General features: G+C 42.9%; 105 protein-coding genes, 3 pseudogenes and 1 riboswitch (1 of these 109 running past the window's edge). Of the genes and pseudogenes, 74 read left to right on the forward strand and 34 right to left on the reverse strand.

Annotated elements, in window-relative coordinates; translation table 11 throughout:
• On the forward strand, positions 1–535 hold the final stretch of the coding sequence (locus AC58VC_RS15850) for an eCIS core domain-containing protein (protein ID WP_497369686.1). The gene continues 833 nt to the left of window position 1, outside the view; the window shows 535 of its 1,368 coding nt (coding positions 834–1,368); its start codon lies off the left edge, out of view; it ends in the stop codon at positions 533–535.
• Positions 536–877: 342 nt separating this feature from the next.
• Here AC58VC_RS15850 and AC58VC_RS15855 read toward each other — a convergent pair whose 3' ends face one another.
• Entirely contained in the window at positions 878–1,486 is a 609-nt protein-coding gene (locus AC58VC_RS15855; protein WP_497369687.1) for a TetR/AcrR family transcriptional regulator, read from the reverse strand.
• A 186-nt stretch (positions 1,487–1,672) separates the two neighbouring features.
• Here AC58VC_RS15855 and AC58VC_RS15860 point away from each other — a divergent pair, with 186 nt between their 5' ends.
• Complete coding sequence (locus AC58VC_RS15860) at positions 1,673–2,248, forward strand: cysteine hydrolase family protein (protein ID WP_497369688.1); 576 nt, start codon at positions 1,673–1,675, stop codon at positions 2,246–2,248.
• A gap of 185 nt (positions 2,249–2,433) precedes the next feature.
• On the opposite strand, the gene AC58VC_RS15865 is transcribed toward AC58VC_RS15860, so the two are convergent.
• A complete protein-coding gene (locus AC58VC_RS15865) occupies positions 2,434–2,991 on the reverse strand; it encodes a TetR/AcrR family transcriptional regulator (protein WP_497369689.1) in 558 nt (185 codons plus the stop codon).
• 238 nt (positions 2,992–3,229) lie between these two features.
• On the opposite strand from AC58VC_RS15865, the gene AC58VC_RS15870 reads away from it, so the two are divergent.
• The 4 genes from AC58VC_RS15870 to AC58VC_RS15885 all read left to right on the forward strand — a co-directional run bounded on the left by AC58VC_RS15870 (position 3,230) and on the right by AC58VC_RS15885 (position 5,895).
• Positions 3,230–4,237 (forward strand): oxidoreductase, encoded by a 1,008-nt coding sequence (locus AC58VC_RS15870; protein WP_497369690.1) that lies wholly within the window; start codon positions 3,230–3,232, stop codon positions 4,235–4,237.
• Positions 4,238–4,308: 71 nt separating this feature from the next.
• The gene (locus tag AC58VC_RS15875; protein WP_497369691.1) at positions 4,309–4,776 is read left to right on the forward strand and encodes a cupin domain-containing protein; all 468 of its coding nucleotides are present in this window, start codon (positions 4,309–4,311) and stop codon (positions 4,774–4,776) included.
• Positions 4,777–4,908: 132 nt separating this feature from the next.
• Entirely contained in the window at positions 4,909–5,334 is a 426-nt protein-coding gene (locus AC58VC_RS15880; protein WP_497369692.1) for an ester cyclase, read from the forward strand.
• A 435-nt stretch (positions 5,335–5,769) separates the two neighbouring features.
• Positions 5,770–5,895, forward strand: a complete 126-nt coding sequence (locus AC58VC_RS15885; RefSeq protein ID WP_497369829.1) for a hypothetical protein — start codon at positions 5,770–5,772, stop codon at positions 5,893–5,895.
• Between the two features lie 21 nt (positions 5,896–5,916).
• Here AC58VC_RS15885 and AC58VC_RS15890 read toward each other — a convergent pair whose 3' ends face one another.
• Positions 5,917–6,576, reverse strand: coding sequence for a nuclear transport factor 2 family protein (locus AC58VC_RS15890; protein WP_497369693.1), 660 nt, complete (start codon positions 6,574–6,576; stop codon positions 5,917–5,919).
• Between the two features lie 807 nt (positions 6,577–7,383).
• Here AC58VC_RS15890 and AC58VC_RS15895 point away from each other — a divergent pair.
• The 13 genes from AC58VC_RS15895 (at position 7,384) to AC58VC_RS15955 (ending at position 19,535) form a co-directional block, all read left to right on the forward strand.
• The gene (locus AC58VC_RS15895; RefSeq protein ID WP_497369694.1) at positions 7,384–8,442 is read left to right on the forward strand and encodes an LLM class flavin-dependent oxidoreductase; all 1,059 of its coding nucleotides are present in this window, start codon (positions 7,384–7,386) and stop codon (positions 8,440–8,442) included.
• 19 nt (positions 8,443–8,461) lie between these two features.
• Positions 8,462–9,028: an NADPH-dependent FMN reductase gene (locus tag AC58VC_RS15900; protein WP_497369695.1), complete on the forward strand. Its 567-nt coding sequence runs from the start codon at positions 8,462–8,464 to the stop codon at positions 9,026–9,028.
• A gap of 69 nt (positions 9,029–9,097) precedes the next feature.
• A complete protein-coding gene (locus AC58VC_RS15905; protein WP_497369696.1) occupies positions 9,098–9,664 on the forward strand; it encodes an NAD(P)/FAD-dependent oxidoreductase in 567 nt (188 codons plus the stop codon).
• 317 nt (positions 9,665–9,981) lie between these two features.
• On the forward strand, positions 9,982–10,671 hold the full coding sequence (locus AC58VC_RS15910) for a response regulator transcription factor (protein ID WP_497369697.1): 690 nt from the start codon (positions 9,982–9,984) through the stop codon (positions 10,669–10,671).
• Positions 10,671–12,167 carry a sensor histidine kinase gene (locus tag AC58VC_RS15915; RefSeq protein WP_497369698.1) on the forward strand — a complete coding sequence of 499 codons (1,497 nt, stop codon included), beginning with the start codon at positions 10,671–10,673 and terminating at the stop codon, positions 12,165–12,167. The genes AC58VC_RS15910 and AC58VC_RS15915 overlap by 1 nt, the downstream gene beginning before the upstream one ends.
• Positions 12,168–12,342: 175 nt before the next feature.
• A complete protein-coding gene (locus AC58VC_RS15920) occupies positions 12,343–13,527 on the forward strand; it encodes a TolB family protein (protein ID WP_497369699.1) in 1,185 nt (394 codons plus the stop codon).
• 28 nt (positions 13,528–13,555) lie between these two features.
• Complete coding sequence (locus tag AC58VC_RS15925) at positions 13,556–14,257, forward strand: hypothetical protein (protein ID WP_497369700.1); 702 nt, start codon at positions 13,556–13,558, stop codon at positions 14,255–14,257.
• 179 nt (positions 14,258–14,436) lie between these two features.
• Positions 14,437–16,077, forward strand: a complete 1,641-nt coding sequence (locus AC58VC_RS15930; protein ID WP_497369701.1) for an FAD-dependent oxidoreductase — start codon at positions 14,437–14,439, stop codon at positions 16,075–16,077.
• A 435-nt stretch (positions 16,078–16,512) separates the two neighbouring features.
• Positions 16,513–16,980, forward strand: coding sequence for a hypothetical protein (locus AC58VC_RS15935; protein ID WP_497369702.1), 468 nt, complete (start codon positions 16,513–16,515; stop codon positions 16,978–16,980).
• Positions 16,981–17,015: 35 nt separating this feature from the next.
• Complete coding sequence (locus AC58VC_RS15940; RefSeq protein ID WP_497369703.1) at positions 17,016–17,384, forward strand: GNAT family N-acetyltransferase; 369 nt, start codon at positions 17,016–17,018, stop codon at positions 17,382–17,384.
• 175 nt (positions 17,385–17,559) lie between these two features.
• Complete coding sequence (locus tag AC58VC_RS15945) at positions 17,560–18,468, forward strand: alpha/beta fold hydrolase (protein WP_497369704.1); 909 nt, start codon at positions 17,560–17,562, stop codon at positions 18,466–18,468.
• Between the two features lie 125 nt (positions 18,469–18,593).
• A complete protein-coding gene (locus tag AC58VC_RS15950; RefSeq protein WP_497369705.1) occupies positions 18,594–18,749 on the forward strand; it encodes a hypothetical protein in 156 nt (51 codons plus the stop codon).
• Positions 18,750–18,824: 75 nt separating this feature from the next.
• Positions 18,825–19,535 (forward strand): DsbA family oxidoreductase, encoded by a 711-nt coding sequence (locus AC58VC_RS15955; RefSeq protein WP_497369706.1) that lies wholly within the window; start codon positions 18,825–18,827, stop codon positions 19,533–19,535.
• Positions 19,536–19,648: 113 nt separating this feature from the next.
• Here the strand turns inward: AC58VC_RS15955 and AC58VC_RS15960 are convergent, their stop codons facing one another.
• The gene (locus tag AC58VC_RS15960; protein ID WP_497369707.1) at positions 19,649–20,185 is read right to left on the reverse strand and encodes a nuclear transport factor 2 family protein; all 537 of its coding nucleotides are present in this window, start codon (positions 20,183–20,185) and stop codon (positions 19,649–19,651) included.
• Positions 20,186–20,469: 284 nt separating this feature from the next.
• Positions 20,470–20,802 carry a winged helix-turn-helix transcriptional regulator gene (locus AC58VC_RS15965; RefSeq protein WP_497369708.1) on the reverse strand — a complete coding sequence of 111 codons (333 nt, stop codon included), beginning with the start codon at positions 20,800–20,802 and terminating at the stop codon, positions 20,470–20,472.
• A gap of 390 nt (positions 20,803–21,192) precedes the next feature.
• Here AC58VC_RS15965 and AC58VC_RS15970 point away from each other — a divergent pair, with 390 nt between their 5' ends.
• The 9 genes from AC58VC_RS15970 (at position 21,193) to AC58VC_RS16010 (ending at position 29,623) form a co-directional block, all read left to right on the forward strand.
• Entirely contained in the window at positions 21,193–21,852 is a 660-nt protein-coding gene (locus tag AC58VC_RS15970; RefSeq protein ID WP_497369709.1) for an NAD(P)H-dependent oxidoreductase, read from the forward strand.
• Positions 21,853–22,440: 588 nt separating this feature from the next.
• Positions 22,441–23,433 carry an oxidoreductase gene (locus AC58VC_RS15975; protein WP_497369710.1) on the forward strand — a complete coding sequence of 331 codons (993 nt, stop codon included), beginning with the start codon at positions 22,441–22,443 and terminating at the stop codon, positions 23,431–23,433.
• A 70-nt stretch (positions 23,434–23,503) separates the two neighbouring features.
• Entirely contained in the window at positions 23,504–23,953 is a 450-nt protein-coding gene (locus AC58VC_RS15980) for a cupin domain-containing protein (protein ID WP_497369711.1), read from the forward strand.
• Between the two features lie 193 nt (positions 23,954–24,146).
• Positions 24,147–25,382 (forward strand): beta-ketoacyl-ACP synthase II, encoded by a 1,236-nt coding sequence (fabF, locus tag AC58VC_RS15985; RefSeq protein ID WP_497369819.1) that lies wholly within the window; start codon positions 24,147–24,149, stop codon positions 25,380–25,382.
• A gap of 77 nt (positions 25,383–25,459) precedes the next feature.
• Positions 25,460–25,924, forward strand: coding sequence for a cupin domain-containing protein (locus AC58VC_RS15990; protein ID WP_497369712.1), 465 nt, complete (start codon positions 25,460–25,462; stop codon positions 25,922–25,924).
• Positions 25,925–26,252: 328 nt separating this feature from the next.
• Positions 26,253–26,975: an alpha/beta fold hydrolase gene (locus AC58VC_RS15995; protein ID WP_497369713.1), complete on the forward strand. Its 723-nt coding sequence runs from the start codon at positions 26,253–26,255 to the stop codon at positions 26,973–26,975.
• Between the two features lie 147 nt (positions 26,976–27,122).
• Positions 27,123–27,842 (forward strand): alpha/beta fold hydrolase, encoded by a 720-nt coding sequence (locus tag AC58VC_RS16000; RefSeq protein ID WP_497369714.1) that lies wholly within the window; start codon positions 27,123–27,125, stop codon positions 27,840–27,842.
• A gap of 56 nt (positions 27,843–27,898) precedes the next feature.
• A complete protein-coding gene (gene cysK / locus AC58VC_RS16005) occupies positions 27,899–28,834 on the forward strand; it encodes a cysteine synthase A (protein ID WP_497369715.1) in 936 nt (311 codons plus the stop codon).
• Positions 28,835–29,005: 171 nt separating this feature from the next.
• Complete coding sequence (locus AC58VC_RS16010) at positions 29,006–29,623, forward strand: flavin reductase family protein (protein ID WP_497369717.1); 618 nt, start codon at positions 29,006–29,008, stop codon at positions 29,621–29,623.
• Between the two features lie 79 nt (positions 29,624–29,702).
• Here AC58VC_RS16010 and AC58VC_RS16015 read toward each other — a convergent pair whose 3' ends face one another.
• Positions 29,703–30,314, reverse strand: coding sequence for a nuclear transport factor 2 family protein (locus tag AC58VC_RS16015; RefSeq protein WP_497369718.1), 612 nt, complete (start codon positions 30,312–30,314; stop codon positions 29,703–29,705).
• Positions 30,315–30,364: 50 nt separating this feature from the next.
• Positions 30,365–30,886 (reverse strand): nuclear transport factor 2 family protein, encoded by a 522-nt coding sequence (locus tag AC58VC_RS16020; RefSeq protein WP_497369719.1) that lies wholly within the window; start codon positions 30,884–30,886, stop codon positions 30,365–30,367.
• 707 nt (positions 30,887–31,593) lie between these two features.
• Between AC58VC_RS16020 and AC58VC_RS16025 the strand changes: the two genes are divergently transcribed.
• The 4 genes from AC58VC_RS16025 (at position 31,594) to AC58VC_RS16040 (ending at position 34,869) form a co-directional block, all read left to right on the forward strand.
• Positions 31,594–31,893 (forward strand): hypothetical protein, encoded by a 300-nt coding sequence (locus tag AC58VC_RS16025; RefSeq protein ID WP_497369720.1) that lies wholly within the window; start codon positions 31,594–31,596, stop codon positions 31,891–31,893.
• 160 nt (positions 31,894–32,053) lie between these two features.
• Positions 32,054–33,022 carry an LLM class flavin-dependent oxidoreductase gene (locus AC58VC_RS16030; protein ID WP_497369820.1) on the forward strand — a complete coding sequence of 323 codons (969 nt, stop codon included), beginning with the start codon at positions 32,054–32,056 and terminating at the stop codon, positions 33,020–33,022.
• Between the two features lie 59 nt (positions 33,023–33,081).
• Positions 33,082–34,503, forward strand: coding sequence for an MFS transporter (locus AC58VC_RS16035; protein WP_497369721.1), 1,422 nt, complete (start codon positions 33,082–33,084; stop codon positions 34,501–34,503).
• Positions 34,504–34,569: 66 nt separating this feature from the next.
• Positions 34,570–34,869, forward strand: coding sequence for a Dabb family protein (locus AC58VC_RS16040; RefSeq protein ID WP_497369722.1), 300 nt, complete (start codon positions 34,570–34,572; stop codon positions 34,867–34,869).
• Between the two features lie 164 nt (positions 34,870–35,033).
• Here AC58VC_RS16040 and AC58VC_RS16045 read toward each other — a convergent pair whose 3' ends face one another.
• Positions 35,034–35,378: a winged helix-turn-helix transcriptional regulator gene (locus AC58VC_RS16045; protein ID WP_497369723.1), complete on the reverse strand. Its 345-nt coding sequence runs from the start codon at positions 35,376–35,378 to the stop codon at positions 35,034–35,036.
• 25 nt (positions 35,379–35,403) lie between these two features.
• Here AC58VC_RS16045 and AC58VC_RS16050 point away from each other — a divergent pair, with 25 nt between their 5' ends.
• Entirely contained in the window at positions 35,404–35,895 is a 492-nt protein-coding gene (locus AC58VC_RS16050; protein WP_497369724.1) for an HAD family hydrolase, read from the forward strand.
• Positions 35,896–36,343: 448 nt separating this feature from the next.
• On the opposite strand, the gene AC58VC_RS16055 is transcribed toward AC58VC_RS16050, so the two are convergent.
• The 6 genes from AC58VC_RS16055 to AC58VC_RS16080 all read right to left on the reverse strand — a co-directional run bounded on the left by AC58VC_RS16055 (position 36,344) and on the right by AC58VC_RS16080 (position 43,871).
• Positions 36,344–37,507 (reverse strand): murein hydrolase activator EnvC family protein, encoded by a 1,164-nt coding sequence (locus AC58VC_RS16055; protein ID WP_497369725.1) that lies wholly within the window; start codon positions 37,505–37,507, stop codon positions 36,344–36,346.
• Between the two features lie 325 nt (positions 37,508–37,832).
• Entirely contained in the window at positions 37,833–38,822 is a 990-nt protein-coding gene (locus AC58VC_RS16060; RefSeq protein ID WP_497369726.1) for a helveticin J family class III bacteriocin, read from the reverse strand.
• A gap of 433 nt (positions 38,823–39,255) precedes the next feature.
• The gene (locus AC58VC_RS16065) at positions 39,256–40,629 is read right to left on the reverse strand and encodes a sulfatase family protein (RefSeq protein ID WP_497369727.1); all 1,374 of its coding nucleotides are present in this window, start codon (positions 40,627–40,629) and stop codon (positions 39,256–39,258) included.
• A 19-nt stretch (positions 40,630–40,648) separates the two neighbouring features.
• On the reverse strand, positions 40,649–41,542 hold the full coding sequence (locus tag AC58VC_RS16070) for a carbohydrate ABC transporter permease (RefSeq protein WP_497369728.1): 894 nt from the start codon (positions 41,540–41,542) through the stop codon (positions 40,649–40,651).
• Position 41,543: 1 nt separating this feature from the next.
• Positions 41,544–42,509 (reverse strand): carbohydrate ABC transporter permease, encoded by a 966-nt coding sequence (locus tag AC58VC_RS16075; RefSeq protein WP_497369729.1) that lies wholly within the window; start codon positions 42,507–42,509, stop codon positions 41,544–41,546.
• 3 nt (positions 42,510–42,512) lie between these two features.
• A complete protein-coding gene (locus tag AC58VC_RS16080) occupies positions 42,513–43,871 on the reverse strand; it encodes an ABC transporter substrate-binding protein (RefSeq protein ID WP_497369730.1) in 1,359 nt (452 codons plus the stop codon).
• Between the two features lie 223 nt (positions 43,872–44,094).
• On the opposite strand from AC58VC_RS16080, the gene AC58VC_RS16085 reads away from it, so the two are divergent.
• The 13 genes from AC58VC_RS16085 (at position 44,095) to AC58VC_RS16145 (ending at position 59,091) form a co-directional block, all read left to right on the forward strand.
• Positions 44,095–44,853 carry a response regulator transcription factor gene (locus tag AC58VC_RS16085; protein ID WP_497369731.1) on the forward strand — a complete coding sequence of 253 codons (759 nt, stop codon included), beginning with the start codon at positions 44,095–44,097 and terminating at the stop codon, positions 44,851–44,853.
• A complete protein-coding gene (locus AC58VC_RS16090; protein ID WP_497369732.1) occupies positions 44,780–46,636 on the forward strand; it encodes a sensor histidine kinase in 1,857 nt (618 codons plus the stop codon). The genes AC58VC_RS16085 and AC58VC_RS16090 overlap by 74 nt, the downstream gene beginning before the upstream one ends.
• Before the next feature lie 288 nt (positions 46,637–46,924).
• Positions 46,925–48,478: an extracellular solute-binding protein gene (locus AC58VC_RS16095; RefSeq protein WP_497369733.1), complete on the forward strand. Its 1,554-nt coding sequence runs from the start codon at positions 46,925–46,927 to the stop codon at positions 48,476–48,478.
• A gap of 185 nt (positions 48,479–48,663) precedes the next feature.
• Positions 48,664–49,677 (forward strand): response regulator transcription factor, encoded by a 1,014-nt coding sequence (locus tag AC58VC_RS16100; RefSeq protein WP_497369734.1) that lies wholly within the window; start codon positions 48,664–48,666, stop codon positions 49,675–49,677.
• The gene (locus AC58VC_RS16105) at positions 49,674–51,491 is read left to right on the forward strand and encodes a sensor histidine kinase (protein ID WP_497369735.1); all 1,818 of its coding nucleotides are present in this window, start codon (positions 49,674–49,676) and stop codon (positions 51,489–51,491) included. The genes AC58VC_RS16100 and AC58VC_RS16105 overlap by 4 nt, the downstream gene beginning before the upstream one ends.
• 200 nt (positions 51,492–51,691) lie before the next feature.
• Positions 51,692–52,549, forward strand: coding sequence for an ABC transporter permease (locus AC58VC_RS16110; protein ID WP_497369736.1), 858 nt, complete (start codon positions 51,692–51,694; stop codon positions 52,547–52,549).
• A 1-nt stretch (position 52,550) separates the two neighbouring features.
• A complete protein-coding gene (locus tag AC58VC_RS16115; RefSeq protein ID WP_497369737.1) occupies positions 52,551–53,420 on the forward strand; it encodes a carbohydrate ABC transporter permease in 870 nt (289 codons plus the stop codon).
• A 57-nt stretch (positions 53,421–53,477) separates the two neighbouring features.
• Entirely contained in the window at positions 53,478–54,656 is a 1,179-nt protein-coding gene (locus AC58VC_RS16120; protein WP_497369738.1) for a Gfo/Idh/MocA family protein, read from the forward strand.
• A gap of 80 nt (positions 54,657–54,736) precedes the next feature.
• Positions 54,737–55,465, forward strand: coding sequence for an SDR family oxidoreductase (locus tag AC58VC_RS16125; RefSeq protein ID WP_497369739.1), 729 nt, complete (start codon positions 54,737–54,739; stop codon positions 55,463–55,465).
• Between the two features lie 30 nt (positions 55,466–55,495).
• Positions 55,496–56,527, forward strand: coding sequence for a sugar phosphate isomerase/epimerase family protein (locus AC58VC_RS16130; RefSeq protein WP_497369740.1), 1,032 nt, complete (start codon positions 55,496–55,498; stop codon positions 56,525–56,527).
• A gap of 1,013 nt (positions 56,528–57,540) precedes the next feature.
• Positions 57,541–57,699: a DUF8617 domain-containing protein gene (locus AC58VC_RS16135; RefSeq protein ID WP_497369821.1), complete on the forward strand. Its 159-nt coding sequence runs from the start codon at positions 57,541–57,543 to the stop codon at positions 57,697–57,699.
• 108 nt (positions 57,700–57,807) lie between these two features.
• Entirely contained in the window at positions 57,808–58,071 is a 264-nt protein-coding gene (locus tag AC58VC_RS16140; protein ID WP_497369741.1) for a CPCC family cysteine-rich protein, read from the forward strand.
• A 534-nt stretch (positions 58,072–58,605) separates the two neighbouring features.
• On the forward strand, positions 58,606–59,091 hold the full coding sequence (locus AC58VC_RS16145) for a quercetin 2,3-dioxygenase (protein ID WP_497369742.1): 486 nt from the start codon (positions 58,606–58,608) through the stop codon (positions 59,089–59,091).
• Between the two features lie 112 nt (positions 59,092–59,203).
• Here AC58VC_RS16145 and AC58VC_RS16150 read toward each other — a convergent pair whose 3' ends face one another.
• Complete coding sequence (locus AC58VC_RS16150) at positions 59,204–59,752, reverse strand: TetR/AcrR family transcriptional regulator (protein WP_497369743.1); 549 nt, start codon at positions 59,750–59,752, stop codon at positions 59,204–59,206.
• A 77-nt stretch (positions 59,753–59,829) separates the two neighbouring features.
• Between AC58VC_RS16150 and AC58VC_RS16155 the strand changes: the two genes are divergently transcribed.
• Positions 59,830–60,615: a GNAT family N-acetyltransferase gene (locus AC58VC_RS16155; protein WP_497369744.1), complete on the forward strand. Its 786-nt coding sequence runs from the start codon at positions 59,830–59,832 to the stop codon at positions 60,613–60,615.
• A gap of 67 nt (positions 60,616–60,682) precedes the next feature.
• A complete protein-coding gene (locus tag AC58VC_RS16160) occupies positions 60,683–61,459 on the forward strand; it encodes a GNAT family N-acetyltransferase (RefSeq protein ID WP_497369745.1) in 777 nt (258 codons plus the stop codon).
• A 683-nt stretch (positions 61,460–62,142) separates the two neighbouring features.
• On the opposite strand, the gene AC58VC_RS16165 is transcribed toward AC58VC_RS16160, so the two are convergent.
• Positions 62,143–62,742: a TetR/AcrR family transcriptional regulator gene (locus tag AC58VC_RS16165; protein ID WP_497369746.1), complete on the reverse strand. Its 600-nt coding sequence runs from the start codon at positions 62,740–62,742 to the stop codon at positions 62,143–62,145.
• A 136-nt stretch (positions 62,743–62,878) separates the two neighbouring features.
• Between AC58VC_RS16165 and AC58VC_RS16170 the strand changes: the two genes are divergently transcribed.
• A complete protein-coding gene (locus tag AC58VC_RS16170; RefSeq protein ID WP_497369747.1) occupies positions 62,879–63,769 on the forward strand; it encodes a ketopantoate reductase family protein in 891 nt (296 codons plus the stop codon).
• Positions 63,770–64,301: 532 nt separating this feature from the next.
• Here AC58VC_RS16170 and AC58VC_RS16175 read toward each other — a convergent pair.
• A complete protein-coding gene (locus tag AC58VC_RS16175) occupies positions 64,302–65,141 on the reverse strand; it encodes an SDR family NAD(P)-dependent oxidoreductase (protein ID WP_497369748.1) in 840 nt (279 codons plus the stop codon).
• A 211-nt stretch (positions 65,142–65,352) separates the two neighbouring features.
• On the opposite strand from AC58VC_RS16175, the gene AC58VC_RS16180 reads away from it, so the two are divergent.
• The gene (locus AC58VC_RS16180; protein WP_497369749.1) at positions 65,353–65,739 is read left to right on the forward strand and encodes a MerR family transcriptional regulator; all 387 of its coding nucleotides are present in this window, start codon (positions 65,353–65,355) and stop codon (positions 65,737–65,739) included.
• Between the two features lie 285 nt (positions 65,740–66,024).
• On the opposite strand, the gene AC58VC_RS16185 is transcribed toward AC58VC_RS16180, so the two are convergent.
• Complete coding sequence (locus AC58VC_RS16185; protein ID WP_497369750.1) at positions 66,025–67,230, reverse strand: IS110 family RNA-guided transposase; 1,206 nt, start codon at positions 67,228–67,230, stop codon at positions 66,025–66,027.
• Between the two features lie 581 nt (positions 67,231–67,811).
• On the opposite strand from AC58VC_RS16185, the gene AC58VC_RS16190 reads away from it, so the two are divergent.
• On the forward strand, positions 67,812–67,961 hold the full coding sequence (locus AC58VC_RS16190; RefSeq protein ID WP_497369751.1) for a hypothetical protein: 150 nt from the start codon (positions 67,812–67,814) through the stop codon (positions 67,959–67,961).
• A gap of 11 nt (positions 67,962–67,972) precedes the next feature.
• Here the strand turns inward: AC58VC_RS16190 and AC58VC_RS16195 are convergent, their stop codons facing one another.
• Positions 67,973–68,857, reverse strand: a complete 885-nt coding sequence (locus AC58VC_RS16195) for a LysR family transcriptional regulator (protein ID WP_497369752.1) — start codon at positions 68,855–68,857, stop codon at positions 67,973–67,975.
• 202 nt (positions 68,858–69,059) lie between these two features.
• Here AC58VC_RS16195 and AC58VC_RS16200 point away from each other — a divergent pair, with 202 nt between their 5' ends.
• Positions 69,060–70,199: an MFS transporter gene (locus AC58VC_RS16200; RefSeq protein ID WP_497369822.1), complete on the forward strand. Its 1,140-nt coding sequence runs from the start codon at positions 69,060–69,062 to the stop codon at positions 70,197–70,199.
• Positions 70,200–70,482: 283 nt separating this feature from the next.
• Here AC58VC_RS16200 and AC58VC_RS16205 read toward each other — a convergent pair.
• Positions 70,483–70,660: pseudogene (locus tag AC58VC_RS16205) on the reverse strand (RNA polymerase sigma factor SigZ); the annotation flags it as partial.
• 212 nt (positions 70,661–70,872) lie between these two features.
• On the opposite strand from AC58VC_RS16205, the gene AC58VC_RS16210 reads away from it, so the two are divergent.
• The 4 genes and pseudogenes from AC58VC_RS16210 to AC58VC_RS16225 all read left to right on the forward strand — a co-directional run.
• Positions 70,873–71,529 (forward strand): SDR family NAD(P)-dependent oxidoreductase, encoded by a 657-nt coding sequence (locus AC58VC_RS16210; protein ID WP_497369753.1) that lies wholly within the window; start codon positions 70,873–70,875, stop codon positions 71,527–71,529.
• Between the two features lie 163 nt (positions 71,530–71,692).
• A riboswitch (ZMP/ZTP riboswitch) is annotated at positions 71,693–71,771 on the forward strand.
• Between the two features lie 59 nt (positions 71,772–71,830).
• Positions 71,831–72,379, forward strand: a complete 549-nt coding sequence (locus tag AC58VC_RS16215; protein WP_497369754.1) for a DJ-1/PfpI family protein — start codon at positions 71,831–71,833, stop codon at positions 72,377–72,379.
• A 131-nt stretch (positions 72,380–72,510) separates the two neighbouring features.
• Entirely contained in the window at positions 72,511–72,882 is a 372-nt protein-coding gene (locus tag AC58VC_RS16220; RefSeq protein WP_497369755.1) for a GNAT family N-acetyltransferase, read from the forward strand.
• Between the two features lie 144 nt (positions 72,883–73,026).
• Positions 73,027–73,200 (forward strand): annotated as a pseudogene (locus tag AC58VC_RS16225) (small acid-soluble spore protein H); the annotation flags it as partial.
• A gap of 395 nt (positions 73,201–73,595) precedes the next feature.
• On the opposite strand, the gene AC58VC_RS16230 reads toward AC58VC_RS16225, so the two are convergent.
• From AC58VC_RS16230 to AC58VC_RS16240, 3 genes are all read right to left on the reverse strand, one after another.
• Positions 73,596–74,513: an alpha/beta fold hydrolase gene (locus tag AC58VC_RS16230; protein ID WP_497369756.1), complete on the reverse strand. Its 918-nt coding sequence runs from the start codon at positions 74,511–74,513 to the stop codon at positions 73,596–73,598.
• 242 nt (positions 74,514–74,755) lie between these two features.
• Complete coding sequence (locus tag AC58VC_RS16235; protein ID WP_497369823.1) at positions 74,756–75,613, reverse strand: manganese catalase family protein; 858 nt, start codon at positions 75,611–75,613, stop codon at positions 74,756–74,758.
• 66 nt (positions 75,614–75,679) lie between these two features.
• The gene (locus AC58VC_RS16240) at positions 75,680–75,931 is read right to left on the reverse strand and encodes a WGxxGxxG family protein (RefSeq protein WP_497369757.1); all 252 of its coding nucleotides are present in this window, start codon (positions 75,929–75,931) and stop codon (positions 75,680–75,682) included.
• Positions 75,932–76,141: 210 nt separating this feature from the next.
• Between AC58VC_RS16240 and AC58VC_RS16245 the strand changes: the two genes are divergently transcribed.
• On the forward strand, positions 76,142–76,267 hold the full coding sequence (locus tag AC58VC_RS16245; RefSeq protein ID WP_268240221.1) for a hypothetical protein: 126 nt from the start codon (positions 76,142–76,144) through the stop codon (positions 76,265–76,267).
• 64 nt (positions 76,268–76,331) lie between these two features.
• Here AC58VC_RS16245 and AC58VC_RS16250 read toward each other — a convergent pair whose 3' ends face one another.
• Positions 76,332–77,120, reverse strand: a complete 789-nt coding sequence (locus AC58VC_RS16250) for a cytochrome c oxidase assembly protein (RefSeq protein ID WP_497369758.1) — start codon at positions 77,118–77,120, stop codon at positions 76,332–76,334.
• Positions 77,110–77,574: a DUF2243 domain-containing protein gene (locus tag AC58VC_RS16255; protein ID WP_497369759.1), complete on the reverse strand. Its 465-nt coding sequence runs from the start codon at positions 77,572–77,574 to the stop codon at positions 77,110–77,112. Before AC58VC_RS16255 ends, AC58VC_RS16250 begins: the two co-directional genes overlap by 11 nt.
• 1,948 nt (positions 77,575–79,522) lie before the next feature.
• Here AC58VC_RS16255 and AC58VC_RS16260 point away from each other — a divergent pair.
• Both AC58VC_RS16260 and AC58VC_RS16265 read left to right on the forward strand, forming a co-directional pair.
• Positions 79,523–79,900 (forward strand): BlaI/MecI/CopY family transcriptional regulator, encoded by a 378-nt coding sequence (locus AC58VC_RS16260; protein WP_497369760.1) that lies wholly within the window; start codon positions 79,523–79,525, stop codon positions 79,898–79,900.
• Positions 79,901–79,954: 54 nt separating this feature from the next.
• Positions 79,955–82,069 carry a M56 family metallopeptidase gene (locus tag AC58VC_RS16265; RefSeq protein WP_497369824.1) on the forward strand — a complete coding sequence of 705 codons (2,115 nt, stop codon included), beginning with the start codon at positions 79,955–79,957 and terminating at the stop codon, positions 82,067–82,069.
• Between the two features lie 74 nt (positions 82,070–82,143).
• Here AC58VC_RS16265 and AC58VC_RS16270 read toward each other — a convergent pair whose 3' ends face one another.
• Positions 82,144–82,437, reverse strand: a complete 294-nt coding sequence (locus AC58VC_RS16270) for a DUF5110 domain-containing protein (protein WP_497369825.1) — start codon at positions 82,435–82,437, stop codon at positions 82,144–82,146.
• Between the two features lie 132 nt (positions 82,438–82,569).
• Here AC58VC_RS16270 and AC58VC_RS16275 point away from each other — a divergent pair, with 132 nt between their 5' ends.
• Entirely contained in the window at positions 82,570–82,776 is a 207-nt protein-coding gene (locus AC58VC_RS16275; RefSeq protein WP_497369761.1) for a hypothetical protein, read from the forward strand.
• A 495-nt stretch (positions 82,777–83,271) separates the two neighbouring features.
• Here the strand turns inward: AC58VC_RS16275 and AC58VC_RS16280 are convergent, their stop codons facing one another.
• The 3 genes from AC58VC_RS16280 to AC58VC_RS16290 all read right to left on the reverse strand — a co-directional run bounded on the left by AC58VC_RS16280 (position 83,272) and on the right by AC58VC_RS16290 (position 87,150).
• Positions 83,272–83,427, reverse strand: a complete 156-nt coding sequence (locus tag AC58VC_RS16280; RefSeq protein WP_497369762.1) for a DUF3973 domain-containing protein — start codon at positions 83,425–83,427, stop codon at positions 83,272–83,274.
• Between the two features lie 233 nt (positions 83,428–83,660).
• A complete protein-coding gene (locus AC58VC_RS16285; RefSeq protein ID WP_497369763.1) occupies positions 83,661–84,581 on the reverse strand; it encodes a helix-turn-helix transcriptional regulator in 921 nt (306 codons plus the stop codon).
• Between the two features lie 79 nt (positions 84,582–84,660).
• Entirely contained in the window at positions 84,661–87,150 is a 2,490-nt protein-coding gene (locus AC58VC_RS16290; RefSeq protein WP_497369764.1) for an alpha-mannosidase, read from the reverse strand.
• A gap of 307 nt (positions 87,151–87,457) precedes the next feature.
• Here AC58VC_RS16290 and AC58VC_RS16295 point away from each other — a divergent pair, with 307 nt between their 5' ends.
• The 7 genes from AC58VC_RS16295 to AC58VC_RS16325 all read left to right on the forward strand — a co-directional run bounded on the left by AC58VC_RS16295 (position 87,458) and on the right by AC58VC_RS16325 (position 98,147).
• The gene (locus tag AC58VC_RS16295; RefSeq protein WP_497369765.1) at positions 87,458–88,423 is read left to right on the forward strand and encodes a D-2-hydroxyacid dehydrogenase; all 966 of its coding nucleotides are present in this window, start codon (positions 87,458–87,460) and stop codon (positions 88,421–88,423) included.
• Positions 88,424–88,665: 242 nt separating this feature from the next.
• Positions 88,666–89,586, forward strand: coding sequence for a dihydrodipicolinate synthase family protein (locus AC58VC_RS16300; protein WP_497369766.1), 921 nt, complete (start codon positions 88,666–88,668; stop codon positions 89,584–89,586).
• A 71-nt stretch (positions 89,587–89,657) separates the two neighbouring features.
• Positions 89,658–92,078: an alpha-glucuronidase family glycosyl hydrolase gene (locus tag AC58VC_RS16305; protein ID WP_497369767.1), complete on the forward strand. Its 2,421-nt coding sequence runs from the start codon at positions 89,658–89,660 to the stop codon at positions 92,076–92,078.
• A 241-nt stretch (positions 92,079–92,319) separates the two neighbouring features.
• Positions 92,320–93,246, forward strand: a complete 927-nt coding sequence (locus tag AC58VC_RS16310; RefSeq protein ID WP_497369768.1) for an ABC transporter permease — start codon at positions 92,320–92,322, stop codon at positions 93,244–93,246.
• Positions 93,240–94,115 (forward strand): carbohydrate ABC transporter permease, encoded by an 876-nt coding sequence (locus AC58VC_RS16315; protein ID WP_497369769.1) that lies wholly within the window; start codon positions 93,240–93,242, stop codon positions 94,113–94,115. The genes AC58VC_RS16310 and AC58VC_RS16315 overlap by 7 nt, the downstream gene beginning before the upstream one ends.
• A 99-nt stretch (positions 94,116–94,214) precedes the next feature.
• Positions 94,215–95,792: an extracellular solute-binding protein gene (locus AC58VC_RS16320; RefSeq protein WP_497369770.1), complete on the forward strand. Its 1,578-nt coding sequence runs from the start codon at positions 94,215–94,217 to the stop codon at positions 95,790–95,792.
• A gap of 162 nt (positions 95,793–95,954) precedes the next feature.
• Positions 95,955–98,147, forward strand: a complete 2,193-nt coding sequence (locus AC58VC_RS16325) for a helix-turn-helix domain-containing protein (protein ID WP_497369771.1) — start codon at positions 95,955–95,957, stop codon at positions 98,145–98,147.
• A gap of 62 nt (positions 98,148–98,209) precedes the next feature.
• On the opposite strand, the gene AC58VC_RS16330 is transcribed toward AC58VC_RS16325, so the two are convergent.
• The 4 genes from AC58VC_RS16330 to AC58VC_RS16345 all read right to left on the reverse strand — a co-directional run bounded on the left by AC58VC_RS16330 (position 98,210) and on the right by AC58VC_RS16345 (position 101,224).
• Complete coding sequence (locus AC58VC_RS16330) at positions 98,210–99,022, reverse strand: HpcH/HpaI aldolase family protein (protein ID WP_497369772.1); 813 nt, start codon at positions 99,020–99,022, stop codon at positions 98,210–98,212.
• An 18-nt stretch (positions 99,023–99,040) separates the two neighbouring features.
• Complete coding sequence (locus tag AC58VC_RS16335) at positions 99,041–99,490, reverse strand: NanQ anomerase/TabA/YiaL family protein (RefSeq protein ID WP_497369773.1); 450 nt, start codon at positions 99,488–99,490, stop codon at positions 99,041–99,043.
• A 115-nt stretch (positions 99,491–99,605) separates the two neighbouring features.
• A complete protein-coding gene (locus AC58VC_RS16340; RefSeq protein ID WP_497369774.1) occupies positions 99,606–100,592 on the reverse strand; it encodes an ROK family protein in 987 nt (328 codons plus the stop codon).
• Positions 100,589–101,224 carry a D-sedoheptulose-7-phosphate isomerase gene (locus AC58VC_RS16345; RefSeq protein WP_497369775.1) on the reverse strand — a complete coding sequence of 212 codons (636 nt, stop codon included), beginning with the start codon at positions 101,222–101,224 and terminating at the stop codon, positions 100,589–100,591. Before AC58VC_RS16345 ends, AC58VC_RS16340 begins: the two co-directional genes overlap by 4 nt.
• Positions 101,225–101,555: 331 nt before the next feature.
• On the opposite strand from AC58VC_RS16345, the pseudogene AC58VC_RS16350 reads away from it, so the two are divergent.
• The 7 genes and pseudogenes from AC58VC_RS16350 to AC58VC_RS16380 all read left to right on the forward strand — a co-directional run.
• Positions 101,556–101,975 (forward strand): annotated as a pseudogene (locus tag AC58VC_RS16350) (histidine phosphatase family protein); the annotation flags it as partial.
• A gap of 254 nt (positions 101,976–102,229) precedes the next feature.
• Positions 102,230–102,502 carry a hypothetical protein gene (locus tag AC58VC_RS16355; protein ID WP_497369776.1) on the forward strand — a complete coding sequence of 91 codons (273 nt, stop codon included), beginning with the start codon at positions 102,230–102,232 and terminating at the stop codon, positions 102,500–102,502.
• A gap of 86 nt (positions 102,503–102,588) precedes the next feature.
• Complete coding sequence (locus AC58VC_RS16360; protein WP_497369777.1) at positions 102,589–103,098, forward strand: NUDIX domain-containing protein; 510 nt, start codon at positions 102,589–102,591, stop codon at positions 103,096–103,098.
• Positions 103,099–103,334: 236 nt separating this feature from the next.
• On the forward strand, positions 103,335–103,868 hold the full coding sequence (locus AC58VC_RS16365; RefSeq protein ID WP_497369778.1) for a hypothetical protein: 534 nt from the start codon (positions 103,335–103,337) through the stop codon (positions 103,866–103,868).
• Positions 103,869–104,608: 740 nt separating this feature from the next.
• Positions 104,609–104,752, forward strand: a complete 144-nt coding sequence (locus AC58VC_RS16370; protein WP_497369826.1) for a VOC family protein — start codon at positions 104,609–104,611, stop codon at positions 104,750–104,752.
• A gap of 62 nt (positions 104,753–104,814) precedes the next feature.
• Positions 104,815–105,069: a DUF3977 family protein gene (locus AC58VC_RS16375; protein WP_497369779.1), complete on the forward strand. Its 255-nt coding sequence runs from the start codon at positions 104,815–104,817 to the stop codon at positions 105,067–105,069.
• Positions 105,070–105,202: 133 nt separating this feature from the next.
• Entirely contained in the window at positions 105,203–105,631 is a 429-nt protein-coding gene (locus AC58VC_RS16380) for a hypothetical protein (protein WP_497369780.1), read from the forward strand.
• Positions 105,632–105,866: 235 nt separating this feature from the next.
• Here the strand turns inward: AC58VC_RS16380 and AC58VC_RS16385 are convergent.
• The coding region (locus tag AC58VC_RS16385; RefSeq protein ID WP_497369781.1) for an IS110 family RNA-guided transposase at positions 105,867–106,510 on the reverse strand (644 nt) is incomplete at its 5' end.

Consider the following 106,510-nt stretch of genomic DNA (forward strand, 5'->3'; position numbering starts at 1 on the left):
CTGGGAGAATACTTATGCTATTTCATGCAAGATGGATCCCCTTGTGGATACATGGACTACTGCGTGGAACAATTTTCTTGATGAAATTCGCAAGCCTGATCTCGTTTTCAACTTTGCCCAGGTGCAATCTCGTTGGATAGCTGCCGATAACCAGATTGAACAGGCTTATATAGCTACGAATAATCGAGCCAGACTCGCTCAAAAGAAAGAACTCCAAGAGGGTTATCGGAAGAAGAAAGATATTAATATTAACCGGATTCTTCGCAATACCGAGGTTCCTGGCATCGATCCCATCATGGCCCTATTGCTAGCAGGTAATGGAGTCCGTTATGAGAACAAAGAAGGTGAGCTTCCGAAAAGTGCGAACGCGAACTATTATATGAAGCTCGATCTTCCCGATTCAGATCATAAATCTCATCGAGGCGCACGGCGTGTAATTATGGGCTTGAATAATGAATTTTATTACACAGCGCAGCACTATGAATCCGGAAGCTTCAATATCATTGTCGGCAACGGTGCCTCTACACCATACTAAGGCTGGAAACCTCTCGGTAAATTCGTTACAAATCACAATGGCTTTGGAACGGGTGCGATTGACCCTAGCAACGTATCTAGTGGTCGTCATCGATGGAGGTGAGGCTTACCTTGATAGGGGAGCTCTGCATGCAATCAGATAACGGCATAAGTGAATTATCATTGAACTACAATCAATTAGAAAAATTAATTTAAGAGAATATAAAAAGTACTTAAGCATTGACTTTATATGTCATGGCTAAGTACTTTTTTGTTTCTAGGGAATCATGCGCGGTACTAGGGGAGCAAAAATCTTATGCATTTTATGCATATTTTCTCAATAAATATGGCACCACTCAATTTATTACCGACGAAGTCCGTCGCATAGGATCGACACGACGCGGTCCGGAAAAGTCCCTCCGGCACCGGTTGCTTGCAGGATGCCGGTAAGCAGGATTTTGATATCCTCACAGCGAGCATCAGCCCGCACGGAGCCGCTTATTCGGGCACGGGTGAGAAGTTTGTCAATCCCTTCCCAAAAATCCCTTGCAATCTCTGAACGTCCAGCGTCTATACTCAGACTGCTAACAAGGGCATCAGTGATCGCTTTATTTGCAATCCCTTCGCGTATGATTTCTACAAAATATTGAAAGAATGCTTCGCCCGGATCGTCGTGGTTAAGCAATTGATTTGCTTCTTCGATAAGACGCGCCTTGTGGCTGACAATGACGGCCCCAAACAAATCTTCCTTCGTCGGGAAATGCCGATAGACGGTGCCCACGCCCACACCGGCACGTCGGGCGATTTCATCCATCGAGACGGAGATGCCTTCGGTCGAAAAAACGCTATGGGCGACATTGAGTAGCTTATCCCGATTTATTTTGGCATCTGCACGTAATGCCTTCTCGGGAGGAGTAGCGACGACGGAAGCTGTTGTTTCACCATCTCCAGTTGAAAAATTCTTTTTAGTCATCTTGGGATAACACCTCTTTATTCATATTACATCACTGACGATTTGTTGACAAACGGAGAATGCTCTCCGTATAATTATAAACGGAATGATTTCTCCGATTGTGATAGGAAGGTAGTTCGTGATCGATCCAAGTATGTCTCCCTAAATTTTTCAACCTAAAATTTGATGAAAAGGAGTAATAAACACATGCAAAACGCATCGAGCAAAAGCGCATTGTTGGTCATGGATATGCAAAACAGCGTCGTGTCGCGGTTCGTAGACAGTTATGATACACTGCTTCCATTCCAAAAGGCAATTGAAGTCGCACGCAGTCACGCGATCCCCATTATTTACGTACGTGTCGCATTTCGCGCTGGTTATCCCGAGATTAGTTCTAGAAACAAAATGTTCTCGGGTATTGCCAGTAGGGCCGGCACAGTGGTGGCACCGGAAGAGGCTATGCAAATTCATGAATCCGTACAACCACGACCGGACGAGCCGATTGTGACTAAGCTTCGAGTGAGCGCGTTCGCTGGGAGTGACCTTGAGGTAATCCTTCGGTCCAACCAAATCGACACGCTCATTCTCAGCGGTATCGCCACAAGTGGAGTCGTTCTTTCGACTTTACGGGAAGCGGCAGATAAAGACTTTGCACTTACGGTGCTTTCCGATGCTTGTATCGATACTGACCCCGAGGTTCATCGCATTCTAACTGAAAAGGTGTTCCCCCATCAGGCCGAGGTGGTATCTGTCGACGCATGGGTAGCTTCTTTAATCAACTGAAATATTATATTGTACCGGAATCACTGAACTAAGTTAAAAGCCCGAAGGCATCTAGGCTTTGATTTAATGAGGACGATAGCCCAAGAAACAGGGAGCAGTTTGCCGCGGCAAATGCTCCCTGTTTTCGTTAGCTAAATTATGTCTTATAGTCGGCTTTCCGATAGCAGAAGATGAAACATCCTTTCCTAATTCTTAAGACTAATTCGAAGCAAGTCTTCAATCATTTGGCGAAGCTCCGAAGAATTTCTGGCGACAATTTTAAACCCGCGCAATGCACTAGTTAAAAGATGCACCAATTTCTCTGTAGATAGGCAACTTGGGCTGCCATCAGAATTCGAATGCAATTGCAGAATAGAGATCAGAACCACCTCAAGCTTATTGTAGCTCGCATCGAGTGCCTCTTGAGCGAATGTGTATGAGCTGTCGGTCATTTCTTTTACTTCCGGCGAGTTCAACGATTGATCGAAATTGTTTACAGACCATACCTCGAACGCATATAAAATTTTGTCTTCAGGCGTTTTCTTTGAAGAAAGTCCTTCTACTATTTCTTCAATGAGAATGTCGCCATAATGAAGAATCGTCGCGTTAAATATTTCCTCTTTATTCTTGAAGTACAAATAGAGACCCGCGCGCGAAATACCCGCTGCTTCTGCTATTTCATTCATTGACACTCGCTTATAGCCATACTTGAAAAACACGTCCAATGCAACGGATAGTATATGAAGCTTCTTTTTGTCGTCCATGAAGTTATTATTATACACTTTACAAACTTTGTCTAGTTGTTTAATATAGACGCATAGACATTTAACATAAATAGTCTAAATATCAAACGAGGAGACCTGTTAAGATGATCACAGCATAAATCAAAAAAGTTGGACAAGGGTTGCCAATTATATTAAGTGGACATTGCGGTTTCGTTCCAATGGGCAGCAAACACATGACAAGACATATATATACTAACCTTTAAAGGAGATCTTAATTATGACAACAAAGCAAACACCAATTGGCTCTGGCTTTGGAGCTTCTGTGACAGCCGAAGACGTTATTAAAGGTATTGATCTTTCCGGTAAAATAGCCATCGTCACCGGAGGCTATTCCGGACTCGGTCTTGAGACTGTACGTGTGCTGCGTTCAGCTGGCGCCAAGGTCATCGTTCCGACGCGCGACCACAATAAAGCGGTAACCGCCCTTGCGGACATCGACGGCGTTGAAATTGAAGTGATGGATTTGCTAGACCCTAGCTCGATCGATGCCTTTGCAGAGAAGTTTCTTGTCTCGGGCCAGCCGCTACACATGCTAATAAACAGTGCAGGCATTATGGCATCTCCTCTGTCACGCGATTCGAGAGGATATGAATCGCAATTCGCAACGAATCATCTGGGCCATTTCCAGCTTGTCGCCCGGCTTTGGCCAGCGTTGCGTAAGGCGAATGGCGCGCGGGTGGTTTCAGTTTCGTCCTGGGGACATCACTTTTCACCAATCGTGTTTGATGACCCCAACTTCGAAGGTCGTGACTATGATCGCTGGGGAGCCTATGGCCAGTCGAAAACAGCCAACATTCTCTTCGCGGTCGCGCTAGACAAACGCGGTCAGTCCGATGGCGTGCGCGCCTTTTCCATTCATCCGGGCAGCATTGTTGGCACCGGTCTCGAAAAACATCTTTCAAAGGAGGAACTGCTTGCGGCGGGCGTCATCGATGAAAACGGGCAGCCAGTCCTCGACCCGACGAAAAATTTGAAGACAGTAGGGCAAGGGGCCGCTACCAGCGTTTGGTGTGCGACGAACCCACAGCTTGAAAATATGGGCGGCGTCTATTGCGAGAACTGCGATATAGCTCCTTTGGGACATGACGCTGAGTCTGAATTTCATTTGGACAACAATTCGACATTAACGGATTCCGGCGTAATGCCATATGCGGTCGATCCCGAGGCGGCCGATCGACTCTGGAGTCTTAGTGAACAACTGATAGGTTTAAGGTTTGCAATATAAAAGGAAAAAATTCTAAGGAACATTACCTAGCATTTTAGAAAAAAGATGGATAGAGTAAAGGAGGATGTAAAATGGAACATACAAATAAAGCTTTAACCGGGGCAGCCGTTACTTTCGCTAAGGATCTCGAATGGTTCGACACGATGCCAGGCGAACAAATGGCCATTCGCATCCACAGCAATCAAGTTGGAGGAGCGATCACTGTCATCGAAGCGCGCGTACCTGTTTTGATGGGTCCACCGAAGCATATTCATAAGGAACGTGAAGAGGTTTTTGAGATTCTAGAAGGAACTTTCCGTTTCCAATGCGGAGAGGAGGAATTTGAAGCTACTCCCGGAGCGAGCGTCGTGGTTCCTCGTGGCGTACCTCATGCATGGGCTAACGTCGGAACCGAAATGGGACGTATCCTTTTCACCTTCGCACCTGGTGGAATTGACGATTTCTTCCCTGAAATCAGCAAACATTCACTCGAGGAAATCGTTCAAATCGCCGCTGACAATGACACATTAATTATCGGGCCTCCAATGGTTGTGAAATAAACGCTCGGTCATACCGAAAAAAAGCGGACAAGATAAAAGGCTCATGGGATTTTGCAAATAGTATACTATCGTTCTTGTTCATGGATCATGGCACGGAGCTTGGTCCAAGATTACACGAGGTGATTATGACAGATGGCTTTATTCAGCAGTCACGGCGAAGAACTTCTCACGGAGTTCTGGACTAAAGTTTACAACCTTCCGCAGGACCTCGACGCGATCGACCGTCTCTGCACGGATGACTTCATCCTTTCGAACCCAGGTGGTGATGTCGTTGGTCGCGCTGCCTTCAAGGAGTGGGCACGCACCTTCACCTCGAAGATCCGCGACATAAGTCTGAAGAGCCTCGATATGTTCAGTGGCGCCGACGGAACGCGCGTCGTGTCGCGCTGGGTAGTCACGGGGTACAACCAAGGTGTACTCGGTTCCCCACCCGACGATCGCCCGATTCAGCTCTCCGGCATCGCGGTATGGGAGGTTCGCGATGGTAAGCTCGCCCACAACTGGGTCGAGCGAAGCGCATATGAGCTCTCGCAGCAACTCGCAAAGCCCGTAAAGTAGCAAGGTGCTGACGCAAGAAAAACCCGCAACTGTCCAAGGACACAAAAGTGGGACATAACTGATCGCAACAAAGCTTGAGAAATCAAGCTTTGTTGTTTTTTTTATCCAGATATTGTCTCATTTGAAAAGTAAAAGACATATTCGAAGAGTAAACGACAGATGAGGTTATAAGTTTTTTAATAGTTTGATTAAAGTCAAAGTTCATCTGTTACTTTAGTGTCGTGAGAGTATTAGGCAAACATTTGATACAGCATAATAGACTTATGAAAAGGTAGAGATTACATTTCATTTCAATGCAATGAGCAACACATGGAAAGTTCACGTGCAGACCCATGGTGGCAACGTCGATATTGTCGATCTGTTGGATAAAAGTTGCTGCGATTACGGCAGCAGTCGTCCAATTTTAAATAATGCTAAAAGTATGGAGGGTTTTGTATGCAAAAAGTAATTTTAAACAATGGTGTTGAGATGCCTTTACTTGGTTTTGGTGTTTTTCAAATGACAGACCAAAATGAACCCTTTAGAGCTCTGTTCGGACATCCAAAGGGGCAACTTATTTAGGGGATCTACCTGCTCACAGAATTACTTCCCGGTTACAGGCAGCCCAGTTACAGGATCTGTACTCGGATCCCAGTTTTTAAGGGGATCCATGCGGAATGTATTTAGATTCGTGCTGCTGATCTTCCAGACGCCATTCTCTTTTTTATATGTTTCATGGTATTGGCCGTACCAATGATGTCCCGGCATTGCGTCCTTCGCGTCGGGGACGGTGAATAAATCCTCCATGGCCCAAACACCCTTGGCGTGATCCTTGTCGATCATCTCAATCTCGGGCATATATCCGTGGTGAACCGTTGGCGCTTTACCTACAATCTCGCCAATCATCTTTGCGAAAGTCGCACCACCATCTTTAGAAAAATCTTGACCTGGGAAAGCAATCTGGACATCTGACGTGAAGAGCTCCCCAAATTCCGTCCATTTTTTCTCATCAATAAAACGGAAATAACGGGCTTTTAATTGTTTAATTTGCTCGATATCTTCTATGCGCTGATATTTTTCGTCAAGTTCCGCAATTTTCGCAGCTTGCTGCGCCTGAGTACTTTGTGTTTGGACAGCAGCCTGATTATTTGGGCTCGAGCATCCCGTAGAAATGAATGTCAAAACGGCTATAGCGGTAATTGCACCGATTATTAGTTTTTTGTTCTTAAACATACTTGCCACATCCTTTGGTTGTTTGTTCATGGAAGGAATTGAAGCTTCAATTTCCATGGAGCCAACTATAGCAGGTATACATTTTTTTTGTAAGTAGATGATTGTTTTTAACATGCTTTACAAAATTAAAGCGAAGAATCAGTACAACGAAAAATTAGCGGTAGTCAGGTGAATAATAAAACCTATAACCAAGGGACGCTCTACTACGTGGCAGGAACTCGATAGGTAGCGGTTTTAAGCGAACACAGACAAGAGAATACCTACAATAGCTATACAAACTGTTCAGCAGATAGAATGCTCAGCATACAGTTTTTATCTGATGTATCAGGGATTCCAAGATCAAGTTACTACAAATGGCTAAGTCGCAAACCCAGTATACGCGAGGCCGAGAACTATAAGGTCAAAGGCACATTCGGCAACGCGTACAAAAGGCGATGAAGATAAAAGGGATCCAGTCAGTCATCAGCAATCAACGAAAATTCTTAATTAAATCGAGGAACGAGACTTTAATTTTCTAAAGCATATTTAAAAAAATAGCCTCCTTATGAAAAATAGAAATAGGTGCTATAGTTGTCAACGAGCTAAATGAATCTTCAATATCCATCCTAATGAGAAGAGGACGATCACTCCTGGTACAAGTTTCTTGGTTCCTCGCCGCGACCACACGCTTGGGGTAACGTAGGTTCAGACATGTGACGGATTCTGTTCATCTTCATGCCGGGAGGAACCGACGATTCCTTCCCATATATCGCCCGTCATTCGCTCGAAAAAATTGTCGTTATGTAAAAATTCTAATAATGACAACACATAGATAATTGAAAGAATGGGATGATAGATATGGAAAATTATCGCATTGATCCAAGCAAAGGGATAGAGTTTGGTATTTATTCATTAGGTGATCATATAGCCAATCCTGTAACAGGAAAACGAATTCCTGCCAAACAACGCATTCAAGAAATAATTGAATTGGCTAAACTAGCAGAGCAGGCAGGTATTGATTTATTTAGTGTTGGTGAAAGTCATCAGGATTATTTCACAACTCAGGCTCACACTGTTGTATTAGCAGCTATTGCTCAGGCTACTAAAAAGATTAAACTGGCAAGTGCCTCAACAATTATTAGTACATTAGATCCGGTTCGTGTGTATGAGGATTTCGCAACGATTGATTTAATTTCAAATGGTCGTACGGAGATTGTTGCGGGTCGAGCTTCACGAGTTGGTAATTTTGACTTATTAGGGTATAGTGTTCGCGATTATGAAGAACTATTTGAAGAAAAGTTTGAACTATTGCTAAAAATTAATGAAGAGGAAATAGTCAATTGGAGTGGAGAATATCGAGCTCCATTAAAAAATGCAAAGGTACTTCCTCGTCCGCTAAATGGAAGAATGCCAATTTGGCGCGCAGTTGGCGGGCATCCGGCAAGTGCAATCAAAGCGGGTTATGCGGGTGTGCCGATGTTTCTGGCTATGTTAGGTGGACCTGCCACTAGTTTTAAACAATCTATTGATGCATACCGAGACGCAGCAAAACACAGTGGATTTGATCCTGCTGAGCTTCCAATTGCAACTGCTGGCTTTTTCTATGCGGCAGAAACGACACAACAGGCGCAGAGCGAGGCATACCCACATACGAACTTAGGCTTACAGCTCATCAATGGACGAGGTTATCCGAAGCAGCAATTCGCACAAGGCGCAGATACGCGCGATGTCATGAACATCGGTAGTCCACAACAAATCATTGAAAAAATTCTCTATCAGCATGAACTTTTTGGTCATCAGCGTTATATCGCTCAAATGGATTTCGGAGGCGTACCTTTTGACAAATTAATAAAAAATATTGAGTTAATCGGTCGAGAGATCTTACCAGTTGTTAAAAAATATACGGCAAAAATATAAGTACTTGGGGGAAATGAAAATGAAAATTGTTGGCTTATCAGGTTCAAAAGTAGGCTCGAAAACCAGAACTGCTATGGACTATACAATAAAAGCACTCAAAGAAAAATATGCTAATGTTGAAGTAACATTAATAGACTTAGCGGAACATGATATACAGTTTAGTGATGGGCGCATTTACTCGGAATATGAAGGGGATGCCAAATACGTAACCCAAACAATAATGGAAGCTGATGCAATTATAATAGGAACACCTGTCTTTCAGGCTTCCATACCAGCGACATTGAAGAATATTTTTGATTTACTGCCTATAAATGCATTTCGCGATAAAATTGTCAGTATTCTAATGACAGCTGGTTCACAAAAACATTACTTAGTTGCAGAACAACAATTAAAACCGATTTTGGCCTATATGAAAGCTCAAATTGTTCAAACTTATGTATTCATCGAAGAAAAGGATTTCGAGCGGAAAGTAATTATAAATGATGATGTGTTATTACGAATTGATCGTTTAGTTGAAGACACAGTTATATTAACTGAGACATTTACTAAAATTCGCGAGGCAACGGAGCAAACGTATGGTTTTTAATCGAGATAAAATTGGTTCCCTTGGAGTAAACTAATAACAAAATTTATTAAAAAGGAGATTGAGAATTATATGTTTGATATTGCAATAATAGGTTCAGGTCCTGCAGGTGCAAGCGCTGCGTTATTTTCAGCCAAAGCAGGAAAGACAACATTAGTTATTGATAATGACAAAAGCATGACGAAACGAGCTTGGATTGAAAATTATTACGGAATTCGGGAAATTTCGGGTCCTGATGTTATTGAAATGGGCAAAAAGCAAGCAGAGCATTTTGGCGCTAAGATGATTCAAGAAAAGGCACTTCATATTACAAAAGGTGAAAATGGATTCATCATAGAAACGGACCAAGAAAAGTATGAGGCCAAACATGTCATTCTTGCGACGGGTGCTTTATTTGACCTTGCTGAACACATAGGTGTCAAAACGAAAGAAGCGACAGAACCTCGGATAAAAACAATTGTTGATGTTGACATCAATGGTAAAACAAGTATTGATGGTATTTGGGCAGCTGGAACCATTGCAGGTGTCAGTGTTCATGCTATTATTACTGCCGGAGACGGAGCGAAAGTCGCTATAAACGTGATAAGCGAATTAAATGGCGAGAGATATGTTGATCATGATGTATTAAAGGCAACATAACGGAGAAGGAATTCCTCCTATATTTGAATTTATTCGTGGCCATTCTTACCAAGAATGGTCTTTTCTTTTGTACGGGTCGGGTGACAAGAACATTCCTGATGCTGCACTTGATCGTGTTTTCTTTGGTTGGGGGAGCGGGCTTTTTCTTTTATGGGTACTTAATATGAGGAATCAGGAGGTATCTTCTTCTTGAATCTGAAGAGCATTCATTGGAGAATATGTAATTTGATATGCCGATGGATAAACTGTAACGAAGAACAGCAATGATTGATTCATAGAACTCATACTCATTCATATAAAAGGAGGAACATCATCAAGTGGTCAAGGTATTGGTAGTAGACGATGAAGTCAGTATTGCCAGCGCTGTGGCTTATGCTCTTCAAAGGGAAGGTTATATCGTAGAGACGGCCGGGGACGGAGAAGAGGCGCTTGACCGTGTAAGAACGTTCAAACCAGACGTTATGGTGCTTGATGTCATGATGCCACGCTTAAGCGGATATGAGGTATGCCGGAGGCTGGTGGATCAAGATCGACCAACCATAATATTGCTTACAGTGAAGAATGATATCGAGGATAAAGTGCTAGGGCTGGAGCTCGGAGCGGACGATTATATGACCAAGCCATTTGATATGCGGGAATTGATTGCCAGGGTAAAGGCACTCGCGCGCAGACGGATCCCGGATTCCGCGGCAACTTCTGATTCCGGACAAGATGTTCTTCAGCTTGGAGTGCTCACCATCGAATCATATAGCCATTCCGTAAGTTTGGAAGGTAAATTGATTGATCTTACCCCCAAAGAGTTTGAACTGCTGGCGCTGCTGGCCCGTTATCCGGAACGGGTGTATTCCCGCGAGGCTTTGCTTGAGCTGGTTTGGGACATGGACTTCGCTGGTGGTACACGTACGGTGGACATTCACATTCAGCGATTGCGGAAGAAGTTGGGCGATTGGCAAGGACTCATCCAGACTGTATACGGTATTGGCTATAAAAGCACGAGAACACCCTGATGCGGAAAGGGCACATTGGTTTGAAAGGGAGAATTGCCCTGTTGCTTGCCCTGCTGTTGGCATTCGTTCTGATCGTTCTCAGTTCTTTGGTACTTGCGGGCATACGCGAGGATCAGCGTTCTCGACTGGAGATGACGTTCGCCCACCAAGCGGATGCGGCAAATCTGCGAGTAAGAGAGACTTTCCTGACCGGCGACCGGAGCGCACCAGATATCTTTATGGAAGAAAGTGCTCAAAGACTTGCGATCGATTTGGGTCAACTGAGCGGGATGCCGGTTACTTTATATAAAGCGGATGGTACGTTTGCTGGCACCTCGCTTCCCGTACAGCCTAGAGCGGATGTCAAAGATGCGCTTGCATATACTGCTAAGAGACTGTCGGTTTATATCACAGAAGGGGACACGCTGCTCTATCTTGCACCGCTATATAATGCCGATCAACACCTCGGAACCGTACAATTCCACGCTTCGCTTATCGAACAGCATACTTTCTATACCCACATTCGGAACCTGTTCATGATTACGGGGGCTGCCGTGCTGGCTATAGGCTTTCTGATCGGTTATTTATACGTTTGGCGACAGGTAAATGTTATCGGAAAGCTCAACCTAGCTGCCCAGCAGATCGGACAAGGATTTTATCTATCCGAACCATCCGTCCGCCGAAAGGATGAGCTTGGAGAGCTCGCGCAAGGCATTTATGAAATGAGCAAAAATATTGCCTCCTCGGTACAAGAACTTACCGAAGAGAAGCAGAAGCTGATTGCCGCCATTGCTCGACTGCAGGAACTGGAGCAGCAGCAGAAGCAGTTTATCGGCAATATTAGTCATGAACTGAAGACGCCGCTCACCTCCATACTTGCATATACGGATCTGCTGGACATGTACAGCGATGATCCGGCCTTATTGGACAAAGGCAGAATACAGATCAGACAAGAAGCCATGCGTCTGTACGTATTGGTGGAGAAGGCGCTGCAACTGTCGTCCATGGATATATATGATTTCCAAACAAAAGCGGAAACGGTTCAAATGGTACCCTTGATTCAAGAAGCGGTGAATCGGCTCCAGATCAAAGCAGATGCCTTTCAGATCAAGCTGGAAACCCGTCTAACGGCAGGTACGATATGGGCTGATTCGGAAAACCTTATGCATATGCTGCTTAATCTAATGGACAACGCTATAAAATACAATAAAGCAGGTGGAATTGTTAGAATCTCCAATTATCTGGAGAAGAACGATCAGGGACTCTCTCGCATGATGATTGAAGTAGCTGATACTGGAATTGGCATTCCAAAAGAGGCGCAGAGCCGGATCTTTGATCCGTTCTATACCGTTAGCAATGACCGCTCCAGAGCAACAGGCGGTACGGGTCTTGGACTCTCACTAGTCCGGAGTCTGGCCGAGAAGCAGAACGGCTCGATCCAGCTTGTCGAATCTAGCCCGAGCGGCTCGCGATTTGTGATTGACCTTCCCATGACTTCTCCACAAATAGATTTATAAGCTTACTTGAGAAACGTTAAATTGTTTACAAGCTTGTTACAAGCCCGATATAGTTTCGAGATTATTTAATTCTATACTGTAGTCAACAGGGACACTTGAAGCAGGGGAGCGACGCGATGCAGTCTGTACTCACTACGGATGCTTCCCGATGGCAATATGAATAGGAGGACCTGTTATGCAAGTGAAAAAGTTAGAAAAGGTAGTAAAGCTTGGATTCGTTTTTATGCTCACGACTGGCCTGATGGCCTGCCAGCCGAATCATGATCGGCTCAGCACGGTTAATCCAGAGAACAGTCAGAGCGAGATCAACAGAGCTTTCGGGATGAAGGTAGGCAGCGGAGCTCGCAAACTTACCATCGTGAAGGATAACGGCCGACAGCAGGACGAGGAGGTTAGAGTAGATCGTATTCATCGGCTAGAAGGCGCTCATATTGAAGCCTGGCTATCCGATCATGAAGTGAAGATTACCACCACGAAGCTGATCAAGGCAGGAACCCGCATAGAGGAGCCAGTGTATACGAATACCACTTCAATCATCGACCTGACGAATGATGAACAGCGAGAGTTGACGGAACAAGCTGTACAGTCAGAAACGGTCTCGATGTTGAAAGAGACGATATCTCCTGACGGCAAATTCAGCTTTATTCAGAAGTGGAAAGACAAGTACACCGCTCAGAACTTTATTAAGAACACAAGCACGAGCCAAAGTATTGAGATCAAGATCGACAACTATATGGAGTTAGGCGGTTGGCTGGATAATGATACGTATGTGCTAGCAGCGGGATCTGTGGAGGGCCGCGGGGACATCATGGCCATTTCGACGAGCGGACATACGACATTGCTCAAGCTTGAGGATCCGGATGTGGGGATCTTTAATCGGTTCGAAGTAGGTCAGGGCTTTATTTACTATACGGACAAGAATCAGGATTTAAAAATGTTCAAACCCGGGCAGGCCCACCCAATCGTGCTTATTAAAGATACTGAAAGATTCGCAATCTCTCCCAAAGGAGAACAGATCGCTATATCAACAGCCTATAGCAAAGAAACAATGGCCACAAAGTTGTTGATGTACGACGCGAAGGGAAGCGCACAAGGTTCCCTAATCGGCAAGGGTGACTCGATTCCTTATCTCAACTGGTCCCCTGATGGATCGAAGTTGGCTTTCTCCGTGTATACCGAGGATAGAAGTGGAATGAACGGCGTGTACCTCTTTGACTTGGCAACAGGTAAGGTTTCTCCCATTGGACCCTTTTACTATCCGCAATTCCCACTAAGCTGGAATCCTTCCGGGACCCGGCTTGGCGTTACCATCAAGGGCAATGAATATTTGGCTGTTACGCAAATCATTGATTTTAAATAAACATAAACAACTGAGGAGATGGAGTAAGATGAAAAACAAGATGAGGAATTCAATCATGACCGTTATGGTACTCGGCATGACCGTATCAGGCGCAGCAGGTGTATACGCAGGGAGTAATATGGAGGAGATCAAAGCGTATCTGAACAGCAGCATCGATTTTAGCATCGATGGCGCAACCTATTATCCGACAGATGCGAACGGCAATAAGCTAAGTCCGATCACCTATCAGGATTCTACGTATCTGCCTGTCCGTGCACTGGCTGATGCGCTTAAGGTGCCGCTTGACTTCGACGCCAAGAATAACCAAATCCTGATTGGGTCAACCACACCAGTAACGAATGATTTGTCAGATGTGAATTACAGCGAAAATCAAACGTTAGAGATCCAGCAAGCCTTTACCATCTCTGAAACTTATGAAACGTCCTATGCACCTAAACTAATGGTAACAGGTGATTCTTATCAAAAAACGGTTGCTACCGATGATGGTGTAAACTTGATCTTTACGCATATGATCATCAATGTATCTCCAAGAGACTATTCAGATGGTTATGACAGTAAGGTCGTGACCTTATTCAATGGGACTAAGGCGAAATGGTATACAACTGGGGACACTCCCTTGTTGAGCTTCAAGCTAGATGATCGAACCGTAACGATTAGTTCCCCCGATCATTCCTTGAGTAATACCCAAGTCGAGAAATTAGCAGTAAGCATTGCCAAGTTAACAAAATAAGCGTTACACATGTAGATTTCAATATAAGAAAACAAGCTGCTTCTTAGTTTGTTTTCTTATTTTATTGTAGAAAAACATAATCGCTGATATTCATTCAAGCCTCATGGATGCTAGCTTGCACATATACCATTTAACGAACGTAAGCTTTTTCAACAATCCCTTCTAAAAGGAGCGCACATATGCGTTTAGGTAATCCTAAATTTCAATTGGTTACTGTTCTAACTATTTTTTTCCTTATTGCTTTGTTGGTCATATCTTATAGCAAGAACAGTCTTAAGCAGGCAAATGCAGAACCTACAGCTGTTACTATAGTGTCACCAATCACCGCTCATCAAGATTCTCTATCTGTAAACGGAACCCCATCGAAGCCAGCGATAGAGTCTGAAAATAATTATCCATTGGAGCAGTTTGATGTAGTGGTGATCGGTAGTGAGCTAGAAGGACTTTATTTAGCCCGTGCGGCGGCAGATGAAGGTTTAAAAGTAATAGTACTTGATCCACATAAGGCATTTGGAGGCCAAATTCTTCAGGGGCAAATGTTGTTTCTGGACGAAACGCGCGACGGTCAAGGTCATTTATTAGTACAGGGCAGAGCTAAAGAATTGTTCGACGGCTTCCGTAATGGCAATATTCGCAAACTTTCCGAATTTACTACTTATTTTGATAAACTGATCAAAAATATTCCTGTTGAATCGGGCATCATCTTGAATAATATTGAGCAAATCAACACGTCAGACACTATGCAGAAGGTTGCTTCTATCGTTTACACAACGGATAAGAATGAAAAGAAGAAGATCACGGCCAGCTACTGGGTAGAAAATAGTGATTACGCCGCACTCATCTCGCAATTGGATGCCGAAAGGTTACCAGGACTAGAAAAGTTGTATGGGCAAAAAGACATAGAATACATGAGTGCCGGCATGATGATGAAATTCAAACATGTTGACTGGGAAAAATTCAATACTACTTTCAATGCGCTAAAAACGGAAGAGAAGTCTAAACAATTCGGCGGTGGATCTGTTAATGATAGCTTTGCGATCGGACTAAGCAGAACTACAAATGCCTATCGTCCTTCCAATGACCGCCTGTTCCTAAGAGGTTTAAATGCAGTGAATCAAAGAGATGGGGAAGTTTTGATCAACGCTCTGCTTGTGTATACCGTTGACCCATCAAAACCCGAATCCATCCAAGATGCTGTTATGCTGGGCAACAAGGAGACGGCATCTATTCTTGAGCATTTTCGTAAAACATTACCAGGCTGGGAGCATGCCGAACTCGGGGAACTGCCGACCTACCCTTATATCAGGGAATATAACCACTATGAAATGGAATATGTGTTAAAATCGTCTGACCTGCTTTCAGGCACTATGTTCTGGGATAATGTCAGCATCGGCGGATATCCGCTCGATTTACAGGGTACGAGTGCGAACAAGTGGGGTATTGAAATGGGACGGCCCGATAAATACGGCATGCCGCTGCGCAGTTTTTTATTGAAAGATTATGAAAATGTCATCTCCGCTGGGAAAAATGTTGGCTCATCGGCACTTGCTTATGGCAGCACAAGAATTCAACCCAATACGAGTTTAGCAGCAGAATCAATCGGTGTCATCCTAGGTCAAATTCATGGAAATCAAAAGCTTAGAGACATCAAACCCGAAGAAATGGCAAGGTTACAACAGTATTTAGCTGATCATTATAAAATTAAGTTAACTGGAATAACCGGCACAAACAAAATCAAAGGTTGGAACGAGGTAGAAATTAGAAAGCTCGATAGCGGGGAAATCAGTTATCCAAGCTACGTGCAAACTCGGAAAAAATAAATAATATATGGAACTTATCAATCACATTAAAAGAAAGCCCTTGAGTCCGTAATGGATTATCGAGGGCTTTTACACTTTAGCTCTGGGAGGATAACGTGGGAAGTTTTAGTTTATAAAAGAGAATATTGTGGTTTGTGTCATTCTTTGAAAAAAACTCGTGTAAATACGCAGTTTAAGATTTGAATCTCATTAAAGATTACGTGAATGATTGAGCGATGGATTTTCATCCTCGTGCCAAAGAGAGTAACTTTATTTTTATAAAGCATAATTAAAAAAAGTGCCTTCTTATGAAGGATATTAATATCTGTTATAGTGACCCCATGGCATCAATTGATGATGGAATCGATGCCGTAAAGTAACCCAAGTGATTAAGGAGAATGTCAAAATGACTAAACCAGTCGTTAATATGCTAAGGATCTCGAAAAGTTCGACACAATGCCCAGCGAGCAAATGGCCGTGCGCATTCTCAGCAATCAAGTTGGCGATGACGAGTTTGATGTAACTCCACTTATTGAGATGGTTGAACGCGATGCCTGGTTGGATCTGTTTGCTGCTGCTCCAGAAGATTATGTGCACAGCTCAAATGTCGCGTTTGCACGTGTGGGAACCAGTATTGTCTTAGCCAATCACGGGCTACCGATAGCTGAATTTAACCGAGTCCTCGGAGTAGGGATTACGGAGCCTGCTAATGAATCGGATCTAGAACAGGCACTCTTATGGATGAATGAACATGCATCCCCGTCTTTTTGCTTGCAAATTCCACCGCATGCGCTTACTGAAACAATTCATAAATGGATGAATACAAAGGAATTGAAAGCGTTGGAAACGGTTGGGCGAAATTTTATCGGGATTCATCACCTGCAGAAAGCCATCCGATTCCAGCTAGTTTTGATATACGGCTAGTTGGGGCATCTAGCGCCGAAGACTTCAGCATTGCCGTGCAGACGGGGTTCGGCATACCAGAAGCAAACCGTCCTTTTTTTTCGGCATTGGTCGGAAGGCCAAAATGGAAAACCTACGTGGCCTATGACGGTACTAAACCTGTCGCTTCGGCAGCAATGTTTATTGACAATAACTGGGCTTGGCTTGGAATAGCTTCGACATTGCCGGAATATCGCGGCCGAGGGGCACAGAATGCGCTATTTAAGCGGCGCATTGAGGATGGGATCGTTGCTGGAGTTATTGGTTTTACAGGGGAAACCGGACAACCACCTGAAGGGAAAGAGGATGCTAACAAATCTTATCGCAATTTTCAGCGGGCAGGATTTCAACGTGTATATGTGCGTCAGAATTATGGTAAGAATTAGATTAATTATCCCATGCAATCTCTGCGTATTGAATACGTTCAAGAAGAGATGGCGCTCGTGCTCAAGCATTGGATTGACAGGTGTCATCCTGGAGATTACCAAGTGAGAGTAGAGGGATTTCTGTTCTTGCAGTTTTACTACTAGTAATAATAACAATAGTAAAGAAGGTACATCCATGAACAATTCATACTTAAATCCCTCCAATTCTACATTTAACGAAGCACTAATGCAGGGTACGCATGAGATCATGATCGATGAAATACGGCAGACCTATCACGTTGCAGGTAGAGGCCCCATTTGTCTTGTTCATCCTGGAGGACCAGGTTTCCACTGGGAATATCTACGCATGCTGTGGCTAGAGAAGTTTATGACTCTTATTTATATAGAGCCAATCGGTACAGGTCTATCACAAATGATGCCGAATGGAGAATACAGTATGTCCAAATACGCGTATTTCTGCAGAAAGGTTCTCGAGCATGTTGGGGCGTTGGATTGCTATTTTCTAGGGCATTCGCATGGTGGTTTTGTTGGGCTTCAATATGCACTAGATTATCCGAATGAGCTCGCAGGTTTGATCGTTTATGACGGCGCTCCTTGTATTGGGAAAGATTTAAGCATTGAAGCGACCAAGCAGATGGATCTCTTTGCACAGCAATGGTCAGAACAATCGGAAGCTCAGGAAGCAAAACAGGTTTGGGCGGACATGGGAAATGGAGTTATAACAGTCAATGACAGAGAGTCATACCTTGGTGTCATGAAAAGACTGCTGCCGGCTTACTTCTACGACTATTGGAACATGCCTAAGGATTTCGATGACTGGAAAGCTTCTGTAGACGTGACCATAGATGTAAATAGAAAACCATTGAATTGGGATGTGCGTGATGTTATGAATACAATCGAGACCCCAACACTCATCATTGTCGGAGAGTATGACTTCATCTGTGGGACAAGATGGGCCAATGAGATGTCAGCAGCCATTCCAGAATCGCAGCTTGTAGTTATCAGTCAATGCGGACATATGGGGCATGTGGAGAAACCGGAACTATTTTTCAGAGCCATAATTGAATTTGTCATTAAAGAGTGACTTTGTTTGAATGGAGTCCGCGTAAACCGCGAGCTTGTTATCGGCTTAAGTTCTAGACATTCGCGGCGAAATTTCTATGAAATATTAAAAACGCTTACGATCGTGACCCAGTCCTTAAAAACCTGTTGTTAGACGAGTATTTGGAGGAAATTGTTTCTAACTATCAGAATAAAAGTTACGCGTCGTTTATTCTTCCTGCTTTTATCGTGATCGGTTTGTCGATCGGCGCTTCCTTTACAGCTGTTATCGTCGGTTCCGTTCCGCTCGAGATGCATGTTTAATTGACAGAGAATAGAGTTGATCCTAATCCGATTCCGGATGGGTTCTCTCTCTTGTAGAAAAAGGAGAATGTGAGAATGAAAGTAGAAGTTTGGACAGATATGATATGTCCGTTTTGTTATATAGGCAAACGTCGTTTTGAAGCAGGTCTAGAGAAGCTTGCACATCCAGAGGCTGTAGAAATCGTTTATCGAAGTTTTGAACTGAATCCACATATCCAGGTGAATCCCTCGGATGATATTACTGGCATGGCTGCTGCTAGACAGGGATCGACTCGTGAACACATGAAGGCATTACAGGATGATATTTCAAAGCGTGCTGAACAGGATGGTCTGAAATTTAACTATGATACAGCCAAGCCTACCAATACATTAAACGCTCATCGCCTGCTGCAGTATGCTATGCAATTTGGCAAAGCGGATGATGTGATCGAAAGGCTGTACCAGGCATATTTCACGGATTCTTTGTACTTGGATGATCTGAAAATTTTAGTTGATATTGCCATACAAGCAGGTCTGGACGCTGACGATGCAGCTGCGATGTTAGCAAGCGATCAATTCCGTGATGAGGTAAGGGCAGATGAGTTGGCTGCAAAGCGAGCAGGGATACGTGGCGTTCCTTATTTTGTCATCAACGGCAAATATGCCATCTCTGGAGCTCAGCCAGCAGAAGTATTCGCAGAAGCGTTACAGCAAGCTTGGAAGAAAGAAAACCCGATTATTCCATTTAAATCAACTTCTGTTGATCCTAAAGCTTCGCTTTGTGAAGATGGGACATGCGAAGTATGAAATAGCACTAATAGAATTATCTAAGATTTTTAAAATATGGTGGAAGAATGCAAGTAACCCCTTTGGAGATCCAAAGGGGTTACTGTGTTCTTTTCATTTATATAGTCGGTGGATTAATTATTGGTTACAGTCTGTCCAGTTACAGGGTCTGTATTCGGATCCCAGTTCTTAAGAGGATCCATACGGAATCGTGTTAGTTCAGTGCTGCTGATTTTCCAGGTGCCATTCTCTTTTCTATATATTTCGCGGTATTGACCATACCCGTTATGCCCCGGATACGCATCCTTCGCGTCAGGGAAGGTCAACAAATCCTCCATGGCCCAAATACCCTTAGCGTTATTCATGTCGATCATATCAATCTCAGGCATATGCCCGTGGTGAACCGTAGGTGCTTTGCCCACAAGATCTCCGATCATTTTTCCATAACCTTGCCCGCCGCCAGAGGAAAAATCTTGGCCTTGGGAAATAAGTATGGCATCCGATGTAAAAAGATCCCCAAATTCCGTCCATTTTTTCTCATCGATAAAACGAAAAAAACGGGCTTTTAATTTTTTTATCTCTTCAATGTCCTGCAATTGTTGGGATTTTTGTTCAAGTTGAATAAGTCTATTGATTAGAATTTCTTGCTCATTATTTGTTGTGTTGGTCATAGTATGTCAATCTCCTTCTAATTTTATTATAAAACGATAACCACGATACTTAGATTTAAATGCTGATCATCTATGAATAAATGCAAGGTCATGGATTGAGTGTATGTTCCGCTACATATGTGAATGACCTCTCCTCTTCAACATAGATAACTATAGCAGGTATCCTTTCTTCTTATAAGAAGGCTATTTTTTTATATATGCTTTATAAAAATAAAGCTGTACGCAGTCAGTCGTGTAAGCAAAAGAATACAAGGAAAAATTCCACCAGTACATACCGCGGAGACTTAGGAGAGTCGAGAATCCCATTCTGTTTTCCAACGATTAATTTCATTAAACACTTCTGAAAAGGCTTGTCCTTTTTCAGTGATTGAATATTCAACTGTCACCGGTACAGTGGGAAATACTTTGCGTTTTATCATTTCGTGTTGTTCTAAATTGCGCAATGTGTCTGTTAAACCTTTTGTATTTACGTTATCTAAATTTCTTCGCAATTGATTAAAACGCTGAGGTTCCTTTAAGAGCTCGGTTATAACTAGAAAAGTCCATTTTCCTGAGAGAAATTGTAAAACTTCAGAAATGGATGTAACACAACTATTTTCAAACTTTGAACATCCCATTATATATCATCTCGCATTCATTTATATAGTGTTAGTCTCAAAACTAAAGTAAGGAACAAAATTAAACTATATAAAAAACAATTTGGAAAGTCACTGGGAGGATTATCCAAATTCGATCGTTTCGGTTAGTTGCGGAGACTATGCTACTTAGTCCCACCGATGGGGCAACGATTTCGAGTTGCAGGTGATTAACCTAGGTGTGTTACTTTATTTTTCTAAAGCATATTTAAAAAAATTGCCTTCTTACGAATAAAATGAATAGCTGCTATAGTTATCTCCGAGGCGATTGAGGCTTCACTTACCGTCGAGGACGTTATTCACATATGAAGGCTTTGCAGGATGAGCTCAATTATATATAAAAATCAATTTAATTAGAAAGAGGGAGTAAATATGGATACAACAGTAAGAAAATTAGAAATGTTAGAGACCTTTAATTACCGACATGCAACAAAAGAATTCGATCCTGAGAGGAAAATTACCGAAGAAGATTTTCAATTTATTCTAGAGGCTGGTCGGTTATCGCCAAGTTCAGGGGGGAATGAGCCATGGAGGTTTATTGTTGTAGAGAGTCAGGAATTTAGAAATGAATTGGCTCCACACGTGTCTGGTGCCGTGCGACAGCTTCCTTCAGCGAGTCATTTCGTTTTGATTTTGGCTAGGAAAGGTCTGACGTTTGGTTCTCCCTATCTAATGGAACAACAAACCCAAATCCTGCAGATGCCTTTGGAAGTTTTAAAAAGAATGGAACCTGCTTACGAACAGTTTTATAGTGACCTGCATTTAGATTCTGAAAGAGCTTTGCTGGACTGGTCCTCCAAACAAACTTACATTGCGCTTGGAAATATGATGACGGCAGCGGCGCATATCCGCGTAGATTCATCTCCTATTGAAGGCTTTGAATTAGATGCGGTGAATGAACTCCTTCAAAAGAGAGGTCTTCTGGGGAATGATGAATTTAGTTTAAGTGTCATGGTGGCCTTTGGCTATCGTGTACGGGAAGGGCGCCCTAAAAGAAGACGCCCGATGAATGATATCGTAAAATTTGTTTGACGTCACATAGAATTAGTACGGACGCGTTAGAAATATCGTATTCAAACTCATATATCACATGAATGACTCCCTTTCTGCTATAGCAGGAGGGGAGTCATTCGTTTCAGGAATGGAGTAGATCTGGTGACTTCATTGCTTCAGAATCAACTATAGCATGTCCTCTCATATCCCATAAGAACGCTATTTTTTTAAATCTGCTTTTAAAAAATAAAGTTACGTACACCTAAAGAAAAAATTGCAACTTATAGATCCTTCTGTCTTTATAAGATGATCAATTAATTAAAGCATCAGAATCAAAAACATCATGTGAACAAGGAAGATCGTAGAGAAAAAGAGTCCCGACCCAGGACTCTTTTTTTGCTCTTTAAACACATTGGACTCACTAAATATCTAAGGATCTAAGTAAAAGGAACCTTGAAGGAGTGATTGCAGAGACTACTTATTTTTAAAAATCGCAACAAATTGACGCTTAACTTTATTTTTCTAAAGCATATTTAAAAAAATTGCCTTCTTATGAAAAAGATAAATAACTGCTATAGTTGACTCCGCGGCAATATCGCAGAATTCTTTGGATGGAGGGAGATACAGATGAAGAGTAATAACGATCTAACGAGACAGGCGCCTATTCATTCAGGATTTGGCCCTAGAACGATGGCGAAGGAGGTATTACAAGGAGCAGATTTAAGTGGAAAAATCGCCATTGTGACGGGGGGTTACTCAGGCTTAGGTTTGGAGACAACACGCGTACTTGCCGAAGCTGGGGCAAAGGTTATTGTACCCGCGCGTACACCGGAGAAGGCTCAGGCGTCCGTTTCCCATATTCCTGGCGTAGAATTAGAATCTTTGGATCTTGCAGATCCTGCTTCCATTGATGCTTTCGCCCAGCGCTTCCTTGCTTCAAATCGTCCCTTGCATATTCTTATCGATAGCGCAGGGATAATGGCATCACCGCTAACACGCGATAAACGTGGGTATGAATCCCAATTTGCTGTAAACCATTTAGGGCATTTCCAATTAGCTGCTAGACTTTGGCCAGCTCTAGTCAAAGCAGAGGGGGCTAGAATTGTATCTGTCTCTTCACGCGGCCATCTGATTAGTAGTATTGACTTTAGCGATCCTAATTTTGAAAAGCGGGAGTACGATAAGTGGATTGCGTATGGACAATCCAAAACAGCAAATGCCTTATTTGCTGTCGAGTTGGATAAGCGTGGTAAAAACTATGGTGTTCGTGCATTTTCCGTGCATCCTGGATCTATAGTAACTGATTTGTCACGTCATCTATCGGATGATGAAATGCGTGCGATGGGAGCGCTAGACGAACAAGGGCAAAGAGCCTTCAGTGAGTATAACGATGAGTTAAAAACAATTTCAGAAGGTGCAGCGACAATTGTTTGGGCTGCTGTAAATCAGCAGTTAGAAGGCGAAGGAGGCGTATATTGCGAGAATGTCGATATCGCACTGGCCATTCCTGCCGATAACCCTTTAGGACCTGGAGTTAAGCCTTGGGCAGTTAATCCTGAATATGCGGAGCAGCTCTGGCATCTTAGTGAGGATCTGACGGGTGTTAAGTTTCCTATATAAAGTTTGAAATTCGACAACCAGTTATATAGTAGTTTATATAAATATCCATGAAATTAAGGAGAATGACAAAATGAGCAAACCAGTCGTAAATTATGCTAAGGATCTCGTATGGTTCGACACAATGCCAGGCGAGCAAATGGCCGTGCGTCTTCACAGCAATCAAGTTGGCGGAGCATTATCTATTATTGAAGCGTGTGTACCCTCTCTGATGGGCCCACCGAAGCATATCCATAACGAACGCGAAGAAACGTTCGAAATTCTTGAAGGTACTTTCCGTTTCCAAGTCGGTGACGAGGAATTTGAAGCAACACCTGGAACAATTGTCTCGGTTCCTCGCGGCATGCCTCATGCATGGGCAAACGTAGGACCTGACACGGGGCGAGTTCTGTTCATCTTCACGCCGGGCGGAATCGACGATTTCTTTCCTGAAATCGGTCGCCATTCTCTGGAGGAAATTGTTCAGCTCGCGGCGGAAAATGACACAGTGATCATCGGACCTCCGATGGTTGTGAATAACTAAGTGGTCGTGTAAACATCAGGAAGTACTTTATCATAATAAACTCAAGCGTAACGGACAGAGCAGAGACATACTCTTGTCTTGTCCGGTTCTCTTTGAAGACCCGGCTTAGAGGCGGTGAATGACCTCCTTTAATGAGAGGGCTTCTAGGGAATGAGAAGGGTGAGAAATCATGCGACATCCTGAGAGGGTAGGATTGGAACGGGTCGTTGTTACGGGACTTGGTGTGATTTCACCATTAGGCAATTCAGTTGATAGCTTCTGGCATGCCCTAGTGAGGGGAAAGTCAGGTGTTACGGAAATTCAAGAATTTCCTGTCTCTAAATTGAAATCAAAAATAGCGGGCATTGTTAGAGATTTTGACGCCGATGCGCTTATTGGCCGCCATGAGTCCAGAAAGATTGATCGTTTCTGCCAATTCGCATTGGCAGCTTCGGCGCAAGCATTAATAGATTCTGGCATGCCGCTTGAACAAATGAATCGAAGTCGAATCGGTGTGTATGTCGGATCTGCTGCCGGTGGTATCCAGACCTTGCTTGAACAAGCAGCGATTAAAGAATTACGTGGGACGCAGCGGGTTAGCCCGGCCTTGACTGCAATGATGATCTCAAGTATGGCATCTGCAGTGATCAGTATGAAATATGGAATCTATGGGTCTACGATGTCACCCGTCACTGCGTGCTCTATTGGAAATACGGCAATTGGAGAAGCATATCGCTCTATCCGGTACGGACTTTTAGATGCGGTATTAGCGGGAGGTACCGAAGCGCCGATTAACGACCTATCCATCGCAAGTTTCGGCAATGCAGCTGCCATCTCGAGTCGAGGTCATGAACCGACTCGAGCTAGTCGTCCATTCGATGGCGCACGGGATGGATTTGTTCTGGCAGAAGGCGCAGGCATTCTGGTTCTCGAATCCCTTACTAAAGCATTGCAAAGAGGGGCCAACATACACGCAGAAGTCATTGGCTATGGAGCCAGCTCCGATGCGTATCATATGGTTTTGCCCCATCCTGAAGGTATCGGTGCCTACAATGCCATGAAGATGGCGATACAGGAGGCAAGCATTCACCCTGATGAAATCGATGTGATTAGTGCTCACGCTACAAGCACGAAAGCTGGTGATCGGATCGAAACGCTTGCTATAAAAAAACTATTTGGAGCCAGTGCTGCTCGTACACCGATAACGGCTAATAAGTCGATGACGGGTCATTCTCTGGGTGCCTCAAGCGCATTGGAAGCAATCGCCTTGATCAAGACACTTCAGAACAACATTATCCCTCCGACCATAAACCAAGATCATCAAGATCCGGAATGTGATTTGGACTATGTGCCTAATCAAGCACGGGAAACAAAACTGAGAATTGGTCTGTCTAATTCTTTTGGGTTTGGAGGCCATAATGCCGTTATTGCCCTACGATCCTATATGTAAATTTATTATAGAAAAACTAGCTATGTAAAAGTGCTACAGCCGCGGATTACAGTGCATAAATGAAGGAGAATGACTACATGAAACAGATAAATGAGGCGATAGCCGGAGTCGTCAACTACGCAAAGGACCTCGAATGGTTCGATACGATGCCGGGTGAGCAAATGACAATCCGTGTACACAGCAACCAAGTTAATGGAGCAGTAACCGTCATTGAAGCGCGAGTTCCGGCTTTAAGCGGTCCACCGAAGCATTTTCATAAAGAATGTGAAGAGGTATTTGAAGTTCTTGAAGGCACCTTCCGATTCCAATGCGGGGATAAGGAATTTGATGCTACTCCTGGAACTAGTGTCGTGGTTCCTCGCGGTGTACCTCATACTTGGGCTAATGTGGGAAGCGAAATGGGACGGATGCTATTCATTTTCACACCAGGCGGAATCGATGATTTTTTCCCTGAAATCGGCCGCCATACACTCGACGAAATTGTGAAAGTCGCTGCAGAGAACGATACTTGGATTATCGGACCTCCGATGCTTTTAAAATAATAGCAAGTCTCTGACATCTGTACCCAAAATATAAAACATAGACCCTCAGCCTGTTGTTGTGGGTCTCTTTTTGCTATTCAACTATCGGGCAGTTAGAAAAATAAAGTTAATTAATATATGTATTGTGCAACTTCCTCCAGTTGAAGGCATGAACACATTGGACTTCAAACGCATTCTAAATTGAAAGAGCCAGTCATCCTTCATAAAGTTAAAGCATGACTTTACTTTTCTAAAGCATATTTAAAATAATAGCCTTCTTATGAAAATAATGAATTCCTGTTATAGTTGATCTCGAATCATTTGATAAGTAAACATAGGAGTGATTGTAATGAGTACGTTTGTACTGGTACACGGATCATGGCATGGAGCATGGTGCTGGGAAGAAATAACTCCAAGGCTTGAAAAAGCGGGGCACCGGGTAATCGTTTTAGACTTGCCAGGGCATGGCAAAGATCATACATCCGTTTCCGAAATCAACTTAAAAAGTTACACAGACCGCTTAAGCACTGTTCTGGAAAACGAGTCTGAGAAGGTCATTTTGGTGGGTCACAGTATGGCAGGATTGGTCATCAGTCAAACTGCCGAGTACCTCCCCGATAAAATTGAGAAGCTTATATATCTATGCGCATATCTTCCGGAGAATGGTCAGAACTTGATTCAAATCGCACAAAACGAGAAAAAAGAAAAAGATTCTCCTACCATTGTTATCATAAATGACGATCAAACGCTCATGGATCTTAAAGACGAATTGATAAGAGATTCATTTTATGGTGATTGCACGGAAGAAGACGTAATGAAAGCAAAGGAAAAACTTTGTATTGAGCCACTGGCACCTTTTTTTGACCTCGTGCATCTCACGAATACAAGATTTGGCATGATTCCTCGTTATTATATAGAAACTCTCAGGGATAAAGCTATTTCAATAGGATTACAAAGAGATATGGTTAACACGTCTCCGTGCAATCAGGTCATTACAATGGATTCAGATCACTCGCCATTCTTTTCACATCCGGAAGAATTAACGTCTCATTTCATTCAGTTAACGTTTTAAATGAACTGGTGATCGCTTAACTCACATAGATACTCGCAATAGAATAATCAGATGGGTTAAAGAAGAATGAGAGCAGGGCTATTACCTGCCTTGTCTCATAATTCACATAAGTAAGAGAAATTGACCAGGAAAAAAGGAGAGATAGTGTTGAGTACATTTGTTTTGGTACACGGATCATGGCATGGCGCATGGTGCTGGGAAAGAATAGTTCCCAAACTAGAAGAAGCAGGCCATCGAGTAATCGCCATTGATTTGCCTGCACATGGCACAGATCATACGCCACTTACTGAAGTTAACTTGAAAAGTTATACAGATCAACTATGCAGTATTCTGGACAAAGAGTCCGAGAAGGTCATCTTGGTGGGGCACAGTATGGCGGGGGTCGCCATCAGCCAAACCGCTGAGTATCGCCCAGATAAGATCGAGAAGCTTGTTTATCTATGCGCGTTCCTTCCGGAAAATGGTCAATCGTTATTCGATGCATTCAGTATCGTTGATCTTGGCGATGTTGCCCCTACTGCAGTTTACATTGACGACGCTCAAACGTTCATCGGCCTTAGAGATGAAGCGATCCAATCTCATTTCTATGCTGATTGTTCCGAAGAGGACTTTCAATATGCTAAATCAAGGCTTGTTAAAGAGCCATTGATCCCATCGGTTACGCCTGTCCAAGTAACGGAGGAAAGATTCGGTTCAGTGCCTCGAGTATACATTGAAGGACTTAGAGACAGAGCCATTCCTATTAAACTGCAAAGAGCCATGCATGCCAAAATGCCTTGCGAACAAGTCATTACCATGGACACGGACCACTCGTCATTTTATTCGAGCACTGAGGAATTGGCGGTTAATCTGCAGAAGCTAGCTTAATTCCTGATTTCTTCACACTGTTATTAGTTAGTTGCATAATTTAAGGGGGATTTCATTTGGGTAAGATTTTTAGCAATTTAACAGAATTGATTGGTAATACGCCACTGTTAGAGTTGAAGAGTTTTTACAAGAACAAAGAAGTAGTGGGGCGAATTATAGCAAAGTTAGAGTACTTCAACCCCGCAGGAAGTGTTAAAGACAGGATTGGATACGCCATGATTAAAGATGCTGAAGAACGTGGGTTAATAAACAAAGAGTCAGTCATCATCGAGCCTAGCAGCGGCAATACAGGGATAGGTCTTGCTTTTGTGGCAGCAGCACTTGGTTACAAATTAATCATTACCCTACCCGAGTCGTTCAGCATTGAACGCAGAAAGCTTTTACAGGCTTTAGGTGCGCAATTAGTACTTACACCAGCAGGTGACGGAATGCTTGGCGCCATACAAAAAGCAGAAGCGCTGGCAAGTGAGATTCCAAACGCATATATTCCGATGCAATTTAATAACCCGGCTAACCCGGAAATTCACAGGCGCACAACGGCAGAGGAAATCTGGAGAGACATGGACGGAGATGTTGATATTTTCATCGGCGGCGTCGGAACGGGTGGAACGATTTCCGGAGTCGGCGAAGTATTGAAGAGCAGGAATCCCAATGTTCAGGTTATTGCTGTAGAGCCCTTCAATTCCCCGGTGCTTTCCGGAGGAACCCGAGGAGCACATTTAATTCAAGGGATCGGCGCTGGGTTTGTTCCGGACAACTTCAACAGAGATGTTGTTGATGAGATTATTACGGTAAAGAATGAAGATGCCATTACAACGACGCGGGATTTGGCAAAATTCGAGGGACTAGTCGTTGGAATATCCTCGGGAGCCGCGGCGTTTGCTGCCAGCGAAGTTGCCAAACGTCCGGAGAATAAAGGGAAGAAAATTGTCGTCTGCCTTCCTGATACCGGTGAACGTTATATTTCGACTACTCTTTTTCAGGATGAATAAGATTTCAACATAATGGAGGAATTCCTACAATAATTGGATTTACTAATGGCCATTCTTACCGAGAATGGTCTTTTTGCAATCTTGCTGTCTTATTCCTTATCCCTATATCACACAATAGGTCTGTGATATATTTATCAAAAATAGTCCTTTTAGAGGGGAAGTGTCGCCATCATGCATAAGGTAATCGAGCCTAAAGTACTTTACTTCGGCACCTCTGTAGTGCTTATCAGTACATTAAATGAAGACGGTACACCCAATTTGGCACCTATGTCCTCTGCCTGGTGGCTCAATCAATCTTGTATGCTCGGGTTGAGCAGCAAGTCGCAGACCGTACAGAACTTAATCCGTGAACAGGAGTGTGTACTTAACCTCCCGTCCATCGATTTGATTCCTGCGATTAATCGACTAACACTGTTAACAGGTAGAAATCCAGTGCCTGAGTCGAAATTAATGAGGGGCTATCAGTATGAGGCTGATAAATTCGGTATTGCAGAGTTAACCGAACTTCCGTCACAATGTGTACGAGCGCCGCGTGTCAAAGAATGCCCTGTACATCTGGAAGCCACATTAGTGAAGCTGCATCCATTCGAAGAACCGAGTTCCCTTGTCTCCATTGAAGTACGCATAGATAGAGTTCATATCGAAGATGACCTTCTAAAAGATTCTAATTCAAATCACGTTGATCCATCTAAATGGCATCCAATGATTATGAATTTTTGTGAATATTTTGGTCTAACCGAGCAACAATCCGTATCAAAATTAGCACCGGTGTTCGAATTGGATCTGTGAAAAACAAAGAACAATAAAGTAACGCCCTTTGGATATCCAAAGGGCGTTACTTTATTGTTTTAACATTTTTGTCGCGGCATTACTTGCCAGTTACAGGTTGTCCAGTTACTGGGTCCGTATTCGGATCCCAGTTCTTAAGAGGGTCCATGCGGAATCGTGTAAGTTCCGTGCTGCTGATTTTCCAGACGCCATTCACCTTTGTATACGTTTCGTGGTATTGACCGTACCCGTGATGTCCCGGATAGGCATCCTTGGCGTCAGGGAAGGTCAACAAATCCTCCATGGCCCAAATTCCTGTAGCATGGTCCTTGTCGATTATTTCAATCTCAGGCATATATCCATGGTGAACCGTAGGCGCTTTACCCACTAGATCCCCAATCATTTTCCCGTAAGCTGCCCCGCCACCTTTGGAATAATCCACACCTTCGGAAATAATTTTGGCATCAGCCGTAAAAATATTTCCAAAGTCTGTCCATTTTTTCTCATCAACAAAACGGAAATAACGCGCTTTTAGCTGTTTGATTTGTTCAATATCATCCAAACGTTGGTAGGTTGCTGCTTCAGTTTCAGTGATTTTCACTGCTTGCGCTTGAGCATTTTGCTGTGACTGATTATTTTGTTTCGCGCATCCCGTAATCAGGACTGCCAGAATGGCTACACCCAAAATCATTAGTTTTTTGTTCTTCAACATATGGTGGTCACGTCCTTTTATATGATTTGTTATCATGCCGCCTTGCTGGGTTACTTGCCAGTAACAGGGTCCGTACTTGGATCCCAGTTCTTAAGAGGATCCATCCTGAATCTTGTTAGTACTGTGCTGCTAATTCTCCAGGCGCCATTAACTCTTCTATACATTTCGCGGTATTGTCCATAGCCGTTATGCCCTGGATACGCATCCTTCGCGTCAGGGAAGGTCAACATATCCTCCATGGCCCAAATACCCTTGGCGTTATCTTTGTCAATCATTTCAATCTCGGGCATATGTCCGTGGTGAACCGTAGGTGCTTTGCCCACAAGATCTCCGATCATTTTCCCATAAGCTTGTCCTCCCCCAGCAGAAAAATCTTGGCCCTGAGAGATAAGTGTGGCGTCAGTCGTGAAAAGATTCCCAAATTCCTCCCAATTTTTTTCGTCGACAAAACGGAAATAACGGGCTTTCAGTTTTTTGATCTCCTCGATATCTTCTAATTGTTGGAGCTTTTGTTCTAGTTGAGTAATTCTAGTTATTAGATTTTCTTGCTCAATATTTTTCGTGTTGGTCATAATATGTCAATCCCCTTCTAATTTTAGTATGGAAATAAATCACCGTGATACTTAAGTCACACGCTGATTCATCGATGAATAAATGCAAGAATATGGATTAGTTTTTTTTGGCTACATATGTGAATAACCTCTTCTCTTCAGGATGGTAGGTGAGGCCTCAATGGCCTGGAGACAACTATAACAGGTATTCTTTTTCTTTATAAGAAGGCTATTTTTTTTAATATGCTTTAGAAAAGTAAAGTAATACGCTTGTGTCAGTTCCACTTCAATCATCCTCAATTAATCCTAATGCTACTATTACCTGAATCATCAATTATATGAGTCAAACAATCAATGTAAGCACAGACGCATCTCTAATAGAAGAGAACTCAGCTCGGCGTTAAAAGCCCTACATGATATGCAGATAAAATGACCTATTATAAAAGGCACAAGTTATATGAATAAACATCAGTTTACTTTTATAAAGCATATATAAAAAAATAGCCTTCTTATGAAAAAGATGAATACCTGCTATAGTTGTCTCCGAGGCAATTGAAGCCTCACTTACAAGTCTAATGAGAGAGGTAAATCACATATGAAGGATTTGTAGGATGATATCTTATTGCAGGAGGGCTTTCCGAACAGGGGGTCCGTCTTCTTCAATGGAAATATAATGATTTTGATTGCTCCACATGCGTCAGGCGATACCATGGGAGGTTTTAGATAGAATGAGAATTAGTGAAGGTTTGGCAAGAGCAAAGTTTTCTGTTGCAGAAAGAACAAACATAGTTACAGGCCGGAAACGAGCCACATTAAGCTCGATCAAAAAGGTCCGAATTATTGCTAATAGGCCATCTTGGGATAACGCCTCAGACATTAGCGATTTCATCGGGATAGAGTGCGAAGTTATTGAGGAAGTCATAGTTAGCCCTAAGACTATGGAGAAAGAACTAGTAGTGCTGCTTCACGGTAATGAACTAACGCTGTATCCCGGCGAATATGAGATAGTAAAAGGATGGAGCTTCTAAGTGTTGCGGACACTGAAATGAAGAGGGTACACCCAATAAGCAACTTTGTCTCACCTAATAGTGTTCGAATTTACATTGCGTTATACAAAAGGTTTAGCTGAGGGGGTAAATCATTGTGGATTCATCATATATCAGATCGTTTCAAGGTATTCCCATATCCATGCTTGACACTACCAATATTGTCGTAGGAGGTAACGCGCAAGAAACGTTTATTAACAGCTTGGATTTGGCGCAAAAAGCAGAAAACTGGGGATATTACCGATTTTGGTTAACTGAGCATCATAATATTCCTGCAATGGCGAGCGCGGCTACATCCGTTGTGATGGGATATATTGCAGCAGGTACAAAACGAATTCGTGTTGGTTCGGGAGGCATTATGCTGCCCAATCATGCACCCTTAGTCATTGCAGAGCAGTTCGGAACCTTGGAATCCTTGTATCCTGGCCGCATTGATCTGGGTCTAGGTAGAGCACCTGGCAGTGATCTAGCCACATCAGCTGCTCTTCGGAGAGACCATACTAACGGTGAAGACTTTCCTGAACTGCTGCGAGAATTGAGAGGTTATTTTCAAGACGATGCCTTGGCAAAAGTGCGGGCATATCCAGGAACAGGACTTGCAGTTCCGATTTGGCTACTAGGTTCAAGTGACTTTAGCGCTAGACTCGCAGCAGAGTTAGGCTTGCCATTTTCTTTTGCTAACCATATTGCTTCCGAGTTCACTATTCCAGCTGTTAGATTGTATCGACAATTATTCAAGCCATCAAGCGTCCTGAGCAAACCTTATGTTATGGTCGGGATGAATGTGACAGTCGCTGATTCGAATGAACGAGCACAATATTTGGCCTCTACACAGAAACAAATGTATTTGGGTGTATTAAGTGGGCGACTGACGCCTCTCATGCCACCGGTTGAAGATATGAGTCAGGTAGCCTCCAAGGAGGAAATTTTCATGCTTGAGCGTAATCCGATGTACCGAAGCTTAACGATCGGAGACCGTGATCAATTGAAAACTAGTATGCAGAATCTAATTCGTGATACGCATGCTGACGAAATCATTATGATGACTCAAATTTTCCATCATACAGATCGGCTGCGGAATTTTGAAATCATTGCTGAATTGCTGGATTAAATCAGGCAAAAATGGTCGAAAAGAGCGGAAATATAGATAAAAATAGGAGTGGAATAAAAGTGAGTGATCGTATTTCGAAAGCGAATATGTTTTTATTAATTATTGTTTGTCTCGCGCAGTTTATCGAGGTCATGAATAGTTCGACAGTCGTTGTAGCACTTCCTTCCATTCAAGCGGCGCTTCATATGCAGGCGAGCGATTTGCAATGGATTGTAACTTCTTATGTACTGACATTCGCATGTTTTCTGATGATAGGAGGACGAGCAAGTGATTTACTCGGAAGAAAACGCGTTTTAATGATTGGCTTGACTGTCTTCGCGCTCGCTTCACTGGCAGGCGCCTTGGCAGCAAATCCGGTCTGGTTGATTGCCAGTAGGGCGATCCAAGGTATCGGGGCAGCTCTTTCCATTCCCGCGGCGATGTCACTTATTAGTAACAATTTCCCAGTGGGACCGCAGCGCAACAAAGCATTCGGGATTTTCGGCGCCTTAGGATCCGCAGGAGCAGCGGCTGGTTCAATAGTCGGCGGTTTGCTAACGGATTCCGCGGGCTGGAGATCGTTGTTTTATCTGAACGTGCCGCTTGGCATCTTGCTCATCATCGGATTATTGTTCGTGAAAGTAAGTCCATCTGTTAAAGTAGAAAAACAATCTATTGACTGGTTTGGACTGATTTCCGTATTGGCGGGTATTTTCTTTCTGGTCTATGGCATCTCCATGCCGGATGTTGACGGCAGTTGGTCGGCAACGAAGATCGCCATGTTAATTGTGGGGATATTCGTTTTGGTCGTATTTGTACGGATTGAAAAATTCACCAAAAATCCACTTATGCCGCTGCGTCTTTTCAAAATTCGTTCGCTCGTTACGTCCAATTTTATCGGGTTTTTGATGTTTTCTTATGTGACAGGCTTTAACTATTTCTCGACGTTGTATTTCCATGAGCTTGGTTATTCTTCTCTGGCTATCGGTTTGGCTTTCTTACCACTGGGACTAACCTCCATCGTCGTAACGCAAATCACACCCTTCTTCATGCGTAAGTTTGGTGCAAAAAGAGTTCAAATCGTCACGCAGACCATCAACGCGCTTGGCATGTTCTGGTTAAGCAATATGGACATGGATAAGAGTTACGCGTCGTTTATTCTTCCAGCCTTTATCGTACTTGGTTTGTCGATCGGCGCTTCCTTTACAGCTGTTATCGTCGGTTCCGTTCAAGATGTTAAACCTGAAGAACACGGAATTGCCGGCGGAATCGTAAATACATTCCTGCAATTGGGTGGGAGCTTGGGATTATCCATTCTTGCCACTATCGCTTCTACGGTTACCGCTTCGGTGCATAATGGACCGGCAAACACAGCCTTATTATTAGGTTTCCACACGGCATTAAACGTAAGCGGCTGTTTCGCGGTCATTGCATTGATCCTTGCTTACATGAGCGGCAAGAGTAAGAATGCGGATTCCGTTCCTTTAGAGATGCATGTTTAAAGCAGGAAAAATGAATATTTGCAACGATTTTTCTTTGTTCAAACGATATAGAGGAGAAGACATCAAATGGAGAAAATAAACATTCATCATATGATTATTTTTAGCCTTAAACATGAGGCAGGTTCGGAGGCGGCGGAAGCCTTCTTGCGAGATGCCGAGCATCAGCTGACTAAGATCCCGGGTGTGAAGCAGTTCCGCGCTTTCCGGTTGAAACCAAATAACCCTTTGGATTACGGAATTTCTATGGTTTTCGATAGCCAGGAGGATTATGCGGCGTATGCCACGCATCCGTTGCATGACAATTTTGAGGAAAATCGTTGGAAACGGGAAGCGACGCGTGCCATGGTGATTGATTACGATTATTGACCATAGTGCCAACTATGCTACATCCGACGACATAATAACGGCGACATCACCACCCCCTTTTGGGGTGACAGTAACGTTATCTCATTCAATAGCCGCGTAAAACGCGGCCTTTTTGTTTTATGCATGCCTAGCCAATGTAATGAAGTAAGATCTGATTTGAATGTTTATTGAATTGGATTTAGGTCAGGAGAATCCCACTCGATTTTCCAACGGTTCATTTCCGTAAACATTTCCGAGAAGGCTTTCCCTTTTTCAGAAATTGAATATTCGACTGACACTGGTACGGTAGGAAATATTTGGCGATTTATCAATTGATGTTCTTCTAAATTCCGTAATGTATCTGTTAAACCTTTTGTATTTATGTTACCTAAGCTTCTTCGCAATTGGTTAAAACGTTGTGGTTCCTTTAAAAGTTCTGTTATTACTAGAAAAGTCCATTTTCCCGAAAGAACGTGCAAAACTTCAGAAATCGATGCTTTACAGTTATTCTCGAACTCAGATGATTCCAATTTATCCAACTCCAATCATTAAGTAATGTTTGAACTGTCACTAGATGTCGAATGGGTGAGGTATAGTTTCTTCCAGCGGCTATGTCTCTCATATCTCTCATCAGCAACAATTTCGCAGCCGGGCAACAACGAAAAAAAGTCTTGGGATATCGGCGCCCTAGCATCCGCGGGAGCTGTTGGTATTGGCTGTTTTTATAGTGATCGAAATACATGTCAAAAATCCGTTAATGCCGCTTCGTCTATTCAGGATTCGACTTGTTCTGTCCAATATTATTGGGTTTTTGATGTTTTCTTATACGAACGGCTTCAACCCCACGGAGCCGCTTTGTCGGGAATGGGTGAGAAGGTTTGTCAATCCCTTCCCAAGAAGAAAATTGGACTAGCATCTAGTGCACCATACGATTGGGTAATGCCCAATTTAGAAGAATTAAATCTAGTTGAGTATTTTGACTGCATTCGGGCTCATGAAGACGTCAAAAATGTGAAGCCAGACCCAGGGCTTTATTTAATGTACTAGATTATTTTGGCGTTAACCAAAATGCTATTGCTTTCAAGGATTCCCCAAACGGTGCTAAAGCCGCAATAGCGGCAGAAATGCACGCAGTAATTGTTCCAAATGAGTTAACTAAAGATTTAATTTTCGATAATTTTACACTTCGTCTTAAAATGTTAGAACTAGAATTAGAACAATTAATTGAATCTTTAAATTCTCAATGAATTCATCATTAAGGTGTGCCTAAAAAACGTATAATGCAGATTATTGAAGTTTGATGAGATTTTGTTGAAAGCCCATGCTTAACTTAACAATTAGGAAACTTAAATTGCCTTAAAGCCCATGCAATTGCGCATGGGCTTACTCGTTTCGTTAAAGTGCAATTACAATTCAGGAACAGAATCAGTTTTTCCTGATTGTGGATTTCATACAGACTAGCCCCTGCTCTGGAGAAGCAGGGACTTTAGCTTACTTACATATGTTGATTATTCAAATATGGACGAGGATCGATGTAGTTCATTTGATTGTCGGTAAGGCCTGCTGCAACGGCAAAATGCAGATGAGGTCCCGTTGACTGACCATCATTTCCGACAACGGCAATGATTTGGCCGCGTTGTACTTCCTGACCCACCGACACATAGATCCCATCACCATACATGTGCCCGTAAACACTCATCAAACCATTGGGATGTTGAATGACAACCCAGTTACCGAACCCGTTGGCTTTCCCCGCATAAAGTACAACTCCGTTATCGACCGCGGCAATGGAGGTCCCAATAGGAGCTCCGATATCGATTCCTGCATGGAACTCCTCGCCACGAGAACCGAAATCCGATGTTATTGTATGGGAAGAAGGGACAGGCCATTCCCATGTACCGGCGCTCTGAATTTCTTTTTCCAGTGCAGCCTTAAGTTGTTCTTTCACATCAGGAGCAATCATGGCATCGACGCTCGACAAATCTTCTACATCTTTTTTGGCATGGTCAACTTCATTCAGGCTTTGTTGCTGTAGCTGGCTTAATAAAGTTAAACGTGCTGCGAGCTTTTTTTCTTGTTCGGCTTTCGCGGCGTTTAGCGTATTTTGCTGGGTTGCAAGCAAGGATTGCTTCTCCTCTAGTTCTTCCTTCATCTTCGTTAATTTTGTTTTATCATCCATTTTTGTATCGATAATCTGCTTATCTTCACTAAGCAGCATAATTAACATACTCATCCGATTAATAAAATCGTTAAAACTTGAAGAACCTAAGAGTACATCTATATAAGAAATTGAAATGTTTCCGCTCGTATACATATAAGTAAGTCGATTTTTCAATAACTGATCGCGGCTATCCATATCCTTTTGAACATCAGCAATAGCTTTCTGTAATGATAAGTTTTGGTTATTCAATTTGTCGATCTCAGGCTGCAGTTCGTTTGCCAATTTATCATATTCAAAAACCTGCCGGTTAATCGTTGTAAGCTGACTTTCAACTTCAAGTTGTTGATCATTAAGATCGTGGATCACTTGTAAACGTTGATTATAAGAGGCAATTAAATCTTGGGAACTCTGTTCTGTCATATCTGTTGCATGAGCAAAACTAATATTAGAGAATAAGATCAGCATAGCTGCTACAAGAACAAGTTGCTTGGATCTCATCCTATCATCCCTTCCAGCATGAATCTATGAAGTCAATGAAGATGAATGAATTTCTTTATAAATAAAATTTTAAAACTTATCGATCAAGTTGTCATTGGTATGTTGTTCCTTACAAATCAATGTACCGATCGATTTCGCAGTTTGTTTTTTCGAATTTTGTTCCTGCTAATGATGTTTTAGGCAAAGAAATAAAGCCTAGCAATACGCCGGGCTTTATTTCTGACAATTGTTGTATAGAATGCTTTTGCTAGTATCTCAAAGTGAAGTCGATCGGGAAACCTTCGCTTTATGCAGTTGCAACGGGGCTTGCCAGTTTGATATTTATTTAAAATATGCTATCAGGAACGTAATAAATTTTTTGCGTATTTTGTTTATTTACGGGGTCAGTAACTATATTAAAATAAACTTTATCGTCTTTAGTCTGTACGCCCTCGATTTCATGGGTCCCTACATTTGTAATATTCACAAGGGTTTTGTATGTTCCTGTATTGTTCATCATAGCAATCTGCGGAGTTTGACCTTCCGCGCCGCCTGACGTATATACTTCCGTACTAGAAAGCATATCCATGCCTTGGAAAGATCCGTTTGGTCTGACTATATTGGTTCCCGTTTGTGTAAAACTGGTAACGCAGGCGCTTACCGCCGCTGCACTGTTCATTTGTACTTGTTCATTGTTGTCAAGAAGCTGGTTCAATGCTACCGTGTCATAAATGGACCAGGTTACGGCCCCATCTGCAGTTTGTACGCGGAAAGCGGTATGGGTACTGTTGCCGCCGGCATCAACACGGTATGTCGTACCTAAGCTTGTACCGGTCGTATTGGCGTAATTCATATAGGTGAACCGATGAAGGTCCGTATAATCATATGTCGCGCCGGCCGAGTATTGAAGTCTCGCTACCTGTAGAGACCAGTAATACGATGTGGAAGGATCCGCTTTGGAACTAAAATAAAAGTAATTTACACCATTATAGGTATACATATCCAGAGTTTGGCAATGACCCGCGTTGGTGACGGTCATCTCATCAACGTAATTGGCGTCGCTCCCGCTGATAAGCAATCTTGAAAGATAACATGATCCTCCAGACCGCTGAGTTACGTAAATATATGTTGAAGCGATGTAAGCTTTCTGAACAGCAGAGTTGTGTTTAAGTCCTTTGAGATTGTATGCGAGTGTTGCCGAAGCGTTTATAGTTTTCCCAGGAGTTTCTGCAAATACTGGTATAACAGACATTCCCCAAATTAGAATTACGAGAACAACAGATGTGAGTATTTTTAATTGCCTTTTAAAAAGGCCGGGCACTTGAACTTGAAGCATACGGATACCTCCATAGAATATGATAATATCATTGGACTTCTGTTAAAACTCTTTTGTACTCAGATCGCTGACAGAATCTTATACGGGCATTTTTATCACGACGATAGCATACATACCTCCTCAATAAAACAATGACAATCACTTACGAAAGTTTCAAGCCCCCTCCTCTGCAGCTTATTGCAAGCGCCAAGAACGCGAAAAAACCCAAACAACATAACTCCTTCTGTTAGAAAGGAAGATACATGTTTGGGTTTTCAGCTCTATACTCCACCCGGACCACCGAAGTATTTACTTAACGTTTACTGTTATATTATCGTGTCAGAGGGAAAGTATTGTCAAGTTAAGACATTATGTAGGGATAGACCCCGCAATCTAGCTAATGATAGATTTCCCATCTATAAGGCCTTAAGCACGGAATTATGCTCTTCTAGCTTTACTCATAAATCTCAGCTTTCGATACCTTCAGCTGTCCCGAGGCCTTGGCAGGAAGCGCATGAATCGAAGGCGCGGATTCTCCAGCGGCGACCATCCGCTTGATGAGCAACTCTCGCAGATGCACCCGCACTTCCTCATGAGATTGTTTATCGACGAGGTTGTTCAGTTCATAAGGATCCGCCTCTAGGTCGTACAGGTAGGCTTCGACATATTCTGAAGCTCCGCTGTCGCGAATCGGATCCCGTGACGGCGCCGTCACGGCATATTTCCAGCGACTGGTACGAATGGCCCGCCCGACCTCGGATTCGCTGATCTGTACGAATACCTCTTGCTGCCATTCGGCACCCCCACGGTTGCCGCCAATCAGCGGCATTATAGAGCGTCCCTGCATGTGACCCGGAACTTTGATTCCGGCAGCATCAAGCAGTGTTGGCGGCAGATCGATCAGGCTGATCAGCTCGCGCAGGACGCCGCCGGCGTTAAAGCCGGGACCGCTGAATGCAAGCGGTACCCGAATGGAGCTTTCGTGGCAGGACCGTTTATATTCTTCGTTGCGCGTTTTGAAATGGCAGCCATGATCGGAGGTAAATGCAATAACCGTATTGTTCGTCAGACCAAGGCTCTTCAGTGCGTCGGTCAACCGTCCGAGCGCCTCGTCAAGCCTTTTAACCATGCCGTAGTATCCATCCAAATGCTGATTAGCGGTTCCGCTGAGCGCAGCGAGGTCCGGCGGTACATAGCGGGACGAGTATCTTCCACGGTATACATCAGGAGAAGGATAATCATCGCGATGATTTTGATGGTGCGGCTCCAGATACGAGAGAAACAGATAAAACGGCTTCTCGGTATTCCGACGATCCGCAATATAACGGATAGCGGCGTCCGTTAAAGCGTCTACGCGATAACCAGGCAGCTCGACAGGCTCGTTATCTCCATTATAGAGCATGGTCCGGTAGGCATCGGACGTATGCTCAAGGGCATCTGCGGCAAGCCAGTAATCGTAGCCTCCTCTTTTTTCAACAGGCACAGGGTTGGTGCGAGTCCCCGCTAGGTGCCATTTGCCGATATAGCCCGTATCATAGCCGGCTTCATTGAAATAGTGCGCAACGGTCCGGGTACTTTCCGGAAGCGGAATGCTATTCGTGAAGCAGCCGGATTCCGTTGGGTAAAGTCCGGTTTGCAAGCAGGAGCGGGACGGTCCGCAGACAGGCTGACTGGTAAAGGTATAGGCGGCATGCGTGCCGTATACTGCTATCCGGTCAAAATTTGGCGTCAGCTCTAGGGGGTTGCCATGAGCGCCTGTCGTATCCCAGCGCTGCTGATCGGTGAAAAATACGATAACATTAGGCCGCTTCTCTGCGGAATGATTCATGGGTTAAGCGCCTCCTCATTTATCCTTTGATACCTGTCGTAGCGATACCTTCCACAAAATACCTTTGCGAAAAGAAGAACACCAACACCGGTGGTAAAATAGCCAACACAGCCATCGCCATTATCTGGTTCCACTCAATAGCACCGCCGGTCGAATCGATTGTCATGCGCAGAGCTAGGGAGATAGGGAATTTTTTTACACTGTTAATGAAAATAAGCGGGTTGAAGAAATCGTTCCAGGTCCAGATAAATTGAAAGATAGCAGCTGAAATCATAGCCGGCATGCATAACGGCAGGAGGATGCGGAACAGAATTGTCGGTGGATTACAACCGTCCATAACAGCAGATTCATCCAGCTCCTTAGGAAGTCCGCGGAAAAATTGGACCATCATAAAGATGAAGAATGGAAAGCAGCCAAAGGCCGCAGGGACGATGAAAGGGAAGTAGCTATCCAGCCATCCCATATTGCGAAAAATGAGATACCGTGGAATGATAATGACAGTATGCGGCAGCATCAAGGTGGAGATCATCAGAACAAACATCAGGTTGTGAAGCGGAAATTTGAATCGTGCAAAGCCGTAGGCGACCAACACACTGGATAGCACTGTGAGCACTACCGTAGGAATCACCAGTACAAAGGTATTGTAAAAAAACGTTGTATAAGTGTACTGGCCTGTACCTGCCCACCCCTTAACGTAGGAATCCCATACAAATTTACTGGGCCATAGGCTGAGCGTACCGAATAAGTCGACGTTAGTCTTAAAGGAGCTAAAGAACAGCCAAATCAGAGGATAGATCATCAGCCAGCCAAGAAGCAGCAGGGCGATGTGTTTTACGGCATTGCGAAGCATGGCGCTTTGCGCTCTGGAAGCTGCACTTCGCGGTTGAGCCACGGTTGATGTTGGATTTGACATGTTATTTACCTCCGTCTTCATAATGGACCCATGATCTAGCCGAGCGGAAGATGAAGAGAGTCAGGATGAGAATCATGGCGAATAAGAACCAGGAAAGGGAGGAAGCATATCCCATTTTCATATTTTGGAATGCCTCATCGTAGATTTTCAAACCGAATAAATACGTCGATTTCACCGGCCCCCCGTTGGTTACGACAAATGCAGCGGTAAACTCCTGAAGAGCATTAATGGCCTGCATGACCAGGTTAAAGAAAATGATTGGCGTGAGCAGAGGGATGGTAATGGTCCAGAGCATACGCATACGACCAGCACCGTCAACCATGGATGCTTCGTACAGCTCAGCTGGAATTTGCTTGAGCCCTGCTAGGAAAAGAACCATGGATGAGCCGAATTGCCACACCACGAGCATACTGATCGTCCCGAGAGCCACATGCGGGCTTCCCAGCCAGTTAATGGGAGGAATATGAAGGTAGGACAATGCTTGATTCACAACCCCTTCCTTCATAAACAGAAACCGCCATAGGATGGAGATCGCAACGCTGCCGCCCAGAATGGAAGGCAGATAATAGACTGTGCGGTACCAATTAACTGCCTTCCCTTTGATATTCAGAATCAAAGCAATGAGTAGGGCAAAAGCTAGCTTGGCTGGAACCGCAATCAGCGCATATATAATCGTGACCTTGATGGAGGGGAAGAAATCCTTATCGACCGTCAACATTTTCACGTAATTATCCAATCCAATGAACTTGCCCGGCTTTACAACCGTGGAATCTGTGAATGAGTAATAAAACGATAAGAGCAGCGGATAAAGCTGAAACCAGAAAAACCCGATAAGCCAGGGCGATACAAATAAAAGGCCCCAGAGGACGTTGCGCATGCGCATGCTTTTCAAGTCAGATGTTCCTTTCCATATACGGGCTAGTGTTAAGAAGGGTGCTGCCCTGACGGACAGCACTCCTTCGCGCATCCCTTATTTTGCTTTCATTTCTTGGAGCTTGGAGGTAAAGCCTTCGTAAATTTCGTTAGCTGCTTGTTCCGGCGTGAGCTGGTTGTAGATCAGCTTTTGGATGGAATCTTTCACTTCCTGAGCAAGCTCTGCATTCGTGCTGATTACGTTTGGTGAAATCGTCTTCTTGGCAGAAGCGAGTTCCAGTCCTTTGGAAATGTTAGCGTCCAGCTTGCCGGATTCCTCAAGCGCTTTGCGTGCCACTGTTGAAGCAGGAATACCGCGCTGTGTGGTCAGAAGCAATGCAGCTTCTTTGTCATTGGTCAGGTAATTAATAAATTTGGCTGCTTCCTCTTTGTTAGGCGAGTCCTGGGAGATGGAAAAACCTGTGCCTGCAACGGTGGCGTTACCCGATTGAACGGCACCTAGATTCTCTGGGAAGGCACTGACACCGATTTTGGCATTAGGAACAGCTTGCTTATACTTGTCGATCGCTTGAACGTAGTCAAGCAGAAGACCGATTTGACCTTTCACCCATTTCGGATTTTGCTCCATCTTACCGACGAATGCGGTACTGTCGCCGAACGGCTCAATCGCGCCGCTCTTATATAGATTGGACAAGTAGGTAAGACCGTCAGTTAACTGAACCTTATCGAAGCCAGGAGTAAAGTCGTCATTCACCCAGCCCTTGCCTGTTTTTTGCATGATGTACGGCTGTAGGATCAGCTTGTTAACAACGTCGATATCAGCAGTTAACAGGTAGGCATCTTTATCTTGTTCATGGACCTTTTTGCCTTCTTCGATAAGCTTATCCCAGGTCCATGCAGTGTCGGCGGGAATTCCATGCTTCTGCATAAAATCCTCGTTTAAAATGGTAGTTGCCGCGAACATGCCGGACGGGACCATAATTTGCTTGCCCTTGTAGGCACCGTAATCCTTCAAAGCGGAATCCGGAATTTGTTTCATATCAATCAGGTTGCTGACGGAGTTCAAATCCAACATGAAGTCGCTCAAATCTACGGACCATTCATAAGTGAATTGGAATAAGTCCGGAGCGGTTTTGCCGGCGAATTGAGTGGCGAGCTTTTTGTTAAATCCGTCGAAGCCCATATATTCGGCTTCGATTTTTACATTCGGATGCTGCTTCATATATGTGTCGATGGCAGCGAGCGTTGCTTTATGCCTGGAGTCGTTACCCCACCAAGCAAAGCGGAGCGTAACGGGTTTGTTGTTACTTGCTGCCTCACCCGATCCGCTTCCGGTGGAAGCGCTGGGAGCAGCGGAGTCTTGGTTGGAGCCTAGGCTGCAAGCGGATAGAATGCAGAGGATGCTAAGCAATACAACAAACATTTTGGACAGATTATATAGGTTTCGGTTAAACAAAGTATTTCCCCCTGTCTTATAGTAAATTTCTGGCACAACCCCAAGTTAACATGAATCCGTTTTCACAAAAAGGGGTTTCATTTTGGAACATGGTTGATTCATTGCCCGTTTATTTTGGATTAGGTATCTTATCTTTAGATTGTTCGCTTATATTGTGCCAATTAATAAGCGCATTCCTTTTACTATTCATGAAAGGCTATAATAAATAAGGGGAGGATCGATCATGTACAAATTAGCATTTGTTGACGATGAAACGATGACTCGGGACACGCTTTGCAGCTGTTTTCCATGGGAGAATGCCGGATTTGAGATTGTGGCACAGCTTGGAAACGGCATGGAAGCGCTTAAATATTTGCTCCAACATGAGCTAGATGCCATACTTTGCGACATCAAGATGCCTGTCATGAACGGGATCGATCTGGCGAGGGAAATTCATGAACGCAAACTGCCCGTACAGGTCATTTTGCTGAGCGGGCTGAGGGACTTTGAGTTGGCGCGGCAGGCCATTAGTTACGGGGTGCGGCACTACATGATGAAGCCGGCTAAATTTCAAAATTTGCATGATGTTCTCATGCAGCTTAGGCAGGAGTTGGATGAACAAAAGGGAAGAGCAGGTGAATCTAACTCTGACTTATCGTTGCAGGTGGAAGCGAACGCACAATCCCCACATCATCCTGTGATTCAACGCATGCTTCACTATATCGAAGCCGAATACCGCAACGTAACGCTGGAGGATGTGGCACAGTTTGTGCATATGAATCCTAGCTATGTGAGCTCGTATTTTCGAAAGCTTACCGGTCACAAGTTTTCAGATTATGTACTCGCTGTTCGAATGAAAAAAGCGGCCGAGCTTTTGCGGGAGCATCGTTGGAAAGCGCTTGAAGTCAGCGAAATGGTGGGATATGCAAATGCGAAAAATTTTATACGCGCTTTTAAGCAGTATTACGGGAAAACGCCCGGGCAGTTCAAGCACGAGCATTAAATATGTCAAACAGAGCTATGCGACGCTTGCGCGAAAATTTTTCATCGAAAACCTGAGAAGAGTTATCGTGCTATCGCTCATCCCTCTGACCATATTAGGTTCCTTGTCTATCTTCATTACGGTTTGGTACATCCGCGGCTCTGTTGAGCAGAACAGTGAAAACCGGCTTAATCAGATCCATCAGCTCACGGAGGTCATACCGGCTGAGCTTGATTCCTTAAGCCTCTCCTTTGACAAGGACCCGAAAATTAAAATCCGGTTGAAGAATATATTGAATACGACTTCCTATTCCTTTGAAGAAGTGGAAGCGCTGTTTTATTTGCGCAATGTCATTGATGTCCCGGCCAATTCCAAATCCTATATTCATTCCATCTATATTTATTATGAAAATTCGCAAGGACGGTTTTTAAGCTCGCGTGACGGCATTGCACAGGTGGATTCGACACTTGATACGAGCTGGTACTCCTTCTATCAATCGGAAGCATTGAAGGCTGATGAGGAATTGATTACTCAGCCCCGCGAGCTGTTAACCAGTTCCGATCCTAGCGGGACCACGCAGGTGCTAACCGTGTATAAGCCATTCGGCGACCTGGATGTGAACGGGCATCCTCGCGGTCTCATTGTGATGAATCTTCTGCCTTCCTATTTCGCAAAATCGCTGAATTTATTTAACGATTGGCAGGGCAGTTATTCATATATCGCAGACCAAAGTGGCGCTCCGCTAATCACCTCCGACAGCTTCGGAGGCAGCATACCGCTGCCGGCGGCGGAGCAGTTAACGAAGGGGCAGTTGCTTCGATTTTCTCTTGACGGCGCTTTAGTCACCATGAAGCAATCCCGGCGCCTGGCGTGGATTGCAGTATCTGTTATACCGATGAAAGCGCTGTACAGCCTTCCACGGATGATTGTGTACATCACCTTGGCACTATCCGTGTTCTCATTGCTGCTAAGTATGATATATGCATTATGGATCACAAGGAAAAATTACCGCCAGGTCTCACAAATCGTGCATGTGCTGGAGCATGCCGACAGCCATGAGGATACCGTCCCTGCCATGCCGGAAAGAATTCAGGACGTGTACGAGCTGATCGTCAAGAACATTCTCGATACGTTTCTAGAGCAGAAGTATTTGCGTATCCAGCTTTCCGAGCGGCAGGCGAAGATGGAGTTGCTGGAGCTTAAAGCGCTTCAGTCCCAAATGAACCCTCATTTTATGTCCAATACGCTGCATTCGATTTATTGGAAGGCCTTCAACTTGACGCGTTCACCGAATGATGCCTGTGTCATGATCGAACAGCTGAGCGACCTATTGGAATATGCGCTGCGCGGAACGGATGATGCGGTAACGCTGGAGGATGAGCTTGCCAATGTAAGAGGCTATGTACAACTGCAAAAAGCACGATTCTCTGATCGCTTGAAGGTGATTTGGGATACGAATGCGGAGATGAAAGTTTGCCGTGTCGTGAAAATCAGTATGCAGCCACTGGTCGAGAACAGCATACATATCGGGCTCGCCGCACAAGATCGGCTGGCTGTTAAGATCAAGTGCCGAATGAATGGCGGAAGCTTGCATGTTACCATTATCGATAACGGACCGGGTATATCGCGTGAGCGGCTTGGGCAAATCTGTGAGTCATTCAACTCAGATACGATGCAAGGCAAGCATCTTGGACTTTTTAATACAAGCAAAAGGCTTATGCTTCATTACGGCGCAGGGAAGTGGATGCGTGTTCGCAGCAAGGAGGGGAAGGGCACGGCGATCACGTTGATCTTTCCACAATAATTCCTAAAAATGCAAATAAGTTGCCTATTAAATAGTTTAGGAGATTGCCTTGAGGCATCTCCTCTTTTTATTTACAGAGGAAATAGGCGTGTTATTTCAAATTGTTTGCGGCAGGTAATTGCGACCTGAAAGGGCTTCGATAAGAAGCTTTTTTTATGAAACTTTTCACTCCCCAGATTAAAACTAAATAGGATTGGATAGGAAATCAGAGGATTGGATTATGTAAAAGCGATATCAATCTGATACTTTATAAGAGAAGTATAGTTTATTAACTATAGGGGGATCGGTATGAATAAATGGATAAAATCAACCGCAGCATTAACGCTCACGGCTAGTTTAATGGCTGGTTGCTCATCAACCAATTCAACAACACCGCCAAGTGACAAATCTACATCTGCACCGGCAGTATCAGCAGGGGCTGCTGAGAAATTCAAAGACAAGCTGAGCCTTAATTTAATGAGTATCACCTACGAAGGAGGAGGTTGGCCTGACAAGCATCCTATGATTGATGAATTGAATAAGAAATTCAATGTGGACCTGAAATTCCAATGGGTTCCGGCGGATACCTACAATGAAAAGCTTGGGGTATTAGCTGCTTCAAATTCATTTCCTGATGCCTTTTTTATTGATCTAAATAATTTCCTGAAATGGCGGGATAAGGGTGTTTTTCTGGATGTACAGCCTTTGTTAGCCAATTATCCTAATATTACAAAAGGGTTGACACCAAACTCGTTTGGCATTGGTAATCCGAATGGGAAAGTATTTGGTGTACCCGTCTACACGCCAGAAACACGCGATACACTGGTGATCCGTAAAGATTGGTTGGATAAGCTTGGCATGAAATACCCGACTACCACCGACGAATTGTATAACGTTGCCAAGGCGTTTACCAAAAATGATCCTGACGGTAACGGCAAAGACGATACGATCGGATTCTCGTTTGCTATTAGTGGGGGCACATCCTTCGGAATGATCGATTATTTGAAATACGCCTTTGGATTAGCCAACGGCTGGAAAGACGATAACGGCGCCTTGGTTCCTTGGGAGTCGCAGAACAAAGAATTGAAGGATTTCTTAGGCTATTTGAGAAAGGCATACGCTGAGGGCATTTTGGATAAAGATTTTGCCGTAAATAAGAATAATGATCCGAGTGTAAAAGCTGAAGCCAACAAATTGGGTATCCATCAACTGGTTGCAACAGCTATTTATGCTGAAGGTTCTTCCGGTTCTGAGTTGAATATCAAGAAGGTTGCACCGAATGCCCAATGGATGACGGGTGCACCGCCCAAAGGTCCTACAGGTCTTCAAGGTGTTGGCACGGGATCCTCTTCCAACAAAGTCGTTATTAATTCCAAGATTGATAAAAACAAACAAGAACGCATCCTTGCGATTTTGGATTATTTGGCCACAGATGAAGGGGATATATTAAATAAGAACGGTATTGAAGGCATTGATTATAAAAAGACAGCGGATAATAAATACGAGAAGCTGGAACAGTTTGATAAGAACCGTCCTTTCATAATTGGCTTCTGGTTCTTCCGTAAAGCTAATCCGTTAACCACCTACCGTCTATGGGATGACCCGGCCTATGCGAAAAAGATAAATGCAATCTTTGATGAAAATGCTAAATATACGAACATTAATAAAGGAGTCGGCATTTATTCAGAGACTGCTGCCAAAGTAGGCACTTCGCTTTCTCAAAAATTGATGAGTGAAATGGTGAAATATATTGTTGGCGAAACACAGGCAGAGAGCATTGATAAGGCGATAGAGGATTGGAAAAAGAATGGTGGAGACAAGATTATTGAAGAAATGAACACGGTTTATAAAACGATGAAATAAGGCAGAATGATGGATCTGAGTAAGGGATCACCAAGCGATTTTTGCCGGGTGATCCCTTTTTATATGATCTGTGAAAGGCCTCGATAAAAGTTTTCTTATTCTTGGTTGTCCCCGTTTATTCGTGTTAAAGTTTATGAATAAGGGTTTGATGATCACCCCTTGTTTTTAGATAGGGAGGGAAACATATGTTTCAAGTATTAGTAGCAGAGGATGAACTCTGGATTCGTGATGCTGTCGTGGAAATGGTTGAAAAGCTGAATCCGACATTTAATGTTGCAGGAGAGGCAAGTAATGGCGAAGAGGCATGGAACTTTATCAACGAGCATTGGCCTAGTATTGTGATTACCGATATTATGATGCCGAAAAAAACAGGACTTTGGCTAATCGAGCAAATCCATCAATTGAATTTACCTGTCGCTGTTATAGTTGTAAGCGGTTACGATAATTTCCAGTATGCTAAGCAAGCGATGCTTTATGGCATTAATGAATATTTGCTGAAGCCTGTGGATGAAGAAGAACTGAACAGTGCTTTATTGAGATCGATGAAGCGTTTGGAAAGCATGACTGAGGTTCACGAAGGTGTTTTATTCATTCAACAGTTTATCGAATCTCTGCCCGAGCTGAAGCAGCAAGCGCTGCTTCAAGGGCTTTACTCCTTACTTGATTATATCCTGAAGCTAATGGTGCTATCACCTAGCATGGCCAAGAGTCTACTGAGTATCCTCAATTCAAAGCTTAACGACTTGTTTCATTCCATTATTCCGCAGTACTGCTCGATCCCTTTCACAGAAGAGAACGAACAAGGCATCCGCAAGCATTTTACGAGTTTGATGGATGTGTGGCTGCTTGCTTCTCCTAAATATGAGTTCCAACCATTAAAAGTTTCGATTCAGAAAGTTTGTGACTACTTGGATGCGCATTATTATGAGAATTTCACGCTTGCACGTCTGGCAGGGATGTCGTATATGAGCGTTTCTTACTTTAGCATGTTATTTAAGAAAACAACGGGACAAACTTGTCTAAACTATCTAAATCAAGTTCGTCTACAGAAGGCGAAGGAGCTGCTGCAGGAGCCCGACTTGAAAATTTACGAGATAGCCGATATGGTGGGCTACACCTCGCTGCCGTATTTCAATCGAATCTTTAAACAGATCGTGAAGATCACACCGGTGGAATATAGAAAGAATCTGGGATTATGAGTACATTAAGCCGTTATATCTCACGCTGGAAAATTTCAATAAAAGTGAAAATGGTGCTTGCTTTTTTAAGTGTGAGTGTTTTCTCGGTATTAATGCTGGGCGGATTCTCCTATTATATCTACAGTAATGCTGTGGAGAAAGAGTATAAGAACATTTCCGACGAAGCAACCACACGCTTAAACTACCATTTGGATTATTATTTTAAGCAGCTTCAGCAGTCTACGCATTCGCTCATCGCTAGTGACCGTATCCAGAAGTGGCTGACAAACCCGAACTATACCAATGTAGATTTGCAAGATGTCGAAAAAGAATTGAGGAGTTACCTTGCCATTAATTACTCGGAAACTCAGGGGATGTTTCTTATCTCCAAATCCAATCCTGTAGTTTCCATGGCTCAATCATTTGCGAAACTGGATCGTTTATCAAATGAGCCCTGGTATGGCAAGCCTCTCTCCAATAACTTGGAGATATTTCCCACGCATATTGCCAAATATGAAATTGCGAACGGAAGACCCGTTGTGTCCATATTCCTTCCTATATTCGATAAGAACACCATAGAAGTGATCGGAAGGCTTGTGGTGGATGTCTCTTTGCAAGAAATTGACCGATCCTTCCAAAGCTCCAAACTGGGAAGCTCGGGAACCTTTTTTATCGTATCCGAAGAAAATACGATCGTTTACCACCCCAATGAGGAGTGGAATGGATTGCCGATTGAGAAGACGGCTCTTGCTTCTCTGCGAATTCCGGATAATCAATTGGCAACTAAGCAGCGCTATCAGGGACATGATTATTTAATTGCCTGTTCCCGCTCTGATGTAACAGGCTGGCGGATCGTTTCCATGGTACCCTTTGAAGAGGTAGCGGTTGGCCTCAGTACGGCCCGCATTTCTATGCTGATCGTGCTTCTGCTGATTACGATTCTCGTTATCCTTATTGTCCCCTGGGTAACCAATCGGTTCATTAAACCGATTCTGACCTTGCAAAGGTTAATGAGACAGGTGGCCAAAGGAGATCTAACGGTTCAGACGGAATCGATTACCGGACAAGATGAGCTGCAGCAGCTATTTCACAGCTTCAACAATATGGTCAAGAGACTGGATCAACTGGTTATTACCAATACAGGTTTACAGGTAAAGGAAATGAAATCACAGCTCATGCAGAAGGAGGCTGGCATCAAGGCACTCCAGAATCAGATCAATCCTCATCTGCTCTATAATACGCTGGGGATCATTAAAAGTATGGCTTATCTTGAGAAGGTTCCCGTCATCGAACGAATGGCGCGTAATTTAGCGGACGTGTACCGATATACAGCCAAGATTACAGAGATGGAAGTCAAGCTGGAGGACGAGCTCGGACAGCTGCGCAAATATTTAGAAATTATACACACGAGGTTTCCGAAGCATTTTAAAAGTCAATGTTATTTCAATGATAAATTTCTGCAGCATCGGGTAGTTAAATTCATTTTGCAGCCGATCGTTGAGAATGCGGTGAAATATGCGATTGAGCCTAATGGAGGAGAAGGCGTTGTCATTGTCAGTGCCTATGACGAGGGCTCTGACCTCGTCATTGAAGTAGCGGATAACGGGCCGGGGATAGATGAGGAGGTCCTGCTGCGAATTAATGAACAGCTGGAGCAAATCTCTGCCAATGTCGATGACAATTATGGACAATTGGACTCACTTGGCATCTCCAATGTTCATGCCAGGCTTGTATTAAAGTATGGAAATCAATACGGCGTCACGCTGACTTCATTTGCAGGCAGAGGAGCGGTGGTATCCCTACGGGTGCCTATTATCACGGATGTGCCTAAATGAAGAAGATTGATATGGTAATCATAAGATATGATCATCCCTTTCAAGCCCCATTTTATTATACTTATCCTATCCAATAAGCTTAAGAGAAGGGAAGTCATGATATGGATTCAGATAGCTCAGAAAGTAAATCACAAACCATATTTTTGTTAAATAAGAAGAATCTCCTTCAGTCTTGGAAGAGAGGCATTCCTCTTTATTTAATGATTTTACCTGGTTTTTTGTTTTTTTTGATCTTTAAGTATATTCCCATGGCAGGGATCGTCCTAGCATTTAAGGATTATGATCCATTTCTAGGATTTTGGCAAAGCCAATGGGTGGGCTTCGAACATTTTGAAAGACTGTTCAAGTCCCCGGGTTTCTTTGTACTGATGTGGAATACATTGGCGCTCAGCGCGGTGAATTTATTTTTCTTTTTCCCGGCACCGATAGTTCTGGCTATTTTGCTAAATGAAATACGTTTAGCTTGGTTTCGTAAAAGTCTTCAGACCATTGTTTACATTCCCCATTTTCTCTCTTGGGTCATTGTCATTAGCATAACTTTTATTTTGTTTTCAACGCAAGAAGGCGGCGTCAATAAGCTATTGGTAGAGTGGGGGTTTCCTAGGTTTGAGCTGTTAACAAATTCCGAGTACTTTCGTTCTCTTTATTTGTTTCAGAACATCTGGAAGGAGACGGGGTGGAGCGCAGTTATCTTCTTCGCCGCACTTGCCGCTATTGATCCGACTTTATATGAAGCGTCTGTCGTGGATGGTGCCTCCCGCTGGAGACAATTGTGGCACATTACTCTGCCTGCATTGAGGCCAATTATCATTATCTTATTTATTCTCCGAGTGGGTTATGTCATGAATACCGGGTTTGAACATATTCTGCTCATGCAAAATCCATTAAACCTCAATGTTTCTGACGTTTTTGATACGTATGTGTACCGCGAGGGGATCCTTCAGGGACAATATAGCTTTACAACAGCCGTTGGATTGTTCAAGTCGGTCATTGGCCTAGTCTTAATCGTATTCACCAACCGAATGGCCAAAAAAATGGGTGAGGAGGGAGTATATTAAGATGAATACTTATAACTTTCGAGGTAAAGCCCCTGTATATCAAACTATCGTATATAGCTTGCTGATTCTAATCTTATGCGCCGAAATTTTCCCGGTCATTTATATCATTATGATGTCCTTTGCAAGTAAGCAAGAAATTGTCACCCGTGGATTTTTCCTTTTTCCCAGAGAGTGGACCTTAGATTCCTATGCTTATTTGATCGATAACCAAAACTTTATTCAAGCCTTCCGCAGTTCAGTAACCATCACGACAGTGGGGACTGTCTTCAGCATGCTGGTGACAACGCTAATGGCCTATGGATTATCCAAGTCATGGCTAAAAGGTCGAGGCCTGTTGAATTTCATGGTGCTGTTTACTTTGTTATTCAGCGGGGGCATTATTCCCATGTATTTGTTAGTAATGAACCTTCATTTATTAAACAGTTATTGGTCCTTGTTTCTTACTGGGGCAATTATCCCTTTTAACTTGATTGTGATACGCAGCTTCTTCCAAAGCTTCCCTGCCGAAATTGAAGAATCCGCCCGGATCGATGGTTGCTCCGAATTCGGCTTGCTCTGGCGCATCGTGCTTCCGCTTTCTTTGCCGGTCATTGCAACCTTCTCCCTTTTTTACGCTGTGGAATATTGGAACACCTTTTTTAATGCGATTTTGTATTTGAATGACGGGTCCAAATTGCCTCTGCAAGTGTTTCTGCGTCAAATGCTGAACGTATCGGATGGCAGTCAGGAGGTAACCGAAAGCGGAATTGAATTCAGTCCTGCGGTTCGAATGGCGGCCGTTATCTTTACCGCAGTTCCGCTGCTTGTTGTGTACCCCTTTTTGCAGAAATACTTCAACCAAGGGGCGCTCCTCGGCTCTGTGAAGGGTTAAATCACAGGATGAGGAATCATCTCCAGAATGAAAGATATTAGTGAGGAGTCAAACCTATTGAAGAAGATTACACTTGGTATTATCGGATCCGGATTTTCCGCTTCCTTCCATGTTGAGGCTTTGAGGAAGGTTACCGGAATCGAGGTGTTTATAAAAGCAGTCGCAGGCAATAACCTGGAAAGAGCGAGAGCTTTCGCCAATAACCACGGTATTCCTGTTGTGTATGACACGTATCAAGCATTGTTAGAGGATGAAGAAATTGATGTCGTTGATTTATGCGTTCCGAATCTTTTACATGCACAGATCGCTATCGAAGCTGCCCAAGCGAAGAAACACATCATCTGCGAGAAACCGATGACCGGTTTTTTTGGATCTCCCGATGAAGCTAAAGAGCCTTCGTATGCTGCCGCAGCGCTGAAAGAGGCGTTAATGTCAGCTAATGATATCTTGCAGGCAGCCGAAGAAAACAAGGTCAAATTCATGTATGCCGAGAACTGGATTTATGCGCCTTCTGTCGTAAAAGCCAAGCGATTCTTACAAAAGTCGCAAGGGTCCATTCTGGATATCCGAGCCGAACAAAGCCACAGCGGGTCCCATGCTCAAGCATCGAAAAGATTGCAAACAGCAGGGGGTGGGGCATTGATCACCCTAGGGGCCCATCCTATAGCAGCAGCTATTCATTTGAAACAAGTTGAAGGTACACTAAAGAGCGGCAAACCTATTCGCGTTCAATCGGTGATAGCCGATATAGCACCGCTTGCTAAAATAGAAGCTTCTTCAGCAGATTCCAAGCAATGGTTGGTATCAGACTATGAAAACGTGGAGTCGTGGGCCAGTGTGATTATGACCTTTACGGATGGCACGAAGGCTGTTGTTATTGCCTCATTTGCAGCTCTAGGTGGTATTAGAAATATGTTGGATATCTATACCTCCAATGCTGTGATCAAATGCAATATGACACCTAATGATGCTCTATTGGTTTATGCGCCAGACAACCATGTATTTGGTGATGAGTTCATAGCGGAGAAGCTGGAGACACGCGCGGGTTGGAATTTTGCCAGCTTTGATGAAGATTGGATGCGCGGTTATCCACAAGAAATGCAAGACTTCATGGAGAGTATTGCAGAGGATAGGCAGCCCATTTCCGACGGCAAGCTGGCACGCGATGTAATAGAAGTGATTTATTCGGCTTATCTTTCCGCGGAAACTGGCAAGAGAGTCGAATTCATAGAATGATAGGATTGAATTGGAAATCATAAGATTGATTAATGTATTCGGTTGCTGAATGTACTATTTTTATAGTGGGAGGTGACCTGGTGGACCTTAAGGATAAGACAGCCATCATTACCGGTGGGAGTCAAGGCATTGGATTTGCAACAGCCCGAGCTTTAGCGAAAGAAGGCGTTAAGGTAATAGCACTAGCGCGGGATATGGAAGTATTAAACAATTCTTTGGATTCTTTAGATGTTTCCAGTAAAGCGTTGGTAACCGGCATAAGAGCAGACGTTAGAGACGAGCACGATGTTAGGCAAGCTTTTAAACAGATTGTAGAGAATTACGGACATGTGGATATACTTGTCAATTGTGCAGGAGTAAGTATGAGCAGTAGGAAACGGCTTGAAGAAACAGAAAGTTCAGAATGGACACGAATCATAGATACGAATTTAACAGGTACCTATCTGATGTGCCGTGAAGCGCTTCCCTTGATGGCTAGCCAAAATTTTGGATTCATTATTAATATTTTATCGACAGCTGCTTATAAAAGCTCTTCCGGGTTCAGTCTCTATGCCGCTTCTAAATTTGGAGTGAGAGCTTTGACCGAAGCTTTGATAGAGGAGAACAGGAGGTCGGGAATACGTATATCTTCTATTAGTCCTGGAGCGGTCGATACGACGATTTGGAGCCATAAAACGACTCCGGTGACGGAAGAGGATAGGGCTACGATGTTAAGAGCTGAGGATATAGCTAGTATTGTTATGTATTTGTTAAGTGTTCCGACAAGCGTTCATATTGAAAATGTAACAGTTACTCCATGGCATCGATAATAACTAGATAACAAGAAAAGGAGACCATACATGAATATCGAAAAATCCACTGAAAACCCATCCAACGAGGTTTACCAACAGATTCCCACTAGTCACTATCTGAAAAACGTACGCAATGAATCTTATTATACAGGCGATTACAAGCTAGGTTTAAACTTTTACAGCTTTAGCCATAATCTAATGTCATGGTTGCAAGGCAGTACGGACGACGCTCCGCCGGTTGATACGATGCAGCTTATCCGATATGCCAAAGAAGCTGGCTTTGAGTCTGTGGATGTAACCGCTTATTATATCCCGGGGTATGAAAATTTTACATTGCCTACTAAACCGGTTGAAGAAATATTTACCTATGTAAGAAATATTAAAAAGCTTGCTGACGAGTTGGGAATTGCTATTAGCGGCACGGGGATCAAGAATGATTTTGCTGATCCAAGTGATGAGAGACGTGCTCTGGATGTGGAGAGAGTCAAATATTGGATTGATGTAGCAGTCGAAATGGGTGCGCCGGTTATCCGTGTGTTTAATGGTGAAATCCCCCAAGATCTGCAAAACTCAGATTGGGAAACGATAGCTAAAGAGCGGATAGTACCAGCTCTAAGAGAATGTGCAGAATACGGCGCGACGAAAGGTATCAAGATTGGCATGCAAAACCATGGAGACATGACTTCAACTGCGGATCAGGTGATTCGAATTCTCCAGTGGGTGGATCACCCCAATCTCGGTGTAGTGAACGATACGGGTTGTTATAAGACGTTCCAGGCAAAAACCGGTGAAGATTATGATTGGTATGATGATATTGAAGCTGTAATCCCTTATACATATAACTTCCAGGTCAAGAGAAAGCCTGCTGGGCCTAATACAGAGGAATTAACGGATCTGGAGGAGTTCTTTACCAGACTTCGCTACTCGAATTATAGAGGGTATATTCCGTTAGAAACACTTTGGGTGAATGCGGATACAAATCATCCCAAATACCTTTCCGAGCCGCCTTACGACCAAGTTAGCGATTTTCTTGCTTTAATTAAATCAGCCTCTGAGAGTACTAAACAACAACGTTTGTAATAGAAATCGGGTTACAATAATCATTAAACACGGTCGGCATTTTCCGGCTGTGTTTTTTTGTTGATAAGACAAATAGCGATAAAAACGGTACATATCAACTATTCTTACAAGGGGGTTATTGAATCAGGGCAGAATGCAAAAAACAGGAATCCAATCAAAGCGTCACTTGGAAAGGTATTGCGTTTCCCTAATACGGACATGTGCATTACACAAAGAAATAGCTGATTGCACATTAAGGAGCCTTTCCCCTGTATCTGAAGAAGAAGCCAATGAGCTACTTGGACTTCAATAACCGATACATTTACTCTTGATACGATGTGTCTACTCTTCCTTATTCCGTGATTCAGAATAAAACTTGCATGTTCCTGTCCTTCACAAAACTAAATTAACGGGACTGATGTAAAACGATTAATCAAAGAACAAATTAGGGACATGGGAGTTAAGGATACGCTAGAATTTTTAAAAAAACCTTCAGGTAGAAAACCACGAAAAAGACATGTGGAACTGTCGGAATGGTTCAATGGCTTACCTGAAAAAGTCCAGCATAAAGATTCATACAATAAACATTCAAAGCCACTACACTCCCTTGAAGAACGATAGTTCAGTATCATCTAGGAGCAGTTTACTGCCACTGCTCCTTTACTCGTTAGTAACGGGCAGCTTGATGGTGACAACAAGCATTTTTGTCTTAAGAATTAGGTAGGAATGTTCAAAAGTTTAGTTTACAAATGAAGGTTTTTTATAAGCTCTCATGAATTTATTATCTATGAAAAAATTTATTTATTATTTATGGAGATAACCCATGTCAGAACCAATAGACTTCAATCTGATGAAAGCTCAGTCAGAAAGAATTATTCTCAAATCTGGTGGTAGAGTAAATTCAAAATTGCCGATTCTTGATTATAATGGGATACGAACTGTTGAAAGTATTATAAACAGAGTATCAGTTATGTCGGGCTTAGTTTACATTGCATATCAAGCCCCAACAAAAATAATAAAGGATTGTAGAATTAATTGTTTACACAAGTGAAGAGTGGGAAACGATTAACGACTTTGACTCAATTGAACACATGCCCGAACCTAATTATGGAATATGGCATTGCAAGCATTGCGATAGAATCCATGTATTCAAGGGCTCTAAGCATGTTAAAACTTATCGTGTAGAGGATTAAGCTAACGAAAACTATAGTTGAACAATCCTGAAAAAGGCTGCCGAGAGCAGCCTTTTGTGCTAGCGGGCAGAATGTTTTTACTATATAACAGAATAAAGAGGTGGAACTATGAAATACACTTGCCCTTGTTGTGGCTACAAAACATTAGATGAAGAACCAACCTTTACAGATGAAATTTGTAAGATTTGTTCTTGGCAGGACGATGGAGTTCAATTCAACGACCCCGATTATGAAGGTGGAGCAAACGAAGTATCGTTAAGACAAGGCCAAGCGAACTTTTTAAAGTATGGTGCATGTGAAGAAAGATGTGTTGAATTCGTAAGAAAGCCAAGTAACGAAGACTTAAAAGACCCAAACTGGAGACCATTATGAGTATCAATGGAGCACTTAACAGACACGCAGATTATATTATGGTTATCTGTACAAATTGCTCTGAACAATATGTTCATGATGAAGAACATTGCCTACTTTATTATGATCCAGACGATCATTCGAAAAATTTCTTGACGGTATTCTCAACTAATGATGGAAACAAATATTACCCGATCCCATGTAATGTTTGTAGAAAACTGGATTGGAACTTTGCCATAGAAAGACATTTTCGCATGTTTTAAATGAAGGAAGGTATTTAAACAAATATCTAATTCTGAACTTAGTGATACGGAGGTTGTAAATAGGCACTTTAAATGTCCCCAGTGTGGCGAAATTAAGAAGGATATGGGCCATGATTTCAAGGCACCTAAGCAAGATGACAAACAGCAATGGACGAAAGTAGAAATGTTAAGAATTTATATTATTAGTGTCAGAATTATTGAATTAGAATTAGGATGAAACTATAATAAGCTTACCGGCCGGTCAGTAAGTATGATTCATCAAGAATTCTCACCAAGAAGGAGCCTGTTAAAGATGAGTAATCAAAGCAAAGCAGATGTGATGCACAGAAATATTAACAAAGAAAATACATTTCTATTTCTTAGTGACATAAATTCAATATTGGTGAGCGGGGACGATACGAACGGAGAGTTTTGCGTCGTGCATTGTGCCGTCAAGAAAGATGATGGACCTCCACTGCATTTGCATGAAAAAGAAGATGAATCTTTTTACGTTCTGGATGGAGAAATAGAGATGACGCTAGGTACGAAGACTATTTCCGTGAAAAATGGAGAATATGTGTTCGCACCGCGCGGCATTCCACATACATTTAAAGTAAAATCAGACACAGCTAAGTTTCTGGTGACTGCGTACCCTGCAGGATTTGATTCTTTTGTGAAGGAACTAGGCGTTCCTTATGTAGAAGGGATGGAGGCTCATGTAGAGCCACCTACTCCTGAGGCTATGCAACATCTGTTATCAGTTTCCAAAAAGTATCATATTACTTATCCCGGTCTTTAATTAAATAAAAATGTAATCGGCCTGTGAGGCTATTGGTTCCTTAGTGGGAACAATAGGCTACAGGCCGATGATTTTTCAATAGTGTGCCAATTGATTTGATTATATGCTCTTGCTAGTTTTTTAAAAGACGATTAATTCCATACATGATATCCGGTATGAAATTGTCACGCATTCCGCGGTTATACTGCAGTGCGCCCTTGATGGCAGATAAGATAGTGATCGCCAAGGCACGCGTATTAATTGCAGGATCATCCAAGCCTTCAGCAACAATTTCATCGATGATCGAAAGTTCCAACTGACCTATCTCTTGCAGTTTTTGTCTCATCGATTCTGGTAGCATTTCATAATCAGACTGTAAGGAAGAGGTCGGACAAATGTCATACTCTGCAAACTGTCTGGAATTGTACGCACAATATTGAATTAGCTTCTCTTCAACCGACTGCGATGAAAGTTGAATAACAGACTTAAAATTGACCAATCCTTGATAAAGTTGATCCAATACGGCAAGGCCGAGGTCTTCCTTTTTCTCGAAATGATAGAAAATACTTGCTTTTGTAACGCCAAAATGTTTTGAAATTTCATCAATAGAAAAAGTCGAATAACCCTTTTTTCGAATGAGTGATGATGCAAGATCTATGATTTGCGATTTTCTGTTTTCCATGTAGTAATTATTGCTCACAGGTGTATAAGAGTCAAGTGCTTACCCAATTTGTAAGTAGAAAACTGGAGGAGATCTAATTGTCAACGATTCAGAATCAAATTCTTGAAAACATGATCCGCGCTTACGAGAAATTGAGTCAGCTTAGCCAGGTATTCACATTCGTGGAGACGGATCGCACGCAACGATTTGAGTCCGAAATTCCATATGGACTGTTCAATAGCGTTTTTACGTACAAGCGTTCTGAGGAGATCAATCCCGCGGATGAGATGGAATCCATCAAGGCCCTTTACCATAATCGCGGCCATAAATTGGCATGGGTGACTACTTCACACGAGCAGGACGAAGTCATTAACCAAGCGCTGGCGGCAAAAAATTTTAATCAGGTTGGCGTCATTTCGGGCATGGGGCTCTCTCTGGAAGGATGGCGTTCGGATTTGCTGGAAATGCCGGGGCTGGAAGTCCGAGCTATACGGGAACCACAAGAGATTGAAGAGTTCCGAAAGGTCATGCTGGCAGGATATAACGTTCCAGAGCCAATGGCCGATATTTTTTGCAAAGTGTTTGTGGATGGCCCCAATCAAGATACGACTACGGTTCAACATTATCTTGCTTATGTGGATGGAGTACCAGTAACTACGCTTACGACCTTTACCGAGGGTGATGTCGCTGGCTTTTATAGTATTGCAACATTAGAAGCTTATCGTTCAAGAGGAATAGCCCGAACGATGCTTGCTCATGTATTGCGCATTGTGCAGCAAAAAGGTGTGAAATTGGCCGTTATTCATGCAACCCCAATGGGCCGAAGCGTTTATCCCAAAGTTGGATTTAAAGAAGAACTGACCCTCAATATTTTCTCCAGCTAATGCGGGTTCGTGGGGAGTTGTCTGTGTAGATTTGCTTCAAACACGTAAAATTAAGGGGATAGAACCAATGCCTGCAGATCCAAACGCTATTCGCACGAATTTGTTGTCTACTTTTGATTATTTTAGTACCAACAACCCGCTTACTTGGTTCAAACGGACTCCAACAATCACTCGTATGGAATCCGATGTGCCATTCTCCTTGTTCAACGTTGTCTTTGACTATAAAAAATCTGATCGAACAGATGTTGTCTCGGAAATTATGGCGATTACGGAATCTTATCATGAACGAGGCATGAAGTGCCTCTGGTACACATACTCTCATGATTTGGATCCTGCTGTCATTGAAGCGTTGAAATCTAACGGATATGTTCATACCGGTAAGATGGCTGGCATGTCGCTGTCTCTGGAAAATGGTAAGTTTCAGATTGAGGAAGTGCCTGGGCTGAAGATTCATACGATCCATAACGAACAGGAATTCGATTTGTTCCGTCAAACCTTCATTGCTGAATATGGGCTAAGCGAGGAACTTGAAGCATCCGTCGTTCGGATTTTTGCTGACGATCCAGACGGCAAAGCAGAATATTATGTTGCCTATCTAGACGATACAGTTGTAGGAACTTTAATGACTTATGGAGAAGGCGACGTTAAGGGGATCTATACCGTTGCCACGTTAAAAGCATTCCGTACCAGAGGAATTGGCAGTGCCCTTGTTTCCCGTGCCTTGTGCGACATGCAAGCAGCAGGGGTCAAGCAAGCGATATTGCAGGCGAGTGCGATGGGACAGAGCATTTACAACAAACTAGGTTTTAAAGAAGAACTTATTATCGACTTCTATTCCGCATAGATCGAATATTTTTCTGCTTTGGAGTTGCAGTAGAGATGCTCGATGTAATGAAGGAGTTTTGCGTGAAATAGGAGTTTGCGAAAGCATGCGCTAATGAGAAGGGCGTTATAACCTGGCCTGTGGAGAGAGTGTCACTGTCAGGATCTTATGTTCAGTACTTAAGAAGGTTTGTAATGTTTCATAAGGATTGTTGCGCTAAAGAAGAACGTATGTTCATTAACTACAAGATGAGGCTGCCGCGATGGTAGCCTCATTAAGCTAACCAGAAACGCTAGTTCAATACAGCAGCTTAAAACCTCTCATTAGAAGAAAACCTAGATTTAATAGGACTATTGGGAGGTTTCATTGTGAATATATGTCAATTGTGTAAACACTTTGAATCTGGCTCGAATAAACGCCGAAAGCAAATAAGACTGTATAGGAGAGGATCAAGCCTGTGGGTGTAAACTCAAAAGGAAGACGGAAGTTAGAGTATAGCAGCAAGATGTATTATTGGAACGTCCAAGAAGATGACGAGGATTATGGAAGAATTAATCTTAGTATTGTTTCAGAAGATAAGAAATTAATTGTTTCATATCGTGTAACGCAGTCAGACCAGCATAAGACACCACATATTGTAATACAGGGTAAGGAGTTTGGGGCCATTAAGCTAACGGTCAGGATGACGATGTGCAGGATATTCATCACTTGTGATACAAACCCAGACCATTCATCACATAAGGACGAGTAATCTTTACGAGTAAATCAGTTCGATCATTTTCCCCATCCGTAAACCAACGATATGCAGCAGCATAGATCGTTGAGCTTGTCATGGCTGAAATGATCTTTATATAATCGTAAGCTGGCAATTGGTGGTTTTCTTCTTTTAAAAATATGTTCTCAATTGTTTGCTCCAACATTTTCTTTATTTTTTCATCGACAAGTTTAGCAATAGATTTGGAATCCATTCTGCATATTCGATAAAAGTCTACAATATAGCTATGTGTCATCAAGATCAATTGATCGCATATTTCTCCAGTGAATTCCATAGATAACATCACTTCTTCAGGGATCATCCCGTGAAAAGCCTGCTCAATTGTCTCGTCAAGCAAAGCATATTTATCTACATAATGATCATAAAAGGTAGCGCGGTTAATCGTAGCATTCTGAGCGATATCCTTTATGGATATTGCATCAAATCCTTTACTCCGCAACAATTCAGTGAATGCTTCCCTTATTAACTGTCGTGTACGTAATACCCTTGGATCCTGCGAATTCACCAAATCAAATCCCTTCTTAAACATCAAATATCCTAGAGTGTTGTTTAAGCTACTTTCCACATCATCTGTTGGTTGAAATCATAAGAGTGCGGTAATAATATTATAAACAGCAGGTGTTGCTTAAGCAAACACTGACTATTTAGCTGGAGGAAAAATCATAATGGGCATTAGACAAAATAGGCTCTTGATATTTGGTGCTGGTGTGATTGGCAGTGTCTACGCTCTCCGATTTGCACAGTACGGACTAGACGTAACAGTGTTGGCACGCGGAAAGAGATTGGATGAGTTGAAAAGGAACGAACTGCGATACAACGATAATGGAACGATAAAGCAAATACCGATCAAGACGATAGATAAGTTAGAAGATGATGACGTTTATGATTACATTTTTGTTCCCGTACGATATGATCAGGCCGAATCTGCGTTAACTGTTATTAAGAATAATCAGAGCAAGACCATAGTCACCATGACCAACACCATGGGATATGATCACTGGCTTGAAATCGTGGGTGATCGGTTACTCCCAGGATTCCCGGGTGCCGGCGGAGACATTAAAGAGGATGTTCTATACGCACAATTCGGATCCGAAAAACATCAAGGAACCATTTTTGGTGAAATAAATGGACTGGTAACCGAAAGAGTAAAAAATCTTGCCAAAATATTTGAAACGGTGGATTTGCAATATGAAATCCAAAAAAACATTTTGGCATTCCATATCTCTCATACTGCTTTGGCTATCGTCAACAAGCATTTCTACACAGAAGATGGAATGGTGGATGTAGAGACAGCAAAAAGTGAAAGCATTCTATGTAGGATCGCAGCTGATATTAAACAAAACATACAACTGGTAGAACACGCCGGAATACCGGTAATCCCACCCGAAACGAAAGTGATGGGAGAATTGCCAGACAACGATATTGTTTCTCGTTACCGTCAGATGTTGAGTAATGACTTTATCATTGATGTTAAGCTTGGAAATCATGCCGTAAATCAAAAAGCAGAAATCATGTTGTTGGATGAGACGTTTCACAAAGAGATGTCACAACGATGATATTAAGGCTTTTCATGGCGGTCTAAATAAGCTTCAGTTCGTTCTTTTCATATATCCTTACTTGATCATTCGCAAAACCATACTGTCGTGCTGTTCTGGGCACCGTTGGAAATATGTTCTAAACTTATATTCCAAGATGGTCGGCCTCCTTGGTTGCTCCGGGCATTACGGCGGGGAACGTTAGTTCAATAAAACAGCAGCAGTCTAGGACTTTATTTTCTGGTCCATGGCTGCTGCTTTTCCGTTTTTAGGGGACAGTCTAATACTTTATTTTCACTGAACAGTATCCGATAAAGAAAGAAATTTAAAAGCACGCTGCCCGAAATGGCGATTAACTCGCAGACGGGCAAGCCGAAGGAAATTGCACAGCTCACTCTTTTTCTAGTATCGGATGAAGCAGCTATATCAATGTACCATAGCGACCGCTGACGGCGGATGGATCGCCTATTGATCCTGTTTCCTAACCGCAAGGGTCCGAAAACACCACCATCAAGTCGGTGACTCCGGCCCCTTTATTTACAATAGAAAGCTTTCAGATGAAATCAGTTGCCGTAGCATCGCTTTCCCATGTATCTAGCTCCTTCTGCACACTTGCGATTTTGTTGCGGGCGACCTCATACGCATCCTTGCCAAGGAACAAATGCAGCGGCGGATTGGTAGTATCGGTGATTCGAATAATAAGGTCCACCGCTTTTTCCGGGTCTCCTGGCTGGTTATTGTCATATGCACTCACTGCTGCCTCCTGGGCCTCCCGCTGGACCTTGTAATCTTCGATGGGATTCGTTGCGTTCACACCCAACGAGCTTTTGGAAAGAAAGTTAGTTCGGAAATAGCCCGGTTTCACCGCCGTGACATGTATGCCAAAGGGCTGAACATCCTGCGCCAGCGCCTCGCTCATTCCATCCACCGCAAATTTGGATGCCGCATAGATCGAACTTCCCCCAAAACCATAAAAGCCTGCCGTTGAGGAGAAATTGATAATATGTCCTGATCTCTGCTGTCTCAGTTGAGGCAGGGCTTGACGGACCACATTAAAAGTGCCGAATACATTCACTTCGAAATTTCGGCGCGCATATTCGTCCGATATTTCCTCAAAGATTCCAATCTGCCCATAACCCGCATTGTTGACGACAACATCAAGACCGCCGAAATGCTCAATAGTAGCGGAAATCGCCTCTTTCACCGCCTGCTCGTCCAAAAGGTTGAGCTGTATAGGAAGCAAATGCTCATGCCGGCCTGCGGCATGCTCTAAATCGGCCACGGTTCTGGATGTTGCAGCTACTTTAGCTCCCCCAGCCAGAAGTTTTTTAACCAGTGTCAACCCCATCCCTTTGGAAGCGCCGGTTACAAACCATATCTTAGTTGAACTCATTATTCATTCATCCTCTCAGTTTTCATTTTGCTTGCTTTATAAGCATAGAGCTTAAAGTTAAATCTAAGTCAAATCCATAAAAAAGGAGGGTATAAATATAGGGTTTCTATCCATAAACCTCTTATTTCAGGGGATTTCGAATTGAATATATAGTCCTTTGGCAGTACAATAACATAAAGTTACTCTAACATTATGGCAAAGGAGTTCTATCATGTCCTATACGGTAAAGGAAGTTTCGCAAAAAACAGGTGTCTCCGCCCATACACTGCGTTTCTATGAGAAACAGGGGGTGCTGCCTTTCGCTGAGCGCAATGAGAATGGGAACCGCCTCTTTGATGAGTCCAGCATTGAGTGGATTGAGACAATTGTCGCGCTCCGTTCGACCGGGATGTCTTTGGCCGATCTGAAGCAGTATCTGGATTACTTCCAAGACGGCGACAACACTCTTCTTGAACGCAGACAGCTGATGGCCGATCATAAGGTCAAGGTAGAGGAACAGCTGATGCAAATCATCAAGACCCTGGAGAAAATCAACTACAAGATGGCACTCTATGATGTGCAATTAAAAGAACTGGAGAACAAGTTGCCTTGTCTCTAATTCGTCAAATAGACGGCAAGCTCGCTAGCACAGAAGACATTCTCAGGTGGGTCGCGTATCCAATCAGGCCCCTGATAAAATAAAGTATTTTCTGTTGACACAATAAACAGGGAGCAAACTGCCATAACAGTTGCTCCCTGTTTTCATTCAAGTAACCAGCTAATAACTTGTCAAGATTTTTCAATAGAAAAGCGAGAAGATGGTGCTATACTAATTACTGAGCATGCCAAATAACCCTCCAAAATTCTTTTGGAAAGTTTTTCTTTGATTTTCTTTGATTTCCAATTAAATCAATTCGAGGTATGCTTCTTTTCGTTTAAGCATGGCAAATATCCAATGTAGTAACTTGTTCACACATGCGATCATCGCTACTTTGTGAGGTTTTCCTTCGGCCATTTTTTTGTCGTAAAAAGCTTTGAGCTTTTTACTCCCAGTACGCCTCAGCCCGCAGAGCACAGCCATGTACAAGGCGTGCCTAAGTCTGCTGGAGCCACGTTTTGTTATCCGATTAATCGTAGCCGTAAACTTTCCCGAGATGTGAACACTGGGATCTACGCCAACAAAGGCAACGAGCTTTTTAGGATGATTAAACCGATCAATCTCACCAACTTCAGAGATAATCGTTGCCGCGATTTTCTCACCAATGCCGGGGATGGATTGGATAATCTCATATTCTTCAACTTCATTAGCGAGTGCATCTATTTGCTTTTCTAGGGTTGATAGATGCTCTTTATAATGGAGGAGCATGCTAATGTACATATTCATACTAAATAAGTGACTTTGATATGGCGCTTTTCGAAACGGATTTCGAATTGCAGCTGCGATGAGCTTCTGAGCCTTTTCTCTAGCCCATTTTTCTGAACGACCTGTACATAAAACCGCGATCTTCTCGGTTAATTTAGCTTCACTGGCACTGAGAACGTCCTCAGACGTTGGAAAGGCTAATAAGGTTTGGAGCGACACCACAGAATACAAAGCCCCGTAAACGCCCCTAAACTCCGGAAATACCTGATCTAACACGGCTTGGAATTGAAGTTTGATCTGAACGAATTGTCCCGTTACCGATTCATGCTGTCTTGTGAGATTACGCAGATTTAGTAACTGCATACCTCTAGTCTTACGATGCTCGAAGTCCTCCTTGTAAAAGAATTCGCATAAGGCATAGGCATCAATGGCATCTGTTTTTACTTTACGTAAGCTCGAAGACTTTTTAGATTGATAAGACAGAATCGGATTAACAACAATGTAGAAGTAGTTCTGATCATCTAGAAACTGGGTGACAGGAGCATTGTAATGGCCTGTAGCCTCTAGAATAACAGTAGGTTTTAGTCCAGTCTTGGCTTCAAGATCCTTTAAAAGCTGATGGAAAAGCTGCAGTCCCTCTCGTGTATGAATGATCGTAAAGCTCTTTCCGTAGGGTTGTCCTTTATCCAAGAAGGCCTGGCCCTGACTTTCTCCTTTTGCAATATCCAGACCAATTACTGGATTCATTCTTCGATCCCTCCTAAAACTGAATTTGCCGGTAGCCCCTAGTCCTTCTTGCAGTGTCATAGCTTCGCTTGTTATTCGAGATCGTTGTCTCAACCAGCCTCAAACATGTTTCTACAAGTAGGGGGTGAACAGTTTACTTCACGGGATCACGGTCCCACGGGCAGTGACGTTCGACCCCGGCTACCGTTACTAAACCTCTAAAATACAAAAGAGGTCAACCAGTAAAAACTGGTTAACCTCATAATACGAATGGGCAGTTTACGTGGCACTTCCATGTTAAAATAAGCGAATGGAAATAGAAATGGCTTAAAGTCCTGAAGCTATTACATATCTTATTAATAAACATAGTATCATCCATACGGAAGCGATAATGATTGGTGATCGTGATTTAGATATTTTCAATTGTTTAATACGAAAGTTCGAGTTCAATTACAATATGAAAAGGCAGCCACCCTGGTGGAGTGGTTGCCTTTTCTCAAGTAACGGACAGTATACTTCCAATATGCGTTAATATTGGTGGAGTCGGAATTGCGTTCAAAACTGGGTTTGAACTACTTGTCCCGTTATTTCAGGAGGAACTAATGGCTATTTATTTTGTAAGACACGGTATGGACGAGGAAGGATTTCGTGGTGGCTGGAGTCAACGCGGGCTTATAGTTGAAGGCTATAGGCAATCAGTGGCAGACATGAAAGCAGTCGACCAGAACGACCGGTTGTCTTTCCTCGGCTAGAGAGCATCTGATCAGTCCAACTCCTCTCCTGACTCCGGGCCCGCTTGGAGCAGGATGCTGACCAATTGCTTGGCTGCCGGCGATATCTCCCCGAAGGAATGTGCCACGATACCAATATCACGAGAGATTCCCGGTCGAATCTCCTTGACGACCAAATCGTGCGGCACAGAAGACAGAGTGAAATTGGAGATCAGCCCAATGCCGAGCCCGTTGCGGACCATGCGGATCAAGGTTTCGGCCGATTGAACCGTCAATCCTTCCCCCAACTCGATCCCGTATTCTCTCAGGATGGAGGTCATGGCCATCTCATGGCCTCCTTTGCAGAAAATAACATCATCTCGGTAACACGCCAGATCGATAATAGGTTCCTTCGCCAGTGGATGATCGGAGGGAAGGATCGCAACCATGTAGTCGGATTGCAGTCTCTCGAATTCAAATGAATGGAATGGAGACGCCACAATCCCGAGCTCCACCGTCCGGTCTTCGACCCATTGCTTAATTTGATCGGAGACGCCTTCCAGTAACTCAATTCTCACCAGCGGATAATTTGCACGGAATAGAGATATGGCCTTGGGTAGCAAGTTAGTTGTTGCTGCTGGGAATGAGGCGATTGTGACCTTGCCGCCGAGCAGGCGGTTCTCCCGGCTGGTAATTTGATATATGCTGTTTTCAACCGACTTCATTTGCCTAGCCAACACGAGAATCTCCCGTCCCACTTCTGTTAGCAGCAACCCTTTATGCTTGTCCCTGATGAACAATTGAATGCGAAGTGACGCCTCCAAATTTTTGATCGCTTTGCTGACGGCTGGTTGTGAGATGAACAATGCTTTGGAAGCCTCCGTAATGTTCGATGTCTCTGCAACCTGCACAAAAATTTGGAGAAGGTTTAAGTTCATTTGCGCACACTCCAATCATAACCAAATAGTTATACCGTATATTCATTTTATGTATTTCAGTTATATTTTATTATACCCTATGATGAGATACGAGAGCGAATCTTGCTTTCCCTATTCTTCATCTTAGGAGGTTTTGCGTATGGGAAATTATTCCGATCAAGTGGCATGTAACGATCTGGCTCCTCGCGATTGGCGGATATGGATGACCGCATGGCTCGTAACAGCGGTCTTTATCCTCTCCAATTCAGCCACCCCACTTTACGTTAACTGGCAGCGGGAAATGGGCTTCTCCAATGGTACACTCACATTAATCTTCGCCGCGTATATCATCGGTTTGCTCACGACCTTGCTCGTCGCCGGCCAGTTATCTGACCGATACGGGCGGAAGCCGGTGTTGTTCCCGGGGCTTGTAGCTGCCGTACTCGCTTGTGTTTTATTCGGCACTGCCTCCTCGGTCGCCGCATTACTGCTCGCGCGATTGCTGTCGGGCATTGCTGTTGGCGTCATCGTCGCGGCTGGCATGGCTTCGGTCATGGATGTAGGGGGCTTCACCCGGAGACATACAGCCTCGCTCGCCGCTTCGGTCGCCATGGTGCTGGGGGCAGGACTCGGTCCGCTGTTATCGGGTATTTTGGTCGAATTGCTCACTCGGCCGCTCGTCCCCCTTTTCGGTACACAGCTGTTGATATTGGCCAGTGCTTTCGCCGTTGCCGGATCACTTCCAAGAAGACGCGTCCCTGCACACCACAGCGGATGGAGGCTTCGGATGCCATGCGTGCCCAAGGTTAACCGGTTGCACCTTACTCTTGGCATCGTTGTCTTCGCCCCGGGTATCTCTTCGACGTCGTTCATCCTGTCGCTCGGCCCCTCACTGCTTAAGAAATTATTGGGCGTTTCGAGCCCGCTTGTCGCTGGCGGAATGGCATGCCTCATGTTTCTGTCGGCGACAGGTGTTCAATTTCTCCTTAAGAAGCTCTCCATCCGAAGCCAGTTCTTGATGAGCACGGCGTCTGTCTTCCTCGCCATGCTCTGCATGGCAATAGCGATTTGTACTTCCACCGTCGCTCCGCTAGTGCTGGCCGCCATGCTGGCCGGTGTTGGCCAAGGTCTCGGGCAACTCGGTGGCTTGACGCTGATCGGTTTGCATGTACCCGAGCATCGCAGAGCTGAAGCAAATGCGGTTCTTAACATCGGTGGCTATATTCCTGCCGCGATCCTCCCCGTGTGTACGGGCTACCTAATCGACTATACGGGATTGGCCATAGGAGCGACTAGCTTTGCCGTAATTCTAACTACGGCTGCCATGATTGCGGCAGGGTTTGTACGAGTAAAGTTGCGGTAACTGATTTGAAGGGACGAAGCTTGAACCATTTGCACAATAACCCATTTTTTGATTGGAGAGAAGTTTATTAGCTGTTTGTTAAGAGATGAGCGTGATGGTAGCTTAGAATATCTGATCAAAAGTGGGGGGATACGCTAACGGATTTTTTTTATTCCATAGACATCAGGAGAAGGTTGCCAACAGCGTTGATCGGCAGCCTTTTCAACTAAAGGGATAGTGCAAAAGAAAGTGTTTAATCCTCACATACTATCTATCTTAGTTACCCTTCTTGTTCGTTGGTTGATCAAGAAGGGTAACGCCATTTGATGTGAAAATCGATAATGTTCCCGTAGTGATCCGATTCAATATGGCAGCAACCAGTCAGCAACTCCTTTAGCATCTCACGCCCGCGCTGTACTCTTGATTGCCCCCGAATAGGAGATCCCAAGCTGTTCACTCAATTCTTTCTGGGAAATTCCTTTCAGAATTATGGTTTAGGAAAGGTAGTCTATTTACATCCGGGTCACAGGGCAGATTCTTTCAGACCAGAAGCTATCAAACGGCTCATTCTAAATAGCGCACGTTGGATTGCTAAACTCGAACAAGAGTAATGAATATTTTTTCGCTTAAGTTTGATAAATTATTATAAATAGGTTATTTCTAAACTAATATCTGAAAGCAAGGTGTGGTAGGAATGAGCGATAAGCCTTTATTAGTCATCGTCGGTTCTGGGCCGGGAGTAAGCTCAGATATAGCCAAGAAATTTGGAAGCAATGGCTTCCGAGTAGTTCTCATAGCAAGAACCAAACCATCATTGGAAAGCAGCTTGAAAGATCTTCGACAGTTATTTATTGAATCGCACGGAATTTCAGCAGATGCATCGGATCCAGAGTCATTAAAAACAGCCTTTGAACAAATAAAAAATCAATATGGAGCCACCGATGTGTTGGTATATAATGCAGCACACATCGTACCAGGGGATCCCCTTTCGATAACCGAACACCAGCTTATTGAAGATTTTAAGGTAAACACTGTCGGTGCGCTGACCAGCGCTCAACAAGTCATCCCGGATATGGTCGAACGAAGACAAGGGACGCTCTTTTTCACAGGAGGCGATATTGCGCTGATTCCAAACCCACTTTATGCTTCTTTATCCGTTGGCAAAGCCGCACTCCACTCGCTTGCGCATTCAATGGCTGAGACGTTATCTCCATACGGAATTTATGTAGGTCAGGTTCTAATCGCTGATCATGTTAAAAAGGGGACGTTTTACGATCCGGACAGGATAGCCGATGTGTATTGGGAATTATATAACAAAAAAGACCAGAGGGAATATTTGTTTAGGGAGTGATTATTGACGTTGTTATATTCAACGAACGTAAGAACTATAGTTCAATCACGACATGAAGGCAGCCGCACACGATCGGCTGCCTTTGCCTGTTGAAGTAACGGGCAGAAAAACGTAATAATTAACTTGATTATTTTAGATTTTCCCGATTACAATAAAGTAAATATTTGGTATATATAACTGGCGAAACGTGGAGTACCACGAGGAAGCACATATTTCATACGCCGTTCGCCTGGGCAAAGTATTTGATCTAAGATCAGATGCTTTTTTTTGTATCCATCCATGAAAGGGACGGTGTTATGGAATGAAATTAGCTTATATTCTTTTTGACAAGATGACAACATTGGATTTTGTCGGTTTCTATGACGCAGTATCTTGGCTAAAAATTCTAAATGCTAAAGAAGATGTGTCATGGGATCTGTGTGCAAAGCGCGAGGAGATTACAGATGATCGTGGTATGACAATAAAGATAAAGCATATTAGCCCAGATTTGTCTAAGTATGATTTGATATTTATCCCCGGCGGAATGTCTACTAGAGAATTGAGATACGGTAAAGAGTTTGTTTCTTGGATACAAAGTGCTCGAGATGTGGAATACAAAGTGTCTGTTTGTACAGGTGCTTTGCTTTTAGGTGCCGCTGGGTTCTTAACAGATAAAATGGCGACAACGAACCCATCTGCATACGAATTGTTGACTCCTTATTGCGCAGAGGTTATTAAGGCCCGATTTGTACGGGATGGGAATATTTTTACTGGTGGAGGCGTTTCTGCTTCAATTGATTTAGGATTGTATCTTGTTGAATCACTTACGAATATGGAAGTGGTTAAAAAGGTCCAAAAGCTGATGGATTAACCTTACTATCAGGCGGGGAAATTGTCTAATATTTTCATGCCACACACTAGTAATGAAAACTGTTAACTTAAGGATCACGATTGAATGTTGTACTAATTTAATAGCTTTCTATATTCAAGGGGGGAACAGGTTTGATTATACGTTTATTGGAAGATAATGACCGAAGTCATGTTGAGAATATTATGGCAAATCATCCGCTTCAATTTCCAAATTTCATCATTGAGAAATACCCACTTAGGTGGGCTGAGTTTCTGGAGAAACAGGATAATAAGATTTGCGGGTATTACGTGGCACATACCGATATTGTTCTCGGTCATGCTGGATATATTTTCGATTTTGAAAAAGGTCTTTATGAAATAGTTGGGGTAGCAGTTCATAAGGATAGTCAACGTAAGGGGATAGGAAAAGCGTTACTTGAAACTATATGTAATCAGGTTCAACTACTTGGCGGGAACAAGGTGATTCTACATACTTTGGGGCATGATGCTCAGGAAATACATTAATGATATATGATAAACAGCATCCGGCGTAGTGCCATTCCAGCTCGGAAAATATAGGGCACCACAGTATATTTGTACGTGCCTTTCCATGAATAGATCCTTTCACATACACAAATAATGTAACTAGTACGTGAAGGAGGCCGGAAAATGAATAATCAACGCGCACAAGAGATTGCAGTTTCACCTACCATGGTTGATGTCACTTATAACGGGAAGCCAATCTACATTCAACATGTCGACGAAGAGAATGAAACCGCAAGAGTTTATCCTTTGGATCAACAAGAAAATGAGCAAAGCGTCCCTTTAAGCAGTTTAGTCGAGAGCTCTCAAATGTTAGATATGGAAGACATTAAAATGGTATGCCCATCCCCTAAATAATTGAAAAGATGATATTAAATGCGTACCTATTGCAACCGAGAGTTCAATATCAACATGAGAAGGCAACGGACTAAATCGGATCCGTTGCCTTTTCTCAACGAAGGGCAGTTTAGCTTCAAGACTGACTTTGCGTAGCCTCTTTCCGCGAATAGCGCCGCCGCCGAATGAAGGAACAGCTTGCGCCGCTCCTCGCAATATGCCATGCGCGGCCGGACCGCTATCACATGGCCAGTGACGGACGTCCGCTCTCGGGACTGTTTGGCAGAGCTCTCATTTCGACACGGCGCAATCGGCGTAAGCCTGTGGCGGAAAGTCCGCGCGCTGCGAGCTTGCCAGCATCAACCCTCGATTTCGGCTCGAAGCTCATCTGCGGTCAGCTTTGGTGCCTGCAGATGCGGATAATGGCCGAGACCAGGGAGAATCGTAAGCTTTAAATTATTACGCTCAGCGAACTCGACGCCCATTTCCTTCATGACGTAGCTATCCTTTTCGCCCCACACGACTTTTACGGGCACTTTGAGCTTCGTCATATTGGCTTCAAAATAGTCCTGGTCGCGGGTGAAGTGAGAGTAGTAGTGATAGAACGCGTCGGCCGCAGTGATATCGCCGTCCCACCCTTTCGCTATATCGTCCCTAAACTCTTGGGGCAACATGTAGCGCTTTTCTGTCGGATTGTCGCGGAAGAACGTGTTTTCCAGGATTTCATCTCGGGTCTGGTTCATCGCAGCACGCACGACATCGGACGAGGGCTTAGATTTCAGGGCCGCAAGGTTTTCCCACATGTACTGCGGCCGGTTGAACGGCGCAAAATCTCCGACGATGATCTTCCTCGCGATATGTGGCTGTTCCAGGGCGGCCAGCAACACCGGCAAAGCCCCAATATCGGTCGCGTAAATCACCAGCTTCGAGCTGTCGATACCGGAAGCGCGGATATATTGTTCCAACACCTGGGCATAGTCTTTCGGTGCGTAGGAAAAGCGCTCGGCGCTCGGACGTGAGGATTGTCCGTAACCAGGCCAGTCAAACGCATGAACCTCATAATCGCTGGACAGAGATTCGGCAATCTGCTTCCACGAATATATCGATTCTGGGAAGCCGTGTAGGAACAACACCGTAGCCTTTGGATGGACAGGACGATAGACCATATGACGAAGCTTGATATCCGAATTGACCTGCAACTCGTCAATCTCCATCTTTGGCGACGGTGCTAGTTCCAGTTTTGCGGCTCCTGCCGCCTTTGTGGTGTCTAGGTTCATAAGATTTTTCCGCCTTTACCTTTATAATCTCTTGCATAGATGCGGCCTTGTCCACGATCGATGTGACGCTCTGTAAAGTTAGTGTTCATTGTGTTGTTCCCATCCTTCTAGTTAATGTACTTAAATATGATGTTCTGTCTTTTGAGCTGGATGAAATTTTCCATAATGATAACAGCTAAGTCCATCCTAATAAATAGGCTTACTTCTGCTGATTCAGGAGTAAGCCTATAAGTATGAAAGCTTTAAACATACATATCTTGCAATCCTGGGCTATGCTCATTTGGCATGTCAGGTAAGTTAGGCACTGGGAATCCCATCGGTGGCGGGGTAACTAATAGCTGGCCTTTATTTCTACTTGGCGATGCACCTTGGAAAACCTCACCAATGCGCGTATCATCTAAACGGAAATTAAACTGCATATTATGATAACCCATATCTACAAATTTTCTGCATTCCGGATACTTATTAATATCGTAATTAGGAACTGGGAAAAGTTTTCCCCAATCTACACCTAACGTTTCTAAAGCTTTAGCAAAAGCATTTTGATGTGCATTGTCTCGAACGATGAGGAACCCAATTGTCTCACGGAACGTTTTATTGGAGCTCATCTCATAAATTCTACTTTTTTGGAGTACTCCCGTAGATTCGAGTACTAAATTATCCAATAGATCAGCAATCAAATTACCATGTGAATACACCCAGGAGCCATTCCATGGGTTTCCACCTGCATCGACCGGTAAGGAAGCTTGAGCGCCGACAATGAAATGGTGGGGATTTGCATATTTGACGGCTTCATCAAGAGGTGCCCCATTGATACCTGAATTCCCTACACCTGTGGAGTTACCAGAATCGTTCAGTAATTGATTTATCGTATTTTGAACCAGTTCCACATGAGAAATTTCTTCTAGAAAGACCCCACGGATTAAGTCACGATATTGAGTAGCTTTGCCTCGAAAATTAGAGCTTTGAAAAAAATATTGCATCATGGTTCTCATCTCACCATAGTGTCCGCCAAGTGCTTCTTGTAAAACTTTAGCTGCAGCTGGATCTGGTTGGTCTGGAACAATTTGATTAATAAGTTCTTCTTTATAATAGTACATATATTCACTCATTTCCTTTGAAATTGAATTCTCGGGGCTGAATTAATAACCGCCTAGAAAAGACGGCTATTTGGAAAACTGTATGTTCACGATTCCGCTTTTTAAACCAGCTAAACCGACTAACCCTAGAAGGCCAAGCCAGCCCCAATTGGAATCATTGTCATCGGTAGCAGCATTAGTTCTATAAGTAGGTGTTGAATTTGTCCCGTAACTATTAGTAGTAGTCGTACCGTTAACTGAACTATATCCGTTATTTACCGATCCAGTCATACCTGTATTATCCGCGGCACTCGATACCCCTGTACACAACAGAAACATAAAACAGATACTTAAAAAAACATAAAGGCCTTCTTTTTCATTTGGCTTCTCTCCTTCATACAATTTGTTTACACGTTTGTTCTCTCCTTTATGTAAATCAATTATACGAATGAGAGATTACCGAAGTAGTCCACTAAATGGAAGGTGTAGATTGTTCCGAAAAACATATAATATTGATGTTCCAATACTTAAGATGGGTGGGCTAAAGTCATGACGAACCAAAAAAAGAGTATTGAATCAGCAAAGCAAAAAAACCAAAAACCAAATCAAAACAGTAGTAAAAAAAGTAGCAGCAATAATGGTATTGATGATGCAAATATTAATTCAGGTGGTTAATAAATTTATTTCAACAACTTAATAAACTGATCAAACAACCTCACTTCAAAGAAGTGAGGTTGTGCTAGGTTTCAGGTACTAATGAGTTACGAGGGTGTCTGATTTTTAACCACTGATAGAAAAAGATAATAATAATAAAAGTGTCAATTGCATCCCCGCCATAATACATAAGCTTAGCGCCGTTTTCCGCTTGAATGGCTGATATTCCAAGTGGGGGGTTCACATAAATGGTTTTAGATAATATGCCATGTGCGGCTATGGTAAATATAAAGATAATACCACGGTAAACGTAGCTAGTTCGATGGGGTGGTCTGTCGATGTAAATCATTGAGATTGTGAATAGGTAACCTGCAGTAAATATATGTAGATGAACTATTAAATGTAAAATTGAAAACTTGTGCATGTTCGAATATAAGTTGGTTGTGTATAAGATACATAGTCCACCGATGTTTAATATTGAAGCTACTGAAGGATCGCTAAACATACGAAACGGCATGCCTCTTAGTATCCTTGAAATCCTACGAGCAGATTGTAGGGGGAGAGTCCTTAAGATGAGAGTCATAGGTGCTGCAAGTGCAATGAATAGAGGAGCCAGCATCCCAAGAAGTAAATGACCTATCATGTGTGCTGTGAAGTTTATGTGTGAAAGATTTGCTATAGGGCCAACAACAGATAGCGTAATACATAGTAAACCTATTAACCAGTAGATATAACGTGAGAAGGGCCATTGCTTATAGGTGCGACTGGATATGACTGCAGCGTACAGATAAAAAAATAACACACCTAAAAATAGGAGTATGAGGATAAAGTCAGAGTTTGCGCCACCGCCATGAGTAAAATGATCATTTGTCATCCGAAGGTGCCCTCTCGACATGAACATTAATACGGGAATGAATAGTTAAAATGATTCCAATGAAAAGCATAATTATAGCGCTAATATTCCATATGGTATCGTAAATGATGACATTTGGGATGTAACGGATTTGATGAAGTCGCAAGATTTTATGTTGGATTGTTCCATCATATAGTTGGAAAAAGCCAGCACCTAGTAAAATGCCGCTAACCCACCTTTTTAGGTGTAGGGCTTTTCTTCGTCGAAGATCTGCAAACATAAATAACGACCCAACCGTCACAAACCAACTAAAAGCGTGAAACAAACCATCGGAAATCAAACCAATTTGGGTCGTGGATTTGTCGTAGAAATGATGCCAATGCAAGAGTTGATGAAATACTGTTTCATCGATAAAGCCGACTAAACCAAGGCCAAATAATATACCCGACCACAGATTACGGTTAGCTGTTTCCACTTTTTATAACTCCTTTTGATATTTTCCAGCTACATATCTTATTTTTAATTTGCCCTGTTTATGGAATTGTAACCACTTATAGATTCAAGAGGATGATAAATTGAAATAGGAGGTGAACTTGCGGAGACCGTAGCATAAATGACAGGTGAGGTCATTACGCTAACTCAGAACGAGAATTAAGCGAATGTAACATAATTGAAATCTTACATTCATGTGATATTAAAATATAAACCTTAGACCCTCAGCCCGTTGCTGTGGGTCTCTTTTTTGCTATTCAACTATTGGGCAGCATTGCGGATTCAAAAGGATATTTCAAGGAAATGCGAAATTTATTTCATAATATTTAATGAGAGGAAACAAAAAATGATTACATTAGAATTAATGAATACAACTGAATTCCAGATGTAAAAAAACACCCATTCCGGTAAGTGTGGTAAAGGTGAGAAAGCGTAGGAGCATTTAATACCATATTCTTAAATTAATGTAAGCGACCGTAGTTAACAGCCTATTTGTTTGAAACTAATAGTCCTGTTATCCAGATTGAATCTGAGAAATTTCTATAAAAACCTAAAATTGCTCCGGTAATAGCCCCTAAACATATGCTGAATCTCATACTCATATTGTTGTTCATTTCCACCACCAATATTTTGGATTTATCCTAGAAAATATTTGTTAGAGGTGCCAAAAGGTACTATTGTTTACCGCTTAAGGATTGAACACACGAAGCATTTGAGTTTCTTTCCTTTGACTTGCTGAATATTATCACAGTATGCGCATTTCATGGTAAGTCCCCCCTGATGGTTATTATGTCCCAGGTGCTGGGAATTAATGAATAAAGAGGAGTTGCATAAAAAAACCAAACAAAAAAAAACACCTTACCGGATTGGAACGGTAAGGTGGTAAAGGGGAGTAACCGAAGGAGCGCTTAATAATATATTCCAGCATCACTGAGAGTGACGTAGTTAAGAGCCTATTTTGGGTAGTTCAATTGGACTTCATGTTTCTATTTTAGGAACTTGGATCCTTCTAGTAAAACCGCATCTTTATCGACCGCAATTACACCCACCGCTGGGATATATACAGCCATTGTATCTTCGTCAACATTTATATAGTGGCCAGGAACATATGTCCCTTGAATAAAGGTGTGAATAATTCTCTTTAACATGCAAAGCGGTTATCCGAATTCTTGAAAAATGACCAAAGAAGTAAACACGATTTTTTGCCCAAAGTTCTTGAACAATTAAGTGAAGAATTGATCCAATAACATGGAGGAACGGTTTAGCATAAGGGAACGTTCTTTTCATTGCGCTAACTGGAAAACTTTAGCATATTAAGACTGGGAAGCAGCCGGCCACTATGATCGGCTGTTTTTTCTCAACTAATAAGTTGGTATCACGAAAGTCATTGCTCTAGACTTGAAAATTGTTGATACGCTCCCTCGAAGATTTCATCCCGAAGTTAGAATAACCAAAGGAGAGGACGAGGAGGTTTTCGCTGGTGGAAAAAGAATAGGGCGTGCGCAAACAAAGGTGAGGTATCCATCACCCAAAAATCGGAGTGGAGTCCCATAATTTCTCGTCTATGTTTAAGAGACATACCGGATTTACCCCAAGGTGTACCAACAAATGATGGGCAATAAGTAAGATCCGCTAAATGTTTATCATTTAGCGGATGCGGATGGCTCATGAGGTAACCTATCAAACATTGGGAAACAGAAGGGGTACCCCCTTCTGTTCTATAAAAAATAGAAGAGACCTCTTACCAACACTTCTTTCCTGTTGGTTGAGGTCTTTATTTTTAAGTTATAAGGTGAGCTCCATAGGGAGACACAATCGCCTCATGAATGTAGATTTGAATGAAAGTTGACAATATTGGATTACACTTGTAATATATAAATATGCAGATTACAAGTGTAATCCATAATCTGGTTAATAAAGGTGGTATGTCAATGAAAGAAACACCTAAGATTTCGGAAGCCGAATGGCAGATCATGCGAGTACTTTGGTCCAAAACTTCTAGTACGGCGAATGAAATTATTGAAGCACTTGAAGAGTCAACGGATTGGAGCCCGAAGACGATACGCACGATGCTGAATCGGTTAGTCCAGAAGCAAGTTATTGCTTATCAACAGGGTAATCGCAACTATGAATATTACCCGCTTGTCAGTCAGGAAGACAGTGTGAAACAGGAGACGGAGTCCTTTTTTAAACGAATTTTCGGAATGGGACGATCTCCGTCGCTTGTTCATTTTTTGAGAGAAGAGAAATTATCGAAAGAAGATATTGAAGAGTTGAAGAAAATTTTGGATGAGAAGAAACCGATGTAACTTGTCCGATTCCACACGCACCAAGTGGAAATAGGGAGGCGTTTAACTTTGGTGATGCACGACCTTCAAGTAGGATTTCAATGGGTACTTACAACCTCTATGATGGCTGGGGTAATCGTTATATTGATTCTTTTGGCTAAATGGCTATTGAGAGACCGGTTAAAACCAAGATGGCAGTATGCTTTGTGGTTTTTAGTGATGATTAAGCTAGCTGTACCTTGGGATCCTCCCAATATCCTTAGTATTTACAATCTACCTCATATTAGTCATGTAATTGCGTTCAAGGCAGATACAATTGATCCTAACAAGAGATTTGTAGCTGAGCTTCAGAATTTGTCGGAAGTACAGGAGCCACGGCAGGATACACCGAAGGTGCAATCAAGTAACAACCTGTCGCAATCCAATCAAGTTAGCGAAATAACGCCAAATTTTCGATTGAGCGTGATGACCGTTAGTCTTTCCATCTGGTTCTTAGGTATTCTGGTGCTGATCATATACACATTTGGCATGAACAGACGTCAATATAACCAGATCATGAAGGGAAAAGTAGATCGGCAAGATTCGCGAATGTTGGAAATTCTTGAACGTTCAAAGAAGATCATGTCGGTCAATCAGAACGTCATATTGGTGCACTCGACCGTTGTACGGAGCCCATCGTTGTACGGCATGATGAAACCGAAACTGCTCTTACCTGTAAACGAGATCGAGACTATGAGTGATGAGCAACTGCAGTATATTATCATGCATGAGTTAGCACATCTAAAACGCAAGGATATTGCGGTGAATTGGTTATTTTACATGCTGCTTCTTATTCATTGGTTTAATCCATTTCTCTGGTATGCCTATTCGCGCATGAGAGAGGATCAAGAGTTAGCCTGTGACGCGCTTGTTTTAACGTATTTAGAGCCCCAACGATCATTGGAATATGGGCGAACGATTATTACGTTAATGGAGAGACTCTCGCACACTGTACGAACACCGGGATCAGCATCCTTCACGGGAAATAAGGCTCAACTGAAGAGGAGAATTCATATGATAAAATCATTCAAAAAAGGTTCATACCGTTGGTCTATTCTTGGTCTTGCAACAATTGTGGTCATTGGTGGCATCGCGTTGACAACGGCACGAAGCACGCATGCTCAGACTTCATTGGCTGCCCCAATAAGCACGGTTTCACCGAGCTCAACTGCTTCTACGGATACTAGCGCCAGTAAGCAAGATCCGTTAGATTCGATCCTTGAGCTTGCACAAGAAGGTAAAGTGAAAGGCAGTGAATTCGCCGCCAAGTCGTCACTTATTGATCAAGTGAAAGCAGCTTGGGGACAGCCAGATCAAGAAAATCCAGCAGGGGATGGCATTTATGCTACGTATTCAGATCGGGCAATTACATTTGGTTATAACAAAGGGAGCCAAATTTATGATGTTCGATCCTATGATAAGGACTTACAACTCATCACGCTAGCTCAGGTTAAGAGCAAAATGGGGCAAGCGACCACGGATAACATCGCTCAGCAGGAAGAAATTCTGACTTACGAACTCAATGAGCAGTTTCAATTGAAATTTATTTTTACGCTACCTGCACAGGAGCAAGGGGATGCGGTGTTAAATCATATCGCTGTTATCAGCAATCAGGCGGCGACAAATCTGATGGCAGATAATAATCAACCTTCCAAACCAACGGCTGCACCGGCAACAACGAATAGCAAATCTTCACTTCTGAAGCAAATGAAGGAACTAGCGACGAAGGGTGAGGCCAAGGGAGTTGCTGGCATTATCGTTGGTAAATCTTTGATTGATGATGTTCATAAATCCTGGGGAACACCTGATAAAGCCTCCTCAGCGGGTAACCCTTATGAGGCATATGCACCCGGCATGAACAAAGGTACAATTGAATTTGCCACAGGTCATGGTGATGTTGTGTATGAAATTCGATTAAGTGGTAGCGCGTTGGATGCTGTCAAGGATGGCAATGTTGTTACATATGGGGATCTCCTTCAAGTACTAGGCAAGCCTACTCAAACGGTTAGCCAAGGTAAGCAAGAGCTTCTCATCTATCAAACTGGGAATTATGAGCTGCGAATCGTACTTCCAGATCTTTCTGGAAATAAAAAAGCCGAAGTGAGCTCCATCTCGGTCTATTCACCTAAAGCAGCTGCATTTGATAAATAATGTGAAATGAAACTGCATGAGAATGACCTTACGACATGTCGTAAGGTCATTTATGTTTTTTGCTTTAAAACAAGTTATTTAACAACAGTAGTCAAGATAAATTCGCGTTGTGTTCCTTTTTCATATTGCACTTTTAATTCTTGATAAATAGAAGAAGAGTCATGAACAATGAATGCAAATTCTGTTGTTGAATTTTCATCCAACAGTCCATGATACTCCGTTGTAAGCTCAATGTTAATTTGATCGGAGTCTTTTTGACAGCGAATACGAATCAAATCATAAGCACCTTGTTTATAATCCAAACTCACCCCGTCATCATGATAGAGATCGAAACTGGGTTCCTTCTCAGAAGGATTAGCGGATATAATAGTTTATTTACAGCCCTTTCAGTGGGGCGGTTTTCCTTTGGCAGGATGATAAGAGATTATACTAACGGGACACGATAGTTGAACGGCTGCCGCGAAGCAGCCTTTGTTACGTAAGAAGAGGAGGTCGGAAGAATGCGAACTAAGTTTCAACTATGGGCAGAAAACAAAAAGAATGAACTTGAAAAGGAATCTATAAAGATGGAATATGAGGTCGTAAATCTAGATACAGAAGAAATAATTTTGTGGAAATACATTGAGAGGTTGCCAGATGAACCTGATTTCATCAATGAAATATTAGAGCAATTTTTCCACGTACTACAGACGGGGATAAAACCGTGATTCGTTACGTAACGGACTAAGCTACGACGGGACACGATAGTTTAACGTCAAAATACGTAGAAAGGAGAGTGAATTTATATGTAGATATGCGATGTATGGGTCATATAAAGACATTGATGCATGTTTTAATTGTAGAAACGTATTTAAACAAGCCTCAGATCTTGAACTTAGTGACACAGAGATTAGAAATAGGCAATTTAAATGTCCTCAATTGAGCGAAATCATGAATGATACGTGGCAAGATTTCAAGGTACCAAAACAAGATTATAAATTGCAATGGGCATAGGTAGAACTGTTATATAAAAGTGGATTTGCTTACCATTCCTGCGGATGCTTTGGGTCAGGTTATCAGCCGGCAAAATTATATCGGGGCAGCCGATTGCGTGCGGATGAATGCGGTAAAAGTCTCTCATTAGGCTGCCTCTGCGCTTCTAGGGAGAGCGCTTTTTTATGGAGTTAGGGATTACGATTAACAAATACAAAAACATTACAAGCTCACTTTCTGTCAATATTACAAACTCCTGCATGATAAAGAGTTGAATCAATGTAATGGAACCCTGAACGAAAAATTAGGATTTGTTTCGATTTAGAACGCAAGTGGAGTCCTCTACACCGGACGCAATAGTACATTGGATCACCTCGTAATACCATAATGCGAAAAGATAAATTATCTAAAAATAATTAAGTTGGGCAACCTTCGACGGTGTTACACAGGCAATTTACTGGGCCGAACCTATATGCGTATAGGGGCGCCTCTTTTTCAAATATTACGAGCAACTTCCGTTTCAAGGGCAAACATTTAGGGTCCTTTCTATATCCCAAATAAATAAAGAGACCATAAGTCTTAACTGACTTTCTGGTCACGCATTTTTGATTATAGTTCCTTATTTATGCCGTTCAAAATCAAGAGGTGGGGTGATAGACGGGTCTATCTGTAGCTTAAATTGAGTTGGAGACATTAATGCATATCGCCGGAACATATTGGAAAGGTAGAATTCATTTTTAAAGCCAACAGCCATAGCGATTTCTCTTAGGGATAGATTAGTTTCTTTAATTAATCTTTTTGTTTGTCGTATTCGGATAACGTTTAACTTTTCGATTAAAGTTAGTCCTGTTTCCCGTTTATACATCCTCGACAGGTTGCGATAGCTCACATGTAAAGCATTGGCAACATCATGGACTTTAAACTCTGTGGCATAATATTTTTCCAAGTAGAGGTCTGTTTGTTGAACGAGAAGGAAATTCACATTATGTTTCAATTCAACTGTTTTGTTTTGTTCAGGACGCCAGGCTTCATATATGTTGCTAAGCCAGTGGAGTAGGGTTGCTTGTATGGTTGACACACTCAAGTCACGATTTAGTTTCAGCAGCGGTAAGTTGTGCTCTGTCTCAACAGCAATTGGTCTAGGTTGTGAAAAGCATCGAATCCAGTCATTTCCGCAGCTGGTGGCTGCATGACTGGAATTAACATCAAGCAGTTGAAGTTGCCAGCGTAAGCAAAAGCCATCCTCTACTTCCTTAATTTCATGGTAGTGGCCATGTATTTGGCCAGGTGGAATTAAGTAGGATTGACCTGCTTCTATCCGAAAGGGAACACCGTTTAATGTCGTGATCGTGCTACCTTTCATGACATAATTAAACTCAAACCAAGGATGGCGATGTTCTTCACAGGTCCAATCCGGTTCATGATAAGCGGGTAATGCATCAAGAAGCACAAATGACATATCGTTAAAGGTAATAGGCTGCATGATGCATTTTTGCAGAGCACGCAGCTGTTCAACATAGCTCTCAATCAGAATAGACATGGGAACAGGATACTCCTTGCAGGATTTGGTGTATCTTTTCATTGTACCGCATCCCGGCAAGGTAAGAATACCCTGTTGATTACATTTCTAATAAATTTAGTTCCTTAACTGGCTGAGTGGGATCATCAGGAATCAAGAAGGTTAAGATCTCGCATTTCCCAAAGGTGGCTGACCATTTGCGGTTTAGGAAAGGTATTTCAATTGTTGCATCTGTCTTGAAGCCTGATGTCTCATAGCAGCGCAGCACGTAGCCATTTCCGTCCTCTGCTTTTTTGAATACTGGCGCAATGATTCCATCGTTGGAAATATGAATTCCGTCCATTTTTTGCGGCAGTGAACCGTGATGGTACGTTTCAATTATGGTGATTGGCGGTACATTAAGCTCATAGGCCTTCTTCACTATACTTGCTTCTTGCCATGTGCCTTCATGAGGCACCATAGTGTATTTAAATTCCTGAATCCCTTGATCCATATATTCGCATAAATCATCTCGCGAACCATGGTGGTAGCCGAAGTGGTCGGCAAAAATGGCTCCGCGTGCGACGGTCATACGAAGAGTATGCTCATTGACATCATAAGCATATTTACTGTCATTGAGCAGTGCAAATCCGTATTTCGCTTCGTTCTCATCGACATTAGCTTCGCTTATATCTACCCACTGCTGACCAGGCTTTTCCTCTCCATCTCCCGGTCTGACCATATAACCATATGGAATTTCATAAGTGGCCTCAGGCTGTTGGGCATTGATTGGGAATGCAAACTTAAGCATTTTATGCTTTTCTCGCCAGTCAAGCTGCACCTTTACTTCAATATCAGCACGATCGTGATAAAGATAGAAGTCTTGCTGCAGCACGGACTGATTATATCGACTGGTAATACGTATTCCTGCCCGTAGCTGACCCTCCTCCAATATTCGGAACTTCGCATCGGTGAACTGACCTATTAGGTTAGGAAACGATCGGAGTTCATGGCTCCAGGTATCTGAATCATACTCGTCGATAATTTGAGCGACAGCCCCTTTGCCGTTGAAAATATCAAGTTCAAGACGTTTGTCCCAAAGTTTGACGATACTGCCGTTATGGGGATCAAATTCAACACGGAGAAATTCGTTTTCCAAAAGTGTCGAGCTGACTGTAAGTGCTGCAGTAGGCAGCGGTTGCTCCTGGTTTTTCTTTTTGGAAATCCAGTAAACGCGGTAACCCATAGCCGGGATTCGGCCAATGAACATACTTCCCCACTTGTCATTTCTTCCGTTTGTACGTGAAGCGCGTATCGTTTGGCTTGCGATAGGCTGCTGGGTTTCATCTGTAATGCTCGTGAGCTCTGTTGTAAGATAAATTGGAGTATTCACTTCCCATGACAAGGGATTAAAGACGACTAGCGGGACGCCTAGATCCGCCTGCTCCCAGAGCATCCAATCGTTTTCCTTGCTTAGTGACTTTATTTCGGGCAGCATCGTATCAATCGACCAAGAGATTTTTTGCAACGCTGCATTAAGCGCGACAGCTGATATATTCAGTGCTTCGCCATAGGACTCGCGTGAGTCCTCGTAAGCTTCTTTAATGCTGCAGCCGCCCATTATATCATGGAACTGGTTGAACATGACGAGCTGCCAGGCGTGTTGAAGCTTTTCTTGCGGGTAAGGGAGTGCAAGGATATGATGGGTCAACGCTGAGAATTTTTCTGCTGTTAACAAGCGGTGCTCTGCCTTGCGGTTGTAAGCTTTCGTTTCCGAGTGGGCTGAATAACAGCCAATGGCGTGCAGCTGCAAATCCTCTTTTAGAGTAGGGATATCCAGATTCAGCTTCTCTACGTCAGCAAAAAATGCTTTCGGCGAACTGAACACGAGGTTGTCTTCTCCGTACTGCTTCTGCAGCTCTTCCAATTTAAGAAGTGCGGCAATTGTCGGTCCGCCGCCATGGTTTCCTACACCATAGAAAGACATAACAGGATTTCCCTCATTCTCAGCCAAATCAATATGCTTAAGGATTCGTTCTTCCATTCGCACAGGTCCTTGGTCTGTATAGCCGGTTGGCAAACGGAACGCCATAACACGTGTGCCATCCTCGCTTTCCCACCAGAATAGACTATTCGTGAGATCTTTCTCTTTAATATTCGGACGTTGAAACACATAGTAATCAAGCCCGCTCTTTTTCAATATTTGCGGTAGCATGCCATGATGACCGAAAGAATCGACATTATAGCCAACATTGGCCATGACGCCGAATTTTTCAAGGAAGTATCTTTGACTGTATAGGCCTTGTCTGGCAAAGGACTCTCCAGAAGGTAGATTGCAATCCGGTTGAATCCACCAGCCTCCGACGATGACCCATCTTCCTTCAGCAACGCGCTGTTGGATTTCTGCAAACATTTCAGGCGCATTTTCCTCAATCCATTGATAGTAGGCTGCGCAAGCACAGGTGAAGATGAAATCAGGAAATTCCTTAATTCTATCGAGTGCAGACCGGAAGGTTGCCTTAATCTCAGCATAACCTTCCTGCCATTGCCATAGCCACACAGGGTCCAAATGAGCGTTTCCGATAAGATGTAATTGCGTCTTCTTTTCCAATTATTTTTCCCTACTCTCTACAGTTTGGTTTATCGCGTCTTTTCATTTTCAATGTAACGGATTTGGAGATGGATAAGAATGTGAAATAATGACTTTCGTTTATAAAATTAAGCCAACTATATTTTTAGTTAGATCCTCCGTTAACACCTATTTTGGTTAATAGTCGGCCATATTTCTACATGAATCCTATCTATCCTATGTTTATATATGATTTGTAAGCGCACTCAAGGCTATTGACAAAGCTTCGGGCAAGAAATAGACTTTGTCATGAAGTTTCTAAAAAGGACAGATTGAAAGGGTGAAAAAGGTGAAAATTGTAATATTGGATGGACATACTCTGAATCCAGGAGACTTAAGCTGGGAGGAACTGCAGGCTATGGGGGAGGTTACGGTATATGAACGAACGCCCGCAGAGTTAATCGTGGAACGGTCAAAAGATGCGGATGTCCTATTCACGAATAAAACGCCGCTTTCATCAGATACGATTGACCAACTTCCTGATCTTCGTTATATCGGTGTACTGGCAACGGGTTACAATGTCGTCGATATTCAGGCCGCTTCGTACCAAAACATTCCCGTGACTAATGTTCCGACTTACGGTACGCCCTCCGTCGCTCAATTTGTACTTGCGCTGCTGTTGGAATTATGCCATCATATCGGGCTGCATAATGAGGCAGTGCGCAGTGGTGGATGGAGTCGCAGCGGCGATTTCTGCTTTAGCCTGAAGCCTTTGATTGAGCTCCAAGGGAAGACGATCGGCATCATCGGCTACGGCAGAATCGGCCAAGAGGTAGCAAAAGTATGCAGGGCCCTTGGCATGGAAGTGCTTGCAAGCACAAGCGGCCGCAATCCTCGTCCTGTTGAGGCGGACACCCGGTTCGTCCCGTTGGAGGAGCTGCTTGCCAATTCCGATGTCGTATCCCTGCACTGTCCGCTGCTTCCGGATACGCAGGGGTTGATTAATCGAGCAAGGCTATCACAAATGAAACCGACAGCGCTACTGCTTAACACTTCGCGAGGCGCATTAGTAGTGGAGCAGGATTTAGCGGATGCATTAAATGCAAACAGTATTGGCGGGGCGGGACTTGATGTGCTTAGCGTAGAACCGCCAGGGGCAGACAATCCGCTGCTTAGTGCACGGAATTGCATCATTACGCCGCACATAGCATGGGCGACGAAGGAAGCCCGCAGCCGACTTATGGCTGCGGCAGCGGAAAACCTTAGAGCATACATAGCGGGAAGTCCTATTCATGTAGTGAATGATATTGGCTAACCCATGAACGCCAACACAAATCTACATAAAAAGCTATTACACGCCTATAATAGGCGAGGTGTAATAGCTTTTTTTTCAATATGTGACGTAGCCATAAATGAAACAAGGTGGAGAAATGAAACAAAACCAAGATAGGAGCTAAAATGAAACGAACAATATGAAAGTGGGTGTTAATTTAGCGCTAAGGAAGTGTTATATTTTGAAAATGTTAACTTGATAGAAGAAATTCGGAGGTGAAAGCGATGGGGAAAGAGATTATTAATGGTGTCTGGAGCACGATGATTACGCCTTTCAATGAAAGGAATGAAATTGATTATCCTGCTTTAGGGGATTTGGTCGAATGGTATATCGCTCATGGAGTAGATGGACTGTTTGCCGTTTGTTTATCAAGTGAAATGTTCTATTTATCGCGTCAGGAAAGAAGTGAATTGACCCAAATTATTGTAGGCAAAGCGTCGGGCCGGATACCGGTTATAGCATCGGGGCACGTTTCTGATTTCCTTGAAGAGCAGGTAGAAGATATTATTGCAATCGCCGGAGCCGGAGCGGATGCCGTCGTCCTGGTTACGAATCGGTTAGCTCGGGAAGATGAATCTGATCATGTTTGGAAAACTAATCTGGAACGATTGCTCGAGATGTTACCTGTAGACATTTCACTCGGTTTCTATGAATGCCCTTATCCATATAAAAGGGAGCTTTCGCCAGCATTGCTGGAATGGTGTGCAGGGACAGAACGGTTTTTGTTTCTGAAAGACACCAGCTGTTCACTTCCGCTAATCAAGGCCAAGTTGAAAGCGGTAGAAGGAAGTCAACTTAAAATTTTTAATGCGAATGCAACAACGCTGCTTGATTCGTTAAAGGCAGGAGCTGCAGGCTTTAGCGGGATCATGGCTAACTTTCATCCAGAACTTTACGTCTGGCTATGCCGTAATTGGTTTACCCAGCCTGTAGAAGCGCAGAGGTTGATGAATTTTATCGGAATGGCTTCTTCGCATGAAGGACAGCCTTATCCGATTAATGCCAAATATTTCATAAACTTGGATGGTGTGGGTATTGGACTCCATTCACGTTCAAGGAAGTTTGAGGACCTCAACGAGACCGGAAAGCAAATGGTCGAGCAGTTTTATGCAGTGTCCAAAGAATACTCCGAACAGTACAAATAGTTTTGTGTTGAAAGAATCACGGATTTAACTAAATCATGATAATAAAAAAACATGAATGGAGTTGTCTCCAAATGACATATTTGAATTTGATACAAGCAACAGTCGTATATTCCAAGGATGCTAAGGGTGCGGAAGCCAAAGCGGTCGATGTCCTAATCGAAGAATTGGTTAAACGGACGGGGATTACGCTGCATCGCTCGCACAGTTACCCGGAAGGTAACACTCCATTTATTGCAATCGGAACGCCTGAATCGATTGATCGAATAGGCCCTACCCAGCTGCATGAAGACATTCCTGCTCTATCACCAGAAGGATTTGCGTTGAGAACTGTGTCTGAAGCTTCACGCCAAGCTGTTTTTGTCGTCGGTGCAGATGCCCGGGGCGTTCTCTACGGAACGGGAAAGCTTTTGCGTCTATTGCACTGGGGAGACAATGTCATACAGCTGGATCGTGAGCTCAACCTGACTGAAGCTCCCAGCTTTTCAATCCGAGGGCATCAGCTTGGGTATAGACCTAAGAACAATGCATATGATGCCTGGAGTGTGGAGCAGTTCGACCAATATATCCGGGATTTAGCTATTTTCGGCGCCAACAGCATTGAAATCATGCCGCCGAGAACCGATGATGATGCCACAGGGCCAGTGATGAAGGTTGAACCGATGGAAATGATGATTCGGCTATCAGAAGTCATTCATTCTTATGGTCTCGACACTTGGGTCTGGTACCCAAACCTCGGAAATGATTTCTCTGATCCGAAAATAGTCGAAGCAGAACTGGCCGAACGCGAACAAATATTTAGCAAGGTTCCCCATATTCAACACGTCTTCATTCCTGGCAGTGATCCTGGCGATTTGGATCCTGAACCGCTGTTCGTATGGTGCGAAAAAGTTGCGAGACTGCTACACACTTATCACCCAGATGCTCAGATTTGGTTGTCGTCGCAGGTCATGAATGCGGATCCATCCGCATGGAAGAAGGGGTTTTATGAGCAACTGAGCAAGGAGCCGGATTGGCTTGGCGGCATCGTGTTTGGCCCTCATGTGGATGAAACTCTGCCCGAGCTAAGGAAGATCGTTCCACAGAAATATCCGATTCGCCGCTATGAAGACATCACGCATAATTTCCATTGTCAATATCCAGTAGCTGATTGGGATCTATCATTTGCGCTGACCCTAGGTAGAGAAAGCACCAATCCGCGTCCTTTGGCGCAAAAACAAATTCATAATGTATTCGCCTCTTATGCTGTCGGCAATATTTCTTATTCTGAAGGCATTAATGACGATGTGAACAAATTCGTATGGAGCGATCAAGATTGGAATCCACAGATACCGGTGGTGGAAACGCTACGAGATTACGGCAGGTGGTTTATCGGCTATGAGCAAGCAGATGGAGTAGCACAAGGACTGCTAGCACTGGAGGACAACTGGGTTGGTCCGCTCTTGGCGAACGGAGGAGTGGAAGTGACCTTGCTGCAGTGGCAGCAAATGGTAAGGGAGGCACCCCGGAACGTACTGAACAATTACCGTTTTCAGATGGGATTGCTCCGGGCTTACTATGATACGTACACGAAGCGTAGACTTGTCTATGAAACTGAGCTGGAATATAGAGCGATGGATGCGCTGCGGGAAGTGGAGCTAACGGGAGCAGTGGTTGCTGCGAAACGGGTTGAACAAATCCTTGCCAGGGCTGTATCTGAGCCCGTTGCCCAGGATTATCGCAGGCGGTGCGATGAATTGGCAGACCGTTTATTTGAGAATATTGGGTACCAGCTTACTGTGACACGGCATTTCGCGATTGCTCAGGATCGCGGTGCATTCATAGATGCGATCAACTATCCCTTGAACGATTCCCGTTGGCTGCGCATCCGATGCGCCATGATCCACAAGGCTAAGGATGAGGCAGCACGATTGGCGATTATTGATGAAATACTGAATCGGACGAATCCCGGACCCGGTGGCTTTTATGATAATTTGGGATCGTACCGCAGCAACCGCCGTATTGATCCGGGGCAGGGTTGGGCCAACGATCCGGGTTATTTGGCCTCGCCAAGAACCGCTCATGCCGTTTATTTGCTATCAGCCGGTCGTGCAGAGGAAAAAGAAAAGGAGCTTGGCGGCATACCTTTAGCTTGGATCAATCATGTGAATGTGATGCTCGACACCCCGATCATCGTCCGTTATGAGAACCTTGATCCGTCGGCAGATTATAAATTGAAAGTGGCCTATGTGGGGGAAATTGGGGTGGAGGCGCACAAAGCTGTTCAAGTGAAATTGACAGCGAATGATTCCTTCATCGTTTACGAGAATCTTCCAGTAAATGGGTCAACGGTCACTATACATGAATCTTTTATCCCTCACGAGATTATAAGTGAGGGGAAATTGAAGTTAAGCTTCCTCCGTATGAAAGGAACCAAGCGAATGAATATTGGAGAGATTTGGCTAATTCCTTGCACGCCAAACCAAACCATGGCTCACGAAGTTAAACACAGCTAACCATCATCAAAAAGAAAGTGACAACGTAAAAAAGCTATTACACTTCTATTAATAGGCGAGGTGTAATAGCTTTTTTTCCAAAGTGTGAACTAACCATAAATGATACAAGGTGGAAAAATGGAACAAAACCAAAAAAGGAGCTTAAATGAAACGCAAAATACTAAAGTGGGTGTTAATTTTGCGCGAAGGAAGTGATATATTTTGAAAGCGTTAACTTGATCTAATAAGGAGGAGAAATGATTTGACTTTTCTTAATACATTCGTTGGCAAAACAATGAGAAAGAGGATCGTAGAAAACAAGTATTTATACATCATGATTTTTTTGCCCATTGTCTATTTTATCCTGTTCAAGTACGTTCCGATGATTGGCATTGTGATAGCATTCCAGGATTATAATTTTGTGAGAGGTATCTTACATAGCGAGTGGGTTGGTTTCGCACATTTTCGCGAGTTTTTAATAGATCCCTATTTTTGGAAACTCGTACGGAATACAGTTACGATCAATATATACATGCTCATTTTTTCTTTCCCTGCTCCAATTATACTGGCTCTGGTCATAAACGAAATTAAATTTCTACGTTTTAAAAAACTCGTACAAACAATCAGCTATCTTCCACATTTTTTATCAACTGTCATTGTATGCGGAATGGTCGTGAATTTAATGTCCAATGGTGGATTAATCAATCAGCTGTTAGGGAGCTTTGGAAAGGAGCCTGTCCCATTTTTGATGGATGCGGGATGGTTTCGCAGTATTTATGTGAGCTCGGAAATCTGGCAGGGTGTAGGTTGGGGCTCCATTATTTATTTAGCTGCCCTTACTTCTGTCGACTTGCAGCAGTATGAGGCTGCTAAGATGGATGGAGCCAATCGGTGGCAGCAAATTTGGAACATTACGATCCCTGGGATCATTCCTGTTTTGACGATTATGTTTTTACTTAGCTTGGGTAGCATCATGACTATCGGTTTTGAAAAAATACTGCTCCTATATACCGGACCTACCTATGAAACAGCAGATGTGATTTCGACCTATGTATATAGACGCGGATTGCTTTCCAGTGATTTCAGTTATGGTACAGCAGTTGAACTGTTCCAATCGGTAATTGCCTTAGTATTTATTACTTCAGCGAACAAAATTTCCCGAAAAGTCGGTGAAACTAGTTTATGGTAACGCGAAAAATCGGACTCGGTTCTTTCTTTTTTAATGCCATCATTTATTCGTTGATAATCGTCATGCTGTTCACCTTTTTATACCCCCTATATTATGTCGTTATTGTATCTGTCAGTGATGGACTTAGCGTCATGAGGGGAGATGTAAAATGGTTACCCGTTGGATTCAATTTTGAAGCCTACCGTGCCGTACTTGACAATCCTTTAGTCGTTCGTGCGTATGGCAATACGATCTTATATACGGTCGTCGGAACTTTCATCAATGTCATGATGACTGCCCTATGCGCATACCCGCTATCTCGAAACCGGTTTTATGGAAGAAATGTTTTTACCGTTTTCATTATTATTACCATGTTATTTCACGGTGGTTTAATCCCCAACTATCTCGTTGTTTATAATTTGCATATGTTGAATTCCATCTGGGCGATCGTCATACCTACGGCAATCAATGTTTGGAACATGATCATCATGAGAACATTCTTTCAGAACATTCCGAACGAGATTTACGAGTCGGCTCATATGGACGGTGCGCAAGATATGAAGATCTTTTTTCAAATCGTGCTCCCGCTTTCCATGCCAGTCATTGCAACCATGTGCATGTTTTATGCGGTTGCCCATTGGAACAGCTTTTTTCCGGCGACGCTTTACCTGAGCGACTCCGATCTGTACCCAATCCAGGTTATTGTGCGCAATTATGTGATTGACGGGCTGGTCAGTAGCGGCAGCAATGCTGAGAGTGATTCGAAAACGATCGTGACCAGCATGAAATATGCATTTATTTTTATTACCCTTCTACCGATTCTTGCTGTATATCCGTTTATTCAAAAGTATTTTGTCAAAGGTGTGATGGTTGGATCGTTAAAAGGATAATACTAGCCTTGAAAGGAGTGATGACGCTTCATTATAAAACATGGAAATTTTAGGAAATTGAAAAATGAAAACAAAAATAGTATTCTAGGAGGGTATCAATTGGCTAATCAAAAAAGCAAACCAGCTGTCATTTTATCCTTTGTTTTGGTTCTAGTCTTGATTATCTCGGCATGTTCGAGTAATACGGCAAAAAAGAGCGCGGATGAACCGAAGACAACACAACCTGGAACTGCTCAACCTAGTGGTAAACTGCTGGACGCTCCTTTAACCCTTAAAGTGTTATATGGTGAAATCAACACCAAATCGCCAGTATTTGATGCTATGTTTGAGAAGACAAATGTCAAATTGGACTTTGAGCTTGCACCCGCTAACTTAGATCAACGGTTGCAAACCATCTTCGCTACGAATACTTTACCAGATATCATGAAGGTGGCTAATGGCAATCAACTTTTTGCCAATGCAGCAAAAGACGGGCTTCTGCTTAATATTAGTAATTATATGCAATATGCGCCGAACCTCTCTAGATTAATAAAGGAAAACCCGGCTATCAACAACAACAAAGTGGACGGCAAATTTTACTCCTTCCCACAATTGGGAAATTGGAGACTGCAGCTTGCTGGTGCACCTATGATCCGAGTAGATTTAATTAAAAAGCTAGGATTGCAAATGCCTAAGACTTTCGACGATTTATATACTGTTCTAAAGAAATTTAAAGAAGCATATCCGGATTCGATTCCTTATACAGGCAGAGAAAACGCCAAGAAACTGCTAAATGAAATATCCTTTGCGATGGGCTCAGGAAACAGGATGTACTTCGACCCGGCTATAAATGGCGGAAGTTGGTCTTATGGGCAAGCTCATCCTGAATTTAAACCGGTACTGGAGTTCCTCAACAGACTTTATAAAGAAAAGCTGCTAGATCCGGATTATGCGGTGAATACCGGTGATCAAATGAAAGAAAAACTGGCTTCAGGTAAAGCGTTATTCTATTGGGACAATAACTCCTTTGGAGTTAATTTTAATAGTGCGTTGAAAGCCGTCGACCCAAATGCGAAATTCGATCTACTGCCTCTACTGCAGAACGGGCAGGCAAAGCCGAGAGCGGCAATGTATGTTAAGGATTGGCTGCATCACTACGCCATCAGTGCAAAAGTGAAGGATCCTGAGAAAGTTGTTAAATTCATGGATTGGCTGTATAGCCCTGAAGGCACACGCTTAATGAACTATGGAATTGAGGGTCAACACTATACGGTGGTAAATGGCCAACCAATGATGAAGGAAGATATCGTCAAGAAGTATGCAGATACGAAAGATCCCTATCGTTTCATGCAAAAGGATATCGCTGTTGGATTTGAGGCTTTCGATCCGAATGTAGATGAACACCCGATGGCTCAAGTTTCCGATCCGGAATTAACCCGTTGGGCTTCTCAAATGACAGAAGCTAATGGATATTTCCAAGTACGCAGTATTCCTCCTTTTAATAAGGAAGAAAGTGAAAAATTAAAGAAATTAATTACAAAGGTAGATACGTTGGTAGATCAGGAAATGGATAAATTTATTATTGGCGTTCGCCCAATATCTGACTATGATAAGTTTATAAAGAGTTTGGCAGACAATGGCGTGGCGGAAATTGAGAAAATCTACAGTGAAGCTTACATTCGCGCTAACACACCGTAAAACCTGAAGAAGGGGAGGTTAGGTTCAATGATGTTCAAAAATAGAATTAAATTGTTCATTCCGTTGAACCGACTTTTTTATCGTATTCTAGGTTATTTCTTATCCCTTTTAGTCCCTATATTAATTATAGGGACAGTTTTTTATTTTAACTCAACCAGCCGAATGCAAGAAAACTATACGCAAAAAGTAGAAATGAATTTACGTTCATCTGTTGACACAATTGAAATTTATTTGCGTACGATTCAAGATTCAAGCGCAAATTTTTTCTCGGAAAATAAAGATCTGCTACGTCCGTATGACGAGTACAGTCTAGCAGACAGAGTACGTATTCCAGAAATCCCTGCAACGTTAGGGCGCATTTCTAGTAACCTAGGTGTGCTGATTGATTACATATTTGCTTACGCAGATACGGAAAAAGTCTATCTTCCTGATGGACTTAACGATTTCAACTTTTTTTTCGATCAATATTATCATATGAATGCATACGATAAAAAGTATTGGGATAATAAGCTTATGAGCGGGGCTTTCCTTGAGATTCTGGATGTTACATCCCGAGTTAGTCAAAGTACTTCGCATGCCAGAAATGTGATACCGTTCGTTTTCACAAACACGAGCAGCGGAAATAAGGTTGTTCTGGTGACGACTGTGCCAACGGATATGATTCTAAAGACAATTCAGAACCATGCAGTGATGGATGCGACTCAAATGCTTGTCACGGACAACCGCAATCGGGTAATTGTGAGCAGTGATCCGAATTTGAGTGATCCTTCTGTTATTGAGAAACTGCACAAAATTTTTAATTCAACTGAAATGTCTCACAGTGAAGTAATGCTTGGAAATAAAAAATTTGTCGTAAGCCGCATCATTTCAGAGAGTTATGGGTGGGATTATTATAACGTCGCACCTATAAGTGAATTCAACAAGGATACCAGTTATTTTGTTGCTTCAATCATGGTAATCTGTTTTACCCTTATTCTGATCGGTATTATTTTTTCTTTTATCTTTGCCTATAACCTGTACAGCCCCATAAAAAGGTTTCGCGATGTCCTCAGTGATGCAAATGATATTACGGACGAAATGAATAATGAAACGGGCAAATACAATGAGTTTGATTATATCGGCAAGAGGATCAATAGCTTAATCGAACGTAATCATAAAATCAAAAGCAAGCTGGAAACGCAATCAGCCGAATATCTCAAGGAGTGTTTAATCAATTTATTCCGTGGTATGAAATCGAAGAGCGGGCAAGAAGAAATTGGGGAAATGTTAAGAAATGACATGATGTTTCTGAAACCAATGTATATGTGCTTCGCCATTCGTTTCTACTTCAAAGAGTCATTTTATAACGAGATTCAAGATGTGGATAGAATGAATATTTTGAGCAAGATGGGGAACTTGATGGGGGGATTGTTGCGTTCCTATGTGGATGTCTTTTTGCTTGAGGAAAAAGAAAACCTCTACATCGGCATCTTTAATTTAAATGACCTCGAGGAAACCATTCAATTGAAGAAAGCTTTGCAGAAAATAATCGATACCTTTCATTATGATTCGCGTTATTGCCTCATACGTATCGGGCTCGGCAAGGAGTACCAGGATGTATTGGGAATAGCCAAATCCTATTCAGATGCAATGAACGCTTTGGAAACCAGCGATGAGAAAGCGGATTTTCAGATCATCGATGCGGAGACGCTTTCGGATGAGCTCATGCATGTTTCCTATTCCTTTTTGGATGAAAACAGCATAATTAACTGCTTAAAAGCAGGGGATAAGGAAAATCTGCAACTAAAAGTCGACGAGGTTGTGAAGAAAAACAAAGAGAAGCATTTGCCCCGTCATCTTCTTACAAATTTGCTTAGAGAAATGTATAATACGGGCTGTAGGTTTTTAATTGAGCGTGGTTTAATGCCACATAATATAGCCGGAAACGAAACTCTATTTAAAGGCGACGACAACGAAGAGGAGAAGGTAAATCTACTCCTGTTTTTTGACACGATCATTGAACAGACTACGACACGAAATCGTAACACATCCAATGAGATCAGCTCCGTAATTATCAAGTATATTGAGGAGAATTATCACAGTGATCTGGGCCTAGAGAAAATTGCAGAGGGGATGGGTGTTTCCGCCAAGTATATGTCACGGATTTTCAAAGAAAAGACAGGCATTAATCTTACCGGATATATCAGCTGGTACCGAATTTCCAAAGCGAAGGAGCTGCTCGTAGAAACAGATCTGACGATTAATGAAATTGTGGATCGGGTAGGTGTTTACAGCAGAACGACTTTTATTCGCTTGTTTAAAAAGTACGAAGGCACAACCCCTCATTTATTTCGCAATTCCAACAGGAATAATTAAAGTATAGGGATGACAAAAAACTTAAGGAGCACAGGCAAAGCCTATGCTCCTTTCTCTTGAAATTAAATATGGATACGGTTATCAGCGTTCTCTAACCGATCGCCCAGCCTCCGTTTGATTTCATTGATATTGCGTGACATTTGGGCTGTGAAAGCAGTCATGTCGGAGGCGTGGACGAAGAGGTTCAAACCTTCTTGTCCCCAAGCAATTTCCTGCTCAACACCCCAAAAGTAATGTATACCGGCAGCTACATTAACTAATCTTGCCTTACGGATGATCGTGCTGACAGCTTCCTTAAACACAGGGTGATCGTATTGTTCGGGCACATTCAGGCTACAGGATAAATCATGGGGGCCGATCAATACTCCGTCCAGCTGAGGAACCTGCAGGATTTCATCTAGTGCCTCGAGAGCGGGCCCGCTTTCAATATTAACAATAAGAATATTTCCTGAATTAAACTCTTCTAGATAGGATTTCAGAGGTTCCTCCGGCTTGTCTGTTCCACTTAGAATATTACTTAATTTCTTCCCTTTGATTGGCCGCAGCTTAACTGCTCCACGAAGCGCCTGTACCTGCTCCGGTGTTTCAATATAAGGGGCAACAATTCCTGCCGCTCCTGCATCCATAGCTTTACTTGCCTCATAGGGATCCGGTGATGGTATGCGCACGATTGGCGCAAGCCCGAGTGCAGTATAAGTTCTGCACATCCAGGAGAGCATGTCTCGATCGATGGACATATGCTCCGTATCGATAAAAACGAAGTCGAGATTTAATTTTTTGACTTCGGTAGGCCAACGGGGTGAGGTCGAAACGATCAGTGTCCCATAAGCTCGTTGTCCATTGCGGAGGTGATTCTGCAATTCTTTATTGTTCATATGGATTCTCCTCTTTTCTTACCTTTTTACTTTAATTACTGCCTTTTTTATGAGTGATGGCTGCTTATCATATAAGCAAGGCATGTGCGCATCTTGGGGATAAAATATGGCGAAGGCACCCTCATGAACTACAAATTCATGTCCCTTTCCTTCCAAAACCATGTAGTCTTTTTCTGCAAGGAAATCTTCCGTTTGATGCAGATCCTCTACACATGCATACCCCATCCGTTCTGAGCCTTGCACCATATATTGGATATCGATGTAGCGATTATGGGCTTCCCAGAATTGAGCTTCCTCGCTTTTTGTTTGATACTCCTGCAGCAGCAGAAAAATATCATCACCTTCAATTTCATACTTGCCAGGCTGCATGGTAATGAGGGGGGCTTCAATTAAATAATTAAAGGCTCTGGTGAATTTAGGGTGCAGGTCTTTGTAAAAATGACTATGATCCAGTCGGTCGATGATCAAATGAATTCCCCATTTCTCTTTTTTCTTAACAATTTCAGGTTAACTTAATCAAATAGGAAATGAAACGTCCACTTTCGGAAAGGCTGTTTCAATTTGGCCGTATGTTGTCTTAACATTAATTAAATTTTGTTCTATTTTGATAGGCTTGTTCCATCGCGACAGATAAACCGGCATAATCGCCGACTTGTTCACCTAATCCGGCTGATACGACCTCACAAACATTCAAGGAAATGGATAATGCCTCTTGCCGGAGCACGTTCATTACATTAGGCTCAAGGAGTCCTTGCTGGCGGCCGTAGATGCTGCCAATCACAATCCGCTCCGGGTTGAGCAGGTCAATCAGCATTGCCAAACCTTGACCTAATTGTCGACCTACCAGATCATAAACACGTAATGCGGTTGTATCTCCTGCTTGCGCAGCTTCACCTGTCTTTTGCGCGGTAACTTTCTCTAAATCATTCCATATTCTGCAGTAGGAGGGACTTTCTCCTTGTTGTAACGCGGTTACTGCCATGTTTTTCGCAATTTGTGCATATCCGCCGCCGCTGCAAAAGCCTTCGAACGAGCCCGCTTTGCCATATCCGATTGGACCAGCTGCTTTTAAACGGATATGTCCGACCTCTCCAGCCATATCATTCGTTCCGCTATAAAGCTGTCCGTTCAGAATCAATCCTGCTCCCATACCTGTGCCAAAAGTAAGAAAGATCATGTTCTTACAGCCCTTACCAGCACCCCAGTGCCACTCAGCCAATGCGCAAGCATTCGCATCGTTTTGCAAGCTGACCGGAATGCCGAATCGTTCTTGAACAGGAGTAATAATATCAATTTGATCCCAACCCGGCAGATTCGGCGGCGAGAGAATAAGCCCTTTCCGACTGTCTAGCGGACCACCGCAACTAAGGCCAATCGCAGCAACTTTTTCTTTCGGATACTTGGCAAGTAAGATTTCCAAAGAGGAAATAATCTGTTGGATCGCAGCTTCTGGATTCAAAGGTGTGGGAAAACGCATTTTTTCCATAATATCCATTTTGTCTTGCTCCACAGCACCTAAACTGACTGCGCATTTTGTTCCGCCAATATCAATTGCAGCTAATACTGTCATGAGGGGAAGAACACCTCCTCAAGCATCATGCACAGCGCATGATAGATGGGCAAATGCCTCTCCTGGATGTTAGGGGTTCGTTCCGATGGCACGCAGATCGTAGCATCGCATAGCGCTTTCATTTTGCCGCCTTCAAATCCGGTGAAACCGATCGTTTTCATCTCCTGCAGTTTAGCGACTTGTAAAGCTCGAAGAACATTTACTGAGTTGCCTGAAGTACTAAAACCAATCAATACGTCTCCCGGGCGGCCATATCCATTAACCTGCTGAGCAAAAATCATTTCCGAAGCTACATCATTTGCATAAGCGGTTAAAAAAGCGGAATGGCTGACTAGAGAAATCGCCGGCAAAGCACCTTGGAGCTTCGTGGCAATCGAAGTTCCTTCTCCAGGATATTCAGATTCAAATCGTTCAATTGTTGATGCTGGAAGCGGTCGTTTGGACATAAACCCCTTCATTAATTCTCCCACAACATGCTCACAATCTGCCGCACTACCGCCATTACCGCATAATAGCAGCTTACCGCCTTGGCTAAAGGAAACTCGCAAAAGCTCAAATGCTGCTTCTATCTCCGGTATACATGCTTCTAACTCCGGGTAGCGAGTCGTTGTAATTTTCAGAATTTCGTTCATTTAAATACCTCCATGTGATGACTTATATCCATCTCCGTCAAAATATTGCAGGTCTCTTTACTTTTTAATTATAAAGCCTACCTGTTTGGATACGAATAAACAAAAATGTCAATCGCTTATAGAATAATGCCAAGGTAATTCGCGAAGAAAGGTACTGTGCGCGATAGGGATGAAGGCAGCTCGATCGCCATCTCTATATCCGATCACGGATGGCTGCGGTGCATAAAGCCCATCCTCACAGAAAGCAATGCTGTTATCAAAGCGAAAGAAAATGTGTACGAGTTAATTTATTTAATATGTCAGGAGTACTTCAAAACTAGGTCAAACAGAATGGAATTATGAAAATCGAGTTTGTGGAGTATCTGATGTCCAGCTAACGGATAAAGGAAAAGAACAAGCAGTTGAACTTTTAAAAATAATAAATAAGATGCAAATAGACATTATACTAACTTCACCTCTGTTTAGAGCAGTTAAAACAGCTGAAATACTTTCAAGTGGTATTAGTAAAGACCTTATTATAGATCACAGACTTATTGAACAGGACTACGGGGTGTTTGAAGGAGCTTATCGAGACAATAATAAGTTTTTAGAAGCAAAAAGACATTTTCCAAGCAAGCTTTCTGGAGGTGAGTCAATTTTACAAGTAGCACAAAGAATTATTAATGTTCTTGATGAAATCAAAGAAAAGTATCAAAGTCAAAATGTTTTAATTGTAACCCATGGTGGTGTCTGTAGAATAATTAATGCATAATTTAATGAGCAGACGAACGATGAATTCTATCACTTTCATATTGGAAATTGTGAGTCGAAGGAATATCAAATTCATTGTTGAGCTAACGGGTAACGTTAGCTCAACGACAACAGGCTACTGAATCAATCGCCAGTCTGTTAATACGAACGGGCAGTTTAACGCTCAAAACATGAGGCTATCGTTTTTTTAATTGCGTGGAGGCCAGTCAGACGTAATAATAGGAAAAGAGGGAAACAAAGTTATTGGAAGGAAATGTGTCGAACATGGACAAGGAGAAAAAGTTTTTGGAGAAAGCCAAAACGTTGTATGTAACAGGCGAGATCATAACGGCGAAAGTGTACAAGGTCAGCCCGGAGCAGAAAGAGGAACTCGATCGTCTGTCGGCTGAGAGGCATGAAAAGTTGCTCGAGGAAGCAATACCAAAGATCCGTGCGCGATACGAGCAGCTGGACAAGCTCTGGCAGCAACAGCCGAAGGCCGACGACGGTGGCAAGCCTCCGAGTGATTCCGCTAACGCGAGACTATAGTTCACCGAGATCAGGGAGCAGGCCGCGGCGACCACTGCAGGATTCTTGAATCTCTTGTGGTATAGTGATGATATTGGAGGGGTTAAATGATTACCTTAAGACAAATGTCGGTGGCTTTCCTCATTCATGATGATAAAATGTTATTAATGGAAAAGCCCCAAAATAATAGTTTTGTTTCGGGAATGTTTGTACCAGTCGGAGGACACTTAGAGCAGCGTGAAATCAATAACCCAAGGGAAGCATGTTTTCGGGAAATTGAGGAAGAAACGGGTTTAACAAGCTACGACTTAACAGGGTTAGAACTCAAATATATAATATTGAGGATTAAAGAAACGGAAATTAGAATCCAATACGCTTACTTTTCACATGTCAAGCATATGATTGTTCGTGAAAGCGAAGAAGGTAAGCTCTCATGGGTAGATATTAAAGCGGTTACAGAGTTAAATGTGACCGCTACAACGAGATACATGTTGGAGCATTATTCTGAGAACAAAAACTCATCGGACATTTATGTAGGAACCATGAAATCCGATGGTAATGCCCCCGCAATAACTTGGGCGCTAATAGATGACTGGGAGAAAGTGAGGTTGGCATGAAGCTAACGAAAACGATAGCTAAATTGACGACCAAAACAAGGCTGCCAGTGGAATTGGTGGCCTTTTCTAACCTAACGAGAGAACGATAGCTTAACAGAGAATAGTTTAAAAATGGTAGGTACTTCTCACTCCTTAAAATAGTCTGTTAGTAACTGGCGGAATAACAACACTGTGGTAATATTTAGTGCATGGTTGTGCTCTATTTTGCAACAGATTCCACAGACAAGAGGTGTACGATGGTCGAAGAACTAAAAAATGAAATTATTAATGAATTAATCCATTTGATTCCGAGGGCTGTATCAGAGATTGATAAACCTCATAATGATAAGGTATGCTTTATCGCCCTTTATAGAGATGATTACGACCCATTAGTTAGCCTAATACAATTAGGATTGTTAAAGTATCGCCAAGAATGCTTTGAAAGTTCAGGGTTTTCTTTTAATTCAGGAGAACAGCCTGCTAAGTATCAGAATGACCTAACTGACGAAAAATTGAAAGAAAAAGAAAAACTATTAATCTCCATGTTGAACCCAGATGATTATTACGGCGAGTGGTGGAAGCAAACAGAACAGATTATGTTTGATGTATCCATGAGACTAAACGAATATGAATGGAAAGAAATCTTAGACATATCGGATGATTTTATTGTCTTTGTAGATTGGGAAGCATGGGGGGGCGACTTGTCAGTAAGCGTTCCAAAAGAGAAAATTGAGAACCTCATCAAAAAGGGGCTGTACGATGAGAAATTTATTAAGAAAAGTGATGAATAGATGGGTTCATTGAAACTAACGGAAGACGAGAACTTAATAAACAATAAGTAGAGGCTGCCGCAAATAGGCAGCCTCGTTACGTTAACGGGAGGATAGTTGAAGACCTTAGTAGAACTTAATATTTACAAAATAAAAAAAATGTTAGGGTGCAATGTTACTTGAATAAGCCAATTCAATATTATTTCAAATTACAAAAGTTCTCTTTTCTTATATTTGCTTTTATCTTTGGAGCAGGAAGCTTGTATGGTCTGATTTTCAATTTAATTCATGGGGATTACTTTCTTTCTGTAATATCATTTATTATAAGTTTAGTTTTTTCTTTTATTTGTTTTCGGACTAGTAAAAAGTATCAAATCGAAATGGAAATGAGACGTTAAGCTAACGGGAGACGTTAGTGGTAAGTTAGGGGGGGGGAGTTCGCCGAGGCCGGAAGTTGCTCCTTTTTTCTTTTAAGCGTGAGCAGATCTCCTCAACAAAATACAGGGAAATTATGTTATTATTCTGGAATGACATTTTGTTAAAAAGGAGGATTTCAATGAATATAAATGAAACCGGATTCATTTTGTTTTGTGAAAATTATAATGTGGTACTAAAATTTTATTCTGAAAAATTAGGGTTGCATGTTCGTAAAAAAGGAGAGCACTTATCCGTACTAGACTTCGGAGGTAGTTATCTCATGTTGGAGGATAAGGGGGTTTGCATCGATAAAAGAAAAAACACGGGCAGAGAATCCTACAGTTATTCGTTTTAACGTAAATAACTTTGAAGAGGCCGTCTCAGAGTTGAAGCAACGTGGCATTTTCGTAGATGTAAAGAAACATGATTGGGGAACGATTGGAGTAATTATTGACCCCGAAGGAAATCGGATTGAATTGAAGGATTAGATTTAACAAGGTAGCCAGTCAGATGTTGGCCACCTTTTTCAAGCCTAGAGGGGGTCACCTGATTGAAATATATCGAGGTCGGCATTGGGAATACCTGGATGGTTCGTACGGAAATGGAACTTGCTGACGGGTCTGAATTTGAGCAAAAAGGTATTATTATGCCAATTATTTTTCGATCCTGCTATTTTAGAATATGGTTAGGCAAAACAGTTATTATTGTGGACTCCAGAGAAGGTTTGAAAAGAATGAAAAAGACACGACATGCTTTTAAACTTATCTTTGGATTAACATGTTATGATGAAAAGTCCCGGGGTTGAACTAACGGTGAACGTTTGTTCAGTGAGAAACTAGACGAGGCTGCCGGTATTAATCGGCAGCCTAGTTGAAGTAAAGGGCAGCATAATGTAACAAATGGTATATAAATAAGAGTAGCCTGTAGGGGGGAGTTAAATGGATTTTCTTATAAAACCATATGAATGTGCTGGCCCAATTTCGTTGGGAATGACAAAAGAACAAGTCAGGGACGTAATGTCTGAGAAACCGGACGATAAGCATGATATTCGGGGAGCATACACTGATTTTTTTGGCAATTCGGTAGTCTTTGTTTACTACACGGGAGAACATGGAATTTGTGAAGCTATTGAATTTTGTCAGCCAACAAAAGCGGTATTCAATGGAAGACCATTAAATGGGGTTCCTTTTATAGAAGCAAAGCAGTGGTTGGAACAATTTGATAATGCATTAGAAGATGAAGAGAATGTGGGAGTTACATCAAATAAACTTGGTATTGGGCTATATGCACCTGATTATGATGAAGACGAGGGATCTGGAGCACTCGTAGAAGCAGTAATCGTTTTTAGAAAAGGGTATTACGACTAATGGTATCATAACACTCATTGAATCTAACGAGAAACCATAGCTTGATAAATCTTGATAAAACACCAGTGTAGGTAGCCGAGATCTAGAGGTCGCCTTTTCCCCGCTATACCAGCTAATAGCTTGTCAATATTTCCAGAGAATTAAGTGAAATTCATGTGGTATATTGAAAAATAGGCATGCCAAATAACCCTCCCATTTTTTCCGTTTTGGAAGGTTATGCCAATAATCATCAGAGTTAAGTTAGCCGGAGTGTCTTTTTGCTTTTAATGATGGCATAAAGCCAATGGACAAGCTTATTTGCACAAGCTACTAGTGCTACCTTATGCGGTTTTCCTTCAGTTCGTTTGCGTTCGTAAAACTCTTTGAGCCGAGTGTTGCGGGAACGAATTAGTCCGCATTGGACAGCCATAACTAGCGCATAACGAAGCTGCCTAGAGCCACGTTTGGTTATTCGATTGTGGGTAGCAGTGAACTTACCTGAAGCGAAAACACTTGGATCAATGCCTGCAAAGGCGACTAATTTTTTAGGATGATCAAATCGGTCGAATTCTCCAATTTCAGATAAAATTGTTGCAGCAATTTTAGGTCCAATACCGGGAATCGACTGAATTAAATCATATTCTTCAATTTCTTTAGCCAGGGCATCAATGTTTTTTTCCAATTCAGCTAGATGCTCCTGGTACTGAAGAATGAGAGTAATTAAGATCCTTAGGTTAATCAAATGGCTAGAATACATGGTTTGCTGATAGGGATTTTGTTTTGCCGAATCTAACAGGCGTCCAACCCTTTCGTTAATCCAGTTTTCTGAGCGCCCGCGTTTAGAGGAAAGTAGAAGACTGATCTTGGTATACAGCGTTGCTTGATCGGCTAATAGAACCG

Source organism: Paenibacillus sp. J22R67, from assembly GCF_059692175.1.

Coding starts and splice junctions, on each gene's coding strand:
- AC58VC_RS15855 (WP_497369687.1), bottom strand. CDS start 1,486: ATGACTAAAAAGAATTTTTCAACTGGAGATGGTGAAACAACAGCTTCC.
- AC58VC_RS15860 (WP_497369688.1), top strand. CDS start 1,673: ATGCAAAACGCATCGAGCAAAAGCGCATTGTTGGTCATGGATATGCAA.
- AC58VC_RS15865 (WP_497369689.1), bottom strand. CDS start 2,991: ATGGACGACAAAAAGAAGCTTCATATACTATCCGTTGCATTGGACGTG.
- AC58VC_RS15870 (WP_497369690.1), top strand. CDS start 3,230: ATGACAACAAAGCAAACACCAATTGGCTCTGGCTTTGGAGCTTCTGTG.
- AC58VC_RS15875 (WP_497369691.1), top strand. CDS start 4,309: ATGGAACATACAAATAAAGCTTTAACCGGGGCAGCCGTTACTTTCGCT.
- AC58VC_RS15880 (WP_497369692.1), top strand. CDS start 4,909: ATGGCTTTATTCAGCAGTCACGGCGAAGAACTTCTCACGGAGTTCTGG.
- AC58VC_RS15885 (WP_497369829.1), top strand. CDS start 5,770: ATGCAAAAAGTAATTTTAAACAATGGTGTTGAGATGCCTTTACTTGGT.
- AC58VC_RS15890 (WP_497369693.1), bottom strand. CDS start 6,576: ATGAACAAACAACCAAAGGATGTGGCAAGTATGTTTAAGAACAAAAAA.
- AC58VC_RS15895 (WP_497369694.1), top strand. CDS start 7,384: ATGGAAAATTATCGCATTGATCCAAGCAAAGGGATAGAGTTTGGTATT.
- AC58VC_RS15900 (WP_497369695.1), top strand. CDS start 8,462: ATGAAAATTGTTGGCTTATCAGGTTCAAAAGTAGGCTCGAAAACCAGA.
- AC58VC_RS15905 (WP_497369696.1), top strand. CDS start 9,098: ATGTTTGATATTGCAATAATAGGTTCAGGTCCTGCAGGTGCAAGCGCT.
- AC58VC_RS15915 (WP_497369698.1), top strand. CDS start 10,671: ATGCGGAAAGGGCACATTGGTTTGAAAGGGAGAATTGCCCTGTTGCTT.
- AC58VC_RS15920 (WP_497369699.1), top strand. CDS start 12,343: ATGCAAGTGAAAAAGTTAGAAAAGGTAGTAAAGCTTGGATTCGTTTTT.
- AC58VC_RS15925 (WP_497369700.1), top strand. CDS start 13,556: ATGAAAAACAAGATGAGGAATTCAATCATGACCGTTATGGTACTCGGC.
- AC58VC_RS15930 (WP_497369701.1), top strand. CDS start 14,437: ATGCGTTTAGGTAATCCTAAATTTCAATTGGTTACTGTTCTAACTATT.
- AC58VC_RS15935 (WP_497369702.1), top strand. CDS start 16,513: ATGCCCAGCGAGCAAATGGCCGTGCGCATTCTCAGCAATCAAGTTGGC.
- AC58VC_RS15945 (WP_497369704.1), top strand. CDS start 17,560: ATGAACAATTCATACTTAAATCCCTCCAATTCTACATTTAACGAAGCA.
- AC58VC_RS15955 (WP_497369706.1), top strand. CDS start 18,825: ATGAAAGTAGAAGTTTGGACAGATATGATATGTCCGTTTTGTTATATA.
- AC58VC_RS15960 (WP_497369707.1), bottom strand. CDS start 20,185: ATGACCAACACAACAAATAATGAGCAAGAAATTCTAATCAATAGACTT.
- AC58VC_RS15965 (WP_497369708.1), bottom strand. CDS start 20,802: ATGGGATGTTCAAAGTTTGAAAATAGTTGTGTTACATCCATTTCTGAA.
- AC58VC_RS15970 (WP_497369709.1), top strand. CDS start 21,193: ATGGATACAACAGTAAGAAAATTAGAAATGTTAGAGACCTTTAATTAC.
- AC58VC_RS15975 (WP_497369710.1), top strand. CDS start 22,441: ATGAAGAGTAATAACGATCTAACGAGACAGGCGCCTATTCATTCAGGA.
- AC58VC_RS15980 (WP_497369711.1), top strand. CDS start 23,504: ATGAGCAAACCAGTCGTAAATTATGCTAAGGATCTCGTATGGTTCGAC.
- AC58VC_RS15990 (WP_497369712.1), top strand. CDS start 25,460: ATGAAACAGATAAATGAGGCGATAGCCGGAGTCGTCAACTACGCAAAG.
- AC58VC_RS15995 (WP_497369713.1), top strand. CDS start 26,253: ATGAGTACGTTTGTACTGGTACACGGATCATGGCATGGAGCATGGTGC.
- AC58VC_RS16010 (WP_497369717.1), top strand. CDS start 29,006: ATGCATAAGGTAATCGAGCCTAAAGTACTTTACTTCGGCACCTCTGTA.
- AC58VC_RS16015 (WP_497369718.1), bottom strand. CDS start 30,314: ATGTTGAAGAACAAAAAACTAATGATTTTGGGTGTAGCCATTCTGGCA.
- AC58VC_RS16020 (WP_497369719.1), bottom strand. CDS start 30,886: ATGACCAACACGAAAAATATTGAGCAAGAAAATCTAATAACTAGAATT.
- AC58VC_RS16025 (WP_497369720.1), top strand. CDS start 31,594: ATGAGAATTAGTGAAGGTTTGGCAAGAGCAAAGTTTTCTGTTGCAGAA.
- AC58VC_RS16030 (WP_497369820.1), top strand. CDS start 32,054: ATGCTTGACACTACCAATATTGTCGTAGGAGGTAACGCGCAAGAAACG.
- AC58VC_RS16040 (WP_497369722.1), top strand. CDS start 34,570: ATGGAGAAAATAAACATTCATCATATGATTATTTTTAGCCTTAAACAT.
- AC58VC_RS16050 (WP_497369724.1), top strand. CDS start 35,404: ATGTTTGAACTGTCACTAGATGTCGAATGGGTGAGGTATAGTTTCTTC.
- AC58VC_RS16055 (WP_497369725.1), bottom strand. CDS start 37,507: ATGAGATCCAAGCAACTTGTTCTTGTAGCAGCTATGCTGATCTTATTC.
- AC58VC_RS16060 (WP_497369726.1), bottom strand. CDS start 38,822: ATGCTTCAAGTTCAAGTGCCCGGCCTTTTTAAAAGGCAATTAAAAATA.
- AC58VC_RS16065 (WP_497369727.1), bottom strand. CDS start 40,629: ATGAATCATTCCGCAGAGAAGCGGCCTAATGTTATCGTATTTTTCACC.
- AC58VC_RS16070 (WP_497369728.1), bottom strand. CDS start 41,542: ATGTCAAATCCAACATCAACCGTGGCTCAACCGCGAAGTGCAGCTTCC.
- AC58VC_RS16075 (WP_497369729.1), bottom strand. CDS start 42,509: ATGCGCGAAGGAGTGCTGTCCGTCAGGGCAGCACCCTTCTTAACACTA.
- AC58VC_RS16085 (WP_497369731.1), top strand. CDS start 44,095: ATGTACAAATTAGCATTTGTTGACGATGAAACGATGACTCGGGACACG.
- AC58VC_RS16090 (WP_497369732.1), top strand. CDS start 44,780: ATGCGAAAAATTTTATACGCGCTTTTAAGCAGTATTACGGGAAAACGC.
- AC58VC_RS16095 (WP_497369733.1), top strand. CDS start 46,925: ATGAATAAATGGATAAAATCAACCGCAGCATTAACGCTCACGGCTAGT.
- AC58VC_RS16100 (WP_497369734.1), top strand. CDS start 48,664: ATGTTTCAAGTATTAGTAGCAGAGGATGAACTCTGGATTCGTGATGCT.
- AC58VC_RS16105 (WP_497369735.1), top strand. CDS start 49,674: ATGAGTACATTAAGCCGTTATATCTCACGCTGGAAAATTTCAATAAAA.
- AC58VC_RS16110 (WP_497369736.1), top strand. CDS start 51,692: ATGATTTTACCTGGTTTTTTGTTTTTTTTGATCTTTAAGTATATTCCC.
- AC58VC_RS16115 (WP_497369737.1), top strand. CDS start 52,551: ATGAATACTTATAACTTTCGAGGTAAAGCCCCTGTATATCAAACTATC.
- AC58VC_RS16130 (WP_497369740.1), top strand. CDS start 55,496: ATGAATATCGAAAAATCCACTGAAAACCCATCCAACGAGGTTTACCAA.
- AC58VC_RS16140 (WP_497369741.1), top strand. CDS start 57,808: ATGAAATACACTTGCCCTTGTTGTGGCTACAAAACATTAGATGAAGAA.
- AC58VC_RS16145 (WP_497369742.1), top strand. CDS start 58,606: ATGAGTAATCAAAGCAAAGCAGATGTGATGCACAGAAATATTAACAAA.
- AC58VC_RS16150 (WP_497369743.1), bottom strand. CDS start 59,752: ATGGAAAACAGAAAATCGCAAATCATAGATCTTGCATCATCACTCATT.
- AC58VC_RS16160 (WP_497369745.1), top strand. CDS start 60,683: ATGCCTGCAGATCCAAACGCTATTCGCACGAATTTGTTGTCTACTTTT.
- AC58VC_RS16165 (WP_497369746.1), bottom strand. CDS start 62,742: ATGTTTAAGAAGGGATTTGATTTGGTGAATTCGCAGGATCCAAGGGTA.
- AC58VC_RS16170 (WP_497369747.1), top strand. CDS start 62,879: ATGGGCATTAGACAAAATAGGCTCTTGATATTTGGTGCTGGTGTGATT.
- AC58VC_RS16175 (WP_497369748.1), bottom strand. CDS start 65,141: ATGAGTTCAACTAAGATATGGTTTGTAACCGGCGCTTCCAAAGGGATG.
- AC58VC_RS16180 (WP_497369749.1), top strand. CDS start 65,353: ATGTCCTATACGGTAAAGGAAGTTTCGCAAAAAACAGGTGTCTCCGCC.
- AC58VC_RS16185 (WP_497369750.1), bottom strand. CDS start 67,230: ATGAATCCAGTAATTGGTCTGGATATTGCAAAAGGAGAAAGTCAGGGC.
- AC58VC_RS16190 (WP_497369751.1), top strand. CDS start 67,812: ATGGCTATTTATTTTGTAAGACACGGTATGGACGAGGAAGGATTTCGT.
- AC58VC_RS16195 (WP_497369752.1), bottom strand. CDS start 68,857: ATGAACTTAAACCTTCTCCAAATTTTTGTGCAGGTTGCAGAGACATCG.
- AC58VC_RS16200 (WP_497369822.1), top strand. CDS start 69,060: ATGACCGCATGGCTCGTAACAGCGGTCTTTATCCTCTCCAATTCAGCC.
- AC58VC_RS16210 (WP_497369753.1), top strand. CDS start 70,873: ATGAGCGATAAGCCTTTATTAGTCATCGTCGGTTCTGGGCCGGGAGTA.
- AC58VC_RS16215 (WP_497369754.1), top strand. CDS start 71,831: ATGAAATTAGCTTATATTCTTTTTGACAAGATGACAACATTGGATTTT.
- AC58VC_RS16230 (WP_497369756.1), bottom strand. CDS start 74,513: ATGAACCTAGACACCACAAAGGCGGCAGGAGCCGCAAAACTGGAACTA.
- AC58VC_RS16235 (WP_497369823.1), bottom strand. CDS start 75,613: ATGTACTATTATAAAGAAGAACTTATTAATCAAATTGTTCCAGACCAA.
- AC58VC_RS16240 (WP_497369757.1), bottom strand. CDS start 75,931: ATGTTTCTGTTGTGTACAGGGGTATCGAGTGCCGCGGATAATACAGGT.
- AC58VC_RS16245 (WP_268240221.1), top strand. CDS start 76,142: ATGACGAACCAAAAAAAGAGTATTGAATCAGCAAAGCAAAAAAACCAA.
- AC58VC_RS16250 (WP_497369758.1), bottom strand. CDS start 77,120: ATGACAAATGATCATTTTACTCATGGCGGTGGCGCAAACTCTGACTTT.
- AC58VC_RS16260 (WP_497369760.1), top strand. CDS start 79,523: ATGAAAGAAACACCTAAGATTTCGGAAGCCGAATGGCAGATCATGCGA.
- AC58VC_RS16265 (WP_497369824.1), top strand. CDS start 79,955: ATGCACGACCTTCAAGTAGGATTTCAATGGGTACTTACAACCTCTATG.
- AC58VC_RS16275 (WP_497369761.1), top strand. CDS start 82,570: ATGCGAACTAAGTTTCAACTATGGGCAGAAAACAAAAAGAATGAACTT.
- AC58VC_RS16280 (WP_497369762.1), bottom strand. CDS start 83,427: ATGGTATTACGAGGTGATCCAATGTACTATTGCGTCCGGTGTAGAGGA.
- AC58VC_RS16285 (WP_497369763.1), bottom strand. CDS start 84,581: ATGTCTATTCTGATTGAGAGCTATGTTGAACAGCTGCGTGCTCTGCAA.
- AC58VC_RS16300 (WP_497369766.1), top strand. CDS start 88,666: ATGGGGAAAGAGATTATTAATGGTGTCTGGAGCACGATGATTACGCCT.
- AC58VC_RS16305 (WP_497369767.1), top strand. CDS start 89,658: ATGACATATTTGAATTTGATACAAGCAACAGTCGTATATTCCAAGGAT.
- AC58VC_RS16315 (WP_497369769.1), top strand. CDS start 93,240: ATGGTAACGCGAAAAATCGGACTCGGTTCTTTCTTTTTTAATGCCATC.
- AC58VC_RS16325 (WP_497369771.1), top strand. CDS start 95,955: ATGCAAGAAAACTATACGCAAAAAGTAGAAATGAATTTACGTTCATCT.
- AC58VC_RS16330 (WP_497369772.1), bottom strand. CDS start 99,022: ATGAACAATAAAGAATTGCAGAATCACCTCCGCAATGGACAACGAGCT.
- AC58VC_RS16340 (WP_497369774.1), bottom strand. CDS start 100,592: ATGACAGTATTAGCTGCAATTGATATTGGCGGAACAAAATGCGCAGTC.
- AC58VC_RS16345 (WP_497369775.1), bottom strand. CDS start 101,224: ATGAACGAAATTCTGAAAATTACAACGACTCGCTACCCGGAGTTAGAA.
- AC58VC_RS16360 (WP_497369777.1), top strand. CDS start 102,589: ATGATTACCTTAAGACAAATGTCGGTGGCTTTCCTCATTCATGATGAT.
- AC58VC_RS16365 (WP_497369778.1), top strand. CDS start 103,335: ATGGTCGAAGAACTAAAAAATGAAATTATTAATGAATTAATCCATTTG.
- AC58VC_RS16380 (WP_497369780.1), top strand. CDS start 105,203: ATGGATTTTCTTATAAAACCATATGAATGTGCTGGCCCAATTTCGTTG.